General features: G+C 39.0%; 101 protein-coding genes (1 of these 101 running past the window's edge). 26 read left to right on the top strand and 75 right to left on the bottom strand.

The window, feature by feature from the left end; all coding sequences use genetic code 11:
- The 8 genes from I6N96_RS13580 to I6N96_RS13545 form a co-directional block, all read right to left on the bottom strand.
- Positions 1 to 95, bottom strand: the beginning of a protein-coding gene (locus I6N96_RS13580) for a hypothetical protein (RefSeq protein WP_209558096.1). 1,207 nt of this gene lie to the left of the window's left edge; the window shows 95 of its 1,302 coding nt (coding positions 1–95); it begins with the start codon at positions 93 to 95; the stop codon falls past the left edge of the window.
- Positions 96 to 412: 317 nt separating this feature from the next.
- Positions 413 to 1,201, bottom strand: coding sequence for a MurR/RpiR family transcriptional regulator (locus I6N96_RS13575; RefSeq protein ID WP_209558095.1), 789 nt, complete (start codon positions 1,199 to 1,201; stop codon positions 413 to 415).
- Positions 1,202 to 1,374: 173 nt separating this feature from the next.
- Positions 1,375 to 2,709: a PTS sugar transporter subunit IIC gene (locus I6N96_RS13570; protein ID WP_209558094.1), complete on the bottom strand. Its 1,335-nt coding sequence runs from the start codon at positions 2,707 to 2,709 to the stop codon at positions 1,375 to 1,377.
- Positions 2,710 to 2,801: 92 nt separating this feature from the next.
- A complete protein-coding gene (locus tag I6N96_RS13565) occupies positions 2,802 to 3,806 on the bottom strand; it encodes a Gfo/Idh/MocA family protein (RefSeq protein WP_209558093.1) in 1,005 nt (334 codons plus the stop codon).
- Positions 3,806 to 4,831 (bottom strand): Gfo/Idh/MocA family oxidoreductase, encoded by a 1,026-nt coding sequence (locus I6N96_RS13560; protein WP_209558092.1) that lies wholly within the window; start codon positions 4,829 to 4,831, stop codon positions 3,806 to 3,808. The genes I6N96_RS13565 and I6N96_RS13560 overlap by 1 nt, the downstream gene beginning before the upstream one ends.
- Before the next feature lie 550 nt (positions 4,832 to 5,381).
- Positions 5,382 to 6,239 (bottom strand): hypothetical protein, encoded by an 858-nt coding sequence (locus I6N96_RS13555; protein ID WP_209558091.1) that lies wholly within the window; start codon positions 6,237 to 6,239, stop codon positions 5,382 to 5,384.
- A gap of 143 nt (positions 6,240 to 6,382) precedes the next feature.
- Positions 6,383 to 7,099, bottom strand: coding sequence for a DUF5131 family protein (locus I6N96_RS13550; RefSeq protein WP_209558090.1), 717 nt, complete (start codon positions 7,097 to 7,099; stop codon positions 6,383 to 6,385).
- Between the two features lie 229 nt (positions 7,100 to 7,328).
- Complete coding sequence (locus I6N96_RS13545; protein ID WP_209558089.1) at positions 7,329 to 8,261, bottom strand: helix-turn-helix transcriptional regulator; 933 nt, start codon at positions 8,259 to 8,261, stop codon at positions 7,329 to 7,331.
- Between the two features lie 157 nt (positions 8,262 to 8,418).
- Between I6N96_RS13545 and I6N96_RS13540 the strand changes: the two genes are divergently transcribed.
- Entirely contained in the window at positions 8,419 to 8,910 is a 492-nt protein-coding gene (locus I6N96_RS13540) for a cysteine hydrolase family protein (RefSeq protein ID WP_209558088.1), read from the top strand.
- Positions 8,911 to 9,057: 147 nt separating this feature from the next.
- Here the strand turns inward: I6N96_RS13540 and I6N96_RS13535 are convergent, their stop codons facing one another.
- Both I6N96_RS13535 and I6N96_RS13530 read right to left on the bottom strand, forming a co-directional pair.
- Positions 9,058 to 9,618, bottom strand: a complete 561-nt coding sequence (locus I6N96_RS13535) for a sugar O-acetyltransferase (protein WP_209558087.1) — start codon at positions 9,616 to 9,618, stop codon at positions 9,058 to 9,060.
- A 112-nt stretch (positions 9,619 to 9,730) separates the two neighbouring features.
- Positions 9,731 to 10,198, bottom strand: a complete 468-nt coding sequence (locus tag I6N96_RS13530; RefSeq protein ID WP_209558086.1) for a hypothetical protein — start codon at positions 10,196 to 10,198, stop codon at positions 9,731 to 9,733.
- A 383-nt stretch (positions 10,199 to 10,581) separates the two neighbouring features.
- Between I6N96_RS13530 and I6N96_RS13525 the strand changes: the two genes are divergently transcribed.
- From I6N96_RS13525 to I6N96_RS13510, 4 genes are all read left to right on the top strand, one after another.
- A complete protein-coding gene (locus I6N96_RS13525; RefSeq protein WP_209558085.1) occupies positions 10,582 to 12,042 on the top strand; it encodes a helix-turn-helix domain-containing protein in 1,461 nt (486 codons plus the stop codon).
- A 184-nt stretch (positions 12,043 to 12,226) separates the two neighbouring features.
- Positions 12,227 to 13,177, top strand: coding sequence for an immunoglobulin-like domain-containing protein (locus I6N96_RS13520; RefSeq protein WP_209558084.1), 951 nt, complete (start codon positions 12,227 to 12,229; stop codon positions 13,175 to 13,177).
- Between the two features lie 293 nt (positions 13,178 to 13,470).
- The gene (locus tag I6N96_RS13515; protein ID WP_209558083.1) at positions 13,471 to 14,373 is read left to right on the top strand and encodes a helix-turn-helix transcriptional regulator; all 903 of its coding nucleotides are present in this window, start codon (positions 13,471 to 13,473) and stop codon (positions 14,371 to 14,373) included.
- An 80-nt stretch (positions 14,374 to 14,453) separates the two neighbouring features.
- On the top strand, positions 14,454 to 14,753 hold the full coding sequence (locus tag I6N96_RS13510) for a hypothetical protein (RefSeq protein WP_209558082.1): 300 nt from the start codon (positions 14,454 to 14,456) through the stop codon (positions 14,751 to 14,753).
- 174 nt (positions 14,754 to 14,927) lie between these two features.
- On the opposite strand, the gene I6N96_RS13505 is transcribed toward I6N96_RS13510, so the two are convergent.
- The 5 genes from I6N96_RS13505 to I6N96_RS13485 are packed head-to-tail and all read right to left on the bottom strand — an operon-like array spanning position 14,928 to position 22,463.
- Positions 14,928 to 15,887, bottom strand: coding sequence for a restriction endonuclease (locus I6N96_RS13505; RefSeq protein WP_209558081.1), 960 nt, complete (start codon positions 15,885 to 15,887; stop codon positions 14,928 to 14,930).
- 15 nt (positions 15,888 to 15,902) lie between these two features.
- The gene (locus tag I6N96_RS13500) at positions 15,903 to 19,061 is read right to left on the bottom strand and encodes a type I restriction endonuclease subunit R (RefSeq protein ID WP_209558080.1); all 3,159 of its coding nucleotides are present in this window, start codon (positions 19,059 to 19,061) and stop codon (positions 15,903 to 15,905) included.
- Between the two features lie 12 nt (positions 19,062 to 19,073).
- On the bottom strand, positions 19,074 to 20,291 hold the full coding sequence (locus tag I6N96_RS13495; protein ID WP_209558079.1) for a restriction endonuclease subunit S: 1,218 nt from the start codon (positions 20,289 to 20,291) through the stop codon (positions 19,074 to 19,076).
- The gene (locus tag I6N96_RS13490) at positions 20,281 to 21,876 is read right to left on the bottom strand and encodes a type I restriction-modification system subunit M (protein WP_209558078.1); all 1,596 of its coding nucleotides are present in this window, start codon (positions 21,874 to 21,876) and stop codon (positions 20,281 to 20,283) included. Before I6N96_RS13490 ends, I6N96_RS13495 begins: the two co-directional genes overlap by 11 nt.
- 11 nt (positions 21,877 to 21,887) lie before the next feature.
- A complete protein-coding gene (locus I6N96_RS13485; RefSeq protein WP_209558077.1) occupies positions 21,888 to 22,463 on the bottom strand; it encodes a restriction endonuclease subunit S in 576 nt (191 codons plus the stop codon).
- Between the two features lie 194 nt (positions 22,464 to 22,657).
- Between I6N96_RS13485 and I6N96_RS13480 the strand changes: the two genes are divergently transcribed.
- The gene (locus tag I6N96_RS13480) at positions 22,658 to 26,437 is read left to right on the top strand and encodes an AAA domain-containing protein (RefSeq protein WP_209558076.1); all 3,780 of its coding nucleotides are present in this window, start codon (positions 22,658 to 22,660) and stop codon (positions 26,435 to 26,437) included.
- A 333-nt stretch (positions 26,438 to 26,770) separates the two neighbouring features.
- On the opposite strand, the gene I6N96_RS13475 is transcribed toward I6N96_RS13480, so the two are convergent.
- From I6N96_RS13475 to I6N96_RS13455, 6 genes are all read right to left on the bottom strand, one after another.
- On the bottom strand, positions 26,771 to 27,052 hold the full coding sequence (locus tag I6N96_RS13475) for a hypothetical protein (protein WP_209558075.1): 282 nt from the start codon (positions 27,050 to 27,052) through the stop codon (positions 26,771 to 26,773).
- 170 nt (positions 27,053 to 27,222) lie between these two features.
- Positions 27,223 to 27,591 carry a ribonuclease toxin immunity protein CdiI gene (gene cdiI / locus I6N96_RS13470; RefSeq protein WP_209558074.1) on the bottom strand — a complete coding sequence of 123 codons (369 nt, stop codon included), beginning with the start codon at positions 27,589 to 27,591 and terminating at the stop codon, positions 27,223 to 27,225.
- A gap of 21 nt (positions 27,592 to 27,612) precedes the next feature.
- Positions 27,613 to 27,747, bottom strand: a complete 135-nt coding sequence (locus tag I6N96_RS19780) for a CdiA family toxin C-terminal domain-containing protein (RefSeq protein WP_245186974.1) — start codon at positions 27,745 to 27,747, stop codon at positions 27,613 to 27,615.
- Positions 27,748 to 27,923: 176 nt separating this feature from the next.
- Positions 27,924 to 28,796 carry an ROK family protein gene (locus tag I6N96_RS13465; RefSeq protein ID WP_209558073.1) on the bottom strand — a complete coding sequence of 291 codons (873 nt, stop codon included), beginning with the start codon at positions 28,794 to 28,796 and terminating at the stop codon, positions 27,924 to 27,926.
- Between the two features lie 21 nt (positions 28,797 to 28,817).
- Positions 28,818 to 29,801: a LacI family DNA-binding transcriptional regulator gene (locus I6N96_RS13460; protein WP_209558072.1), complete on the bottom strand. Its 984-nt coding sequence runs from the start codon at positions 29,799 to 29,801 to the stop codon at positions 28,818 to 28,820.
- Between the two features lie 13 nt (positions 29,802 to 29,814).
- A complete protein-coding gene (locus I6N96_RS13455; RefSeq protein WP_209558071.1) occupies positions 29,815 to 31,296 on the bottom strand; it encodes a sucrose-6-phosphate hydrolase in 1,482 nt (493 codons plus the stop codon).
- 253 nt (positions 31,297 to 31,549) lie between these two features.
- Here I6N96_RS13455 and I6N96_RS13450 point away from each other — a divergent pair, with 253 nt between their 5' ends.
- On the top strand, positions 31,550 to 33,511 hold the full coding sequence (locus I6N96_RS13450) for a sucrose-specific PTS transporter subunit IIBC (RefSeq protein WP_209558070.1): 1,962 nt from the start codon (positions 31,550 to 31,552) through the stop codon (positions 33,509 to 33,511).
- On the top strand, positions 33,501 to 35,114 hold the full coding sequence (locus I6N96_RS13445; protein ID WP_209558069.1) for a glycoside hydrolase family 13 protein: 1,614 nt from the start codon (positions 33,501 to 33,503) through the stop codon (positions 35,112 to 35,114). Before I6N96_RS13450 ends, I6N96_RS13445 begins: the two co-directional genes overlap by 11 nt.
- A 188-nt stretch (positions 35,115 to 35,302) precedes the next feature.
- Here the strand turns inward: I6N96_RS13445 and I6N96_RS13440 are convergent, their stop codons facing one another.
- Entirely contained in the window at positions 35,303 to 37,477 is a 2,175-nt protein-coding gene (locus tag I6N96_RS13440; RefSeq protein WP_209558068.1) for an alpha-galactosidase, read from the bottom strand.
- Positions 37,478 to 37,565: 88 nt separating this feature from the next.
- On the opposite strand from I6N96_RS13440, the gene I6N96_RS13435 reads away from it, so the two are divergent.
- Positions 37,566 to 38,357 (top strand): helix-turn-helix domain-containing protein, encoded by a 792-nt coding sequence (locus I6N96_RS13435; RefSeq protein WP_209558067.1) that lies wholly within the window; start codon positions 37,566 to 37,568, stop codon positions 38,355 to 38,357.
- 355 nt (positions 38,358 to 38,712) lie between these two features.
- Here the strand turns inward: I6N96_RS13435 and I6N96_RS13430 are convergent, their stop codons facing one another.
- On the bottom strand, positions 38,713 to 38,979 hold the full coding sequence (locus tag I6N96_RS13430) for a helix-turn-helix domain-containing protein (protein WP_209558066.1): 267 nt from the start codon (positions 38,977 to 38,979) through the stop codon (positions 38,713 to 38,715).
- Positions 38,980 to 39,088: 109 nt separating this feature from the next.
- A complete protein-coding gene (locus tag I6N96_RS13425) occupies positions 39,089 to 39,376 on the bottom strand; it encodes a hypothetical protein (RefSeq protein ID WP_209558065.1) in 288 nt (95 codons plus the stop codon).
- A 276-nt stretch (positions 39,377 to 39,652) separates the two neighbouring features.
- Between I6N96_RS13425 and I6N96_RS13420 the strand changes: the two genes are divergently transcribed.
- Genes I6N96_RS13420 through I6N96_RS13410 form a run of 3 tightly spaced genes read left to right on the top strand, consistent with a single transcriptional unit; the run spans position 39,653 to position 45,602 of the window.
- The gene (locus I6N96_RS13420; RefSeq protein ID WP_209558064.1) at positions 39,653 to 42,691 is read left to right on the top strand and encodes a type I restriction endonuclease; all 3,039 of its coding nucleotides are present in this window, start codon (positions 39,653 to 39,655) and stop codon (positions 42,689 to 42,691) included.
- 3 nt (positions 42,692 to 42,694) lie between these two features.
- Positions 42,695 to 44,314, top strand: a complete 1,620-nt coding sequence (locus I6N96_RS13415) for an HsdM family class I SAM-dependent methyltransferase (protein ID WP_209558063.1) — start codon at positions 42,695 to 42,697, stop codon at positions 44,312 to 44,314.
- The gene (locus I6N96_RS13410; RefSeq protein WP_209558062.1) at positions 44,307 to 45,602 is read left to right on the top strand and encodes a restriction endonuclease subunit S; all 1,296 of its coding nucleotides are present in this window, start codon (positions 44,307 to 44,309) and stop codon (positions 45,600 to 45,602) included. Before I6N96_RS13415 ends, I6N96_RS13410 begins: the two co-directional genes overlap by 8 nt.
- A gap of 169 nt (positions 45,603 to 45,771) precedes the next feature.
- Here the strand turns inward: I6N96_RS13410 and rlmH are convergent, their stop codons facing one another.
- Entirely contained in the window at positions 45,772 to 46,251 is a 480-nt protein-coding gene (rlmH, locus tag I6N96_RS13405) for a 23S rRNA (pseudouridine(1915)-N(3))-methyltransferase RlmH (RefSeq protein ID WP_209558061.1), read from the bottom strand.
- 610 nt (positions 46,252 to 46,861) lie between these two features.
- Between rlmH and I6N96_RS13400 the strand changes: the two genes are divergently transcribed.
- On the top strand, positions 46,862 to 48,160 hold the full coding sequence (locus I6N96_RS13400; RefSeq protein WP_209558060.1) for a S1C family serine protease: 1,299 nt from the start codon (positions 46,862 to 46,864) through the stop codon (positions 48,158 to 48,160).
- A 112-nt stretch (positions 48,161 to 48,272) separates the two neighbouring features.
- On the opposite strand, the gene I6N96_RS13395 is transcribed toward I6N96_RS13400, so the two are convergent.
- The 3 genes from I6N96_RS13395 to I6N96_RS13385 form a co-directional block, all read right to left on the bottom strand.
- Positions 48,273 to 49,586 (bottom strand): glucosaminidase domain-containing protein, encoded by a 1,314-nt coding sequence (locus I6N96_RS13395; protein WP_209558059.1) that lies wholly within the window; start codon positions 49,584 to 49,586, stop codon positions 48,273 to 48,275.
- Positions 49,587 to 49,621: 35 nt separating this feature from the next.
- Positions 49,622 to 52,555, bottom strand: a complete 2,934-nt coding sequence (locus tag I6N96_RS13390) for an MSCRAMM family protein (protein WP_209558058.1) — start codon at positions 52,553 to 52,555, stop codon at positions 49,622 to 49,624.
- 710 nt (positions 52,556 to 53,265) lie between these two features.
- Complete coding sequence (locus tag I6N96_RS13385; RefSeq protein WP_209558057.1) at positions 53,266 to 53,673, bottom strand: hypothetical protein; 408 nt, start codon at positions 53,671 to 53,673, stop codon at positions 53,266 to 53,268.
- A 645-nt stretch (positions 53,674 to 54,318) separates the two neighbouring features.
- Between I6N96_RS13385 and I6N96_RS13380 the strand changes: the two genes are divergently transcribed.
- The gene (locus I6N96_RS13380; RefSeq protein WP_209558056.1) at positions 54,319 to 55,200 is read left to right on the top strand and encodes a helix-turn-helix domain-containing protein; all 882 of its coding nucleotides are present in this window, start codon (positions 54,319 to 54,321) and stop codon (positions 55,198 to 55,200) included.
- A 117-nt stretch (positions 55,201 to 55,317) separates the two neighbouring features.
- Here the strand turns inward: I6N96_RS13380 and I6N96_RS13375 are convergent, their stop codons facing one another.
- The 4 genes from I6N96_RS13375 to pepA form a co-directional block, all read right to left on the bottom strand.
- A complete protein-coding gene (locus I6N96_RS13375; protein ID WP_209558055.1) occupies positions 55,318 to 55,563 on the bottom strand; it encodes a helix-turn-helix transcriptional regulator in 246 nt (81 codons plus the stop codon).
- Between the two features lie 352 nt (positions 55,564 to 55,915).
- Positions 55,916 to 56,527 carry a YtpR family tRNA-binding protein gene (gene ytpR / locus I6N96_RS13370; protein ID WP_209558054.1) on the bottom strand — a complete coding sequence of 204 codons (612 nt, stop codon included), beginning with the start codon at positions 56,525 to 56,527 and terminating at the stop codon, positions 55,916 to 55,918.
- 175 nt (positions 56,528 to 56,702) lie between these two features.
- Entirely contained in the window at positions 56,703 to 57,020 is a 318-nt protein-coding gene (locus tag I6N96_RS13365; protein WP_209558053.1) for a thioredoxin family protein, read from the bottom strand.
- Positions 57,021 to 57,029: 9 nt separating this feature from the next.
- Positions 57,030 to 58,106, bottom strand: coding sequence for a glutamyl aminopeptidase (gene pepA, locus I6N96_RS13360; protein WP_209558052.1), 1,077 nt, complete (start codon positions 58,104 to 58,106; stop codon positions 57,030 to 57,032).
- A gap of 218 nt (positions 58,107 to 58,324) precedes the next feature.
- Here pepA and I6N96_RS13355 point away from each other — a divergent pair, with 218 nt between their 5' ends.
- Positions 58,325 to 58,660, top strand: a complete 336-nt coding sequence (locus tag I6N96_RS13355) for a peptidase (RefSeq protein ID WP_209558051.1) — start codon at positions 58,325 to 58,327, stop codon at positions 58,658 to 58,660.
- Between the two features lie 91 nt (positions 58,661 to 58,751).
- Positions 58,752 to 59,255, top strand: a complete 504-nt coding sequence (locus I6N96_RS13350; RefSeq protein ID WP_209558050.1) for an LURP-one-related/scramblase family protein — start codon at positions 58,752 to 58,754, stop codon at positions 59,253 to 59,255.
- 112 nt (positions 59,256 to 59,367) lie between these two features.
- On the opposite strand, the gene trmB is transcribed toward I6N96_RS13350, so the two are convergent.
- The 6 genes from trmB to pdxR all read right to left on the bottom strand — a co-directional run bounded on the left by trmB (position 59,368) and on the right by pdxR (position 65,105).
- A complete protein-coding gene (trmB, locus tag I6N96_RS13345) occupies positions 59,368 to 60,018 on the bottom strand; it encodes a tRNA (guanosine(46)-N7)-methyltransferase TrmB (RefSeq protein WP_209558049.1) in 651 nt (216 codons plus the stop codon).
- Between the two features lie 180 nt (positions 60,019 to 60,198).
- On the bottom strand, positions 60,199 to 61,050 hold the full coding sequence (dat, locus tag I6N96_RS13340) for a D-amino-acid transaminase (RefSeq protein WP_209558048.1): 852 nt from the start codon (positions 61,048 to 61,050) through the stop codon (positions 60,199 to 60,201).
- Positions 61,051 to 61,053: 3 nt separating this feature from the next.
- The gene (locus I6N96_RS13335) at positions 61,054 to 62,271 is read right to left on the bottom strand and encodes an ABC transporter permease (protein ID WP_209558047.1); all 1,218 of its coding nucleotides are present in this window, start codon (positions 62,269 to 62,271) and stop codon (positions 61,054 to 61,056) included.
- A 1-nt stretch (position 62,272) separates the two neighbouring features.
- The gene (locus I6N96_RS13330) at positions 62,273 to 63,010 is read right to left on the bottom strand and encodes an ABC transporter ATP-binding protein (protein WP_209558046.1); all 738 of its coding nucleotides are present in this window, start codon (positions 63,008 to 63,010) and stop codon (positions 62,273 to 62,275) included.
- Positions 63,011 to 63,177: 167 nt separating this feature from the next.
- Positions 63,178 to 63,597, bottom strand: coding sequence for a GNAT family N-acetyltransferase (locus I6N96_RS13325; protein ID WP_209558045.1), 420 nt, complete (start codon positions 63,595 to 63,597; stop codon positions 63,178 to 63,180).
- A 131-nt stretch (positions 63,598 to 63,728) separates the two neighbouring features.
- The gene (gene pdxR / locus I6N96_RS13320) at positions 63,729 to 65,105 is read right to left on the bottom strand and encodes a MocR-like pyridoxine biosynthesis transcription factor PdxR (protein WP_209558044.1); all 1,377 of its coding nucleotides are present in this window, start codon (positions 65,103 to 65,105) and stop codon (positions 63,729 to 63,731) included.
- 348 nt (positions 65,106 to 65,453) lie between these two features.
- Here pdxR and I6N96_RS13315 point away from each other — a divergent pair, with 348 nt between their 5' ends.
- From I6N96_RS13315 to I6N96_RS13305, 3 genes are all read left to right on the top strand, one after another.
- On the top strand, positions 65,454 to 65,882 hold the full coding sequence (locus I6N96_RS13315) for an HIT family protein (protein ID WP_209558043.1): 429 nt from the start codon (positions 65,454 to 65,456) through the stop codon (positions 65,880 to 65,882).
- Entirely contained in the window at positions 65,879 to 66,238 is a 360-nt protein-coding gene (locus I6N96_RS13310) for a YtxH domain-containing protein (RefSeq protein ID WP_209558209.1), read from the top strand. Before I6N96_RS13315 ends, I6N96_RS13310 begins: the two co-directional genes overlap by 4 nt.
- A 240-nt stretch (positions 66,239 to 66,478) precedes the next feature.
- Complete coding sequence (locus tag I6N96_RS13305) at positions 66,479 to 67,507, top strand: peptidylprolyl isomerase (protein ID WP_209558042.1); 1,029 nt, start codon at positions 66,479 to 66,481, stop codon at positions 67,505 to 67,507.
- A 267-nt stretch (positions 67,508 to 67,774) separates the two neighbouring features.
- On the opposite strand, the gene I6N96_RS13300 is transcribed toward I6N96_RS13305, so the two are convergent.
- The 24 genes from I6N96_RS13300 to I6N96_RS13185 form a co-directional block, all read right to left on the bottom strand.
- Positions 67,775 to 68,863, bottom strand: a complete 1,089-nt coding sequence (locus I6N96_RS13300; protein ID WP_209558041.1) for a WxLIP family cell surface protein — start codon at positions 68,861 to 68,863, stop codon at positions 67,775 to 67,777.
- 60 nt (positions 68,864 to 68,923) lie between these two features.
- Entirely contained in the window at positions 68,924 to 69,487 is a 564-nt protein-coding gene (locus tag I6N96_RS13295; RefSeq protein ID WP_209558040.1) for a hypothetical protein, read from the bottom strand.
- 135 nt (positions 69,488 to 69,622) lie between these two features.
- A complete protein-coding gene (locus tag I6N96_RS13290) occupies positions 69,623 to 69,979 on the bottom strand; it encodes a hypothetical protein (RefSeq protein WP_209558039.1) in 357 nt (118 codons plus the stop codon).
- A gap of 14 nt (positions 69,980 to 69,993) precedes the next feature.
- Positions 69,994 to 71,670: a hypothetical protein gene (locus I6N96_RS13285; protein ID WP_209558038.1), complete on the bottom strand. Its 1,677-nt coding sequence runs from the start codon at positions 71,668 to 71,670 to the stop codon at positions 69,994 to 69,996.
- Between the two features lie 636 nt (positions 71,671 to 72,306).
- Positions 72,307 to 73,329, bottom strand: coding sequence for a WxLIP family cell surface protein (locus tag I6N96_RS13280; protein WP_209558037.1), 1,023 nt, complete (start codon positions 73,327 to 73,329; stop codon positions 72,307 to 72,309).
- Between the two features lie 154 nt (positions 73,330 to 73,483).
- The gene (locus I6N96_RS13275; RefSeq protein WP_209558036.1) at positions 73,484 to 74,107 is read right to left on the bottom strand and encodes a WxL domain-containing protein; all 624 of its coding nucleotides are present in this window, start codon (positions 74,105 to 74,107) and stop codon (positions 73,484 to 73,486) included.
- 12 nt (positions 74,108 to 74,119) lie between these two features.
- A complete protein-coding gene (locus I6N96_RS13270) occupies positions 74,120 to 74,470 on the bottom strand; it encodes a hypothetical protein (protein WP_209558035.1) in 351 nt (116 codons plus the stop codon).
- A gap of 11 nt (positions 74,471 to 74,481) precedes the next feature.
- A complete protein-coding gene (locus I6N96_RS19960) occupies positions 74,482 to 75,993 on the bottom strand; it encodes an adhesive domain-containing protein (RefSeq protein ID WP_209558034.1) in 1,512 nt (503 codons plus the stop codon).
- Positions 75,994 to 76,542: 549 nt separating this feature from the next.
- Entirely contained in the window at positions 76,543 to 77,004 is a 462-nt protein-coding gene (locus I6N96_RS13260; protein WP_209558033.1) for an ASCH domain-containing protein, read from the bottom strand.
- A 36-nt stretch (positions 77,005 to 77,040) separates the two neighbouring features.
- Positions 77,041 to 77,985: a 3'-5' exoribonuclease YhaM family protein gene (locus I6N96_RS13255; protein WP_209558032.1), complete on the bottom strand. Its 945-nt coding sequence runs from the start codon at positions 77,983 to 77,985 to the stop codon at positions 77,041 to 77,043.
- Positions 77,969 to 80,704, bottom strand: coding sequence for an ATP-binding protein (locus I6N96_RS13250; protein ID WP_209558031.1), 2,736 nt, complete (start codon positions 80,702 to 80,704; stop codon positions 77,969 to 77,971). Before I6N96_RS13250 ends, I6N96_RS13255 begins: the two co-directional genes overlap by 17 nt.
- On the bottom strand, positions 80,704 to 81,930 hold the full coding sequence (locus tag I6N96_RS13245) for a metallophosphoesterase family protein (protein WP_209558030.1): 1,227 nt from the start codon (positions 81,928 to 81,930) through the stop codon (positions 80,704 to 80,706). Before I6N96_RS13245 ends, I6N96_RS13250 begins: the two co-directional genes overlap by 1 nt.
- A gap of 284 nt (positions 81,931 to 82,214) precedes the next feature.
- A complete protein-coding gene (locus tag I6N96_RS13240) occupies positions 82,215 to 82,706 on the bottom strand; it encodes a thioredoxin family protein (RefSeq protein ID WP_209558029.1) in 492 nt (163 codons plus the stop codon).
- A gap of 38 nt (positions 82,707 to 82,744) precedes the next feature.
- Positions 82,745 to 82,969, bottom strand: coding sequence for a hypothetical protein (locus I6N96_RS13235; RefSeq protein WP_209558028.1), 225 nt, complete (start codon positions 82,967 to 82,969; stop codon positions 82,745 to 82,747).
- A 15-nt stretch (positions 82,970 to 82,984) separates the two neighbouring features.
- Positions 82,985 to 84,166 (bottom strand): ABC transporter permease, encoded by a 1,182-nt coding sequence (locus tag I6N96_RS13230; protein ID WP_209558027.1) that lies wholly within the window; start codon positions 84,164 to 84,166, stop codon positions 82,985 to 82,987.
- 21 nt (positions 84,167 to 84,187) lie between these two features.
- The gene (locus I6N96_RS13225) at positions 84,188 to 84,859 is read right to left on the bottom strand and encodes an ABC transporter ATP-binding protein (RefSeq protein ID WP_209558026.1); all 672 of its coding nucleotides are present in this window, start codon (positions 84,857 to 84,859) and stop codon (positions 84,188 to 84,190) included.
- A complete protein-coding gene (locus I6N96_RS13220; protein WP_209558025.1) occupies positions 84,856 to 85,833 on the bottom strand; it encodes an efflux RND transporter periplasmic adaptor subunit in 978 nt (325 codons plus the stop codon). Before I6N96_RS13220 ends, I6N96_RS13225 begins: the two co-directional genes overlap by 4 nt.
- A 15-nt stretch (positions 85,834 to 85,848) precedes the next feature.
- The gene (locus I6N96_RS13215) at positions 85,849 to 86,373 is read right to left on the bottom strand and encodes a hypothetical protein (RefSeq protein WP_209558024.1); all 525 of its coding nucleotides are present in this window, start codon (positions 86,371 to 86,373) and stop codon (positions 85,849 to 85,851) included.
- A 25-nt stretch (positions 86,374 to 86,398) separates the two neighbouring features.
- A complete protein-coding gene (locus tag I6N96_RS13210) occupies positions 86,399 to 86,803 on the bottom strand; it encodes a thioredoxin family protein (RefSeq protein WP_209558023.1) in 405 nt (134 codons plus the stop codon).
- The gene (locus I6N96_RS13205; RefSeq protein ID WP_209558022.1) at positions 86,796 to 88,832 is read right to left on the bottom strand and encodes an ATP-binding cassette domain-containing protein; all 2,037 of its coding nucleotides are present in this window, start codon (positions 88,830 to 88,832) and stop codon (positions 86,796 to 86,798) included. The genes I6N96_RS13210 and I6N96_RS13205 overlap by 8 nt, the downstream gene beginning before the upstream one ends.
- 466 nt (positions 88,833 to 89,298) lie before the next feature.
- On the bottom strand, positions 89,299 to 90,072 hold the full coding sequence (locus I6N96_RS13200; RefSeq protein WP_209558021.1) for a LytR/AlgR family response regulator transcription factor: 774 nt from the start codon (positions 90,070 to 90,072) through the stop codon (positions 89,299 to 89,301).
- Between the two features lie 27 nt (positions 90,073 to 90,099).
- The gene (locus I6N96_RS13195) at positions 90,100 to 91,512 is read right to left on the bottom strand and encodes a sensor histidine kinase (RefSeq protein ID WP_209558020.1); all 1,413 of its coding nucleotides are present in this window, start codon (positions 91,510 to 91,512) and stop codon (positions 90,100 to 90,102) included.
- Between the two features lie 233 nt (positions 91,513 to 91,745).
- Positions 91,746 to 92,087: a YlbF/YmcA family competence regulator gene (locus I6N96_RS13190; protein ID WP_209558208.1), complete on the bottom strand. Its 342-nt coding sequence runs from the start codon at positions 92,085 to 92,087 to the stop codon at positions 91,746 to 91,748.
- 67 nt (positions 92,088 to 92,154) lie between these two features.
- Positions 92,155 to 94,305 carry a PBP1A family penicillin-binding protein gene (locus I6N96_RS13185; RefSeq protein ID WP_209558019.1) on the bottom strand — a complete coding sequence of 717 codons (2,151 nt, stop codon included), beginning with the start codon at positions 94,303 to 94,305 and terminating at the stop codon, positions 92,155 to 92,157.
- Between the two features lie 473 nt (positions 94,306 to 94,778).
- Between I6N96_RS13185 and I6N96_RS13180 the strand changes: the two genes are divergently transcribed.
- Positions 94,779 to 95,168: a hypothetical protein gene (locus tag I6N96_RS13180; RefSeq protein WP_209558018.1), complete on the top strand. Its 390-nt coding sequence runs from the start codon at positions 94,779 to 94,781 to the stop codon at positions 95,166 to 95,168.
- A gap of 158 nt (positions 95,169 to 95,326) precedes the next feature.
- Here the strand turns inward: I6N96_RS13180 and I6N96_RS13175 are convergent, their stop codons facing one another.
- The 3 genes from I6N96_RS13175 to I6N96_RS13165 all read right to left on the bottom strand — a co-directional run bounded on the left by I6N96_RS13175 (position 95,327) and on the right by I6N96_RS13165 (position 96,664).
- The gene (locus I6N96_RS13175) at positions 95,327 to 95,611 is read right to left on the bottom strand and encodes a hypothetical protein (RefSeq protein WP_209558017.1); all 285 of its coding nucleotides are present in this window, start codon (positions 95,609 to 95,611) and stop codon (positions 95,327 to 95,329) included.
- A 67-nt stretch (positions 95,612 to 95,678) separates the two neighbouring features.
- Positions 95,679 to 95,984, bottom strand: a complete 306-nt coding sequence (locus tag I6N96_RS13170; protein ID WP_209558016.1) for a TIGR04197 family type VII secretion effector — start codon at positions 95,982 to 95,984, stop codon at positions 95,679 to 95,681.
- Positions 95,985 to 96,142: 158 nt separating this feature from the next.
- A complete protein-coding gene (locus I6N96_RS13165) occupies positions 96,143 to 96,664 on the bottom strand; it encodes a GyrI-like domain-containing protein (RefSeq protein WP_209558015.1) in 522 nt (173 codons plus the stop codon).
- A 1,206-nt stretch (positions 96,665 to 97,870) separates the two neighbouring features.
- Here I6N96_RS13165 and I6N96_RS13160 point away from each other — a divergent pair.
- Positions 97,871 to 98,734 (top strand): RluA family pseudouridine synthase, encoded by an 864-nt coding sequence (locus tag I6N96_RS13160; RefSeq protein ID WP_209558014.1) that lies wholly within the window; start codon positions 97,871 to 97,873, stop codon positions 98,732 to 98,734.
- 316 nt (positions 98,735 to 99,050) lie between these two features.
- On the opposite strand, the gene I6N96_RS13155 is transcribed toward I6N96_RS13160, so the two are convergent.
- From I6N96_RS13155 to I6N96_RS13130, 6 genes are all read right to left on the bottom strand, one after another.
- Entirely contained in the window at positions 99,051 to 99,392 is a 342-nt protein-coding gene (locus I6N96_RS13155) for a hypothetical protein (RefSeq protein WP_209558013.1), read from the bottom strand.
- Positions 99,393 to 99,490: 98 nt separating this feature from the next.
- Positions 99,491 to 101,008 (bottom strand): phosphohexomutase domain-containing protein, encoded by a 1,518-nt coding sequence (locus I6N96_RS13150; protein WP_209558012.1) that lies wholly within the window; start codon positions 101,006 to 101,008, stop codon positions 99,491 to 99,493.
- Between the two features lie 50 nt (positions 101,009 to 101,058).
- The gene (gene argR / locus I6N96_RS13145) at positions 101,059 to 101,520 is read right to left on the bottom strand and encodes an arginine repressor (protein ID WP_209558011.1); all 462 of its coding nucleotides are present in this window, start codon (positions 101,518 to 101,520) and stop codon (positions 101,059 to 101,061) included.
- Between the two features lie 391 nt (positions 101,521 to 101,911).
- On the bottom strand, positions 101,912 to 103,936 hold the full coding sequence (locus I6N96_RS13140; protein ID WP_209558010.1) for an alpha/beta hydrolase: 2,025 nt from the start codon (positions 103,934 to 103,936) through the stop codon (positions 101,912 to 101,914).
- 459 nt (positions 103,937 to 104,395) lie between these two features.
- Positions 104,396 to 105,913 carry an ABC transporter permease/substrate-binding protein gene (locus tag I6N96_RS13135; RefSeq protein ID WP_209558009.1) on the bottom strand — a complete coding sequence of 506 codons (1,518 nt, stop codon included), beginning with the start codon at positions 105,911 to 105,913 and terminating at the stop codon, positions 104,396 to 104,398.
- Complete coding sequence (locus I6N96_RS13130) at positions 105,906 to 106,865, bottom strand: ABC transporter ATP-binding protein (protein ID WP_209558008.1); 960 nt, start codon at positions 106,863 to 106,865, stop codon at positions 105,906 to 105,908. Before I6N96_RS13130 ends, I6N96_RS13135 begins: the two co-directional genes overlap by 8 nt.
- A gap of 397 nt (positions 106,866 to 107,262) precedes the next feature.
- On the opposite strand from I6N96_RS13130, the gene I6N96_RS13125 reads away from it, so the two are divergent.
- From I6N96_RS13125 to I6N96_RS13110, 4 genes are all read left to right on the top strand, one after another.
- Positions 107,263 to 107,946 carry a DUF1538 domain-containing protein gene (locus I6N96_RS13125; RefSeq protein WP_209558007.1) on the top strand — a complete coding sequence of 228 codons (684 nt, stop codon included), beginning with the start codon at positions 107,263 to 107,265 and terminating at the stop codon, positions 107,944 to 107,946.
- Positions 107,943 to 108,728: a DUF1538 domain-containing protein gene (locus tag I6N96_RS13120; protein WP_209558006.1), complete on the top strand. Its 786-nt coding sequence runs from the start codon at positions 107,943 to 107,945 to the stop codon at positions 108,726 to 108,728. Before I6N96_RS13125 ends, I6N96_RS13120 begins: the two co-directional genes overlap by 4 nt.
- Positions 108,729 to 108,732: 4 nt before the next feature.
- Positions 108,733 to 109,113, top strand: coding sequence for a P-II family nitrogen regulator (locus I6N96_RS13115; RefSeq protein WP_209558005.1), 381 nt, complete (start codon positions 108,733 to 108,735; stop codon positions 109,111 to 109,113).
- Between the two features lie 249 nt (positions 109,114 to 109,362).
- Positions 109,363 to 110,070 carry a GntR family transcriptional regulator gene (locus I6N96_RS13110; protein WP_209558004.1) on the top strand — a complete coding sequence of 236 codons (708 nt, stop codon included), beginning with the start codon at positions 109,363 to 109,365 and terminating at the stop codon, positions 110,068 to 110,070.
- A gap of 38 nt (positions 110,071 to 110,108) precedes the next feature.
- Here the strand turns inward: I6N96_RS13110 and I6N96_RS13105 are convergent, their stop codons facing one another.
- Positions 110,109 to 111,308 carry an enolase C-terminal domain-like protein gene (locus tag I6N96_RS13105; RefSeq protein WP_209558003.1) on the bottom strand — a complete coding sequence of 400 codons (1,200 nt, stop codon included), beginning with the start codon at positions 111,306 to 111,308 and terminating at the stop codon, positions 110,109 to 110,111.
- Between the two features lie 271 nt (positions 111,309 to 111,579).
- On the opposite strand from I6N96_RS13105, the gene I6N96_RS13100 reads away from it, so the two are divergent.
- Positions 111,580 to 113,403 (top strand): glucose PTS transporter subunit IIA, encoded by a 1,824-nt coding sequence (locus I6N96_RS13100; RefSeq protein WP_209558002.1) that lies wholly within the window; start codon positions 111,580 to 111,582, stop codon positions 113,401 to 113,403.
- A gap of 98 nt (positions 113,404 to 113,501) precedes the next feature.
- Here the strand turns inward: I6N96_RS13100 and I6N96_RS13095 are convergent, their stop codons facing one another.
- The 3 genes from I6N96_RS13095 to I6N96_RS13085 all read right to left on the bottom strand — a co-directional run bounded on the left by I6N96_RS13095 (position 113,502) and on the right by I6N96_RS13085 (position 115,100).
- Positions 113,502 to 114,008, bottom strand: a complete 507-nt coding sequence (locus I6N96_RS13095; RefSeq protein ID WP_209558001.1) for a QueT transporter family protein — start codon at positions 114,006 to 114,008, stop codon at positions 113,502 to 113,504.
- 118 nt (positions 114,009 to 114,126) lie between these two features.
- Positions 114,127 to 114,897, bottom strand: a complete 771-nt coding sequence (locus tag I6N96_RS13090; protein ID WP_430650156.1) for a 3-oxoacyl-ACP reductase — start codon at positions 114,895 to 114,897, stop codon at positions 114,127 to 114,129.
- Positions 114,879 to 115,100 carry a DUF2829 domain-containing protein gene (locus tag I6N96_RS13085; RefSeq protein ID WP_209557999.1) on the bottom strand — a complete coding sequence of 74 codons (222 nt, stop codon included), beginning with the start codon at positions 115,098 to 115,100 and terminating at the stop codon, positions 114,879 to 114,881. The genes I6N96_RS13090 and I6N96_RS13085 overlap by 19 nt, the downstream gene beginning before the upstream one ends.
- Between the last annotated feature and the right edge of the window lie 243 nt (positions 115,101 to 115,343).

The following is a 115,343-nucleotide window of genomic DNA, read 5'->3' as shown; positions in this document are numbered from 1 at the left end:
TCGCTTGCCTGCTTCTGAAACACAACTACTCCTATGATCACCACAATCAGCGCGACTACACCAATAGAAACCCCTACTATTTTCTTCTTCGTCACCTTCAACACTCCCATCCTTTTACAGTACCTTTTATCTATAGATAGTTTAGCACATTTGTGGTGGTTGGTATCTCATAAAATGAATAGACAGCAGATAAGTTCCTATCTTTCGTAATTTTTCGTCTTCTTGATGATATTCTGTATCGTTATTACAAGAGTCTATCGCTTACTGATTTGTGCAATTTTTCTATGTCCACCAATTTCACGACAGTCAAAAAGCGACTGATAGATGTTCCTGTCAGTCGCCGAAATCCATTTTAAATGTTTAAATCTTTCACACCAGCCTTATCCATTTGCTGCCCTAGCTCACAAAATTATTAATTGTATTCAACAGGTTCCTTACGCTTTCGCGCAACCAGGCACGTGTAAATCACATCAAGAAGATAATCAACTGAGACACCATATTGCAGCGAAGTCAGCTCGTAATGACCAGAATAGATATAGAGGCTATCGTTACATAACAAATCCAGCTTTCTATCGACATTGCTAGTCAGAGCAACTGTATAAATATTTTTGCGGCGCAGCTCCAAAGCAGCATTGACCATGACCGGATTACAGCCGGTATGGCTAACGATGATCGCTATGCTGTCGTTATCCATTAGTGTGTCGATATAAAAATCATTATAGGTATTGAAAACCTGCGTGTTTATCCCCAAGCTGCTTAGTTTCAAACAGGTTCCCTGCACTCGTGTGAAATTCGCATCATTTGCGTAAAAGTCAATTCTCTTCGAGTGGACTAAACGATTGATGATCCGGTTCAAGGAGTTTTTTTCTATCATTTGCTGCGTATGACGCACCGTTTCTCGATACAATCCCTCAACGGTCGCGGATAGTTCCATATTAGACGCCGTGACATCCAGCTTCGTGCGATCATTTTTCTTATTTTGAGCATGCTCACTGACATAGCGTAATTGAAACTCGTGATAGCTTTTAAATCCCAACTTCTTACAAAGACGATTGATTGTTGCCGGGCTAGTTAACGTTAGACTTGCCAGCTCTTTTGCTGTTTTATCTAAAGCTGCCTCTTGATTTTCCAAAATAAACTGAACGATTGCTTTTTCCTGATGGGTAAAGTTCGTGCCCTCTTGCAGTTGTTGAATAATCATTTCATCACTCCTCAGTTTAGGATGCACCATAACACAGATACACCAAAATACAGTGGGAAAACCCAAAAAGTCATTTTCTTTGTAAGCGAAACCACTTTTATTCATTATAGCATCCTGATCCGAGAAATAATTACTGATTCATAGAATATATATATGGCTTATATCTGTTATTACTATGCTTCATTCGCTTGGACCATTTCTGGTGATGATGTATCTTCTTTCAGCTTTTCTGCTGTATCAATACTTTGGTTATAGACTTTCCAGAATGGCAGATAAATGACAAATCCTATCGCAAAAGAAATGATCGGAATAAGTACAGTCTTCATATCCCCGGTTCCTAATGGTCCTAACAAAAACGGAGGAGTTGCCCAAGGCACTACCGCATAAAATTTTCCAAAGAAGCTCGTGGACATCAAAAGATAGCCTACCCCTGAAGAAATCGTTCCGCTTAAAATAAAAGGAATCATCAAGTAGGGATTAAGCGCAATCGGCAATCCATAAATCACCGGCTCAACAATTGTAAAAATGCCTGGTGCTAACGAAGTCAACCCAATCGTTCGAAACTGTTTTTTCTTTGAGGTAACCATTAAAAAGAGCAATGGCCAAACTGCGGCAGTCCAAATCGTTAATCGTAAAAGCCCAGTGTTTCCTAAACCAGCCAAAATATTCGGCAGGTCATAATTTGAAGTCCCGCTAGCTAAAGCGCTTGCATTTTGATCGATCCACATTAAGCCAAATGGAGTGAATAACGCTAAAAACATATTGTCTCCGTGAAGTCCGACGCTCCATAGCAGCAGACAAATAAAGGTGACCAGCATCGCCATCCAAACACTATCAGAGGACGTAATGATCGGCTCTAATAACGTGTTCAGCCATGCAACCATGTCAAAGTCCAGAATTGTCCGAATCACCCATGCGAAAGCAAAGATCGTTGCAAAAGGAAGCAGTGCCCCAAACGCATTCCCGATATTCGGCGGCACGGAATCAGGCATCTTTATCGTGATATTTTTATCCAGGAAAAATTTCAAAATTTGAACCCCAATGATACTCGTGATAATACAAACGAACAAACCGCTCGCACTGAAGGAGGTGACAGATATCCCACCAGCCTCATCATACCCATTGATGGTAAAGATTAGAAATGTGGCCAACCCTAATAAACTGCAGGTCAATGTATTCATCTTTTTCTTTTGTGCATAATGATAAGGAATTGCAACCGCACAATATAAGGACATCATGTTCATAGTCAAGCTATTCATCCAGGCAAACTTTCCTGCCCATGGTGCCAAGAACCCAATCAATGGCTGACCGCTGGTTCCAACATCCGGCGATCCTAATACATACAGGATCAAGAAGATAGAGCCAATCATAATAATCGGAGTCACTGAGACCAAACCAGATACAACGGAGGAGATGATATCTGTACTGGCGAATCTACCTAGCGGTTCAGATATTTTATTCGTAAAATCTGTTAGTCTATCCATTAAGCTTTTCTTTTGTTTATCCATTCGGAGAACCTCCTATTTTTTAATAGCTTATTTCAGGGATCACGAACATCTTCATTTCGCAACCCCTTCATTCGCTATATTTTTTGTAGAATTTACTTATTTTCAGTCTTGATATCCGACGGAAAAATCACATCCGCCGTTCTTCTTGCCTGTGTCTGTATTTTCATCGTTGCCAGTGACATATCCATCAATGCGTTGGCTTCTGTAACTTTCCCGTTATCGATGATATCGCAAAACACTGCAAACTCATGATACATTCGATGCTTGCCTTCATTCAGCTCATAAACCTTTTCGGCCGATGAATCATTCATCAATAATTTGAATTTGGCTACAACATTTGCCGAATCTTCAATGATGATACAGCCTTTATCTCCTTGGATGGATGTAACGATGGGCGCCTTACAATCCTTAGCAGCAATACAAACTGCCTTAAATTCATCGTAATCCATAGTCAAAATACCAGAAGTATCAATTCCTTTTTGAATATTCGCCTGATAGTTTACCTTCTCAGTTGGACCAAACAACGTGACCATCAGATTTATATTATAAATATTTAAATCCATCAATGCACCACCGGATTTTTCAGGATCAAAAGCCGGCTGAATGATCCCCTGCTTGAACGCATCATATCTGGAAGAATACTGTGAATAATTGACTGAGATTATTTTGATTTCTCCCAATGTCGGCAGCAGCTCTTTGATTTTCAGCACATTCGGTAAAAAACGAGTCGAAACAGCTTCTAAAATGAATAACTCTCGTTCTCTCGCTAACTCAGCCAAATCAACGGCTTCCCAATCGTTTGATGTAAAGGGCTTTTCACAAATGACATGCTTATCCGCCAGCAGCGCTTTTTTCGTAAACGTATAGTGCAGATGGTTTGGAACGCCTATATAGATTGTCTTTATCGTAGGATTCTTCAGCATCTCATCGAAGTCGGTATAACATTTTTTGATTCCATGCTCTTTTGCCAATGTCTGAATAGTTGTTTCCTCAGCAGGTGTTGCACAAATCGCTTCTAATTCCATATTACTGACTTCGCCAGCAAAGCTCAGCAGATCATGCACGATCATTCCTGCTCCTAATATGCCTACTTTCATTATTTCGCCTCCTTCGCAACATTCATCGCTGCTTCAATAATCTGTAAAACAGCGACAACTTCCTCATCCTTGACTATTTTTTCTGCATTACCGGCTAAAACATCAAAGATATTATCATAGATGATCCCGTAGTCTCCCTTTTCTACAGGGACTTTCATGTTCACTTCTTTCCCTTCTTGATCCATATAGGCTAAGGTACCCCATAACGCTTCTGGGTACTCTTCTGCTGGTAATGGGTAAGGTCCATTTGGTTTTTCTTTCGAAGAATTATGCCCAAGTGACGGCATCAAGAAGCTGCCCTTTTTACCATGAACTGTAAAGCTTGGATAATCCAGCTTCACATAATAGCTGGTTTTAACAATTGCCTTCAATCCGTTTGGATAAAAGAAATCAATGTCATAATAATCATCCGAAATACCGGGATTATCAATACTGCGCACATCATAAACCAGTTTCTCAGGAACACCAAACTCTCCAATGATTTGATCCACCGGATGAACAGCTAATCCGTAAAGTACTCCCATTCGCTTGTTAGCAGCAATTGCCGGGCGATAGTAATCATAATGAGATTCTACTTCAATCAATTCACCTAAAACACCCGATTCAATCACTTTGCGAACTGTCCGCATATCCGCATCAAAACGCCGATTCTGATTCGCCATTGCCAGTAGTCCCTTTTCTTTTGCGAGAGCAAATATTTCTTTTGCTTCAGCGCTTGTCATGGCAAAGGGCTTTTCTGTCAGAACGTTCTTGCCATTTTCTAAAGCCATTCTACTATACATCACATGAAACTGGTCCGGCGTGTTTACCACAATCAGATTGACCTCTGAATCCTGCATCACCTCTTCAATCGAAGAAGTAAATCTGATTGTCGGATACCAACTTTCCCGTTCTAAATCCCCTACTCGATCTTCTTCTCTACGATAAATATATTTAACCTTCATTTTTTCTTTCCGCTCTTCAACATATGGCAGATGGTACTGACAAACACTGTTGCCAAAACCAATATAAGCAATAACTAACATAAATCTCTCCTCCTAATTCAACAGTTATTCATACATTAAAGGTTGGGGATCATTTTATGTCCCAACCCCAACAAAGACCATCAGCTGATTGGTACAATTCCACCTTATCATCTGGTATCGAATGCTTCGATAGCTTATCCGCGAAAAGGTTAACGCTTTCAAAAATAGCGGTAATTTGTGAAAATGATTTTCAGCCGTGGATATAGGAATGAATCAAATTTCAACGGAGAGAACATGCAAAATAGCCCCATCAACGATTACGATGACAGGGCTTCACGCTTATGATCTATTCTTACTTTCAAGTTGGACAGCTATTTTTTCTCTACTTGCCTTTTCTCACATTTCTGCAGCTTCAAAGGGAATCATCCACTATTTTAAATACCTGCTAAGAGACCAGCACTTCTTTCTCTTTCGTTCCACTAGAGGTTGTCCGCATCTTTTTCACCTGAAAAATAAAAGCAAAAAATTCTTTTTTACTTTTATCAAATCTCATCGCAATGCTTAACTGAAGCTGATGTGAAAAGAGCAACATATGACTATCACTCAATTCCTATCTATCATTAATAATAGTGCTTATTTTTTTGTCTTTAACATGAAAAATATAAGAGCCGCTGCCAAAGCTGCTGCTGCTATCCTTTGTTATCGTATCAAAAGACAATGTATAAATACCGTCATAAAAATCGGATACGTCCAACTCCGATATCTTTTTGTACAGACTTGCCTTTAGCTCATCAATATCTTCACGAATGATTTCCTTAGAATAGTTTTCATAGGTTATACTTGCCAATATGAGCCCACGTTCCATATATTTTTTGATGTCGATATCGTAATAACCACGAAACGGCTTGTTCTCCTTTTGATTTTTCGCAACATCTTCTTTGTATAAAGCAAGATTATCCGCAAAAGAACCCATCTCTTCACTCGCGTCTATTAATGGAACGGTCATCAAATGCGGCTCTACTTCCTTTAACTTAAAATTCTCTATTTCAATTTTTTCAGTAACTTCCTTCTCGATTACCTTTTTTAGAGCAATAGACTCCTCTTGAAATGCGAAACTTTGAATCACACCGGAATATATATCAAACTCAAACAAATCCTCTACTCCAATAGCCGCAGTATCCCCTTCAAACATATCTGTATTATGTTCAAAAAACATCGTATCACTGACAGTCACAGCCCTATCTCCCACAATCTCAGTATAATCGAATACAACTCTTGTATAAAGTGTTGTGTAGAGATAACCTTCCCCTTTCACATATTCGACAGCAATTTTTCCATCTAGCCCACTTTGAGAATAAATATTTGCGATCGTCTGTTCATATTGATTCTTACTAACCCTACTACATCCGCCTAATACCAATAATAACAGCAGCACAAATAACAGTCTTCGCTTCTTAAAAACCAACATTTAGCATACCCCTTTTTTAAATAAATCGTTATTCCCACAGAGGATTCATCAACAACAAGATAATAACCCAATTAGCTAATATACTGTAACTATGTAAATCACTCACTCAATTCTGCCAAGTATTACCATGCGATTCACGTCTCTTATGATTTCGGAGACCAATTAATATTCGCTTTTTTCGCTTGAGAAAACAGTTGACGATAGTTCAATTGATAGGTAACACCATCTTTTATAAAGTGAGTACTGCATTGGCGAAACTCAAATGGGACCTTCTGCGCCATGCATTGCTCACGAATATCCAAAATCCATTGATAATCCATCAGACGTCCTTGTTTATGATACTCACCACCAGCCATCACTAGTTCAACATCAGTCAAATAATCGGACAGATCGATCGGTTCCAACAAGGGCTGGCAAATAACATTCTTATGGCAGATAGGTAACGACTGCAGAATAGACAGACGCTTATCCGCTATTCGCTGATTTTCAACAGAGACACCTATCGTTACATTTTCATAACCAGAGCCCCAGTCATCCGGCAAGCACTCTTCCAGCCGTTCAATTCTTTTCGTTAGAAAAATGAACTGACAATCGGAACGCTCACGAATCATGGACCAGCAGTCATCCCGCCATCCATCCGCTTCTTCTATCAGAAAATCACTTTTGAAACAGGTATAAATCGTTGACCCTGAATTGATCACATAGTTTCCATTACGCTTTTTTATTGGCGCATCAAAACCAGAAGCCTTTACCACTTCATCGACGTTGCGCTGTCTTTTTTTAGCACCTTCATGAATAAAACAATAGTGGCAGCCGTCACTCACTCGTTTACAGCCATTCCATGGATTCCAAAATGCCATCAAGCTCTTCCTTTCCTTCAAAAATTGTCGTATCTCTATCAATAATACCATGTTTTTATGAGCTTCATCTTCGTAAAAAAATCCTGATTTCTTGATTGCCTACCATGCTCAGCCTGACTTTGCCACGTACAGGTGTCATACTGCTGCACGCGACCAAGCAGCAACGAAAACTGTCGGTTGGGGCTAACTAGAACATATGGACAATCTGCCTGCCCTCTTCATCATTACTTTAATTTTCATATACAGCAGCGATATCATGTATCCTACGCTTCACTTCCTCACGGATGGGCATCGGCTCTAAACACTCACATCTATTCCCAAAGCTGAGAAGAATACTATAGTAGTAATCATTCTCTACGAAGGGGAAACGAACAAGATAATGCTCGTCATCATCCGGCGAAAAATCGTCATAGGCACAATAGTCAAGCACTCTGTCCACGATAGATTTATGAATACGAATAGTGATTTTAATTTGCATCTCTGCCAACCTATCCGTAAAATTCAACTCCGGTTTTTGGTACTCTTGCGGTGTAAACGTGTCTTTTTGAAGTTGCAGGTTTGACATACGAGATACCCTGAATAGACGAAAATCTTTTCTTTTAAGGCAATACCCTTGCCAGTACCAATGACTGTTCTTCAATACAAGCTGATACGGCTCAGCGGTTCGTGCCGTTTTATTTCCATAACGGTCTGCATAGTCAAACGAGACCAGTCTATTTTCCTGCAACGCTGTTTTGATCATTTCCAAATACGCTTGTGTGTTCTTGTTACCCATCCACGGACTTAAATCAATAGATAGCTGATTGGCTTTTATTTCAATATCCTTCGCTCTCTCTTCGGGAACAAAGCTTTTGACTTTCGCAAGAGCATGGACCAGTTCGTCGCCATGAACTAAGTTGGATAAGCTGGAGAGACCCATCAAGAGTGCAGAAAGATCATCAGTAGAAAACACCTTTTTATCAACCTTGTATTGCTCCATGATTTCAAAGCCGCCGCCTACTCCCGGTGTCGAACGAATAGGGATACCAGCCATATTAATGGAGTCTATGTCACGATAAATCGTACGGAGTGAAACCTCGAATCTCTCCGCTAACTCCTGCGCACTTATCCGCTTCTTATCAAGGAGAATCATAATAATACTAACAAGCCTTTCAAGCTTCATCGAACCCTGTCCCCCAACATCTATTTTTTTCAAGTATAGATTGTTGCCATACTGGTGTCAACAATTGCCAAGTATACTAAGAGTATAAATAAATCAAACGATATGGATCGGATGAAATCATTCATCTTAGTGCATTCATATATCAGGAGGAAATATCATGCAGAAAAAAGCCTTAGTCATCATCGATATTCAAAACGACATAACAAAAAACTACAAGGAAATCATCGACAATATCAATAAAGCGATAGATTGGGCTGCCAGTAATGAGCTGCATATTGTGTATATCCGACATGAAAATTTATCCGCCGGCACAAGAACGTTCAAACCCGATACTAAAGGAGCAGAACTAGCACCAGATTTGAAAATCGTATCCGAAAATATCTTCACGAAATCAAAAGGAAACGCCTTGACTAGTGACGCATTTGCAGACTTTATTGAAAAAAATGAGATCAATGATTTCTACCTAGCTGGGGCTGATGCAGTTGCTTGTGTCAAATCTACCTGTTACAACATGCGCAAAGCAGAGTATGGTGTTACTGTCCTATCTGATTGCATTACTAGCTATGATAAACGGAAAATGGATGAAATGCTGCGCTATTACGAAAGTAAAGGTAGCCAGATTGCAGTTTTGGAGGATTTGTTGGACTAGGCAATCTCCATCTACAAAAAGAACACAGCAGGTAAACAGACACCTGCTGTGTTCTTTTTGTATTGCCGTTTATTCGGGCTTAAGACAGGAAAAAGCGCGGGAACAGATTATTGTCTCACACTCTTCCTGTTTTTTATGACACGACTGCTACTCCAAATTTTTCCTTACCCTACATGGCGAACCATAGGCTACCACATTTTTAGGAATATCTTTTGTAACAACACTTCCTGCGCCAATCACAGAATTTTCACCGATCCTCACTCCCGGTAAAATGACCACACTTGCACCAATCCAGACATTTTTTTCAATAATGACCGGAAGGTTGTACTGAGCCCTTTTGATCCTCAGCTCAGCGGACAGAGGGTGTGCAGCCGTAGAAATCGTAACGTTGGGACCGATCATCACATAATCATGTATTTCAACTTTCGTATCATCCACCAGAGTCAACGACGAATTCACATATACATCTTTACCAATAAAGGTATTCTTGCCCCAATTGGCATGGAGCGGCGGTTCAATATACGCATTCTCTCCAAAGCTTCCCAGCAGTTGATGTAAAATTTCGTTTTTCTCTTCCGTCTTACTTGGAAGCGTATGATTAAACTGGAAGAGCAAGTCACGATAGACTGCCTGTTCTTTTTGAAGCTCCTCAATTTCAAAATAGACTTCCCCGGAATGCATTTGTTCCTTTAGCTTTTCAATATCCATATCGTTTCTCCTTTCGTCTATCCGATTAGAACTTATAAGTATAAAACCAATAGCAGCTTACTATCGCTTTTTCATTTTTGCAGGATCAACCACGCTAAGTAATAATCAATACCTATTCGTTACTGTTTTCAGATGAGACAACGGTTTCATTTAGAAGCTCCTGTAAGGAAGAAACCCTTTCCCAATCTTCCACTTCATAAATGATTTGATTTTCTTCAGTATTCCCTAGAGTTACAAAATTACCATATACATTACAGATTTTAAGAAGTAGCTCATCCTTGAAAAAACTTACAGAATAGTTCGTTCCTCCAACTAAATCGATTCGCTCCACACGTTTAACACTGGAATGATTTAAATCATTTACACCCTCAATAATTTGATTTATTGCCTGCTTATCTGTAATGGCAGCTTCCCTGTCCTCAAAATTCAATACACTCCCATTTGAAATACTGATCACTACCTTATTCGCTTCATCAACACCCAATTCAATCTTTTCATTTTTTCTATAGAAAAGAAAAATGACTACTACACTCAGCACAACACCTGCTAAAAGCAAGGCTGCTTTTTTAAAACGCACCATTGATCACCACTTTCAGGTTGTTTGTTTGAATGAGACACGTTGGTTTTTAGAGATTACTTGAACCTTGAGGGAATGATATTTATTGTATTCAACAATTCTAAATTCTTATAGTTCAAAAAAATCATTCACAGCATTTCTTTCGAGACTGTCCCTTATTCAGAAAACAACTAATGTGTATATTATACCAGTCGTGAACATCTATTCTCAAATCTCATTTTCAAAGTAGTCATTGTTTATACGGAATTGCTTATCCCCCTTAGTTACTTATGTATCATTTAATAGAACTGTATTCCTATTGACAGTAATAAAAATCCGACTTTTCCGTGCTTTTTATGAGTGGGCAGACTATAATGAACATAGTTATGAGGAATGGGGGGAGTACGGTGATTGAATCATTTATTGAAAAGGATGTGCTTCGACAAGTCAAGCTGATCGAATACCTTTATGAGTTGGAAAAACTGACCTTACGAGAGGTTGCCAAGCGGTTACAAGTGACTACAAATACGGTAAAACGAGACTTCGGTAAAGTCGTTTTCCTTCTAGATGAACAAATTGAGTTCTCAGAGATTACCAGTACGACGATTTCCATTATTTTCAATAGCTCCTTTACCCGATATGACCTAGCCAAAATACTCTACCAAGATTCGTACTTCTTAAAAACATGCGCTTATTATTTACTTGGTGAATCCGACTATTTGACTATCGTAGAAGCAGAATTTATTTCAGTCGCCAAAGCTTTCACTATAAAAAAACAGGTGGAAAACTATTTTAAAGCAGCAGGGATCATGGACGAAAACAGTGAATTTCTCTCAAATGAAATTCGTTATCGCTTAGTACTCATTTCTGTCTGGATGCGTTGCAACATATTAGATAAGCTGATTGTTCCAAATCAGTATAAAACTGCTACCGTTTTTGTCGACCAAGTCTTGTTCAAATTTGCTAATGGGTATGAAAAGAATAATCGAGAATATCAATTTTTACTGCTGAATACCTATTTGTCGATTAGCCGATTTAAAGAATTTTCTCTGATCTATGAAAAAGATGAGATTACTTATTTAAAAAATACACCGACCTTTCATCAGCTGATGGATGTCAACGAACTGATTTTGGCGAAAGAGAAATTGCCGGAAACAGAGATTCAGTATCTAGCTTCGATCTATAAAACGATCCCTTTGAACACGAGCAATTATTTAATCGTAGAAATGAACTACCAGAGGGAAAAAGAATTGATGATTGAAAAAAATTCTATGGTACGTCAATTGATCAAAAATTTTGAAAATGAATTTGGTGTCGATTTATTCGATCATATTTTATTTGAAAAGCCATTCATGAATTTTATCTATTCTTTGTGGCAGGAAACCCAAGCTTTTTCTGCTGAAAAGCATTTTTACCTAAGCGACCAGCAACTACAATTAGCCGAAAAAATCAAGCAGGTCTTAGAAACTTGGCAAAAGCAGTTTCACTTAGAAACAGAATTCACATTCAATCAGACCACACTTGAAAAATTTTGTTCCCAAGTAACGGCAAGCTTAATACAAAAAAGAACTCAAAAACTTGTTTTCTTCTTTGTTGCAGAAGATGAGCTATCCCATACTATTTATCGGGAAAACCTAAAGCGTTGGTTGAATCTGGACTATAATATTATTGACAGTACGATGTATTATTCTTTAGACGAATTACCGATTTATGTCAAAGAATGGCCGAGTATCATTATCTGTGAGCGATCCCTGAAACATGATCATACAATTCCCGATGTACTCACCTTTTTCTCAATCTCACGAAACTCGATTTTAGAGGATACTAGAGATATCTTATCCTATGTTTATAATTGGAAAACTGAATAATAAGTTAAACGAAGACAGCTGTACCCGATAGAAGCCTTTCCGGCACTTGGGTTACAGCTGTTTTCTTTATTTTTTCATGTTTTCTGAAATTCCATGAAATAACAAAGAAAATTTTATGGAAAAAGAATCGTATACTACTCTCGAAAAATAAGCAACATACATTTTATTAAAGGGAGTGTTTACGATGAATACATTAAAAAGAACAACGCTTTTTTCTATTGGTTTGTTGGCATCACTGACTTTTTTAGGATTTGCAACACAAAATGATCATTCCCGCGCGGAATCAAAAGACACGATTGCCCCTAAAATTCAACACATTGCAGATTGTACATTGACACTGAAAGAGGCAAAAGATTTTGACCCGCTGGAAAATGTTCAGGCTTTTGATAACATAGATGGAAATCTGACAGAAAAAATCACACTAGATAGCGATCTAAAGAAGGATAAAGTCGGAAAATATGAATTGATTTACTCTGTAACAGACAGCAGCGGCAATAAAACATCTAAAACAAGAGCAGTCACCATTGTTCCAGACGAAGAAAGCTCTTCAAGTGCAGAGCAGGCTGCTCCTGTTGAGTCAGCACCTGTTGAAACAGAAGCGCCAATTGCTGAAGACATTCAAGAAACAGCTGAAGTGGTAGAGCCTGCTTTGAATAGTACACCTGTGGAAAGCGAAGCGGTACCGGTTGAGGAAAACACAGCGCCCGTCGCTGAACCAGCACCAGAGCCTGAACCAGTCATTTCCCAACAAAATACTACAATCAGCTTCTTAGGAGTTACCATTCCTTTTATCAATTATAACGGTGCCAGTGCCGCACCTGCTAGTGGAGCTGGGACTTGGACAGGTACTGGAGCGGTCAATGATGGCGCACCTACTCACTTCATCGGACATAATCCCGGTGACTTCGCATCAGTAATGAACATCACAGTGGGTACCCCAATTACCGTAGTGGACAGCCAAGGGAATGCGCGCACCTACACCGTTTATGAAGTGCTTGATGCCTACGATGACGGACTCAACGCACATGATCCTAACGACAATACTTGGGCTAGAGTGATCGATGCCGGCGGGGAACGAATTTCACTTCAAACCTGTATCACTGATTCAATCAATCGAATCGTCTTAGCCAGCTAAATAGAATTTTTTAAGCGTAACAAGAGAACCGCTGGATGTTATCCACATCCAGCGGTTCTCTTGTTTATTATGCAGCTACTTTTGTTTTTAGGATGTGAACAAAGACCAATCTGCCAAGATTGAACAAACTCCGTTAAAACAATAAATCAGTTCGATGATGAGCGTATCTACCCTTATTTCTCACGGCAAAACGCTTCTGTCTATGTGGTTACTCCCCTCACATGGAGAAACTTCGTCATAACCTCTTATGATATAGTATATTTAACGAATAAAAATGATTGCAGGTGATACGCATGCAGATAAACAGGCTATTTGAAATAGTTTATATCCTCCTGGATAGGAAAAGCGTCACAGCCAGAGAATTGACTGAACACTTCAGCGTTTCAAGGCGAACCATTTGCCGAGATATAGATGCATTGAGCACAGCAGGAATCCCTGTCTATACGAAAAGAGGTAAAGGCGGCGGCATCAGTCTTTTACCTAACTTTGTGTTGAACAAATCTCTACTGAATGAGGGGGAACAAACAGAGATTCTATCTGCGTTATATGGCTTATCAAGCATTAAAACAGAGGATACCGATCAAGTGCTGCAAAAATTATCCATCCTATTCAACAAAACGGTAACCAACTGGATGGACGTGGATTTTTCAGGCTGGAGTCATGAAAATGATTTTTTCAACGACTTCAAAACTGCGATAGTAAAACAACGTATTGTTGAATTTGATTACTACAACCGAGAAGGAGAGAAATCCTTTCGCCGTGTGGAACCCATACAGGTTTGGTTCAAATCCAAATCTTGGTATCTAAAAGCCTTTTCTCTAGCGAAGCAAGACATACGACTATTCAAAATAGGGCGAATCAAAAATCTGGTTGTTACTGACAAAAGCTTTGCGTCACGTGATCCATTATCTCTATCGGATACCCCCGACACATCCACTCCTGAAGAGCAAAATCTGGTTAAAATTAGACTTCGTATAGAACCGGAAAGAGCCTTTCGAGTATTTGATGATTTTCATGAGAGCATGATAGAAAAGCAGCCGGATGGCGGATTCATTGTCACAGTCTTCTGGCCGGAGGATAACTGGCTGTATGGTTTCATCTTATCCTTTGGGAGATATGCTGAAGTGCTGGAACCAGCTCACATTCGAGCCATCATAAAAAATGAAGCACAGATTATTTCAAAAAAATATTTATAATGCGACACACTGCTGTCACATTACTCTTGATATACTCAAATAGCAAAGGAAAATAAAATTTAGAAAAGAGGAATTTTACCATGTCTAAGGCTATTTGGTTTATCACGTATACACTTAAGGAAAACGTATCAATAGAGGAATTTCTACTTGCTTCAAAAAAATGCAACGACGAGGTCCTATCGAAGCAAAAAGGATATATTTCATGGAAAGTACTTCGCGATGGCGATACTTGGGTTGATTTAGTCGAATGGGAAACTGCAGAGGATGCAAAAAACGGCGAGACCGCAGGCGGAAGTAACCCCGCTGCCCGTGAGTTTTATTCGTTCATAAATATGAAAAGCTGTAAGCTTCAGCCGTATTCCATTGAAGAGAGTTATTGATGGATTTTAGGAGTCTTATTAGCTCAACCAGCTGATCTTTGTACTCTGTAAACAGAAAAAGAACTAGTCATTCCGCTTTTTTAAGCAGGGATGGCGAGCTCTTTTTTATAGATGAATGTGTTATTACTGGTTTTAGTTTTAGTAATTGAGAGAGACAGCCGCAACTAACTACTTTCAAAGCTCATTTTCAAAATAGTCATTATCTATACGGAATTGCTTATAGACTTTCGCTATTTCAATCCCTACCCCATATTGCATCATCAGCTCGGTTAGCTTGATGCCGTCAATCAAGACAATTCCTTGATTCTTCGCAAATTCCTGCGCTCCACTGGAAAATCCAGAGGTCGTGATGAATACACCACGATCTGCATTCACACCAGCTAAGGCACCATAAAAAGATTGGATAGCCGGACGCCCAACTGTGTTGGCCTCCATATAACGTTTCGCCTGGATATAAACGGTACTAGTTCCCAGAGGGTCTTGGTTGATGATACCATCAATCCCACCGTCATTACTACGATTCGTTACTTTCGCATCCCCATTTTTCCCACTATACCCCATTGCTACAAGTAAATCGACAACTAATTTTTCGAAGAAAGAAGGATCAACTTGACGGACTTTGTCTAGAAGTTCGATGGCTACCTCATTGTTCTGGTTCGTGACAAGACTCTCTACTTCTATCTTCACTTCTTCCTGTTCTGTTTCAGGAATAGGGGCTTTGTTACCAGTACGAGCATTGCGAATCGCCAACTCCTTTTTATAGTTTATAAACGCCGGCAATTCTTCCAGCATTCTTTTTGTCAGCGTATCGCCATGCTTGTTTAGCATGGAAATACCATCATCTGTAATTTTATAGACACCACGTTTAGGACGTTCCACTAAGCTTGCTATATATAAGCTGCTAAGAGCCCAACCAACTCTATTTATGAAGATACCATCACTGTCAGGGTAATTAGGATATTTAATATTCACAATAGAATCTGGAATTTGAAGATAGTCAATCACACGCTTCTGGATTACACGATTGGTCACTTCTTCTCCATCCTTGATCACTTCAAGAATATAAGGAATTAGAGATTCATTCATGGGAATACCGTTTGCTGATTGTTTTAACTTTTTCCAATCTTTATTCATTTATGCACCTCCTACTTATCGTAATTCATCATCTAACGACAGAATCACGTTATCTAGTAATTCTCTCCAAGCTCGTTTCATGGCTTGCGGGTATTGGAATGGCTTCACTTCTGGATGAAGCGCTTTATAGCTTTCATAATCCTTACTGTCAATAATATCTCCAATCCCCGGTATTTGATCCATACCAATCAGATACTGGACCGCAGAAGAATGAAGCGTATTTTCTGAAACAAGCCATTCTTGAGAAAAATGCTTGATTTCACTATCCTTTGCTTGTGTGAAAAATTGTCGCTTGATTACAAAAATGTCCTCATTCTCTTGAATTTCTTTATTATCGATCGCATTCAAAATCTCACGATAAACGTCTCTGACATAGTCAGATTTATTTAATTTTTTCAACGCTGCTTCAATTTCTTCCCGAACATCTTGGCTGTTTGCAGAATAGGTTCCCAGCAATTGATCGATATATTTGGAGTCTATATCATAATACTTAATATTGTTATCACCATAAAATTCAATATCTGAAAAATCGGGATCGCCGTCCGGATCTATTTCACCCGGATCTGTTAAGGAGCCTTTGACTGTCTGGTATATGCCAAATTGCTCTTCAATAATCCCTACTTTTTCTTGCAGTGTATCTGACTTTTCCATTTCGTCATTATATTCATCATACGTCACGATTGCCTTATACGAATTATTTAACGTTTGAAAAGCCTTTACATATTCTATCCTTGTTTCCAACGGTGTATGTTCATCTATGCCCGGTACAATAGTAAATTCTTTGATTTTCAAATAGGCTTCTTCAAAACGTTTCTTAGATTCCTCATATGTTGGATAAATCAGCCCTGATTCTTCTTTCACTTCTGAATATAGCCGTGTCGCATCTGCTACATTCTGTTTCATTATATTTGGTTTACGGAAAGTAACGATCAAGCCTTTTTCTTTTCCAGGGTAGGTTCTATTTGTGCGAGAAAATGCTTGAATCAATCCCGCATATTCCAAATTACGATCAACAAATAGCGTTTGAATTGTCGGTGCATCAAAGCCTGTCAATAATCTATCAACGACAATAACTAAGTCCACCTGACGTCCAAATTGTTTGAATTCAGCTTTTTTACGCGCTAAACGATTGTTGATATCGCCATTGTAGCGTTCAAGCGTTCCCAACGACCAAGCTGTTCCATAATACGCATTGTATTCCTTGATGATTTTTTTCATCTCATCTTGCTTCTCTTTGCTATCCTCTTTATTTTCATCCAATGAATACGTGATAGCTATTCTAGGAAAATCAGGGTCCGTAATTGCACGACCTTCCCTTATTGGATGATTGGCAAACTCTTTTTGCAGCCAGCCTTCTTCTTTTGTCATATCTTTGATAGCTTGATAATATTTTTTTGCCATCGCAATAGAGCTTGTTGTGAGAATCGCGGATTTTTGCGGACGACCATTGGCAAAATCAAATTTCGTATAAGCATTATCAGGACGAAAAATCTTGTGGATAACTTTTTGGATATGTCCATCTCGTTCATAGACACTGCTATCAATATATTCTTCTTTTTTTATCTCATCCATTTGATCAATTTTTTTATTGATTTGTTCAGGTGAGTACGCTGCGTATTTTTCTACTTTACGTAATTCATGATGAATCAGATTATCTAAAGAAGTCGGCTCAATGGTGTCTTCATGCTCTACCTGAAAACCAAGAACCGATGCATCTTCCAAAGCATTTTTAATCGTATATGCATGTAGCTCTTCCCCATACTGATCAGGCGTTGTCCGTGCCAATTTTCCTTTCGCCTGTTTCTTATTTTCATCAAAAATCGGCGTTCCTGTAAAACCAAACCATGTAGAGTTTGGAAAAAATTCTTTGATTTCTTTCATTCCCTCGGCGCTTAATGCTCGATGACATTCATCCACAATAAATACCAGATGTTGACCTAATAATTTTTCAAAACGTTTGGTTCCTTTTCGTTTTTCCTGTCTTCTTGCTTGTTCTAGTGCTTTCCCTAACTTTTGACGTGTTGTGATAATCACAACATTCGAATTTGCATCTGCCAAAAGCGTTTCTCGAAGATCATCTACATTATCCGTTCCAATAATCAAACTATTGGCTTTTGCCTTACCAGATGAAAGCCCTGTATTGAACTCCGACGCAAATTTGGTAAACTCGCCAGTCGTCTGGCTATCTAAATCCTTCCGGTCGACCAACATAATGGTACGATCAATACCCGATTTTCTTGCCAATAGTTTAGTTGCTACGAAACTGGTTAAAGTCTTCCCTGAACCTGTCGCATGCCAAACATAGCCAGACTGATGCTTATTCGCAGCAGTAAACAATGCTTGTATCGCATGAATCTGATAGGGATGTAAAACCATCAATGTTTTGTTATCTTGATCTTCACTAACAATCGTGTAATTGGCAATCAAGCGATGAGCATCAGGGATATTCAAGACCTGTTTAGAAAATTCATAAAGATTGTCTACCTTATGATTCTTTTTTGTTCGCCAGCTAAACAAGAACTTTTGATGCATATCCTTTGGTAGTGCATTAGCAAAATACCTTGTTGTCTGTTCATTGGAAACGACAAATAATTGCAGTGTTGAAAAAATATTGTTTCGAAATGCTCCTTCTTCTGAGTACTTCTTGATTTGATTAAAGGCTTGATACACACCATCTTTGGCAGTAATTTGCTTTAGCTCTATTTGGATAATCGGCAATCCTCTAATCAATAGCGTCACATCAAATCGACGATCTCGTCCATCAGCACTACTTTTCTTCTTAGCAATCTGATGAACGATTTCGTAAGAATTATCTCCGCCATTTATATCTTGATTGGAATACAAAACCACTGATAACGAGCCCAAAGAAATATCTTCTCTCTCAATTGTAATACGAGCAATGCCATTCTCGCCTTTGAGCCATTTAGCGGCATCGAAAGGCGTTTGTGTTCGAAGCAGCAACTCCGTTTTGATCTTTTCAAACTCCTGATTAGTAAGAGAGTATTCCCCAATTTCAGAAACATTATATTGCTCGATTTTTTGACGTAGGTTCTGCCAAAGGTCTTCCTCAGATTTCAGTTCCGGTCGATAAGTCCACTGATTATGCCCTTCCCCAAGAACATCAATCAATTGCGCTTCAGTCATTGCTTCATCTCGATAGGTAATTTTATTCATTCCATTCACCTCCTATACAAACATTTTTTGTAAGAACGCCTTCTTCGTCGCCTGTAAAAGCTCCAACTCACGCTGATGAAGAGCGATAGTATTGTCAAGTTGTTTGAAGAAAGCACCAATCTTCTTTTGCTCATTGAAATTTGGCACTAAAATTGGCATCTTGGCCATTTGCTTACCAGAAACTTCTACAAAAGTTGAGCCAGCACCAGACATCTCACCGTATCTTTTCAACTCATGTGTTCTCGAAAAAACGAAATAGGAATCAAGTAGAGTCTCTTTGGGGATGATAGATTGAAATCCCTGATTAGTTGCTCCTTCTTTAGCTAATATTGCAGTATTTCCAATTCCCGCTCTTGAAGTAAAAAGAACGGTTCCCACTGGATGAATTTTTGCCGAACTTTTTCTCAAACCCTTTTCAGTTATTTTCTTTTTGCTTCCTGAAACGTAAATCTGTTCACCAATTTCGGCAGGTGAATACCAATCAATATCACCATTCCAATATTCAATATTAGAAGTACTTGGTGTTCCACCACCAATGATTTCAGCCAATTCTCCCAACTTACGCTGTTCCCAATCGTCAGTAAATCCTGGAAACCGAATTTCCGGAACTTTTTTTCCCTCTTTTGGAAACATTTTTTGTAAAAAGCCTTGTTTGGTTTGCTTCAAAGTAGAAAGTTCTTGCTGATGAAGAGCGATAGCGTCATCGATTTTTTTGAAGAAAGTACCAATTTCCTCCTGTTCTTTGCAACTTGGTATATAAGTTTTTATCAATGATAATATTGGAAACTGGACTCTTTGTTTTTCAATTAACGAACCAGTAGCATATAACTTGTATTGTTTAATTGCATTTGGCGATGTTAACCAAATGCTAAAATAACTATTGCTAAATTCATCATTCATATTCATTGTAATATAGTATCCTGATACAGCTACACTATGATTAGATTTATTAAATCCAACCGCTCCTATAGTAAGATTCATAGGGTTATAAACTATATCACCAACATGAACTACTTTAAATTTATCATTCTTCTTGACTAATGCTTCTCTATTATATCTCTCAGTTTTAGGGGTTAAACCATTTTCTACAGTCACACTCCATAACGCAAGATTGGCTTCATTAGGATTTACATATTCTACTGTTTGATTAAAAACTTCCCCTAACTTCTTTTGCTTCCATGCATCATCAAACCCAGAAAACCGTATTTCCGGCTCTTTCCTATTCGTCATGTTCAAACACCTCTAATGCGCCTTTTATCCATTCCTTATTTTCAGCACCGAATTGCAGTGATGAAATCGTCTCGAATAAACTGGCTTCCAATACTTTTTTCTCTTTGCGAAGCTCTTTGATTTCTGCTCCAACTACTGCCAGATCAATTGGCTCTTCCTCTTCAAACGTATCAACATAACGCGGGATGTTCAAGTTGTAGTCATTCTCTTTGATTTCATCAAAGCTTGCTACGTGAGCATATTTTTCTACATCTTTTCTTTCCTTATAAGTAGCGATAATTTTCTCTATATTTTCTTCTGATAATTTATTTTGATTTTTCCCTTTAATGAAATCATTGCTGGCATCAATAAACAAGACATCCCGAGCCGTACGATTCTTTTTCAGGATAATAACCGTTGTCGGAATGGATGTGCCAAAGAACAAGTTTGCCGGCATGCCAATAACTGCGTAAATGCTGCCATCTTCCAGTAATTTTTTCCGAATGACTCCTTCTGCGGCTCCACGGAATAATACGCCATGTGGTAAGACAATAGCCATTGTTCCTGTTTCTTTCAAATGATAATAACCATGCAGCAGAAAAGCAAAATCGGCTTTCGATTTCGGAGCTAGTTTTCCATAACGATTAAAGCGGGAATCATCCATAAAGGTATCATCCGCAGACCATTTCGCTGAATACGGTGGATTCATGACGACAGAATCAAATGTATAAGGTTCATCCATAGGCCAATCTCTATTCAGGGTATCCCCATTCCGCAAATTCATGTCTTCGCCATCCACACCATGCAGAATCAAATTCATTTTTGCCAAATTATAGGTAGTTGTATTCAATTCCTGTCCATGGTATTTCACATTATTAGGATAGGTTAAATAATTCCGCACATTCAGCATCAATGAACCTGAACCCATCGTTGGATCAAAGACACTAAAAAGCTTTTTCTCTTCCTGTCCTAATGCTACAATTTGCGCCATCATATCCGATACCATATGCGGTGTATAAAATTCTCCGGCTTTTTTTCCGGCTTCAGAAGCAAATTGACTAATAAGAAATTCATAGGCATCACCGATCACATCCCCATCATGTCCAAGAACATCCACATCATTTAGTTTCTTTATGACTTCTGTAATCGTCACATTTCGCTGCTGATCATCTGAACCTAATTTCTTTGACTGCAAATCGACATCATCAAATAGTCCATTGAATTGAACATATTCTGTAGAAAGCTGAATAAACGCTTTATTCAACTCATTTAGCTGAAAAACATTTTTCTTTGCTTGCTCTGTCAATACACCGAAAAGATATTCTGGTTCGATATCATAGCCTAACGTATCCACCAATGTAGCAATCAGGTCTTTCTTACTTTCTTCATCAGATAATAACTCTCTATACAGCTCTGTTTGTTTCTCTTGTGTGTCATACTCTTCCAACGACATATCTGCTAGTTCTACTACTTTTTGCAGCAGCTTATCCGAAAGATATTTGTAGAAAATCAATCCCAATAAATAGTTTTTATATTCTGATGCATCCATCTTGCTGCGAAGATTATCCGCTGCACTGAATAATTTCTGATTTAATTCCGCTCCCATGATTTGATTCCTCACTTTTCTATTGTTGTTGTATTCATTTTATCAAGAAAATTCATAAAAACAGACTCTTCTAGCTCTAACTGTTTTTTCGCCAAAGCTTGTCTTTTTAGCCAGTCCAAGTAAAGGGTTCCTATCACTCTCTGCTTATCCAGGTCAGGAAGATCCACGTCAAAATTTCTAATACTTGCCGGAGAAAGTTTCCTAAGCGTAGATCCTTGCATTAATAGTGCCTTTTGTTTCTCAATTTCCACATTATCATTCAATAGATAGCAAAGATAGCTACTGTCAAGTTTTGTTGAATCGACCACTATTCTCGCAAAATTTTGATTGATAATTTTTCCTGAATTGTGTGAACTCACCAACCCGGCGATTGAATTAATAAAGCTATAGATAATATCCCCTTTATCCACACAATGAGTCATTTGTTTATCCATAATCACAGGATGTCTAGAATAAACTGGTGAATGCGAGAGACCATTTAAATCAGCTAACAAATCATCATTAGAGTATATTTTTAACTCAGCTTTCTCTTTATGACGAGAAAGATTCATTCCCAGCTTGATTTCAATAACTTCTGACAGCTTCATCCAAACACCTCCTCATAGTTCTTTAATTAAATTACTAACGAAAGAATAGCATTCTACATTTATTTTGTCAACGACAAAAAGTTCTTTAATCAAATTACTATTTTCGTTGACAATCCAACTCAATTATAATATATTTTAAACTATTAAGCGTATACACATTTTAAAATGTAAAATAACAAATAAGGAGTAATAAAATGGGAAAAGCAAGTAATATTATTAATTATTTTTATGAATATGATTTTTATAATAGTTTATTAACTACTTCTATCGATAAACTAACCTGTAAAAGTTTGAAACTAGAGGACAGTAGTTTTCTAACTTTTTCAAATTATATGACACAGCAAAAAACAAAAAAACTCTCAGAGTGGCTGACCGAGAAAAAAAGTATTCCTAAAAATCGAGTAGATGAAATCAAGTTGAAAAATTATCTGCTTGGCAGCAGTACATTAGAACAATTACTCGAAGAAGATATATTGCGTAATACAAAAATTTATCCAGATGATAAAACACTTATCGAAGAAATAAAAGCAAATAATGAATTTTACTTGTTCTATCCTATACTAATTAACAATGAGAAGAATGAACGCCCCGTCCTGTCTTTTACATGTAAAATAGCAGAGAAAAATTATGAAATCACAGATTTTGTTGTAAATAAAGAAGCGCTGATCATTCTTCTTGCCGCTCAGCTGCAGCAAGAAACACTTGATGTAAGAAATCTTTACGCTGAGCAGATAGATGATTTAATTGTTGCAACAAATGCAATTGAAGACGTAACCGATATTGAAGAATTTAATAGATTATTCCTAGATGAATTTAAAAACGCACTGGGTTTCCAGCTAAATCTGGTTAATACAAATGTCAGCGATTGGCATCTGGCTGCTCAGCTAAAAATTTCCTGTGAATCTTTGGCGAGTATATCCGGCAGTTGTTTTGAAGATGAGCTTAAAACGCTGCATAGTCATATAGATAAAGAAGAAGAGCAACTCCCGCCTTTACTCCGTAGCTATTTATTTCATAATCAAGAGCAAGTAAATTTGAACACCATTTCACTTAGTGAGAGTTTCCACTACGGCAGTTATCAGAGTGAGTATCCTGTTACCTCTAAGCAATGGGAACTGGTGAATCTCTTACCTAAAACAGATTTTTTAGCTATTGAAGGGCCTCCCGGTACTGGTAAAACGACTTTATTAAAAGAAATTATTGCAGACACGCTTGTTCGTAAAGCTAACAGGTTGTTAGATGTATGGGATGCGGAGTGGCAACTTGATAAGAAAAATATTTATCGCTCTCCATTAGGTGGAAAAAACCTTGATTCTATCATCCTTACTAGCACGAATAACAAGGCTATTAATAACATCGGACTGGAATTGATTAAAGAGGTACCATTTTTTTCTGAGTTTGCAGCTTCACTCAATGACGAAACTATTAACGGTACTCTTTGTGCACGTTTAGGAAAATATGAAAATGTTAAAAATTTTCACCAAAACTTTTTTGTTCCCTTTCTAAAATATTTAGCTGATGCTGAACTTGCTGAAGGAACAGAAGAAAAAACAATTGCTTCATTTAAAATTACCCAGCAGAAACTTGAAGAATATAATACTTTCCTCAATCAATTTTTACTTTTCAAAGAGCAGACAGCAATCTCTAATGACAAAGAACTCAATGAAAATAAAGTACGTGTTCAAAATGAGGTCAAAAATGCTGTGAAACTAGCTGAAGAAAACGAGCACCAACTTAAAAACTCACAGGCACAGTTAGATGATCTGGAAAAAGATATCACTATCATATCTTCAAGTATCAAGCAAAATAGACAAGAGACTGATAAAAATAATGAAGAAAAAAGGAAACTATTCGCTGCAAAAGAGGCTTTTGAAAAAATAAGTCCTACAACAAGATTTCTTTGTAAGCTTCCGGTCATACTTAGCTCTACCAAAGAACTTCTTTCTATGTACCCTTCGTTGGACTATATATCCGACCTAATAAAAAATATTAATGCTGCCCTTGAAAAAACAAGCGCTCAGCAAACTATTCTCGAACAACGCTTACTTGAAAAAAATGCTCAACTTTACACCCTCAAAGAGACTATCACTTCAAAGAGTGATCTGAAAACTCAACTTTTAAAGGAAGTACGAGTGAAAGAAAGTGTAGTCAAAGAATTTACTACAATTTCAGAACAAATTGATAACTATTCGAAAAATTGTGATAGTGGGTCATTGTGGGAATCTCAAGCACATGTATTAAAGAATTCAATGTATATTTTAAAGCTTCGAGAAGAGATGTTTCACCATTCGCTCAAATTGCTGGAAGTCTATATCATAAAAAATAAACAGTTTGTTTTAAAGAACCTTGAAAAAGTCCTTTCAAAAGATTGTATGTGGTTCAAATGTCTTTACAATGGGAACAAACCTTACGATGATTCTAGAGCAGATTTACTGCGGACTCTTTATGAAACGTTTTTCTTATGTTTTCCGGTCGTCTCTACTACGCTTCACTCATTTAGAAAACAGACCTTTCCAATGATTGAAAATCTGTTTGATTTACTTCTATTTGATGAAAGTGGGCAGATTGTTTCTTATTATGCAGCAGCACCTTTATATCGAGCTAGAAAAGCTGTATTTGTGGGTGACACGAATCAGATAGAACCAATTATTTCCGTTCCTGAAAGAATCTTACAAGAAAAATATACAGAATTATTGAGTGAAGAATCCTACTCTTCACTCTGCCTTAACACTACCAGTGCACAATCTTATGCTATTAAGGCCAGTAATTTTTATGAAGAGAGAAATCAGGTGAAAAATGCAATTGTTCTTAATGAACATATGAGATGTGAAAAATCAATTATGAAATTTTCAAATCAGTATGTTTATGACAATGTGCTAACGTTCATGAAGCAAGACACTACCGAAGGAAAATTGCTTGATAAAAATTTATTGGCGTTTGATATCCGCGGAACTAAATCCACACAGCATTTCAATCAGGCAGAGATTGATGCCTGTAAAAGAATTGTTGAAGCTCTTGTAGAAGAACATGGTGAGGAAGTTAAGAAAAACATAGGTATCATTACGCCATTTTCATTACAAGCAAAAAAAATAGATAGTATTTTTAATAAAGAAATCGCTGTAGGTACCGTTCATACATTCCAAGGGGATGAAAAGAAAATTATTATTTTTTCAAGTGTGGTTGATAATTTAAACAAAAATTCAAATGGCTTGACGAAGTTTATCGGAAATAAAGCAAACTTGTTAAATGTGGCTTTCTCAAGAGCGAAGGAACAATTTATCTATGTTGGTAACTTTGATGCTGCTCGAGAAGCACAAAACTATCTAAATAACGCATTACAAACAATCGTTGAGTATGGGAAAACCTACAGTCTTTTTGATTCAATGACGATTACAGAAGATAATCATGATTTAAAAAAGATTATAAATATTCTATCCGGTCCTTCTCTGACCATTCAGCAATCTCCGATTACCGATTACTTACATGAAACGATACCAGAGAATATCGTTTATGGTGGTAAAGAACACAATGAGCTATTGATGAATCTCATTAGGCTGGCAGAGAAAAGTATCACTGTTGTTTCTCCTTGGATCAGTGACTATGTAGTAAACGAAGACTTCTTACAGATTATAGCCAAGCAACTTGAACAAGAATCTACGGTCAAAATATTTTTTGGTCATAAAGGTAAGAAACGATCGCCGGAAACAGAAGTTGATGAAATCGTAAATAGGGATATGCCGTGGAATAAAGACGGAGCGGCAAAGGCTATAACCGCTCTAAGCAAACTATTGAAAGACGACCTTATCCATAATCCACCATCACATGTGAAATTACTGATGATAGACAATACTTATTTATTTATCGGTTCATTAAATTGGCTGATGAATAGTGGTAAAACCGAACAAAAAGAACTTAGTTGTCTAGTAACAGATAAATCAAGCATAGACTATGTCAGTCAATATTATACTGAATGAGTAATTGTTGCTAACAATCCAAGATAACTTTTAAAGATTCTCTATTCAACTATTGGTCATCTGAGCTCAAAAGAATATTATTAACTAGAGGGCCATCACAGCTTATTCCAAATACAAACTGAGGCTGAGACAGAAGTGTTTAGCTACAAGCAATAAGCCAGAATTCACGAAAATTGTTTCACAAATTTTTGTTGAATTCCGGCTTATTGTCGTAGGAGCTACTTCTGACTCGCCGTTTATTCGGATTTAGGGTATGGAAAAGAGTGGCAACAGATTATTGTCCCACTCTCAGTTTTTCTAAAATATAATAAGATTTCGGTATTTACTATTTTTCTATAGAGATTCTCTCCGAAGAATCGTTAAATTGCTGGCTTTAGCAATTTTTTTCTTGTGTCGCTTTTGTTGAATTTTTCGACTTTGATCGATTGCAGCTTGTTCTACCTGAAGCTGCTTCAAAAGAGCAGACGAAGCTTTTGTACTTTCTGTCAACGCAGCAATCTGTTGCCAAATGCCTCCCATGGTCTTGGCGGCACGCAGCACCTCCAATTCTTGATTTGGGTTTTCCTCGAATAATTGCTTGGTAAGTTCGGAGCCAATATCGTTCCAATCTTGCATAGGATCTAATCCTTTCCTTAATCGATCATGCAAGTCATCTTATCTGACAAAAGCTGGTCAACCACTCTTTTTTATCTCTAAAAAACAAAGTATCTAATTGGTGCAAAAGCGAGTGTTGCTGACTCTGTTATATCACTGTTTCTAATTTTGATAAATTCTTTTTTTCACTTTTAGGCGATTAATGATTTTTTTAGCTCTAGTAGAGATTCACGAAGTTTTAAATCATTTTCATAGTTTTTGTGAACAACACGTTCAATGTTGTTGTACAATTCATCAAAAGTTAGATAAAATTTTTCGTCTATTGGAGCAGCCGGATATTCTGCTAAAAGTACAACTTGATTTTCTTCTATCTCCTGTAACTCTTCTTTATCTTCAAATTCATCTAAATCATTTTTGAATAGAATAGTCATGAACTCTATCCCAAATCCTTCTTTTCTAATAAAGTTCTCTATTGCCTTATTCATGTGGCCTCTTATCAAAATAAAATAGCCTTTCATTAATTCCTCTTTTTCTTGATTATCTGTTACCAATGTATACATGCTCGTACTCCTATTCGTTTATTATTTCATAGTTGGGAAGAAATTTGTTAGTGTTCCTGTTTCATCAAGGAAACCTGTATATCTTAGGCCGTTTGGTGCAATTCCCTGAACATATCGACCCTTAACAGCACCATATTCCAAAGCATTAAGTCCCATCTTATAAATTTCATTATCAGAGAAATATTTTGAATCATATACTGTTTTAGGTCTACTCATTTTTTTGTATTGATACACTAATACTCAAAAAGACCAGGCATCAAATCGTCTGGTCTTCGAAAGATAATCTATACTATTTTTCTACTTTGCCCTCGCTTATTATTCATATTCTCTAGTTAAGCTTGCAGATATAAATCCTTTGCTAAAGCCAGGCATCCAATCACACCCGCGTTGTCCTCTAATTGAGGGGTAACGATGTAGGTCGATAAGTCTGGATATTTCACATAATCATTGATGAGCTTAGCAAATTGCTCTTGGACTTTTTTTCTTAATTGTTCTTGCTTCATAACACCGCCGCCAAAAATAATTATTTGCGGGGAAAAAAGTAAGGTCGTATTGTACGCACATTGTGCAATGTAATAAGCTGCAATATCCCATGATGCATCATCTGGAGGTAAATTCTGTCCTTTTACCCCTGTTCTGTTCTCGATGGCAGGTCCTGCAGCTAACCCTTCCAAACAGTCATTGTGATACGGACAATTACCGACAAAGGTATCCTCAGGATGACGTCGAACCAACGCATGACCCATTTCAGGATGGCTAAATCCTTCAACGAATTGTCCATCTAATAAAGCACCACCACCAATGCCTGTTCCGATAGTATAGTACACTACACTTGATAACCCTTTACCGCATCCCGCAATATATTCCCCATAACAAGCAGCATTTACATCCGTTGTCCAAGCAACAGAAATATTGGCTAACTGTTCTTTTAAATACCCAACAAAATCAAAATTCTTCCACGCAAGCTTGGGTGTAGATGTAACATAACCATAAGTTTCAGACTCTCGCTTAACATCGATTGGGCCAAATGATCCAACTCCGATTGTCGTGATTGTATCAAATTTTTTGAAAAAATCAACAACAGAACGCATCGTTTTTTCAGGTGTTTCTGTAGGAAAGAATACACGCTCAATTATTTCCAAATTTTCGTTTCCCACTGCACAAACAAATTTCGTGCCTCCTGCCTCGATCGCACCGTATAACATATTGTCCACTCCTTTTAAGGCTTATGTTGTTTGCCCTTGGATTAGTTTTACCGGCAATAAATAATTTTTTTCAAGTTTTTTTTCTGGATTTTGGATTCTTTGTAGTAACAAGTCCACCAAAATTTCTGCATAGTCAGCCATTGGTTGAGCAATCGTCGAAAGCTGTGGGAAATAATTCTGAATGAATTTTGTCCCATCATACCCAATAATCTTGATTTGTTCAGGTACCTTTATCTTCAACTGCTGGCATTGATTATATGCCAGTAGAGCCGTTAGATCATCCGTACAGAATAAGCTGTCAATGTCTTCTGTTTCTAAAATATGTTTGATTTCTAAATTTTTCAAAGCGGTTGATCTAGCTGTTGTTTGAATCTGAAAAATTTTAGGCTCTAAGTCGTGTTTCTCCAAAAAACTTAAATACCCGTTTAAGCGAAAATTTGTAGGCGAATTTGATTCTTGTGATCCTGTAAGAATCGCAATTTTTCGTGCTCCTTTGACAAATAATGTTTCAGTAGCCAAATAGCCTCCCTGAAAATTATCACTGCCAATGATTGGAATATTATCAGCTAAATAACGATCAAAAGAAACAATTGGCAGCTCGATATCTTCATACTCTGCGATTCCTAGATTATGAGCACCAGCTACAATTCCATCTACTTTATTAGCCGCAAGCATATTAATGTAATGCCGCTCTTTCTCTTTATTATTCGCACTATCACACAATATAACACGGTAGCCTAAATCAAATAGTTTTCCTTCTATTCCTTCAACAAGCTCTCCAAAAAAAGGATTCGCAACAGTTGGAAAAATCAGTCCAATCAATTGTGTATTTTTCCCTTGCAAGGAACGAGCTAAAGAATTGGGTTGATAATTCAGCTCTTTCATCGCCAAATTTACTTTATCAATGGTTTTTTGGCTTAAGGAGCCATAATTATTAATAACACGAGAAACGGTCGTGGGAGAAACCCCCGCTTTCTTTGCCACATCTGTTAGTTTGACAACCATGCCACTTCATCCTTTATTGGTTAGTTTTCCGCAATTGCCATAATTTCCCTTGATAGTCTCCATCACAAGCCAGATGGATCCCTGTCTGATGTGCTTCTGGAAAAACGCGCATTGTTGCAACCTTTTCACCCTCATTGATAAAGATTTCAACAATCGAAGAATCTACAAATATCTGTAAATCTAATGGTTTTTGTTCGACTGTAAACGATCGAACAAAGCCATATTCTTCTGCAAAAACAGCACCAGCCTGACTACGGTCTATCGTTATTTTACCATGTTGGGAATCAAAATTAATCGTTAATCCTTTATTTTGTTCTTTATCCGTGCATAAAGTAATTCTTCCACTGGAAAGCGGGTCAAATAATAGCATTAATTCATACTGGTTTGTATCGGTTTCAAAGAAAGAATTAGAATCTTTGTTAAAATCAGCTGCCTCACCTACACGTAATTGTTTCATCTCTGCGACTGGGCGCTGATACAACTTTTTGTCTTTTACAAACAGCTCTTTGACGCTACTTAGGCAGTGCGCCCACTCTTCTTGATCGGTTGGATAATCGATTTCCGGTAAGCCCACCCAGCTAATGGATAATAGACGGTTGTCAGGTGCTTGAAATGCTTGTGTAGCATAGACATCAAACCCTTCATCCAGATTTTTTAACGTGGTAGGATGAGCCAACCGATTCGATTCATAGTCGTAAGAGTCTCCGATAACATACGTGTTAGGGTAGATATTTTCATAAAAACAACTATCCTTTTCCAGTCCTTGAGGACAAAAGATAAGTAGAGCAGCCTCTTCTGTCACTAATAAATTGGGGCATTCAATCATAAAACCCATTTTTTTATCGGTAAAGTCTAATTCTCCCTTATACTGCCACGTCAGTAAATCAGAACTCTGATAAGTAAGAATCTTGCCTTCTTCTACTTCATTTTGAGCACCTATAGCCATCAAATAACTATCCCTGTAACGAAATACTTGGGGATCTCTGAATTCAGATGTGTAGCCCACCGGTGATGCAGCAAGCAGCGGTTTTTCGATTTTTTGAACCGCTCCAGATTCATCCATCCAAGCACCTAACTGATAGGAATGGCGAACCCAATCTGCATCACGAACATTCCCGGTATAAGCAAGGAACAATTGGTCCGAAACAGGCAAAGCAGTTCCTGAATATACACCATGACTATCATACACCCCATCTGGAAATACCTTCGTTCCTTCTTCTTTCCAATCTACCAAATTATCAGATGTCAGATGATACCAGGATTTTACCCCATGAACAGCCCCCATTGGATATGATTGATAAAAGACATGCCACTGATTATTAAAAAATGAAAAACCATTTGGATCATTTAGTAAACCTGTATTTGGTTGGATATGATACCCTAAGCGCCAGTTAGAATTGGCGACTTTCTCTTGCAGTAGGGCAAGATGTGTTTTATCCCACTCTTGATAGGGACGATAACGTTCTTCTTTCGTCCAAATTTTTTTACTAGACATATGTACTCTCCTCGCAAGCGCATTCTTGCATATAGTTTAACTTTAAAGGCAAACATTGTCAAACGTTAATCAATCATACAACAACACAGCCAACAACTTCTTTGTTGATACAAATAAATTAATTGTCATACGTTTGACATTTATAAAAAATCTGATATACTTTGGATGTGAAAAAGCGATTTCATTTCCAGATTAAGCAGACAAATAATGGGGGTTGTTAAAATCGCTTAAATGACATTTAGGAGGAACGAGGATGGATTACAAAAAAGTGGCAGAGGAAATCAATCAAACGCTTGGCAAAGACAACATTCAAGCAGCAGCGCATTGCGCGACACGACTGAGGTTGGTTCTAAAAGATTCAAGCAAGGTGGATCAAAAAGCTTTAGACAATAATGACGCTGTTAAAGGAACATTTGAAGCCAATGATCAGTTTCAAATCATTATTGGTGCGGGTGATGTAAATAACGTTTATGATGAACTGATAAAAATAACACATGTTAAAGAAGCATCGACAGCTGATTTAAAAGCAGTAGCGGCAAATGGTAAGAGGAACAATCCAATTATGGCATTTATTAAAGTATTATCTGATATTTTTGTTCCGATTGTTCCGGCTTTAGTTGCTGGTGGTTTATTGATGGCATTGAACAATGTGTTAACTGCACAACATTTATTTGGACCTCAATCCATTGTAGAAATGTTTCCAGCTGTAACTGACATCGCTAGTATCATTAATTTATTAGCTTCTGCACCGTTTGCTTTCTTACCTATCTTGGTCGGTTTCTCTGCAACTAAACGTTTTGGCGGTAATCCTTATCTAGGTGCAGCCATGGGAATGGTGATGGTGATGCCCGATTTAGTCAATGGGTATGGTGTGGCCAATGCAATTGCAGAAGGAAGCATGAATTATTGGCATATCTTTGGGATGAATGTTGCCCAAGCAGGTTACCAAGGCTCTGTATTACCGGTGTTAGTGGTTGCTTGGATTTTAGCAACTTTAGAAAAATTCTTTCATAAACGCATTCCAAACGCATTTGATTTTACCTTTACCCCAATGCTAGCCATCATTATTACTGGATTTTTAACCTTTATCGTTGTGGGACCGGTTATGAGAATTGTTTCAGATGGTTTAACCGATGGACTTGTTTGGTTATATAATACAACAGGGGCAATCGGTTTAGGTGTATTCGGACTGTTTTATTCACCTATTGTTATTACAGGTCTACATCAAAGTTTCCCGGCAATAGAGACAACATTGCTAGCTGATGTCGCGCGTACTGGCGGTTCCTTCATTTTCCCAGTCGCTTCAATGGCAAATGTTGGCCAAGGAGCAGCAACTCTTGCCGTCATGTTACTAACTAAAAATAAAAAGCAAAAAAGTTTAGCAAGCTCCGCAAGCATTTCAGCTATGCTGGGAATTACAGAGCCGGCAATTTTTGGGGTCAACTTAAAACTTAAATTTCCATTTATCTGCGGCATGATTGCTTCAGCAGTTGCTTGTGTATTTATTGGTATATTCCATGTTTTATCAGTAGCAATGGGTCCTGCAAGTGTTATTGGTTTTATCTCCATCGCGCCAAAATCAATTCCTTATTTCATGATTGGTATTGTCATCAGTATTTTAGTCGGCTTTGTTACAACATATGCTTACGGCAAACGTCATATGGCTGTATTCGCAGATGATGATACTCGTGCAGGTGAAGTTGCGGTTGAAATCAATGAAGATCCTGAAGCTGAAAGCAGCTCTGTTGAGGATGAAGTATTAGCTAGTCCGGTCAAGGGAACGCCGATTCCTCTAAAAGAAGTCAACGATCCTGTCTTTGCACAAGAAATGATGGGAAAAGGAATTGCAGTAATTCCAGAAAAAGGGATGATTTGTGCGCCGGCTGACGGGAAGCTGACAATCGTGCACGATTCAAAACACGCTTACGGGTTAAAAACAAGCCATGGTGCAGAAGTACTGATTCATATTGGAATCGATACGGTAAAATTGAACGGAGAAGCCTTTGAAACCAATAAAAAATATGGAGACTTAGTGAAGCAAGGAGACATTTTAGGAACAGTTGATTTAGATGCTGTCAAAAAAGCTGGCTTTGATCCAACGGTGATGATGATCGTTACCAACACAAACGACTATGAATCCATTGAAGTAATTGACACATTAACTGCAGATAGAAACCAAGGTCTACTAGTATTGAGTGCACACTATGAAAACTAATTGGTGGAAAAAAACAACGATCTACCAAATTTATCCACGCAGCTTTCAGGATACGAATGCAGATGGTATTGGTGATCTTCCAGGAATTATTCAACGTTTAGATTATCTTGCTTTTCTAGGAATAGACGCCGTGTGGTTGAGTCCTGTGTATCAATCACCTAATGAAGATAATGGCTATGACATCAGTGATTATCAAGCGATTGGTTCAGAATATGGAACAATGAAGGATATGGATAAACTAATTGAAGAAGCGAAAAAGAGAAATATCAGGATCATCATGGACTTAGTCGTCAATCACACTTCCTCTGAACATCCTTGGTTTCAATCAGCACTTCACAATACAGATAGTCCATTTCATGATTTTTATATTTGGAGAAAGAGCGTTGATGGAAATCCACCGAACGCCCTTCAATCAAATTTCGGCGGCTCAGCTTGGACATTGGTTCCGGAACTTGGAGAATATTATCTTCACTTACACGCAAAGGAGCAGCCTGACCTAAATTGGGAAAATAAAAAAATGCGTCAAGAGATTTATCGTATGATGAATTACTGGATCAAAAAAGGGGTAGGCGGATTTCGTCTAGATGTGATTGATTTAATTGGAAAGGAACCTGACCAATCAATTACTAAAAATGGCCCAAAACTTCATAAGCTATTACAGGAAATGAATCAGAACACCTTTGGGGAATACGATTTGGTCACTGTTGGTGAAACGTGGGGTGCAACACCCGAAATTGCTCAGCTTTATTCAGACAAGGACAGAGAGGAATTATCGATGGTTTTCCAATTTGAGCATATCAACTTGGATAAACAATCAGGCAAACGAAAATGGGATCTAAAAAAACTTGATCCGAAAGAACTGCACCAAGTTTTTTCTAAATGGCAAACTGAATTGGCTGGCAAAGGTTGGAACTCCCTGTTTTGGAATAATCACGATTTACCACGAATCATTTCTCGTTGGGGCGATGATCAAAAATACAGAATCCTCAGCGGGAAAATGTTAGCAATTTATCTTTATTTTCTTCAAGGAACCCCTTATATATACCAAGGGGAAGAGATTGGAATGATAAATTATCCAGTGAAGACCATTGATGAAGTCGATGATATTGAAAGTCGAAGAATGTACGATGAACGCATTGATTCAGGGTATACAGAAGATGAAATCATTGCCTCCATCAATGCCAAAGGGCGGGATAATGCCCGCCATCCAATGCAGTGGGATGCTTCTAAACAAGCTGGCTTTACAGATGGCATTCCTTGGCTGCCTGTAGGAGATGCAACTGAAATCAATGCAGCAGCCGCTTTAGATGACCCAAACTCATTATTCTATACGTACAAAAAGCTGATACAGCTCCGAAAAGAATTACCAATAATTACTGAAGGAACATTTGAAAGTATTACAACAGACGATGCTGAAGTTTTGGCTTACATCCGTAAAAATGAAGGAGAAAAATTATTAGTTGTTGTCAATTTTTCCGGTAACCCAACTCACTTCTTATTAGATGAAACACAACAAATCAAAGAGATATTAATTCATAATTATGAAAAAGAAATCAGTCAAACACTTCTTCCTTATGAAGCTTATGCCGTTTTACTAAATTAACAAAGAGGCTGAGACAGAAGTGTTTAGCTACAAGCAATAAGCCGGAATTCACGAAAATTGTTTCACAAATTTTTGTTGAATTCCGGCTTATTGTCGTAGGAGCTACTTCTGACTCGCCGTTTATTCGGATTTAGGGTATGGAAAAGAGTGGCAACAGATTATTGTCCCACTCTCTTTTAGTATCTATTTTATTCTATGACGATCCAATGAATGTAGAAACAATTGAAATCCCCTTTGATCCTAGGAACAAGAATACCGGCATGATTTAATTCGCTGCCACTGTATATTTTTCCTGTACTCGTATCCTTATAAAGAGCCGCATCCTCAAGATATTTCGTTTTTAGATACTGAATCGTTTGTGCTGGTTGAGCAAGTCCATTGGAATAGACAAGAAGTGCCTCTGTTTCGTTTTTAAATAACCACGCAGTGGAGTATGCTTTATCAAGTTCTTTTAAGCGATAAAATTGCCCAAACTGCAACAGTCTACGATGTTTTTTATAGAATATGATTTGCTCTTTTATCATTTCAAGTTCTTGTAATGATTGCTTTTCTATAGCTAATTCATAGCCAAAATTGCCACTCATTGCAATTAAAAAACGACTTGTTAAAGGCGTATTTCGGCCTACTTGATGATTCGGACTATCTGAAACATGAGCCCCCATCATAATCGGCGGGTACAGATAGCTATACCCGTATTGGATTTTTGATCGACACAACGCATCTGTATTATCGCTTGCCCAAGTTTGAGGCATATAGGCAACCATCCCAGGATCAAATCGGCCGCCGCCACTCGAGCAATTTTCAAAAAGAACTTTTGGAAATTTCTTTGTTACTTCAGATAGAATACGGTAAAGCCCTAAAATATAACGATGGCTGACTTCTTTTTGCTGATCATTCGGTAAAACAAAGCTGCCCACTTCCGTTAAATGTCGATTCATGTCCCACTTTACATAATCGATTTTATTTGAAGAAAGATACGTTGTCAGCAGCTGAATAAGATGTTCTTGAACTTCAGGCAAACTCAAATTTAAGACGAGCTGTTGTCTACCTTGCGTTTGAGGGTAATCCGGAACCTGTAGACTCCACTCTGGATGACGCTCAAACAAACGACTGTTTACAGAAATCATTTCCGGCTCAAACCATAAACCAAATTTCATCTTTTGTTTGTGAATAACATCCGCAAGGTGCTCGACCCCATTTGGAAGTTTTGTTTTGTTGACAGACCAATCGCCTAAAGAGGTTGTATCATCCTCACGTTGGCCAAACCACCCGTCATCTAAAACAAATAATTCAATCCCCAATGTATTCGCTAGTTTAGCCTGACGAATCAAGTCCTCTTCAGTAAAATCAAAATAATTCCCTTCCCAAGAATTAAGTAAAATGGGGCGTTCCACCTGCTGCCATTGCTTAGGAATCAAATAGGTTTGATATAGCTTATGGAACGTCTGGGAAAGCTGATTAAATCCTTTGGCACTAAAGTTCAACACAACCTCTGGTGTCTGAAAAGTTGCGTTCGGCGATAATTTCCATTCAAAGGTTTCCGGATTGATTCCGATTTGAATCCGCGTACTTCCATATTGCTCTACTTCCGCTTGAGCCACAAAATTCCCACTATAAATAAAATGAAACCCATAAACGTGTCCTTGATCTTCATTCGTACACCGATCAGCAAGCCCTAAGAATGGATGATGTTGCGGACTGCTAGTTCCTCTAGTCGATGCGATTTTTTGTACACCAGGGTGGAGTGGTTGACGATGAATGGTTGCCTCATTTGTATGTGCCCCATTAAGTGTCAGTATGTCAAAATCACAACGTGGAAAATCCAGAAGCATCGAACCAGCATTTTCTATATAGATTGCCTTTGCACCATTATTCTTATACGCCACACTCCGTGTAATTACTGGAAGATCCTCGTATATTGTATAGTACAGCACCATTTCAAGCGACTGGGGATGGTCTACAAGATAAATCGCTAAGGTTTGCTCCTGCTCTCCTCTTAGTGATGGCAGCCCCTCTAAAGAATGTTTGCCTTCTAAAATTTCAAAGTGATCATACACAAAATCAGTAATACGATACCCGTCTATATTTCGAAACTGATAATTACTCACTCGATAATCTAAGCTGCCTTGTGTGCTAGTTTCAAGCGGCAGTGTATTTAACGAAAAAGTACGTTCCTCACTGATTGGATTCGTAGCAAAACCGCGATCAATCATTTGCAGCTGATTGACCTGATGATACCCTGTCAAACGGGGACCAAAATATCTATGGGTAAGATATTTTTCTTTTTCGATACCAATGATATAACTAATTTCATTATTGCTCAGGTGGAAAAAGTTTTGCGATGCATCAAAATGGATCGACATATTTATCATTCTCCTTCTTTTATTATGTATATGGTATCGAGTATAATCAGAAGTAACAAGAAGAAATTATTTTAAGGAGGGTAATAAATTGCAGAATTTCGTACGTCAATTCCATTACATCAATGAACAACACTTCCCTCTAATCCAAGGGATTGGTGTAGGACTAGGAAGTACTCATTATGATTGGGATGCACGTCAGCGAAAAGAACAACTGATCGTTTTACAAGTAACATTAAGTGGTCAGGGCTATATACAAATCGGGGGCAAAACTGTTCCCTTAACGCAAAACAAAGCCTTTTTTGCTAAAATCCCCGGGAATTATCGTTACTTCGGTGAGGATTGGCATTTTCTGTTTATAGAATTTTCAGGAAGTATGATGCAATGGTTGGATACCCCAGTTGCAGTGGTTGAACTATCGGAGGCGTTCATTGAACGGTTGCGAAGATTTATTCTTGATTTGAAAATGCAAGAAGTAACTGTTACACAAAATGCTAAAGCTGCCTTTACTCTTTTTTTAGATATCAAAGAAGAGGTGCAAAAAGAGAGCCAACAAAAAACAGCGGCCATCGAAGCGGTAAAAAAATACATTGATGAACATTATTTCGAAGATATCGGCTTAGAGTTTTTATCTGAAAAATATGAATTATCAAAATATAAGTTGATTCGACAATTCGAAGCAGCTTACAACTCGCCACCAATACACTATTTAAAAGAAGTACGTATCCTTCATTCATTATCGCTATTGTGGGAGGAAGAAACAGTGGAAACCGTCGCAAGAAAAGTCGGATTTTCTACAGGAAACTATTTTAGTAAAGTATTTAAAAAAGAGATGAGTATCTCTCCTAGTGAGTATAAAAATAGAAAAACACACTACTATTAATGACTAATTCATTTTTAATGATACCTACCTCACACTCTTTACAAAAAGGAATCGTACCCGATAAGATCAGATACGATTCCTTTTATTCTGCTTTTATATCCCTATTTATGATACGGTTCCGCGTATCGTAAGTGAATGATATTTTCAGTTCCTTTTACCAAATCTAGAAAAACCTATTTACATCAACGTTTCCACCACTTCCAAAAACCGAATTATTTATGATACGGTGCTGTGTATCGTGAGGGGATGATATTTTGAGACTCCCATTATTTAATTAATTATTCAAAAAAAGGGGTAGAAAATTCTACCCCATTTCCCAATTATGATTTTTTTGAATATAGTAGGTTTAATTAATTTAAATCAGCTTGAATATCACTTCCTTTTTGAGTGCCTCAGCAAGCGAAATGATCGTTTTGAAATTGGGTACAGATACTCCCGTTTCAATTCGAGAAATCGTTTTTTGAGGAATTCCACTCATTTTTGACAAATCAGATTGGCTTATTCCTAAATCACTTCGTGCTTTATGAATCTCTCCAGCAATTCTAATCTGAGTCCTCATGCTAAAATTTGGGATCTTTAAAGTAGCATCTTTAAAACTTACTAATTTTTTTTCACTAGTCATAAAATACACCTCCTAAATCAAATATCATAATTGTTTTGAACGACCATAAAATATAGAGGTTGGAATGAAGTATGAATTTCAATCTTGGCCGACTAGTCGGCTAGCAGTTTTACAATGATTTAGCATAGTCCAGTAGAGTATGATAATTACCATTTGTTATCTTAGTGCCAAATACCCATAGCACCCCAGACTTGTTTTTGAACACTAGTTTAATAGTTTTTCCATTTGTTGCTTTAAAGGTTAAAAAACCAACGTCAGTAGTAACAAAACAAAGTAAATCTTTTTCAGCATATCCTTTGTACATATGGATAGCAAATTCTTTATCTTCTTGTGTTTCTACATTGAAAAACCATTTCCAACTGCTAGTCGCTTTGTCGGTATACATTGCTATCTTCATAACTGCATACCTCACTTAATAAATTATAGTTTTCGCAACAATTATAACATAAATGTACTAGGGTGTCATCACAAAAACACCAGTTTAAAACTATTCTATTAATTTCTTCTCCTTATTATGCTTAGTCATGCCTATCTACATTCCAAAACTATCTTTTTGTCTAATTTTATTCTAAAATGGACTTATCTAGAGACTTTGAAATAGAACTAACTAAATCATATTCAACAAAATAATGTTACCTATTTCAGAAAATAACGGTTGATTGGAGTTTTACATATGGCAGTGAATAATCAGTTTAATGAGCTTACACGCGTTCAGATCCCTGCAATGGTACATTTGACACGTTTAAATTACGAATATCTTTCTTTGAAAAAATTAACTATTGATGAAGACACCGGTATTATAACAGATGTTTTCAGAGAACAATTTACTAAATTTAATCCTGAAGCGGAGTTCGAAAATGAATTCAAAAATATAAAATCAGAACTTGATCAAGATGATTTAGGTCGTTCCTTCCATGAGCGTCTTACAAATGGTGAACACACATTAATTGATTTTATTCATCCAAATAAGAATGTATGGCACATTGCTGCAGAAGTAGAGCATGAACGAGATGATGAAAAATTTCGTCCAGACATCACAATTTTTATCAATGGGTTACCTTTGGTATTTGTAGAAGTTAAACAACCAAATGTTATACGTGATGGATTTACGGGAATTAAGTCAGAGTCTAAGAGAACAATAGACCGACTCAAAAAGAAAGCATTTCGCCGTTTCAACAATATTACTCAACTAATGATTTTTAGTGACAATATGCCTTATGATTCCACATTAGGACAATTACAAGGTGCATACTATACCACACCTAACTTAAATAACTTGATGTTTAATTCCTTTAAAGAGCAAGAAGTTTCTGTATTTAACGTTCCTCCAATTGATGATGCAAAAATTGATTGTATTTTAAAAGATTTGAATAAACAAATTCTTAAAAATAGTCGAGAGTTTCAAACTAATTTAGAAAGTACAACACCCACTAATAAAATTTTATCGTCACTTTTGACGAGAGAGAGAATTTTATTCTTTATTAAATATGGTTTAGCTTACGTTAACGAGATTGACAAATCTGATGGTTCATTAGATATTCAAAAACATGTGATGCGCTATCCACAATTTTTTGCAACCAAGGCCATTAAAAATAAATTAGGAGAAGGAGTTAAGAAGGGCGTTATTTGGCATACTCAAGGATCTGGTAAAACGGCACTAGCTTATCACAATATTAAGTACCTTAAAGATGTCTACCAAAAGAAAAAAATTATTCCTCACTTTTATTTTGTTGTGGATCGATTAGATTTAGCCGATCAAGCAGCTGAAGAATTTATAAAGCGTGGATTAACTGTGAAAAAAATATCATCGTCTGCTGAATTAAACCAGCCATTCACACACGACGTTGCAGTAGTAAATATCCAAAAATTTAAGAACGAGACAAGTTTCATCAATAAATCTGGCTATGAACTAAGTGAACAAAATATTTACTTCATTGATGAAGCCCACCGTTCATATAATCCTAAAGGATCTTATTTGGCTAATCTCTATAATGCTGATACAAATTCAATCAAGATTGCATTAACTGGAACGCCATTAATCGCTCCTCAAAAATTTGATTCTACCGGGGAAGAAATTCTTGAAAATGCAGATTTAAAGACGACTCGTAATATTTTTGGAGAGTATATTCATAAGTATTATTACAATGATTCCATTGCAGATGGATTTACTTTGCGCTTGATTCGTGAAGATATTGAAACTCAATATAAAGCAGAATTACAAGCAAAACTTAATGAAATAAAGGTTCAACAAGGTTCTTTGAATAAGAAAATGGTTTATGCTCATCCTAAGTTTGTTGAACCGATGCTCAAATATATCTTAACCGACCTCAGACAGTTTCGTGTTGCCCAAGGAGATGACTCTATAGGAGCTATGATCGTGGCAAGTTCTTCTGAACAAGCTAAAGAATTATTCAAGCAGTTTAACGAAAGATACTCTAAAACTTATGGACACACAGCTGAGTTAGTATTGCACGATCAAGAAGAGAATAAAAGAAAGGTTAAAGCATTTAAATCAGGAAGCGTTGATTTTTTATTCGTATATTCGATGTTACTCACAGGATTTAATGCACCGCGCCTAAAAAAACTATATTTGGGTCGAAAAATTAAAGCTCATAATTTACTGCAAACCTTAACACGTGTCAATCGACCATATCGCGATTATAAGCAAGGGTATGTTGTTGATTTTGCTGATATATCACATGAATTCGATAAAACAAATCAAGCTTATCTTGAAGAACTGACACGTGAATATGATATAGGTCTTACTGGAGAAGAAGCCAAAAATATTTTCGGAAGTTTATTCGTATCAACAGATGAAATTAACCAAAAATTAGATGAAGCCGACAGTGTACTGATTGATTACCCTACAGATAATCTAGAGGTATTTAGTCAAACTATATCTGATATTACTGATCGTAAAACGCTAAATGAATTAAGATTGGCATTGATAACCATTAAAGATAATTTCCAACTAGCTCGCTTGTTAGGGCATACTGAAATTTTACAGCGAATTGATTTAGCATTAATATCTAAAATGCTGACTATGCTAGTTCAACGAATTTCTACTTTAAATCAACTAGAAAATGCAGACGATACTGCTGGTGAAGAGTTATTAAATTTGGTAATGGATGATGCTGATTTTATCTTTGTAAAAACGGGTGAAGCCGAACTTCAGCTAGCAGCTAACGACTTACAAGAAACGAAAAAGAAGGTAGCCAGCGGTCTTAAAGAGAACTGGGATAAAAAAGACCCAGAGTATATCTCACTTTTGGAGGAATTCAAGCGAATCATGGTAAAACAAAACATCTCCGAAAACAATGATTGGCAATTTATTAAAACAATGAATGAAGATTATAAAAAGATACTTCGCCAAATTGGAGAGTTAAATCGTAAAAATAGACAACTTGCTGCTAACTTCTCTGGTGATCGCAAATATGCTCGTGTTGCAAAACGTCTTAACTTAAGGAAACCTAGCGACAATATCGGACTATACAATGTTTTGAAAGGGGTAAAGGAAGGTATTGATAATGTTATCGTTAATAACGAAAACATTCTTGATAATGACAATTTCTTTGAAGGAAAAACTAAAGAAATTGTCGGGGAAACTTGGCGTAATCTGAACGGAAAAACAAATGTTTCACCACAGATACTAGTAAAAATATCTAGTTTAGCAACGAAAGAATATATTAATGAATTTGAAGGAGCACTGTAAGTAATGATTGAATCATATACAACAATTGTTAAACAGTTAGTTGATGACTTAAAAGCAATATCCGCTAATGCAGGGCTAGGTGGCGAAGCAGGGGAATATAATCTTGTCACACAGTCATTTTTATATAAATTTTTAAACGATAAATTTATATTTGAAATAAAAAAATTACACCCAGATTATGACTATGAAAAATTATCTAGTCTAAGTGAAGACGATTATACGATGTTACTTGATTTTGAGCTAGGAACTAATGCTGCACATTTGCATCCTCATCATTTAATTGAACATTTGTATAATCGCCAGAACGAAGATGATTTTGCTAAAACTTTTGATGATACATTGAATGATATAGCAGTGGAAAATAATTCGATTTTCTCAGTTCATACAGCTGGGAATTCTGACATTCGTTTGTTTGAAGAACGTCTTATCAATGATATTGTTCGTGACAGTAGTATGCGAAATGGTGTAGCAAAGCAGATCATCTCTAAACTCGCAATGGTTAAATTTGATGATGTTATCTTTGAACAAGGGTTCGATTTTTTCTCCACAATTTTTGAGTATATGATTAGAGATTATAACAAAGATGGTGGTGGGAAATATGCAGAATACTATACACCACATTCAGTTGCTAAGATCATGTCGGAAATTTTGATCGGTGATGACAAACCAAAATCGGTTAAAGCATATGACCCAAGTGCTGGTTCAGGAACGCTATTAATGAATGTAGCGAGTAAAATAGGAACAGATAGGGTATCTATTTATTCACAAGATATCTCACAGAAGTCATCAAACTTACTCAGATTAAATTTAATTTTGAATAATCTAAGTCATTCTATTAACAATATCGTCCAAGGAAATACCATTACTGAAAATAGGCATGCTGATAAGAAAATGGATTACATCGTGTCTAACCCACCCTTTAAGCTAGATTTTTCAGAATGGAGAGAACAAATAACAACATTACCTGAATATAGCGAACGCTTTTTTGCTGGTGTTCCTAATATCCCAAAATCTGCCAAAGACAAAATGTCTATTTATCTCCTATTCATACAACATATTATTTATAGTCTTAACGATACAGGTAAAGCAGCAGTGGTAGTTCCAACAGGTTTCATCACAGCTCAAGCAGGAATTGAAAAGAAAATCAGGCAACATCTGATTGATAATAGATGGTTAAAAGGTGTTGTTAGTATGCCATCAAATATCTTTGCAACAACAGGTACCAACGTAAGTGTAGTTTTTATTGACAAGACTAATAATGTCGAAAATGCTAAGGTTGTACTAGTTGATGCTAGTAAGCTTGGGAAAAAAGTTAAAGATGGGAAAAATCAAAAAACTTTATTAAGTAGCGAAGATGAAAACCAAATTATTGATGCATTTGCAACTCAAATTCCAATAGATGATTTTTCGGTTGTACTTGAATATAACAAAATAGCAGACAAAAATTATTCATTTTCTGCTGGACAGTATTTCGACATTAAGATTGAATATATAAATTTAACACAAGATGAGTTCGCTTCTAAGATGAATGAATTCACTTCAAAATTAGACTCACTGTTTGCGGAAGAGGATCAATTACGCATAGAAATTATGGAGCAATTGACAAAGGTGAAATATGAGTAAACAAATTTCATTCTCAAAAGTTAAAATCAAAAATATTGGAAAAGTTGTTACCGGAAAAACTCCATCAACAAAGCAGCCTGAATATTATGGTGGGAATTTTCTGTTTATTAGCCCTACTGAACTACACGGAAATTATTTGATACAAGATAGTGTGAAAAAAATATCTCAACTTGGAATGAATGCAATCAAATCAAATACTATATCTGGTCTCAGCATCTTAGTTGGCTGTATCGGATGGGATATGGGAAATGTATCTATTTGTACAGAAACCTGTGCAACAAATCAACAAATCAATTCCATTACTTTGATAGACGAAAGAAAATACAATCCATATTATATTTATTATTGGCTAAAAGGAAAAAAAGATTACTTATTTTCTCTTGCTTCCGTTACACGAACACCAATATTAAGTAAAAGTACTTTTCAGGAAATTGAAATTCCAGTTCCTTCAAAAAGTATTCAAGATAACATTTCCAATATGCTGCTTTCTTTGGATAAAAAAATTATGCTTAATGATCAAATTGTTTATGAACTAGAAAATCTTACTCGTACAATTTATGACTATTGGTTTATTGGATTTAATTTCCCTGATGAAAATAAAAAACCTTATCAATCAAGTGGAGGCAAGATGATTTATTCTAAAGACCTTAATCATAAGATTCCTGAAAATTGGGAAGTAAAAAAATTAGAAGATTTAGAATTAGCTGTTATTCGTGGAGTAACCTATAACAAAAATGATATTTCTATTGCTAATTCTTCATCTATCGGTATTTTGCGAGGAACAAATATTTCTAATAACAATATTAATATTAATGACTTAGTCTATATTAACTCTGATTTAGTTTCAAAAAAGCAAAAACTAAATCCTTTTGATTTAATAATTACAATGTCTAGCGGTAGTAAAGACCATGTGGGAAAGAATGGATTTTACTACTGTGATAATAAAAATATGAGTTATGGTGCATTTTTATCAAAAATTGATATTCCTAAAATATTAAAATTCTATATAGGAATGTACTTTCAATCAAGTCATTTTCGTGATTATTTAAATAAACAAATTTTAGGCACTAGTATAAATAACGTCACGAATGCAATGCTAACTGATATAAAATTAGCAATCCCAGATAAACAACTACTTCAGAACTTTAACACTATGGTTCAGCCAATTTTTTACCAGATACAACAAACCATCCAAGAAAAATATGAACTTGAAAAGCTTAGAGATTGGTTATTACCCATACTAATGAACGGTCAAGTCACAGTTGATAGTAACAATAATACCTTATAAATCGTTACGCACCTCCGTAACGATTGCCCTAGCTATTTGCAATATGAGAAAAATCGTGACGAACCATATTATATAAAATGCTATTAATCCATTTCTCCTTATCTCACAACAAAAAGGAATCGTACCCGATAAGATCAGATACGATTCCTTTTATTCTGCTTTTATATCCCTACTTATGATACGGTTCCCCTTTCTGGATCCGAAAGGCTCGATAGATCTGCTCCACCAAAATCAGCCGCATCAGCTGGTGTGGATAAGTCATTTTCCCGAAGGAGATTTTCTGATTGCTTCTATTTAATACCTTGTCGCTGAGTCCCAGTGAGCCGCCGATCACGAAGGCGAGCTGGGATTTGCCTGAGATGCCGAGCTTTTCAATGTCGCGGGCAAACTCTTCGCTGCTGGGCTGTTTGCCGTCGATGGCTAAGGCAAACAGGTAGTCGTTGTCGGAGAGCTTGGACAGGATGCGTTCGCCTTCTTTGTCTTTGACTTGGATCATTTCTGCATCGCTAAGTTTTTCCGGTGCTTTTTCGTCCGGTACTTCGATGACTTCGACTTTGCTGTAGCTTTGTAGTCGTTTTAGGTATTCATTGATGCCCTGCACCAGATATTTTTCTTTCAATTTGCCGACTGTAATTATTTTGATTCGCATTTTTTCACATCTTCCCGAGTTTTCTCATAATCTTTATCAACAATTTTATCATGAAGAGTTTTCGTATTCCACAATATTTCCACAAAGTTATACACATATACACAGACTTATCCACAGGTTCCGTCCTCATTCAGGGTTATTTTTACAACTTTTTCAATACAAACACATATTCCCATACAAGTTTATACACATTATCCACAAACCTGTGGATAACTTTCAGCCATTTTTTCCACACATTTCTTCTTTATTTTTTCATAAATCCGAGAATTTTTTTCTCATCTATATGAAATTTTACTCATGTTGTTCATAAAAAGTTCAAAGCTCTCTTGTAGACTAATAGTGTCAAGAAAAGCTATACTATATGTAAGTCCTACCAAAGAAATGAAGGATGAAATGATTTCCTTTGTCTGGGATTAAAAAGTTGTTTTTGCATGGACACAAAGAACGTTGATGAATGTTTCAATAAACATTCTCCTCTGCTTTTTGTACATGAAGCATTCTGCTAAGGAAGAAATTAGGCTAGTGGAGCTGGCAGCTATTCATGAGCAGCATTTTTTACAGGATTTACATAGGTAGTTAATGAATAATAAAATATCGGAGGATGTTAAATATGGACAGAAAAGACGTAACACCTAATTCAAATAAAAATAAAAATGGTTTAATGAAAAAACTTGGAATCGGTATTGCCGGAGGATTGATCGGCGGTTCTCTAGCATTCGGCGGACTTTATGCCATAACCGATATGGGTAACAACAATAGCTCCAACACCTCAGAGCTGACACCGACTGATAACAGCAGCGATACCAAAGTCAGCAATGTGAACGTCAATGTGAACAGTGATATCACGAAGGCTGTGGATAAGGTTCAAAATGCGGTTGTATCAGTTATCAACATGCAAAGCGTCAGAAAAAACTCTTCCAGCTTGTATGGTGGGTTATTCGATGAGCGAGGACAAAACGGGACCTCCGATTCATCAGACACTGCTGACGATGCAGATTTAGAAGCTGCAAGTGAAGGTAGTGGTGTGGTTTATAAGAAGGACGGCGATACAGCTTACATCGTAACCAATAATCACGTGGTAAGCGGTGCTCAAGGTTTGGAAATCGTTCTTCATGATGGTACGAAGGTAGAAGGCGAGCTTGTGGGAACTGATTCTTATACCGACTTAGCAGTCATCAAGGTAAAATCTGATAAAATCGATGCGGTAGCTGAATTTGGTAACTCTGACAGCCTGAAGATCGGTGAGCCTGCAATTGCGATCGGTTCTCCTTTAGGTTCAGACTATGCAAACTCTGTAACACAGGGAATCATCTCTTCTGTTAACAGAAATATCACGAACCAAAATGACGATGGCGATACAATCAACATCAATGCGATCCAGACAGATGCGGCAATCAACCCAGGGAACTCAGGTGGTCCATTAGTAAATATTGAAGGACAGGTTATCGGGATCAACTCAGTGAAAATCGTTCAGTCCAGTGACTCTGTCAGCGTTGAAGGAATGGGCTTTGCGATTCCTAGTAACGACGTAGTCAACATTATCAATCAGCTGGAAAAAGACGGCAAGGTGACTCGTCCGGCTTTAGGTGTAACTATGGTTGACATGACGAATATCTCTACACAGCAAAGAGAACAAATCCTGAAAACACCGGAAGACGTAACAACAGGTGTCGTGATTCGTTCCGTCCAAACAGCAACACCAGCTGAAGAAGCAGGTCTTGAAAAATATGATGTGATTACTGAAATCGACGGAGAAGCCATTGAAACAACGACTGACTTACAAAGTGCTCTTTACAATAAAAAAGTAGGAGATACAATGGAAGTTACTTACTACCGTCAAGATAAAAAGCAAACAACAACAGTTAAGCTGACAATCGATCAAGAAGCATTACAACAAACTGACGAATAATCAGCACTATGTATAAGATAAGCGGTGAGACAGAAGCAACTTCTGTCTCACCGCTTATTCGGATCTTAACACAAAAAGAGTTTGGGAATTTTGTCCCAAACTCTTCTTTGTATTACTTCGGTGTGATGTATGTCAGTGTTGACGCACCTTCAGCAGGAATCGTTCGAAAGGACACGATGCCGATCCCAAGTACATTCATTTCTGAAATCAAGATCGAACCATCTTCCTCCACATGTTCTACAAAAGCCACATGTCCATAGACTGGGTGGGCCGCAAGAACACTGCTTTGGAAGCAGGCTGCTGTTCCAGCTTTTGGCGTAGTGCTGACAGCATACCCTCTTGCCCTACCGCTCGCATCCCACTGATTGCCATTGCCCATATCCAGATCAATGAAACCGCCTAGTTGCGTGATGCGATTATACACATATTGAGTACAATTCCCCGCAGCATAACGATTCCCACTATCATAGTTCACTTGATCATAGGCAGGAAAAGTAAGGGTTGAGGCGGTCGTTGACATGCCCGCTACTTCAACACCTTCCATTTCTTCCCTGTCATACTGATCCAAGTCATAGGCTTCGATCAGCTGAATCAGCTTGCGATCATAGGCTCGATCGGTTGCATAGGTTCCTGTCAGCGCTGCCGCTGCCTTTTGATAGGTTTCAGCCTTGCTCTTCCAGGCCTTTTCGTAGATCGATCGATTGCCTTCTATCCCCTGCTTCAGCAGCTTTGCGTAATCCTCAAAGGATTCTTTATAGCTTGGATATGAGCGAAATGCCGCTGCTACTTGGTAATACCCCTCTTCACTATCTTCATATGTCAAAAAAACAACCTTTTCTCCTTCATACTCGCCTTTGATACCAAATAGATTATAATGGGGCGCTTGGCTAAGCTGACTGCCGCCGCTTCCGCTTTCAAGAATCGCCTGAGCCAGCATGATCGATGCAAATAAGTCATGCTCTTTTGCAACTTTTCTGGCCTGTTTCCCGATTGCTGCAATAAATTCCTCTGTATCTGCATTCTTTTCTATTTTTATATCTGTTACATCAGAAAACAAATCCTGCTTAGCCAATACTGGAATCGTCGGTACCGACTCAGCGATACTATGAGCTGTGCTGACTTCCGGTGCCGGCGTTGAAGCTGGGGAGGCGTCCGGCTGAGCTTCACTGGTTGCACTTGTTTCTGTTGTATCTATTGTTGACTCACTAGTTTCAGAAGAGCTCACTGTCTCTTCTGTCGTAGTCGTTTCTTCTGTCTCTGTTGCAGTTGTTTCTTCTTCAGACGTAGTATCTGTTGACTCCTGACTACTGTCCTCTACTATTGGAGCTTCGACAACTTCAGACAAGCTCTCTGAAAATGCCTGCACCGGCAAACAGCTGAACGCAATCAGACCGATCGAGCAAAGAGAAATTAGTTTTCTATTCATCGCCGTACTCCTTCATCTGCTTGATACATACACGATTAAGCTTCATCATTTTTTCTTTTCCAAATCACAATCACGCCTGCGGCAAATAAGACAAGGATTGCTGCAAAGCTAAAGGACAGCTCTGCTTTTTCACTGGTATTCGGCAATGAGTACGATGCTGCTGACGAAGAGCCACTTGACGGAAGAGATACGTTTGCCGTTGTCTTCTCTTTTTCTTTATAAAAGACCGTTTGACCGTAGTCTCCTTTGCCATCATGCTTGCAGTAAATATCTGTTTTTTCTTCATCGTTATACGCAGCTTCGTCGAAATAGACATTTTCATTTTGAATCGTATTCGCCGGGATCACTGTTTTTACTAGCACCTTGCCTGTACCATCGATAATCAGTTCACCTTCGAATTCATCATAGACTGTGCCTGTTTTTTCACCAACCAGCTTCGTTACCAGCGTTTTGCCTTCTGCAAAATTCTCACTGATCGAGATTTCGTCATAAAACACATTATCTACTGTCGGGTCGAACTCTTTACTATTATCATTCACATAGGCCTGTGTCCCCATCTTCGGTTCTTCTGTTTTATAGAATAAGGTCTGACCATAATCTCCTTTTCCATCATGCTCACAATACAGATCTGTTTTTTCTTCGTCATTGTACGCCGCTTCATAGAAATAAACATTTTCATTTTGGATCGTATTTGCCGGGATCACTGTTTCCACCAATACTTTGCCTGTGCCGTCAATGATCAGCTCACCTTCAAATTCGTCATAGACAGTACCAGTTTCTTCTCCGATCAATGTCGTTACCAACGTTTTGCCCTCTGCAAAATTCTCACTAATCGAGATTTCATCATAAAATACATTATCTACGGTTGGATCGAAGGCTTTTCCGCCATTATTCACATAAGCTTGTGTGCTCATTTTTACTGGTATCAGCGTATTGCTCCAGTCCGTTGTTGTCGTTTGTCCATCTTGAATCGTAATGAAACGTGTTTCTGTTTCACCTTCTGTTTGAATGTAGCCGTCAGGGAATTTTACTTCAGTGACTTTGTAGGTTCCCTCTGGAAGAGTGAAAACTGTTGCGACCGTTTCAGTTGTAAATTGGAAATGAACATTCTGATTGTGTTTAGAAACACCCTCGATATAAAATTCTGCTCCCGCAAGGTTCACAAAAGTGAATTTATCCCGTTTATTAAACGCCCATTCTCCTTTTTTCAGCTTGTTCTCGATCGTTCCTATATCATAGGTGATCAATTTTTCTGTGTTGCTGCCATATGGGATAGCGAAGGATGTCTGCACCTCATCCGGTGAACGATAATTTTCAGGAACGTTATGTTCAAATAGCTGGTACTCATTTTGTGTACCGCCATAGAAAGTAACATTGGAAGCAAAATTCCCGTCTTGGTCTGTTGTCATCTTATCAATACTGTCGCCAAATTTCCCAACGATTGTTGTCATATCTGGTAAAGTGATTGTCTCACTCGCTACCTTCTGCTCAAAAACAATTCCCTCAACAGCTTGTTCTACGTAGACAGGCTGCCCTTGTTTCATTGTTTCCCACTCGTCCAAATATTCCTTTATTTTCTTTCCTTTTAATCTAAACTCTTGGATTTCATTGGTAATGACGATTTCCACCGTTTGTCCTGCTTCAATCGTAAAATCAAAGGTTCCTGTTGCAGCAGCATATCCGCTAGGAGCTTTGACCTCCGTTACCTTTCCTGTTACTCCGTGGATCAGCTCGCCTTCATATTTTGCGATACCGCTGCTGTCTGTTGTAAAGTTGACTGTTTCTCCTGTTGACAGTTCAACCTTGAATTCCACTCCGGGGATCGGCAGTCCTGTCACATCAGACTTCTTATAGATTTGGAAGTCTCCGGTTCTAGCGAAGAATTCTGCGCTGATTCTTGTTGAAAACGATTCTTCAATTTCGTCGCCGCCAGGAAGAGCAATTAGATCCTGTAGACTTGAATCATGATCAGGGGTGTAGATTGCTGCTGCATAGCGCTTAAGTGTTGTTGTCACATCTGCCTCAATTACACCAGTATAATTAGCAGGTGCTTTCAGTTTAAAGCTGACATCATGCTTCAACGTATGTGTCCCAGCACTCAATGATTGACCTGTACTCGTTTCCCCAGTAATACCAGCTGGGATCGTAAAAGTATAGTAAATATCTCCACCTGAAGCAATTGGTGTATACCAGCCAGTTTCCTGTTCTTTTGTTGCTGTATTAAAGTCTGCCACCTGATGCTTATTCTGAATATCAAAAGATTGCTGCGGTGCATCCTGTACATTTGCTTTATCCAGTAAAAAAGCAACTGTCGGCTCAGTAGTGAACCAGCTAGCGCTAAAATCAATTTGAGGATGCGTGTTTCCTAAATAACTGTTCAATGCTACATAGACGTCGACATACTCGTAGCCATCCGTCCAACCATTTTGCATCGCGTAGTATAGAATATTGTAAACACCATTCGCCTTATCACCTGTGTACACATGCCTTGTATAAGAAGCTCCCATTGGAAAGCCCTTTGTCGGATTGATACACCAAGCCGGCAGTCCATCTATATATTTCACTGGATCATAAACCCAATGACCTCCTGCATATTCTCTTTGTATCTGTCCCACACTATTCCCGATTTCTCTTGAAAGGCTTGGTCCATTAGAATAACTGATGATACTTCCATCATTCGTATAGCCCCAATAATTTTGACCAGCAGCACTGGTTGTCGGTGTCTCCACCTCTGCCTGGATCAACGGTAATGGATCAAATAGGTCTGTCGGCAGTTGGATTGATTCCGATGTACTAGTACTTTCTTGTATTTGTGTACTACTCGACTCTTCTGTTTGTATCATATCTGCTGACGATTGCGTCGCTTCCAAAGCGCCTTCCTCTGCCAATACCTGAACCGGTGCGATCATAAACTGCGTCGTCATCAACAAAGTCGAGAACAGTGAAATGGCTTTTTTTCGTATCTTCATTTTATTTCCTCCTGATTTTTTATTTAAGTTACGGTGCTTCATCAAACAGGCGGTTCCCTGCTCCTCTTCATCTCTATCCTCCTCCTGACATTTAGCCAAAACAAAAAAGGTAATCGGAGATTTAAATAGTTTCCCAATTCCCTTTTCTTTATTGAACAAGCAGAAGCGGCTGAAACAAATGTACTGTTTCAGCCGCTTCTGCTTATTTATTTTTATTGATTTTTTTACCTATTACTCCGCTAGGATCACGGGGCTTCCATCAAACATCTCTTTCTAATATTTCTTTGCTTGCTTATCTATTATTGATCGATCCTTCAGTAAACACATTCTTCTTCAAGATATACATCTTGAAGGCAGGTCCTACAATAGCCGACAACCATCGAAATTACTTCCTGCTCAGGATGAATTCTTTCACTATAAGAGTTAAAACGCTCGTTTTAAAGCAACCGGAAACGAAAACTCTAGCAAAGTCGGATATTTTGCTCCCTCATTGGAGATCCTTGCAAAATCTTTGCATGATTGTGCAGTTTTCTGCACTGTGACACACCAGACTTACGAATGCTGGTTACTTCAAACCCTTTAGTAGTCACGCTGATTAGTTTGAAGAGGCCTCTTATTAGCCTATGATACTATTTAGTTTTTTCTGATCGATCATTGATTTTTCATCATTAAATTGTTATTTAATTATTATTTTGCTAACTACAGCAGCTTTACAAATGCTCATGGCAATACAGCTTCATTTCCTGCAGCCAGTCCTTGTATTCTTGCCCTTCAATCGATGCCAAGCTGCGTTCATGTTCACTGAGTTCATACTTTTTCGGTCTCGGTGCCTGCTTCAAGCGATTCCCGTTGGTACTTAACAAAAGACTGCTTCTATCCATACGTTTCCCAATGATGTTCCCCTTATTATCCATCAGCAGCTTTATTTCAGAATAGATTTGTTTCGTTGCTGTCAGCTGACCGATTTCCTGCTTATGCCGCTCGCCATCTTCCACTAAGTAAATAAAACGTCTGGCCTGCTGATGATAAAGCTGCCAGAAACTTTTGTTGAAAAGCTGAACGGTGGCATTTTCCAGTCTTTCTATGTCTTTTTGCTGAATAGGAAAGTTCTTAGCCATCTCCCATCCCCTTTCTTCGACTTAACAAAGCTGCAGAGTAAGAGCTGATCGATAAGAAGCCTCTTTCCGTCCACTGCTTTGCCACTTCAAACGGGCGTATCTACCTCTCATCACAGTACTCTTTAACAAGCAACATATAAAGAGACAAAAATCTAAAAAATACCTTTTTGCTCCTGTTCTTTTTATTGTTTACTTGTTATAATATTAACGTTGCAAAAAGTGCAGCAAAAAAGTCTGTATAGTTTGTGGTTTTGCATGAGTTGATGCCCCATATTTCTTAATCCACTGCGCCAACAATGAGTTAAGGGGGAGTACAGTATTATCACTTATTCATTTGCCGACTCTTTCGGTGCCACTACATGACTCGAAAGAAATTATTCGCTTACTAAAAATAGCACTCGAAAATTGATTCGAATATATTTTAGTGACTTTTTCATTGATTTACTAGTAATTGAAAATGTCGCTTTTTTACTCAATCATTCGGAAAATTTATTTTTCTTTATTTGTAACGTTTTTCTTTTATCTGATTATCATTATAATACAAAACTTAGATAATTAAAACATTTTTTTATAATTTATTTTTATATTGAAATTTTACGAGTATTTACTACGATTTACATACTTTATTCATGAAAGGGGTTTATCATGCAAATTGGAGAAATCATTCGATTTTTACGTACTTACCAAAAAATGAGTCAATCAGAGGTTGCTGAAAAATTAAATGTTCGTGTGATGAATATTTCAAACTGGGAACGTGGTATCAGTCAACCACCAGCAGAAAAGATCATGGAATTTTCTCAGTTGTTTCAGGTTTCTATCGATACGCTGTTTGGCCGGACAACACTGGATAGTTTCACGAATCAGAATATTTATGATATTCGTGATCTTGCACTGGAGCTTCAAACAGTCATGAATGATTTGAATAAGGAGGACATCGACAAAATTTTTCGTTATGTGTATGAATTGAAAATCATGAACTTAAGAAAACAATTCAATTATGACTCCTTTGAAATCGAAAGCTGTGTTGATAAGCTTCTTAGTCATGATAACTGTGAGATATATGAGCTGGCAAAATACTTAAGGAGGCTGCTCGATGAGTTTGGGGCCATCCATGGAAAACGCCAAAAACAGTTATTGTTCGACAGTTTTCTTTTGGTGGAGCTTAAACAGGAAGACACGCCGGAATTCTTGAATGTTCAACGTGGAATATATGAAGAGCTTCTACCACTTGATTTATTTATCATTGCTTGGCGAAAGGGAGATACCACTTTAAGAGAAGTGGCTGAACGATTCAATATCAGTCATGACTTTGTGCAAAACACTGTAGAGCATTATATAGTTTCTATTGGACATACCCATTCGGTCAACGATTATTTGGTTGATTTCAGTGAGACATTGATGACTGACACGCTTTCTATTCAAAAAAAAATGGACACTGAATTAACAGAGATCCAAAACTCGCCGCTTCAAGTAAATAAGCTGACTGAAGCAGCCCTTCTAAACAGAGCGATTGATCCGCTAGCCTGAACCTTTATTACGAATAAACAGCGAGCCAAAAGCTTCTCTTTCTGCTTATCTTTCAAAGCAAGAGGCTTCTGGCTCGTTTTTTGTTACCTATGGATTATCCCTGAAATACTTCTTTTGTCAGCGAATCTCAAAAAACAATTCTTTCACATCCAAATGAAAATAATCCGAAAGCAACAGACCCAACTCCAACGACGGACTATATTTTCCACATTCGATCGCCTGCATCATCTGCCATGAAATGATTATCTGCTCATGATACTTGTTCCTATACAGATTTTCTATTTCCTCGGCCAGTTCATGGTAAGTCAATGCCCTGCGTTCTCTTAACTCTTTCAAGCGATTCTTACTCTTTTCCTTCTTCACGTCATTTCCCTTCCTAAAAAATAATGTCTATATAAAACGCTTCGGCAAAAGCATTACACAAAAATAATCTGCTATATGAATCCCATAAACATTAGCTATTGTTTATGATGACAACAATAGACACCATGCTTATCCAATCATATTCATATAACGAAAAGCTGTGCTTCCACAGATGTTCCGATCCAAATTTCCAGAATTGAAACACCTCTGTCCCTCCTACAGTCAGCCTTCCAACAGATTCTTCGACATACCCAGACAAAAAAACCGAGATATCCGTTATCATGTGCATACACACACTATAAACAACATCTCAGTTCCTCTATTTCAAGTTTCAAAAAACAATTTTTGATAATTACTCCGCTGAAAACGGCGCTCCAACTATTGCATCAAACGGCAGCTCTAAAATACCTTTTTTCTCTGGTGCATTAGGTACATTCAACTCTTTGGCAGAGCAGATCATTCCCAAGCTCTCTACACCGCGCAGCTTGCCTGGCCAGATCATCATACCGTCGGGCATCATTGCTCCCGGCTTGGCAACAACAACCTTCTGCCCCGCCTTGATGTTTGGCGCACCACAAACGATCTGTAAAACTGTACCATTATCAACCTCTGTTTGTGTAATGGACAAGTGATCGGAGTCTGGATGCTTCTTGCATGATTTGACAAAGCCGATCACGATTTTAGGCTCATGATCAAGTACCAATGTTTCAGAAAAACCATCTTTAGCAATCGCTTCATTCAAGCGGTCAAGCTGCTCTTGAGACAGTTCAACCTGTCCTTGTCCGGCAATATCACCTAGGATTTCAGACACATCAAAAATATTCCAGGCAACGATTGTACCGTCTTCTACAGTGACCTTCGCTGTACTGCCTTTACGTTCAACATGATTTTCCTGTCCTTGATCATCTGCAACGATGACCATCAGCACGTCACCGACATGCGCTTTATTATATGAAAAAATCATTTATTCTCCTCCTCATTTTTCATTCTGTTCCATCTTAACAAAAAAGCGAGTATCTGCCTATTGCTTTTGCCGTAAAATTCCTTTTCCTCGGCGCAAAGCTCTCAAAAAGTGACTGGACCTTTGTCAGTCAACTGACAGTCCAGCCACAGGAAGCATGTATAGATGAAGCACCGTCTCAGACGGATACTCCTTTTATAAATTCTGTGATTTCCGCCTTTGTTTTACGATCTTTATTGACCAGACGTCCCAGCTCTTTCCCGTTATCTAAAACAACAAAGCTTGGAATACCAAAGATGTTCCATTTTGCTGCAACATCGATGAATTCGTCACGGTCGACCTCGACAAACTGATACTCTGGAAAGGCTTCTTCGATTTCAGGCAGAGCCGGCTTGATGAAGCGGCAATCTCCGCACCAGTCAGCGGTAAAGAAGAAAACAGTTTTTCCATTTTCCACATAACCAGCCAGTTCCTCCAGCGATTTTGGTATGATCATTTGCGCTTCCTACTTTCCGTAAATAATTGTATTAACAGTCGTACGATCCAGACCTTTCAGAACTTGGATCAGCATTTCTCTCGCTGCTTCAAAATCTCTGATGCTGAACATTGTTTGGTGGGTATGGATATAGCGTCCGCAAACGCCAATCACAGAGCTTGGTACACCATCATTCGTTGTATGAGCGGCCCCTGCATCTGTTCCGCCTTTAGAAACAAAATATTGGTAAGGGATGTTGTGCGTTTCCGCTGTATCAAGCAGGTATTCACGTACACGAGGCAACGTGATCATGCCCGGATCGAAAATACGCAGCAGTGTTCCTTCACCTAAATGCCCGAAGGTACCTTCTTTTGTCTGAATATCGTCAGCAGCTGAGCAATCTACAGCGAAAAATAAATCAGGTTTGAACTTATGAACAGATGGCTTAGAGCCTCTCAAACCAACTTCTTCTTGAACATTTGCACCAGCAATCAATGTATGTCCCAAAGCTTCATTTTGCAGCGCCTCAAGAGCTTCCAATACCAATGTACAGCCGTAACGGTTGTCCCATGATTTTGCAATGATATTTTTACCATTGGCTGTCTTGATTGTTTCAGTCTGTGGAACGATTGTATCGCCTGGACGGACACCAAAGCTTTCTGCTTCTTCTTTCGATTCAAAACCAGCATCGAACAACACATCTGTTACCTCCAGTTGTTTCTGACCGCTTGTCCCTCTTAATAAATGAGGTGGGATAGAAGAAGAGATACATGGATAATCGCCCTTCGCTGTTTTCAATGTAAAGCGCTGCGCGGAAACTACATACGGATTCCAGCCGCCTAATGGGACAATGCGAAATAGTCCGTTATCTTGAATGTGCGTCAGCATAAAGCCGACTTCATCTAAATGTGCTGCAATCATGACTCTTGGTGCTTCACTATCCTTTGCACGTTTGATCCCAAAGATCCCGCCTAAGCCGTCATATTGCACGTCATCTACTAAAGGCGTCATATGCTTTTTCATATATGCTCGAACGTCTTCCTCAGCTCCGCTAGTCCCTTGAAGCTCTGTCAATTCCTTGATTCGTAAAAATGTTTTGTCATCCATTTTCTTTGACCTCCGCCTTGTTTTTACCTCGAAACAAACAAAATCTTTTTGATAAAAACTATCAATGTCGTTTATTTCTCTCATTTTCGAGATTTCTCATTTATTATAACGCAAAATTATTTTATTGAACATTTTTTTTATTTCCATTAGACTATGTTAGAATAGGAATAGGATAACAGACAGCTATCAATACTTGAAATAGACGGAGGGTGTTCCTGATGGGTGAAGAAAATGAATTGAGTTATTTTAAAAACGGACTGGCTTTAGGTGCCGGACTGGGCGTTGTCGGCGGTGTTCTGTCCACCCTGTGGTTCCAAAGAAACCGTACGCTGGACGCAGATCTCGTACTGGAAAATATAAAAGATGCCTTTTTGAAGGAAGGACCGATCGAAGGATCATGGATCGAATTCGAGAAAAAACCACTTAGAAAGTTCGCCATCCATTCAAAAACTTATAATGGCGGTATTTCCCGTATAGAAGACGGCTCTTTGGTTCAATATGCATTTGTTGCAGATGCACAAACCGGAACAGTGATCGATGTGACTCGTTTATAGGATAAAGAGAAGAGAGTGTACTCGTTTTTGCGGGAGCATTTTTTTCTCTTTTTAGTTACTCCGTTTTAGTATTAGAAATCAGGAGGCCAGTATGAAAAAATTATTCATTAAACAACAGGTATTCAGCTTGGGCGGTCATTTTACAGTGAAGGATGAAAACGAGCAGGACAGGTATATCGTTGAAGGCAGCTTTCTTTCCATACCAAAAACCTTCACGATTTCAGACGTACATGGGCAAACAATCGGGACAATCACAAAGAAGGTGTTCAGCTTTCTGCCTAAATTCTTTATTGAAATCGATGGAGAAGAGACACTGACGATCGAGAAAGAGCTGACACTCTTCAAATCTCGTTATCACATAGATGCTAAGGAGTTGGACGTTCAAGGGGATTGGTGGAACAAAAATTTCGAGATCGTTCGTAACGGACAGACAGTTGCGACAATCTCAGAAAAATGGTTTACCTGGGGCGATTCCTTTGAGGTCGATATCTACGACGAGGCATTGGAGCACACGATTATTTCCCTTGTGATCGCCATCGATTTTGTCAAGCAAGAGGAAAACAACGCCGCTGCCAGCTCCGGCAGTACGTCATGACTTTGACATTCACTCTTTGCAGAACTAACGAAAGAACCGCCAGCCAAAAAGATTGAATCTTTGGCTGGCGGTTCTTTTTTCATTGATTATTGGTGTCAGCTTTTCACTATTCCTATACGTCTACTGACTGAAAGCGTGCTTCCACACGATAAATCGGCTGTCCCTTTGCAGAGAATTTTTCTTCATATTCGGTCATGATATTTCCTTCATAAGAGCTGTCATGTAAATCCAGCCAAACCTGTTCAAGAATCATGCCGTACTTTGAGAAACTGCTTAGGGAGTATTCAAACAGTCCGCGGTTATCCGTTTTAAAATGGATTTCTCCATTTGGCTTCATGATTTTTTCATCCACTGCCAAAAAGCTCTTGGAGGTCAAACGACGTTTTTCATGACGTTTCTTCGGCCAAGGATCAGAAAAGTTCAAATAAATTTGATCCACTTCATTTTCTGCAAAATACTGGGTCAACTCTTCGCCGTTCACATGAAGCAGCTGCAGGTTCGGCAATTCTTCCTCTAGTGCTCGCTCTAATGCAATCGAAAGAACACTGACTTGCATTTCAATCCCGATATAATTGATATGGGGATTCGCTTTTGCCATTCCAGCAACAAACTGTCCTTTTCCTGTACCAATCTCGATATGGATCGGATGGGTATTACCGAAACGTTCCTGCCATTTTCCCTGCCACTGCTCGGGTCCTTCTACTACATACTCGGGATGTGCTGCCAGCAATTCTTCTGCACCTGGTCTTTTTCTTACACGCATGTTCTTTCCTCACTTACTTGATGTTATTTACTGATAAGATTCCTCTTGCTTGTTCTACTGAATAAAAGATGGGACAAAAGCAGCTCTTTCGGAGCTTCACGCTTTTGTCCCGACCATTTTTTCATCTTACAAATTTATACTTGTTTTTACACTAAATGTCAACTTCTAATCAACAGAAGGTTATAAACACTGCCGTTCCACTTCCGCCATATATTCCCCATGAAGCTGTTGGGTGATCTCTCCCGGCTGTCCTGTACCGACTATGTGCTCTTCTATCCTGACCACTGGGATGACTTCGATCAGTGAACCGGTAATAAAGCATTCATCCGCAGTAAACAGCTCGGCTTCATCGAACGCCTCTTCTTTTACAGGAATTTGCAGTTTTTTAGCCAGCTCTAAAAGCTTCAGCTTTGTGATGCCGGGTAAAATCAGCTGACCATCAGGATGAGTATAAATGGTTCTATCCTTGACCATCCAAAAGTTAGCGGCTGATGCTTCAGTTACTTTGCCGTCACGGATTTGAACAGCGTCTTCAAACCCTCTACTTCTTGCATGGTCTAACGCCATCACATTTCCTAAAAGACTAAGTGATTTGATGTCGCAATGCAGCCAGCGTGTATCTGGAACAATTCCGACAGCAATACCCTTCTTCTGCTTTTCTACTGGTCGCTCATAAGGAATGATATTAGCAGTCAGCACTCCTGTTACTTTTTTCGGATCAGGGAGAGCATGATTACGAGGTGAATCGATGCCTCGAGTAACTTGCAAGTAAAGCTTTCCTTCAGCAACTTTTTCTACAGCAGTCAATTCCTTCAATCTCTCAAGCAGCTCTGCTTTTGTAAAAGGCAGGTGCAGCTTGATTTTCTCTGCCCCCGTCCAAAGACGTGTCATGTGTTCATCCGCCATATAAAGCTGTCCGTTGTAAACACGAATCACTTCATACAGCCCATCGCCATATTGGTAGCCGCGATCTTCCATATCAATTCGAACTTCTTCTCTTTCAACGATTCGATCATTCCATAAAACTTTCATGTCTTATTCCTCCATTTTTTTCAAACGTTGCGGAACATAGAACCTTGTAAATAGTATGATTTCAACAACCATCGCCCCAATCAGCAGTAACGCTTCTTGTTTTTCCGGTAGGATGAACAAGGCGATCAGGCCGAAAATAGCTGCCGCTATTGCCAATAGTACATTCAATAAAAAGCTGACTGCCTGCTTCTTCTGTTTTGCAGGTGTCGGATAAAGATGCGTCATGACCATATAATCAAACTGAGCATAAATCGGAATCAACTGGAACCCCAGCAAATAGATAAATACCACTGCTACCCCCATCGAAAGAATGAGGTCCTTTGAGAAAAACAAAATTAAGCCAGCGACTCCTAAAAGCCTTACGAACAACCCACTGTATTCAGAGCCTCTCAAAAAGCTGCGGGCATATAAATATAGATACGTATTCTTATTCTCCTTTTTGATCTTATTCAAAACAGGATCAAATAGTTTTCTTCGCTTGATACTTCCAGTGATTTCCGGAACATCCGTGAACAGATTGATGAATCGATAAATGCGATGCATCCGATTGTTTTCCTTTTTGATCATCTTCTCCCAATCCAGAGATACCTGCTGCTTTTTCCTTGTCAGGAAAACCAGAAAAACACCTAAAATAATCACAGAGATTCCCAAACCAACGAAAGGATTTACATATAGCCCAGCAGCTAAGGTTCCTCCGCTAGCGACGAACCAAATCGCTTGCCATGATCGGCTCTCGCTGATTGAAATCTGGTATAAATCATATTCCTGCCATTTTAAATGAGCCGCCTTCAACAAAAGAAGGGTCAGCAGATAGATGAAAAAGGACGAGAATTCTTCACTGCCAGATACCACAAGCAGCGGCATCGTCATACCGCTCAACAGTGTGATTGCTACTGTCGGCAAAATAAATGAATGACGAAACGCCCGATTAAAGTAGTCCGGCATCTCCGCTTCCTTCGGCAGGATAAATACCTTGTCTGCCTCTTGTGTCAATGTAGCCAATTGACCAATCAATAATATTACCAGCCAGATAACCAAAATAAGCGGTCGTCCCCAGACAAAATCTTCCGGCAGATTTTTCAGAAGCTCAGAGTAATAAAAGCCCAGACCGCCCAGTAGGAAAACACAGACGATCACAAAATGATCATTGAACACATACTGCATATACTTCATCATTTTTTTCAAATGACGAGAAGAACGCAATCCATAAAGCTCCGACATACTATCCCACCTTTTCTTCCTTAGTTAGTGCAAGATAAATGTCATCTAAAGAAGAGTCCGGCAGATTGAATTCCGCACGTAAATCATCCATCGAACCGATTGCACGTACGACACCCTCATGCAGGACAACAAAACGATCACAGTATTTCTCCGCAGTTGCCAAAATATGTGTCGACATTAAAATCGCAGCTCCCTGATTACGCATGTCATCCATCAGTTCAAGAAGTGCATGGATTGCCAGAGGGTCCAATCCCAGAAACGGTTCATCAATAATGTATAAACTCGGCTCAATCAGAAAGGCACAGAGAACCATTACCTTCTGCTTCATTCCTTTAGAAAAATGAGCTGGAAACCAGTCCAATTTATTTTCCAGACGGAAGGTTTTCAGTAGGACATCTGCTCTTCTAAATGCCTCTTCTACAGGGATGTCATAGGCCATCGCAGTGATTTCGATATGCTCTCTCAAGGTCAGCTCTTCATATAAAGATGGTGTTTCCGGTATATAACCGATTTTTTTACGGTAGCTTTCCGGATTTTGATGCAGGGTCTGATCATCAATCGAAATCTTGCCCTTTTGCGGTGTCAACAAGCCGATGATGTTTTTGATCGTCGTACTTTTCCCAGCACCGTTCAAGCCGATCAAGCCGACCATTTCTCCCGCCTTCACTTCAAAGTTTATATCTTTTAAAACAGGTACATGGCCGTAGCCGCCTGTTAAATGCTCAATTTTCAAGCTCATGTTATTGCCTCCAAATTTTTTAATGCTTCTATTATAACATGATGGCAAGGTAAAGTGTCTTTACTAAGAAAATTTCCGAATCATCTTTCTTTCGATTTTCCATAGGCTTTTGATTGGTCTTTCGTCACTGCATCATTCTGATTTTACAAGGGGTTCTATCGTTCGTTTTACACCTGCCAGTCATCTTTATGCATGTTTACCGGAAGCTTTACATACCCGCGCGGATCTTTGACAAAGCCCAGTCGACTATAGTACTCTTCTGCCAGCTTTGAGGCCAGTAAAACAATATGCGTATCTTCCCCCACATAGTTGATGATCTGATTCATCAATCCTCTACCGATCCCTTTCTTCCAATGCTTTGTATCAACGCCCAAATCAGCGACATAAACGACAGAGCTGTAATCCGAAAGCCCTCGGGCAAAGCCGACAATTTGATTGTCTTCCCAAGCCGTAATCAAGAAATCTGCATGTGTCATCATTTTTTCCAACCGTTCTTTGTCATCCAACCTTCGGGTCAAGCCGGTTTTTCGGATGATTGTTTCAAATTGTCCTACAGATACTGGTTCATTGATTTTATACTCGATCATTTTTTCCACTCCATTTCATTTGTAATGGACAAAGCATATCAAGTATTTGTCTCTGAAAAAATAGACAATTTCCATCATTTACAAAGGACAGTTCATCATAGTTTATATACAGCTATCCGCCAAAACAGCCGTTATTGGTGTATTTTTTCCAAGATCAACAACAGTTTAGTCAGTCCCTCCCGCAGCTCATCAATAGATAAACCGCCATAGCCCAGTAAAAAACAACAACCATTTGCTCCTGAAAAGAAATATTTATCTAAGGAATACAGACGAATACGATTTGCTGACAATTCTTCACGGAATATATTCGCTTTTTCTTCATTCTTCAACTTCAAAATAATATGGAGTCCACCGTCAGGAGCGATCCATTCGATATGCCGATCTTTTTTCAGCGAGCTAAGCTCACTGATCAACAGCTTATATTTTGCCTTGTTAGCAGCTACAGCCTTACTTATGTGCCGATAATAACCACCAGATTGAATGAACTCCGCCATTCCTTCCTGTATCATATAGGAAACCCGTTCATGGTCATATTGAAACAACTGACGATACGACTCAAGAAGACGTTCCGGCAGAATCAGGTAGCCTAACCGAATCGTTGGACTGACTGTCTTGGAGAAACTCCCCATATAGATCACTCGATCTTGTCTATCCAACGACTGTAAAGAAGGCAGCGGTTGTGTTGTATAGCGAAACTCACTATCATAATCATCTTCAAGGATGTAGCCTTCCCGCTCATCGATCACCTGCAGCAGCTGCTGCCGTTTGACAACCGGCATTCGATAGCCTAAGGGGAATTGATGGGAGGGTGTGACATATACCAGATCAGCGGTTGATTTTTGCAACTCTTTTATAGAAAGACCTTCCTCTGTCACTGACAACAACTCCGGTGATAAGCCATAACGTCGAAACACTTCATACGCCCCATGATAGCCTGGATTTTCAATCGCCGATTGGAAATTTCCTTGTGTGGTCAATATATCCAGAACGACTGCCAACGAATCCAAGCTTCCACTAGTTATCACGATCTGCTCCTTCTTGCAGCTGACCCCTCTTGTCGTCCTCAGCATTTTCACCAGTTCATCCCGCAAATGCTCGTTGCCCTGCACATCATGATACCGCATGCGCTCCTCCTGAAATTCTCGATGCATCGCCAGACGGATGCATCGTTTCCAATTGTTCCATGAGGAGGTATAAAAGAAGGTCGTCCCGTAACGAAAATCAAAATCCAGCGGCAGCTTCTCTGAATCTACAATATCCTGTCCTACCGCTTCAGGTCTGACCGGTAGAAAGTAAAAACCGGATTGAGGAACGCTCAACAGACTCCCCTCTGCTACTAATTGATTATAGGCCTGCTCCACAGTTGTCTTGGAGATGTTCAACTCTTCTGCCAATAAACGAATAGAAGGCATTTTGACTTCCTCTGAAGTTTCCAAGTATTCTATTTTTATCTGCTCATACAACTGTTGATACAGCGGTTTTTTTGATGATCGATCCAAATGATACATATTGTCCCTCCCCTACTTAATTCCGCAAACTTTTTTCTCAGTGTAACACAGAATCGTTGGTCTACGAATGTATCCCTCACTCCCTCAGTTCGTCTCTTCCCCTTTCCAACCAGATTCTGCAGCTGTACCTGAATCAAGCCAAACAGCTGCTGCCTATGGCTTTCGATAAGTATCTTTTTTTAGTTTTCCCACTGTCAGTATGCTATTTCTATCGATCTTATCTTGCTCAATCAACAGGTATGTAATTTATACTTAATGAATTATTTTTCTTTCCTATTTAGTTCTTATACTTTCTTGCTTAGATATGGTAAAGTAGAGGAAAAGAATTTCAGAGAAAGAAGGGCTCCTATGGAAGACTGTATTTTTTGTAAAATCATCAATCAAGAGATTCCCAGCTATAAAGTATATGAAGACGAGGTCGTCTATGCATTTTTAGATATCAGTCAAGTAACGAAAGGACATACACTTGTTGTCCCTAAAACACATGTGACAGATATCTTTGAGTATGACTCTTCTTTAGCAGCAGAAGTATTTGCTCGCATCCCTAAAATTGCACGAGCATTGGAAAGTGCTTTCCCAGAGCTTGAAGGTCTGAATATCGTGAACAACAATAAAGAGTTAGCGTATCAATCTGTTTTCCATTCTCATATCCATCTGATTCCTCGCTATAGCAAGGATGATGGTTTTGCGATGCGCTTCCCAAATAATCAGGAAAAATATTCAAGCGAAGAGCTGAAGCAAATAGCAGAAACAATCGCAAAGCAGGTGAATAACTGATGAAAGGATTTTTTAAAGGAATTCTATTTGGTTCTGTTGTCGGAGGCTTAGGCGGCTTATTGCTTGCCCCTCGAAGCGGGAAGGAAACACAGGAAAAAATACTGGACGAGGTAGACGACTGGAAATACCTGACCACTGATTTCAATGAAAAGCTGGCGACCTTTAAATCTTCTTTGACTGATTTTCAGGAAACAGCAGAAACTGTGCTGCCGCCATTCACCGAAGGGCTAAACAAGGATATTGAAAATTTCAAATTCCAAGCAGAGCCGCGACTGGAACAGCTGCAGGAACAGCTCGAAAAAATTCAAAGTGAATTGCCGGAGATGCCGGAAATCACCGAAGAAAAAGAAGCATGATCATCCACCCATTCTCAAAAGAGTATTCTTTTGAAGAATGGGTGGATTTCCTTTCCAAAGGAAAGATATACCTATCTAAAATAGCTTTTCTACAGGAAATGTGTCTAAAATTCGAAATTTATTTGAAAGTTCACTTCTGTGTTTCTTTTCTGATTAAAATTGTGGTATAGTAATAAACGTGAGAAATTCTTTTCTACATAAACTATCATACAAAACTATTATTTTAGGAGAGCTGACCGAATGAAGAAAAAACTGATTTTAGCTGCAGCTGGTGCTTTAAGTATCTTTACTTTAGCAGCATGTTCAAGCAGTTCAGGTGAAATTGCTACAATGAAGGGTGCCAAAATTACTGTTGAGGATTTCTACAATGAAATCAAAAATGAATCTGACAGCCAATCAAGAGTTGCAAACATGATTATCTATAAAGTATTTGAAGACAAATATGGTGATAAAGTATCATCAGATGATGTTGATGCAAAATACAACGAGATCAAAGAAAATGCTGAAGCACAAGGAACAAATCTTGACGATTACTTGGAGCAATACGGCTATACACAAAAATCTTATAAAGCATTGATCAAACAAAGTCTTGCTTTTGAAGCAGGAATCAAATCTCATGTTGAGATCACTGATGAAGATCTGAAAACTGCTTGGGATTCTTTCCATCCAGAAGTAGAAGCACAAATCATCACTGTTGCTACAGAAGATGAAGCAAAAGAAATCAAAACTGAGCTGGATAAAGACGGCGACTTCACAAAAATCGCAAAAGAAAAATCTACAGATACTACAACAAAAGAAGATGGCGGTAAAGTGAAATTTGACTCTACCTCTACAGAAATTCCTGCTGCAGTACAAGAAGCTGCATTCAAACTGAAAAATGGCGAAGTGAGCGAACCAATCGCTGTGACTGACAGCACTGGTTACCAAACAAGCTACTACCTAGTGAAGATGACAAAAACATCTGCTAAAGGAAACGACATGGACCCTTACAAAGACCAGTTGACAGAAATCGCTACTACAACAAAAACAAGCGATTCAACATTCCAGTCTAAAGTGGTCAGTGATGAGTTGAAAGAAGCAAACGTTAAGATCAAAGACGATGCTTTCAAAGATGTATTATCACAATACATCCAAACAGAAGAATCAAGCACTGAAGCAACTGAAGCTTCATCAGGCACGAAAGAATCAACGAAAGAAGAATCTTCAACAGACTCTTCTGCAAAAACGTCTGACTCTTCAAGCGCTACAGAAGAATCTTCTTCTAACTAATTACTAAACAAAACAGGATTCAGCAAAACGCTGAGTCCTGTTTTTTAGTATAAAAATTTTCGAGTACATCTACTTATCTCTGCCAATTTTTTCTTCATCAAAGGAAGAAAAGAGCACAGGCTTTTCATACCTGCACTCTTTCAAGTTCACCTGCGCATCTCAGTGTAAGCAAGATGCCGGAGAAACACACACACGAAGATAGGATTATCTCTATTCCTCTAAATAGTATTTCATCTTCAATCTGTTCCCTTCCAAACACTACAGCAACTACTGACTTGGAGGCTCCTGTTCCTGTACATGACCTGAAGAATTCAGAGTATTGGCAGTCTTAATAAGGACACGCTGTCGCTGCTTTTTCTTTTCTGAATGAAGATAACACAGAAAAACCGCACCCGCGCTCAGTACCCCCAGTATCATGAACGGCCAGGATGGCGCATTTGATGAAGAAGCAATGGGCAACAACGACTGGTTGATTTTTTCAGCTTCCCTTTCACTGATTTCAAAGGGTTCCTCAAAATCCCAGCGATTGCCTTTCCCATCAGAAACCGTCAGGTGGAGCATATATTCTCCTGCTTCTAAAGGCTCCTCCTCCCAATCAATGGCAAAGTCATAAACAGAATTTGGCGCCATTGACATCTCCTCATCATACGTTTTCTCTCGAACTATTTCTTTCTCACTGTTTTTGATTGCCGCTTCATACTTCAGATGGCCGATCCCTTCCATTGTCGGGTTTCGAATCTCAGCTACGATCCCTGTCGATCCAAAGGTTTTTTCTGCCCGCACCTCGTTCAATTCCAGCTTTCGTTGAACAGGGGTGTCTGTTTCAGTCAATCGCAACCCAATAATATAGCCATAACGATTCACGATTTTTCCTTCCACTTCCTTGGTCTTTTTCAATACTTGGATTCCCCCAAGAATTTCCCCGTCAAAGGATTCTTCAGGCATATTCAGCTGAATAGGAAAGTCGATGCTTGTTTTCGGGGAAACGGTCACTTCAGAGTCATAGATTACAATGTCCGTTAGTTGGTATCTTTGAGAGTTATCCGGCTTCACATCGCTGCGTTCATAATCGATGAAGCCGTTCTTATTGGTGTATGCCTGATTCAGATTGATTTCATAGGTCTGCTCCTGTTGGGAGGTATTCGAGATAGTAAGTGTTATTTCCTGCTTTTGTCCAGCCTGCATCCTTAGGTCATAATAGGATATTTCTTTATCCAATTGATTATCCGGTAAGCTGGCCTGTACGTTGAAGCCGATTTCTTCTCCTTCCGCCAGCTGTGCAGCTGAACAAAAAAGTAGCAAGAGAGCCATTCCGACGAGTAATGATTTGATCGCTTGATACGCTGCTTTTTTCACACTGAAATCCCCTTCCTCAAAAGAGTCCTTATTCTGATGCCTTCTTCCCTAAATGCCCAATCAGCTTATCGTGATCGTATCTGTCAATGTATATGTGATCGAGCCAGTTAATACATCCTCGATGCCAAACTTATAGCTGCCGGTTGCAGTCGTTTCCAACGCCACGTTAGCAACCTCCAACTTGTATTCTCCTTGATTATTGAAATTCACTGGTGTTTTTTCCATGACCAGATTGCCGCTGCCTGTACCGTCCCCAAGAATGATTGGGTCTCCTACTGTCGGAGTGATCGTCAGGCTAGTCACTTCTGCGCTGTCCACTGAGTCAACGGATAAAGCAGAAACCGTAGCCGTCAGCTTCCAGCCTTTATTCTTCCCAGTATAATCCTCTACATAGTATTCCTTTTCGCCGGCACTTACCGTTCCAGTGAGCGTATATGCGCTTTCTCCTGGAATAAACGTGCCCGAAAAAGTGTACGAGCTCGGTACTTCCTGAATCCCATTATTCGTACCTTCCAATACAGTGACGCTTGTATCTGTGTTCCCATTTACTGCCAGTGCAGGAACCGCGGCAAACAGTGTGCCTGTCATACATACACCGATAAGTATCCATTTGATTGCTTTCATTTTAATTCCCTCCATTATTCTTAATTTTTTTCCGGCAAAGCTCCTATACGTATCACGGATTGAGAGGCCTAGCTTCAATTTCCATTGGAAACCAAAGCTCTACCTATGCTGCTAAAATGACCCATACTCATTTACTTACTTCTTATTCACCCCGCGTTGCTTCCTGATGAAATACAGGCTGAAAATAAGGAGCAGTGCTCCGATGAAAGAGCCCATATAGCTCACTGCCTCATTTGCTTTTAAAAAGCGCCCGTTTTTTTTCGGAGAGGCTACTGTACTACTTGAAGAAGGAGTGGTTGATTCCTTCTTTTCCTCAGAGCTTTCTTGTGTAGAGCTTTCCTCTGTCGAGCTGTCACTTGATCCTTCAGTCAGCTCTACTTGTATCTTTCCTTCATGAACATCATTCGTCGTTCCCCACACAACAGACACAGGACAGACTGCCAGTATTATGAATACTGCTGCCGTCAGCCATTTTCCTTTTGATCGTCTCATGGTCCTCACCCTTTCTATGTCCCGTGATTGACATCTACTAGTGTCCAATTCACTGTGATTGGTTCTTCATAGACCCTGCCTATTTCCGGTGCGCCGTTTAACTTCAGCAAAATACCTTCATCCGTTTGCCAGTTTTTTTGAAAAACAAAGGGCTGCTGCGGATCTGGGGTTGTCAAATCTGAACCGGATGTATACACAATACTTCCAGTATCATTTAAGTCACTTGGTGCTTCCCCTGTATTTTGCCAAACCAATGAAAATGGATAGGCTTCTAAACCATTCTGTACAGCTGAAACAGACAGTTTCCAAGGTGAACTGGCTCGATCACTATCTGAACGACTATCCTTGACCTTGACATTAAGTGCCTCTTCCCGTGCAAGGGGAGTAGTAGTTTCCTGACCAGCTGTCAGTGTCCAGTTGATTTTATCGGTTACTTCCACCCAGGAAATCGATCCGATAACTGTGAGCTCTAACGTGATGGTATTTGACACCACCTTTGTTCCCCCTGAACCATCTTCTTTGTATGCCTTGACCGTCAGATAATTTGTTCCGTAAGGTTTTTTCGTTTTGAGGTAATCATCCAACGGGATCGTAACCGTTCCGGAATTGATGTCGTTACTATCACGCGTCACTTTATGCTGATAACCGCTGCCATCCTCCAATATGAAGCCATCAGGCAGATAGACAGCCATTGTATCGGGGTCTTTCCAATAAAAGGTTGTCATCAGAGCTTCACTAATTTCATGGGATGCAATTGTTTTGTATTCTTCTAATGAGGCACTGTTCCATGACAGCTCTGTCGGCTGATCGTCTTTCAGATTGATCCAATAGTAAGAAAAATCGGTGTATTGCTGTCTCCCCAGAGTCTCTAGGTCCACTGATAGATTTGTTTGAAAGCTCATTAAGTCAAAACCTGTAAGGTTGCTTTTCAAATCCAGTTCAACAGTGAAAACAATATCACTTTTCACTGGATTATCACTGGTGGTCTGAAACGCTTTGATTTCCGCCCCTTCACCTGCCGGGTCCCAAGAATTATAGGATGTTTGATCTGAGCCCGAAATATCCGGATAGCTTCTTTTCAAGGTTACTAGATAACCATCAGATTTCTGATAGTTTGCCCGCTTACCAAAGGACATTGTCATAGTATAGCTCTTTACATTCACATCTGAGGGACGAGTAAAGACCACACTGAATCTCAATGTATCCCCAGCCTTTGCATACACCAATGACGGATTGAAATTGGGCTCTTCCAGCGTAATATCTTGTGTAACGCCCCCACTAATTACAGCAACACTGTTACTAAGACCTGCAGCCTGATTCAACTGCAGCGGCGCCTCTGTTTCTACTTGTTCCGGCGGCAGAACTTCCTCTGGTTCAGTCCCTATAGCCGGCTCCTTAATTTCCTCTGTTTGTTCCGTTGTTTCATAAGTGCCCTCCACACCGTGTTCTTCCGAGATTATTTCGCTGCTTTCTTCCGCATTCGAGGATTCAATTGTCGAGCTTTCAGTAGTCCCTGTGCTTTCCGGTTCTGTTACCTGTTCCGTCTGATCATCCTCGCTCCTTTCCTGTATCAAACCTTCTGCAAAAACAAGGGAGCAAGAAAAACCAACAGATAACAGTAACAGCAGCACAACGAATCCATTGAGAAATTTCCGGATACGTCCTCCTTTTTTCTTCCAATTTTTTTGCACTATATTTCCCCTCCTAACTCACTTGAACAATGCAACAGACAAATTTCATCTAAAGTATAGCAACAATTTTTTGAGGGAATCAGTCTAAAAGAAATAGAAATCCTTTGTCTTTTGACTAAAAACACCGTCATTTTTCTCATTTTTTAAATAAAAAAAAGCTGACTAAAGAAAAAACAGCCACGACGTCATTTTTTATTCTCTTTTCACTCGTTCTTTGTCACAAGCAACAGCAGTGAAAAGTATATAATTTTTTAATAATACTTTTATTATTTTTTTCTTCATTAAAAAAGAATATTTCTTTCTTTATTGCACTGATCACGCCAGAAACACTAATTAAATAACGTTTGTTATAAAGCTTGTTTTCTATCTGAAAATATATCCCACTTCACTCCGTCACACACAATGTACAACACAAAAAAGAGGCTGAGACAGAAGTGTTTAGCTACAAGCAATAAGCCGGAATTCACGAAAATTGTTTCACAAATTTTTGTTGAATTCCGGCTTATTGTCGTAGGAGCTACTTCTGACTCGCCGTTTATTCGGATTTAGGGTATGGAAAAGAGTGGCAACAGATTATTGTCCCACTCTCCTTCCTTCTATAAAATAGCGGTTCAGCTGTACCTGTATTTCAACAGCTTAATTGTTTTTAGCTGCTGGTGCAGGACGTTTCTTTCTTTTCTTTCGCTTTTTCGCCAGTTGTTTTTTCAGCTTCTTGTTTCTGTTGATCATCAAGATCACTATCCCAGCCAATACTAATAATACTGCCACTAAAGCAATCGTTGACCAGGGCAAATCAAATCCGGCTTTCTGGACGGTCACATCATTTTTGTTGAAGTCATTCGCCTCTCCTTTAGAAATCGTAAAGGCAGGGCTTCCAGACCAAGTTCCCTGATCGTTGCTTACTGTGACATTCACTGTATATTCCCCATCACCAAATTCCTCACCGGAAAATGGGATTCGAAATGGCATCCGTGTATTTGGAGCAATGCTCAGCTTCTCTTTCTTGCCATTCAAAACTTCTTTGCCGTTTAACAGCACACTATAATCAATGGTCACATTCTTTATATAAACTGCCGCTGTGTTTTCGATACCGACCTCGATCACATTTCGGTAGTTGACCTGATCTGCTTTCGCTGTATCAAACACGACATTCGGTTTTGCCTCCGTACCGTCTGATCGGATAAGAAGGGCGATTTCTCTTGAAAAAACGTTTTTCACATTCCCCTCTACTTTTTCATCAGACACTTCCTCAAAGTATACGCCGCCTGCCAAAACACCGGAAAATTTATCTTTCGGCATCGTTACTGTCAGCGTGATATCCTTTGTCTGTTTCGGCTCTAATTGAATTTCCTGATCGCTGAGTGTGACTAACTTTTCAATATCATACGGCGCTGATGTCGAGGTATCTTCATTGATCCCAGAGTATTCGATCACACCGGCACTATTCGTCACTGCTCGATTAAAGGATGCTTTTAGTGTAAGCGCCTGTTCACTCTTATTCACTAATGTTACTGTCAGGTTTTCTTTTTGCTCCGGTGCCAACTGAACATCGAAATAGGAAAGCTTCTTATCCGCTTGGCTTTCCGGAAAATGAACGACAGCATCAAAGCTATCTAACGACTCAGCTTGAGCCGGTGAAGAAAAGACAATCGCACTCATAAATAGTATAAGTCCTGCAAATCCTTTAAAAATATTTTTTTCTATATGTACGCTTCATCTATATCTCCCCCTAAGCTTAGCTGTTTGGTGCGCTTTAAAAACCGAGGCATGATTCGAGCGTATGCATCATGCCTCGATTCGGTTTACTTTTTGGTTAAGGTGTAGCAGAGAAAGTCCAGTTCAGTGTGGTCTGATAATCTGCTTGTTTTTTGTTTGTATTTTTCGGTACAAACAGTTCAAACTTGCTCAATGCCAAAGCAGTTTCGCCTGCTCCTTCATTGGCTCCAGCAGTCAGTACATCAGCAGTTGTTCCTAATTCTAGTTCCAACGTACTGTTAGCAATGCTGGCACCAGTTGGCGCATTCCCTACATTGTTTGTAACAGCACCGCCATAGATAGATAGAGCTGCACCAGTCAATTCGTTTGTACCTGAAGCAAATTGATCGGCTTGCAGAACTTTAACTGTCCAGCCGCCGCCATCTTCCCCGCGGTTATCGCTGATTGCTACACTACCGGTTGTTAGTGCCGACGCTTGTGCACCGTCTACTGTTGCAGTCCAGGTTTCATCTAGTTTGGATTGAATCTCATGTGAGCCAAAATTCAGGTTTGTTGGCAATGATGCAGCAGCATCTCCTGTGTTTGGATCAAAGATAATTTCACCTGGTGTGTAGTCTACCGTTGCATCTGTTGTTTTATCTTCCGCTAGACCAGTTATACCAAATCCAAGGCTGGAACCAAATAAAATCGCAGATAATAAGATTGTTGTGTGTTTCTTCATGTTTTTCTCCCCCTATACTTTTTTTAAATTATAAACAGCGATTAAAACAAAGACTGCCCCTACAACTACAAAGAGGTAGTTGACAGTATCGTTTGTTTTCAGAAAACTTCCCCCAGTACCGTCTTTGACTATCGGCTCATTTGGCGTTGGCGTCTGTTGCTGAATGACTACTTCAGATTCTTCAACAGAGCTGCTTTGTGAGTCTTCAGATTGGCTGGAGCTGGAGTCTTCGGTACTACTCCCCTCGTAGTAATGGATATTTCCATTCGTAACAGTTGCCTGAGCCGATGGCGAGGAGAGCAAAGTCAGCGTAATGCCGCTGAAAAACAATAAGAAACAGATGGTTTTCTTCAGCAATGTCATCACTCCTCCCCTTACGGACTCTCTGTCACAGTCCATACAAGCTTCGTTTGATATTGTCCCAATTGTTTTCTGGTATTTTTTGGTACGAACATCTCGAATTTAGATAATCCAAGACTCACGCTGCCGCTTGCCGTAGTACCTGAAACTGCCAACACTTCCTGTTGTGACCCATCATATAGATCGATGGAAGCGTTGCTGATACTTCTGACATTTGCTGCTGCGTAGTTCGTCGTGAGTATGCCACCATAAATCTTTAATGCCGGTGTACTCATAACAGCTTCGTCATTTGTCCACTGTCCAACTTGCGAAACCTTTACCTGCCAATTCTTAGATGTCGATCGACTATCCAAAATCGAGACTGTGCCAGTCGTATTTTGAGCTCCGGACACACCACCTTGAGTTGCTGTAAACAGCTCATCCAGCTTTGTCTGGATCGGATGGGTACCAAAGTTCAAGGAACTTGGCAGTTGCGTTTGATCGAACACCATGGTCTGACCTGCAAAATAAATATAAGAAGCAGCGTTTGCTGTACTTAATAGATCAATATCAATAATCGCTGATTTGATCACGGTTCCTACAAATTTTGCATCTAAGTTGCTTGCAAGACTACCTGGTCCTGAAACCAGAGTTGGCATTTGAATCGTCGTGCTGCCCAACACGGAGGCATCTGCCAGTTGTTGTACACCCGATCCGCCAATTGCTAGCAGAGGCTTCACCGCGGTAATTGCATTTACCAGCGTCGGCTTAAGCAATGCAAGTGCTGCATTGATTGTTACAGCAGATACTGAACCAATCAATCCAGTTCCTGTTACTTGCAAAGCACTGACTGCATTTGATAGGTTTGTCAGAATCGTTGACAGATTCTGTGCCAGTATCGGCCCAATGCCATCATCTAAAGAGAAATAGATGGCTCGACCATCGGCAGACAAGGTCATTGATTGCTGGAAGTCTGCTGCACCAAAATTTTCAAATGCATCCAGCAGATCCAACTGTTTATTTACCTCGCCAAGATTCAGAGTAACGCCTGTCAGATCCGCAACTACGCCTCTTTCGATTCTATCGATCAAATCTACTAAACTGTTTACAGCCGATAGTGTCGCTGTCAAAACGCCTACTTTACTTAAATCCACAGTGAGATTCGTGTGTACTTGCGCATTCCCATTCCTACTGACCTTATTAGCCAATTCTGGTGGAATGACTAGTACACCATATTTTTTCCCAACTAGATTAGCCGATACATTAGCCAAAGCCGCACCGGAAATCGTAAAGTTCACTGGCTGGTTAACAACTGTCGGCTGCCACCTTTGACTGGTTGTGGTATTGCTGTTGTTTACTGTCTGTAGATTGGACAATATTTCTACGTCCAAGACAGCAGCAGATGCTTCTTCACTATGAAAAAAAAGCGGTATGACTCCTGTAAATGCTCCTGCAACGATCAAATTGAACACAAAGTAACAGACAAAAAAATCCTTTCTAAGAAAGCGCTTCAACTTCTTTGGATTTCTCCCTCCCTTAACACCCACGTCCATCTCTTCCTTTCATCGTCATTTTTTAGCGCCAACTTATCTGAGTAGATTATATGTGGCTTAAAAACATAATCATAATTTAATGCTTACAAAAAAAAACTTTTTTATTATTAATACTAAGGAATGTTATGTTTATTTGAGTCAAAAAATTATTTTATGAATACTTGAATCGTTGTTTCTTGAAAATACCATAAGTCAGATAACTTATTATTAAGTAAGGTTTTATACTCAAATAAATCAAAAGATACTAGTTATTAAATCAATTGTTTTTTTATGATTTATTACAATTGATCAAAGTTATTTTTCAAATCGTACACAGCCGCCATTTTAAGACCTTCATTGGAAATAAATAACAAGAATGAAAATTTTTTTAATGAATAATTTATCGGATATTTTTTTAAACTATACATATAGATAATTTAAATTTACACCCAAGGCGTCACCCATTTTTTTGAATAAGTAACTATTTGCAGACAAAAAAACAGCTGAAAACAGTTTGATTCAAAACCTGTTTTCAGCTGCATTATCAACACTATGCATGTTTATTTATTTTTTCCGATAAACGACTTCAAAATATTCATACACGACAAGATGGTCTTCTGTAAATTCTTCTCCTGCTTCATTCAGCTCTTCTTCGAAAAACGGATGGTGAACACTTCTCCAGTAAGTCAGATTTCGTTCCCCTTCACCTTCTAAATAGCCATGAAGATCAGTGATATTCTTATAGGGCAGGATATCAATCAGCTTCGCTTCAATAATCGCAGCTGCTTCTCCTTTTCCATCTAAAAGAACACTATAATCGCCGGCCTTTGGAAGCTCTTCGTGCTCCAGTTCATAGGCACGCTTCAGGCCTGATGTCCCTCTTTTTTCTCCATGCAGCACTTCTTGTAGTAATTCATCCGCCATTTCAGGTGTTCTGCCGAACCCCCAAGCGGTATAATGACCTCCTACAATATCATGAGACTTTATAAATTCATTCCATAGCTTTTCTACTGATGGATTATTCATTGTTATCCTCCCCCTTGGCAGCTGACACGCTCTAAATCAATTGTTTTTCGGTACATAGAAGCTGCGGTTGTCCATCCCAAATATTCGATCGGTATACGTTCCCGGCTCTGTTTGCCGGATAGAAGTCAGCATCATTTGGATCGAGGCATCCATGTTATCGATCTGGTGCAGGATTTCTGCTTCCATGATTCTCGGACGAACAGGAGAGCCGTATTCCAACAAGCCATGATGCGACAGCACCATGTGGCGTAAAATCGTCACATCTTCATCTGTCTCATCGATTTTCAACGCCTGACAGGCGCTGGTGATTTCTTCATCCACCAGCACTAAGTGACCAATCAGATTCCCAGCCAATGTATATTCGGTACTCATCGCACCAGATAGTTCTTTAACTTTCCCTAAGTCATGTAGGATGATCCCAGCATAAAGAAGCGGTGCATTCAGCTCTTCATATTCATTGCAAATGGCTTTTCCAAGTCTCAGCATCGTCAATGTATGATAGGCCAGGCCATGGGCAAATGCATGATGATTTCTTTTAGCAGCTGGAAAATCAAAGAATTCCTTTTGATATTTCGTCAATAAATGGCGAACGATCCGCTGCCAGTGGGCATTAGTGATTTCAAAAACGGTCTGGTTGATTTCCTCCACCATGTCTTCTCGTTTCAATGGTGCCCGCTCCATGTATAATGCCGGCTGATTTGGTTCTTCCGGACGTGCCAGACGCATGTGGATGATCTTCACTTGCGGATTGCCTTGATAGACTTCACGTTTACCATTAAGCATGACGACTTTTCCTGATTCAAAGCGCTGGATTTCTTCATCTGAAGCATCCCAGTATTTGCCATCGATTGTTCCGGACGTATCTTGAAAAGTAAAGGCAATAAATTTCTTGCCGTTTTTGGCTGTTCGAACATCGGCATTTTTAATCAGTAAAAACAGCTCAAATACTTCATCTATAGCCAGCTCACGAATTTTCTTCATCTTTCTTTCCCTCCAATTGAACAACTAATTGTTTATTCTCTTGATAATAGCTTACCATTTCTTGATCAGAAGAAAAACAAATGATTTGCTGTGTTTCACCAAAAAGTTGAAATAATCGTGCTAATTGACGCTTTCTTTCATTGTCGTAGTGCAGCCAACCATCATCGATCATGATTGGAAATACACTCTTTTCCCCCTGAAGTGAGAGAAATGCAAAGCGAATAGCCATGATCAGCTGATCCTTGGTTCCTGTTGACAAGTCATAAACGGCAAAACGCTGACCAGACAGCTTCTCCAACTGCAGCTTTCCATCAACTAATTGAATAGCCGTATATGCCTGATCCGTCAATAATCGAAAATAGTTTACAGCATGCTTTAATAGTGACGGCAGCTGCTGGTCTGATAATTCCGTCAACAGATCCATAACTAGCTGTTCTGCTAAACGATAGCCACTCCAATCAACAGCCAACTCTTCTATTTCTGCTCTGATTTTTTCCTGTTCCTGATACAAACTGTCCAATGTACCGTCTTCAATCATTCTCTGACGATTATACGCCAAGCGCTGTTCTTCTTTCTGTAAACGATAAACTTCATCCTCAGCAGCAGCCAACGCGGCACTCAGCTCATATTTTCGAGTCAACAGCTGCTGCTCAGAAACGTCCTCCGTATAAATCCCCTTCAAGAGATGCTGAAGCTCCTCCAAACGATCGCCGACAGATTCATTCTGTGTATATGCCTGCATTTTTCCAAGCACATCTTCCAATGCCAGAATCTGATATTTATAGAGCAGAGGATGTGCATCCTCCAGTACTCGTTGCTGTTTCTCACGAATTTCCTTAAGGGACTGCTTTGTATAGATATCGATCTGATTCCCTTGAGAAAAACGAATCTGTTCCATCTCATCGGCAAAATCACTCACGATCGATACTCTTTCTGCCAGCCCTTTTCCAACGATCGGCAGCCAGCTGACAAATCGTTCCGTTTGGCGCAGCCATTGATCTGCTGTCCCCTTATCTTCTTCCAATTGACGCTTCAGCTCCTGATTAGTGTTGATCAGAAGCAGGTAACGCTTGATTTCTTCTTTGTGATTCATCCAGTATTCCAGACGATCCATTTTACCTAAATGGTTTTCCTTCGTCTGTTTTACTATATAGCTTTGAAGATTCTGGTCTTCCTCTTGAAGCTGTGCAATTTTTCCTTTCGTCTGGAAAAGCTGTTCATTCAGGTGATCCAGATTCGACAGTTTCTGCTGCCACTGTTTCTTGACCTGATCCTCTGTGGTTTTCTTCGGCATAAATACCAGTCCGACAGCGGCGACAGCACTTAATACCCCCAACCCTATCAACAGCCAGCGCAACGGTGACGATACAAGTACTCCCCCTATCAGAAAGAGCACGGCTACTGCGGCAAGCAGCACAATCGGCACGCTTCTACTCTGTGATGAGCGTTTTCCTTTACGATCTCTTTGGAAAACACTCTGATGTACTGCTTCAAAATCCTCAAGGTTCTTTTCTTGTGCGCGAATACTTTCTTTAAATGAAAGAAGGTTTTCTTCTTCCATCTGCAGCTGAACCTTTCGACTGACGATTCCTTCTCGTAACTCAACCAACTGTCCCTCTTCGAAAAACAGTCTTGGCGGGTCCTGCTCCGACCAACCCCATTTCTGTTCAAGCGCAAGCATCTCTTGTTGATTTTGCTGTACAGATTGCGCCTTCCATTCAATCTCTGACAAGAGCTTACTGATTGTGTATCGTTTATCAAGGAAGGCCTTGATATATTCTTCTTCATTCAAATAGAACAGGTATTCAGGGGAACGCTCATGGCTGACAACACGCTCTTGAATGCTTCGATTCAGACGCTCCTGCTCCTCTTTCAAGAACTTATATTCCTGATAAAGAGAGAGCAGCTGCTCTTTCTCCTCCTGATCCACAACGATTTCGATATCTGCATGGCCATCATTGAGCCTGCGCCATTCTTCAAACAATGGATAGTTGGATAACTGCTTCTCAATAGTTTCCAGCTGGTTCTTTGTTTGAATGACTCCTGCTCGCTGCTCAACAATCGCTTGTTCTGTCTCAACCACTGCCGCTGTGATCCCGTTAAACTCTTTTTCTTCTTCCTCTTTACGGCGAATTTTTTCTATCAGCTCTTGATAGCTTTCAAGCTGAACATTCAAGAGAGGGCGTATGCCTTTGGTCTTATAAATATCCTGTGCGTTCTTACTGTACGCTTCACGTACTTTCAACATCTGATCACTACCGGAAATCCCTAGAGCAAGAAGTGATCGCTGCAGTTCCTCTTCATCCAGTTTTTCCAGCTCAGTCAGCTGTTCCTGTTGAAAGGTAAAAACTGTTTGAAACAGCTCCTTTGTAAGAGGATGAAGAATTTTCGTCAGCAGTGCTTCATCACCGACCTGTTCGCCCATGTATACCTTAGCCTGGCCTTTATTCAATTCTTTAAAGCGCTCTACCTGAACCTTTCCATATACAGGATGCTCCAGCCATAATCGACCGCCATAGCTGCCGCCGCCTTTAGGGATATAGTTTTTTCTCTTTTTCCCCTTTGTCGGAAATCCAAATAAGATTGCTTGAATAAATTGATAGACCGTTGATTTACCAGCTTCATTTCGACCGTAAATCAGCTGATTACTATCAGAAAATGTAATCGTTTTTTGCTGCCATTTGCCGAAGCCGACAATTTCTATAGAAAGGATTTTCATCACTGATCCTCCTCAATCGTAAAGTATTCTTTGATTCGTTGGTCTGCCTGTTCAATGCATTTTTCTCTCCAAGCAGCATCAACGGACTGTATTCTAGAAAATTGCGGATGCTGCAAAAGCTCCTTCGTCTCTTCCGCGAAGATATCCGGCTGCAGATAATTTCTCTCCAGCTGCTCCAAGAGCTGAAACGACGCATGGATCGGTATTTTTTGACCTGCTACTTGTTCTTTGACAGACAAATGGAAAACAAACAAATGGCGACTTTTCTCCAACAGCTTCTTCTGCAGATAAGTCAAGATTTCCCCGTTTTTACAAGAAATAATAAAGTCTGTACCTAAATGTTCAATGTCATTCAAGGACACTTCTTTCAATGTCAGCTTCTGCTTGTCTGCAACGTCCTTCAACAGTTCAGCTTCTAAAAAGGTCAATGCATCCTTTTTCGTCCCGCAGTCCTTTAAGGAATATGCGGCCTTTCCCCAGTAAACCTCTGCTGCTTCTGAAAAATGAATCGTTGCAGGTCCAGCTCCCACATTGACTAAGCCGACTCCCTGAACCCCAGTTTCTTTTTTCGTATGACCCTGAGGCGTTCCCGGATAAACGATCAGTGGATCAGCACTAAGTATCTCCGGCTTATGAATATGCCCCAAAGCCCAGTAATCATAGCCAAGTGCCTTCATTCCGCTGACAGAAAACGGTGCATACCGAGAGCCGCTATCTGTCGACAGCTCCCCATGATAGACACCAATATGAATATCTGCGTCAACGGCTCTTTGCGGAAAATCCGGAAGCTTACTTTCTTCGATCCAAGGATGTCTGTAGCTAAAGCCGGAAACTGCTACTCGTTCGTTCCCTCGAGTCACGAAATAATGCGTCTCCACTTCCTCCTGTTCGAATAGGTAAACATTTTCCGGAAAGTCAAACCAATACCGCTCCTTACTGTAGTAATCATGATTTCCAAAGCTGATCATCACATGGATCTCTTCCTCTGTCAGCCTTTTCAATCCCTCAAAAAAATAAGCCTGCGTCTGAATAGATGTTCGGCTGTGATGAAAGGTATCACCGGCAAAAATAACGGCATCCACCTGATTTTTCAACGCTATATCGATAAGGTTATGTAATACCCGTTTATTGGCATCCTGAAGCTGCTGCGCAACTTGATCAGGAAAAGCTTTCAGTCCTTCAAATGAACGATCTAAATGTAAATCAGCAATATGCAATAATTTCATGTCGGCTGTTTCCTCATCTTTCGAAAGTTTCCTCTATCATATCATTTTCTATAAAATCGGTCAGTAAAAACATACGAAAATTCGTTCGCTTTTCATTAACATTGTTTAGATTTTTTAACTTTTTATAGGTTTGTTTGAAAATAAAATTCATTATAGTTGCCAAGGGCCTGCATACATTAGAATAGAATGTTTTCTATAGTTTTCAACAAATAATAAAATAAAAGAATTAGTAGATCTAAATCAGAATCATGCTGATTTACATTCACTAATCCTTTTATTTTGCGTTACACACAAGACTTTAAAAAATCAGAAAATTGAGCTAAGTCGGTCCCTCCTTCAGGAGTCCAATTCACTTTTTTTACAATTTTTCCTTTGCTGAATTTCACCAACGTAGGTGTATATTTCACATCATAATCCTCAATAAACTCGTTCCATTTTTCTTCACTCTCTCGTAACTGCGCTACATTTAAATAAAGAATTTTATCCTGAACATCTTCTTCCTCAATCATCGCAATCAACTTGGGTTCAAATTCGGTACAATCTCCGCAAGTGGGCCTACCAATGTAAAAAATCAATTCTTCGCCAGCTCCAACTCTTTTTTCAAAATTTGTTATGGTAATCGAATCTATGATGTTATAAATATTCGGATAGTTTGTTCGTTCATCAATCAATTGACTTTGTAACTTTTTTTCATTTTGAGTGACTTGCCAAGAGTAAATAAACAATATCAGCAAAAGTACTACTCCAAATACTTCAATGACCCTCTTTTTATTCATTCTTTTATCACCTCAACCTTTTGTTTATCGAAAATCTCTTATTTCTTGATTATTTGATTCTCTCCATCTAGATTTTCCTCTTCCATTTCTTCCATTTCATCGTTATTGAAGAATTCAATTTTATTAGGAAGTCTGTTGATGCCTGTTGACTTCATGATATAGAAAATCCCACCACCCAGAAGGAGCAGCACCACCGTAAATGTAATCAAAACAATTTTTATGATTCTTCTAGCTGTACTATTTTTCTTCTTTTCTTTATTCATAAACTCAGCCTCTCTTTATCTTACTAAATCAACTACATCTCTTTTTGAAGCATTTCGTGATGGGATATAGCTGAAAATGATACCCACTAAAATCGAAATACCCATAGCCAAACCAGCAACAAATAAATCAATAGAAAATTCAAACTGCATCATCCAACTAATAATATAGGCAAAAAATATGCCAAACAAATAACCAATAATCCCACCAAAAACAGTTAGAATCAATCCTTCTAAAAGGAATTGGAGCTGGATGGCTCTTGCTGTTGCTCCCAGGGCTCTTCGAATACCAATTTCTTTTGTGCGCTCAGAAATCGATGTATAGACCATATTCATCACACCGACACCTGAAATAAACAAAGAGATACCTCCAATAAATGAAATGATGATTGTCAGCATTTGCAGAGTGTTGCTCAAAACATCTGTTAACGCAGTTGAACTGGAGTAGTTGTATTTCCCCAGAGCCTTCATACTTCCCCGGCTGGTTAACAATTTGACTGCTTTATCGGCAACATCACTTAAACTATACTGGTTGGGAACTGTAATTTGTACATTTCTTTTTTCTGATGTGTGATAATAATTCAAGTATGTTCCCTTGTTCATTTCAATGTGTGTGCTTTCTGTAACATCAGCTTCATAAATCCCCTTAATAACAAAAACTTCACCAGCTATTTCTATTGTTTGTCCAACCATTTCAGCAACTGAATAATTATCATTTGCCAACTCATTTGCTAGTTTACTGGAAATCACGACTATCTTATTTCCCAAATCAGCTGTAACTAATTTTTCCCCATGTATCACTTTTCGACCATCTCTATTGATCAATAATATTTTTTTGTTCTCTGAAGTGTTATTGATGACTACCTCTTTATTTTTATATGTTTCATCCGGATTTTCTGTTTCGTATTCTATCTTTGATACACCCTCTATAGTGCTTATCAAAGCTAAGTCCTGTTCACTATAATAGTCCAAATTACTATCGTTAAAGCTAGTATCTAAAGGGTAAAAACTAATAACCGTTGTATTATTTTTTGAATCATCACTATCCAAAATTTGCTTGACAGAGTATCGCTCATATCCTCTACCAACCGTCACAATTGTTATTACCGCAGCTATCCCTACAACGATTCCAATAATCGTTAGAAAGCTTCTCCGACCATTTTTGATGATTGCTTTGACTGCCGTTTCTATACTTATCATTATCCGCATCTTCTCATTCACCTATCCTATGACACTGCCATCTCTTACCTCAATAATTCGATTACAAAACTGAGCAGCTTCATTATCGTGGGTAACCATTAAAATTGTTACTTGATGAACTGCATTCAGCTGTTGGAAAAGCGTCATTATTTCTTCAGAAGTAACGCTATCCAATGCGCCTGTCGGTTCATCGGCGACTATAAAACTTGGTTCATTTGCTAATGCCCTGGCTATGGCAACCCGTTGCTTTTGTCCTCCGGATAATTGTGTAGGAAATTGATTTTTTTTCTCTACCAAGCCAACTTTTTCTAATTGTTCCATAACGACTGGGCGAGCTGTTCGATGTGAGAGCCCCTTATATAACAAAGGTAGTTCAACATTCTCATAGACAGTATTATTATCAATCAGGTTAAACGATTGAAAGACAAAACCTACACGTTGATTCCTTAATTGTGAAAGTTCTTTATCTGTAAAACTCTTAATATCCTTCCCTGCAAAGACATACTCTCCTGTATAGCTTTTATCCAAAAAACTAATAATATTGATCAATGAAGATTTACCAGACCCACTTGGACCCATAATAGCCGTAAATTCTTTCTCGGCCACATTCAAATTTATATCTTTCAAAACAAATAGCGGTTCTTCATTTTCATTCAATGTATATGATTTATGGATACCTGACATTCTAATCATTCGGTCTGACCCTCTTCATTTGAATAATTATCAACATCTTCAATAATCTCCTCTTTTTCATTCAAACCCGATTGAACGATGTAATAGTTCTGATAAGCTTCTACAACTATTTCCGTCTTTACGAAGTCATTCTCAACTAATTTATACACGTAATGTTTTTGACCTTCCCTTTTTACAGCGCTCAAAGGAATTTTGATTTCTTCAATTGGAACTATCGTTTGTACATGATAACCATTTCTGATTTCTTCTGACGGATCAATTTGTACCGAATAACTCGACACCTTGCTTGTTTCATTTTCTGCAAGTTTGGCAACGCTCGTGACTTTACCACTAAGATCCTGTGATTTATTCACATATTTCAAGGTGACAGTCATATCTTCTTTAAGTTTCTCAATATCATACTCACTTACTTCTATTTCGACATAACTTATTTTACTGCTAACCTTTCCTATTGGCTCTCCAACACCATAATTGGACGATAAATCTACTGTAAAAATACCAGCGTGCTCTGCATAAATTTTAGTTACAGCATAACTTTTTAAGGTACCTATATCCTGCTTTATTTGCTCAACTTCTTTAGATAATTCTGCTATTTTTTCTGAGTTACCTGTTTCATCTTTTTTCAGTGTGCTGATTTCATTTTGAACATCTCTTTGTTTTTTTTGTCGCTCTATTAGACTATTATTTACTTCTTGACTGTAATAAGAAGCAACTAATTCTCCTTCTGCTACATTTTCTCGGTTTTCTTTTTCTACCCAAATTGTTTCACCAAACTGTTGATTAAAATTGATATACTGAACTTTTTTAGCCTTGACCATACCGGTAAAATTGAGTGCTTCACTTTTTTCTACGAGAAATGTATCCGCTTTTTCCTCTGCTACTTGTTTTTTCCCACTATTTAAATAAACAGTAACACCAATCAATAAAAACAATATGACAACTGTCAATGCGACAAGCCAAGTTCTCTTCTTCATAGGCATTCCCTCACTTTATAATCCATAGATTGTGAATACTCTTTTCAGAATATCCGCATTCAAGGTGTCCCCTCCACCAATTTCAATTTTTTGCATTTTTCCATCGACAACGACTAAGATATCGTACGCATCAGCAAATTTATACCTATTTTTTATTTCCACGCCTACCTGATCTGTCAGATCAGTTTGATATAGGTCAACAGACATCTCATCACATGATGTAATCAAGTTTTCTAAAGTATCTTTATATTCAGTAGCTGTTGGATCCCCTACCAAAACCACAGCCTTGTCCAACTGCTTGATTGTATCCATAAACTTATCAGAAGAAATTTCCTCAACATCGTCTTTATTCTGCTCATCTGTCAATAAATCTCTACTTTCTTCAGTACTATCAGCTAGGCTTTCTTCAACAACCGTACTACCGAGATCAGCTGCTGTTTCTTGTGGTTCTTTTTCATTGATGCTTGCAGCATTTTCCTGACATCCTGAAATAACAAGAGCTGTTAAATATACTATGATAAATAAAGAAATTTTTTTCATCACTTAAATCATCCTCTTCGGTTTTTTATTCAATTATATTCACTGTTTCCTGAAGCTCTTTGGCTCCCTCATAACGATTGATAATTTTTCCATCTTTAATTTCTAAAATAACTGGTACATTGTAAATGTTGTTAGTTTCAAAAAAATCTGTATTTTCATTTTTTAAGTAATCAACTTGATACATAGATGCTCTCGTTTTATCAATTGCTTTTACTACTATTGGAAAATAAAAATCACAGGCAGAACATTCTTCACTGTAGATATAAACAAACTCTTTTCCAGAATTACCTAATTCAGAGATTTGCTCTGTAAAAATTTCTGGTATTTTCTGTTTTCCTGTACTTTCGTCAGAATAAAATAAGTAGCCAGCTCCAAGTAAAGCCACTATACCTATGATAATAACTATTGTTTTTCCAGATTTTTTATTCATAGATACCACCAGCTTTTATATCATAAATGACATCACAGCAATCAAGTAAGCGTGTTTGATGCGTAACAATAATGATGATTTTATCAGAAAGAGACTGGACGATCTGCATAAACTCCTTAGTTGCTTCACTATCGAGATTACCAGTAGGTTCATCAAATATATAAATTTCTTTTTTTCTCATCAAGGTCCTCATCAAAAGAATTTTTTGCCTTTGACCAACTGATATATTATTTCCTCCACCGGTTACAATATACTCATCCACAAGGTTCAATGATAAACGATCCCTTTCTTCTGTTTCTTTATATGCCTCATCAAATACTGAAAAATTGATGTTATTCTCAACAGTATTCTGGAATATATTCATTTCTGTAGAATAATAGGAAATATGATCGATTATGCTGGAATTGAACAAGGTATCTATCCTCTTACCATTGATTTTCGTGACAGCTATTTCTGGTTTGATCAATCCCAAAATAATATTAATAAGTGTAGATTTTCCACTGCCGTTGTCACCACGAATTCCGTATATTTTTCCTTTTTCAAAATGAATATTTGCTTTGCTGAAAATCTTTGTTTCGTCATAAGAGAACGTCAATCCTTCAATCGTCAGCTTTTCTATTTCCTTTAAACCTATAATTTCATTTCTAGCTGAAGGTTGGATAAATGTCTGCTGCTCACTTTCAATAACGAAGATAGCATTTTTACTTTTTTGGTAAGTAATCCAATTTGAATAAATCGGTTTAAAATTAGTTGCTACCAAATAGAGCAATAACAATCCACTTCCTAACTTTTCCAACTGGTCAATACTCCCAGTTTTAAAGAAATAGAAAAATACTAAAAAATAATTTAATAACACGATAATATTGAATACTTCCAATAATGTGTTCATCCTCGTTTCCTTCTCCACAAGTAATACATTGCTTTGAAAGAACGTACTTATTTTTTTTTGAAAAAAATCATATGCTTCTTCTTGCTTATTAAAAGTTGTAATATCACAGGATGCATTGACATTCTCTTCAAAAACTGACGCCAATCCATTGGAATTTGTTAAAGTGGAACTATATAGATTTTTAATATCTACCGCATTTCTTTTCGCAATCCACAAAAACAATGCTCCCCAAAACATGACAATCAATACACAATATGGACTAATTATGGCCAAACCAATTAATAAAATGGCACCATATAATAAATCCACTTTCAAATAAAAAAGTTGGAGCAAGCCAGATATCGCTGTTAAAATATTCCAAAAGTAACCTGTTATTTGAGAAACATTTTTATTAAAGGAGACATCTTCTAATTCAGATAAATAGTATTTTGTCATTATCTCCTTTTGCAATTTATTTGTAAGGCGCACACGCATTTCAGCTGTTTTTGTATTTGCATAACTGAATAACATGATGATCGGAACATAAGCAAGCAATAGACTCAACATTCTATTTGACGTTAGTTGCCCTACTTTATTGGAAAGTACATATTCCAGTCCTATTACAGCAAGTAACGGAATAGCCAACTTACCTAATGTTAAAAAAGCAATCCACAGCTTATTTTTGACTGCAATATTACCTATAACAGTTTGATATAGACTTTCAGAATAGCTTGTTGATTTATCAACAACATCTATTTTTTCAATACATACTACTCTATTTGAAAAATTCTTTTTAAATTCATCTATTGTTATCCGTTGCACTTCATGTTCACTAGGATTGGATAAAGTAATGCAGTCCTCTGTGATGTCATGGAGCACCACATAATGAGGCAGTCCCTCCTGTTCGATCATTGCTATGATTGGAAATTGTTGTGACTTAAGCTCTTCAAACTCATCAACAATGTATCCATCTGTGTTCACACCATATTCAAGAAAAATATCAATTATGTGTTTTACTGAAAGACCCTGCATCGTTTCTTTTTTTGATTTATTATATGTCCTATGAAAATCTTCTCGGTTTATCTTTAGTTGATCCAGCACTGTTAAAACAGCTGCTATGCCACAATCATTTATCGAGTTTTGCATATTATGTGTATACATCAGCTAATTAATCTCATGAACAACGAAAAGCTAAGTATTTGTTTCCTACTTAGCTTTTCTACAGTGAATGTTAATTAATAGTAGGTAACACAGAACCACCATCCGCCACCAAGATATTGACAGACACGTACCCAACCCGCAGCAAAAATATTTGCTTCACTTTTAGTCATTTTTCTCATGAGATTATCCTCCTTTCTTTTTGATTCATCCTTATTCTACAACTGATTTCTTTGATTTTTTGAAAGCTTACTTAAACTACTTATTTACGAACTTAATCACACAATAAAAAACGTTCAAGTAATACTTGAACGTTTTTTTAAATATACATCGAGCAATAAATCAAATAATCATCAATTGTTACCTTCAAGTTTGAAGATTCGATATTACTTTCGCGTGTGCATAAAGGCTGATCGTACAACAAGCTTCACTTGATTACTGCGTGCTAACATACGGCTTATTCTCTGTTTTAAGAATTTATCATTTTTATTAGCTCTAAAAACTTTTTCTGTTGCCGCTTAGCACATTGAACGACAAAACCATTTGTCATGACGACTTCTTCTGCTGTTCTAGATTTACTCTCTACCTCTTTTAAATTAATGATATAGCTGCGATGGCATCGGAAGAAATATTCCGGAAGCTGTTTCTCAAAATTCCCAAGACTGCTGTTACATTCAAAAATTTGATGCTTAGTCACAACTTGTAGTTTATGATTTCCTATCACTTCCATGGCAATTATTTCTTCCAAGCCTACATATTTCTCTTCATAATCTGAAACAAACCTAATTTTTCTGGATGTTTGCTGCCATTCTTTACTACTGGAAACTTTTGTATTCCATCTTTTCTCAATAGCTTTTATAGTGGCAAAAATTTTGCTTCTCAATATATCACTATCTGCAGTTTTTACAATATAGTCAAATGCACCCAGTTTGTACTCAAAAGTTAAAAAACCAAATTCAACATGAGAAGTAACAAATACGATAAAACCCAACGGATCCCTTTCTCTAATCGCAACTGCCAATTGCAACCCATCGTATTGTCTATCCGCTAAATCAATGTCTAAGAAGTATACATTTGTTTCATCATCCTTATATTGCCCCATAGCTTCCAACAAGCTTTTTGGTGATGTTGTTGCTTGCTTGATATTCATTGGTGTATCTAAAAATAACGTACCCGCTTTGATTATTTCTTTTATGTTTTCCAGATGCTGTATACTGTCGTCACAAATAAATATATTGATCATATATTCCCCTCCTTTTTATTATAGGAACTATTTACCAATAAATAATTTTTGAATAAATTCGTAGTTTTCACAATTAGTTTCCAGCGATACATTGTTGTAATTGTCCACAATATCCCGTAAATTACTCAAGCCAATCCCTCTATTATCTCCCTTGGTGGAAACACCAAACTCACTGTACTTGTCAATATTCAGCGAAGATTCTCTACATGTGTTTGTCACTATAATTAATGTTTTCTTTTCATCATCAATAAAAGCTATTCTGATTGCCCCTATTGCCTGATTCTCGCATTCTTCTATAGCATTATCGATGATTATTCCCAATATCCTTGATAAATCTAAAGAGTCAATTCTTTTGATATTGATCTCGTCTTGACACTCTATCGAAACCTGTATTCCTTTTTGTATTGCTTGAATCATTTTGGTTGATATCAATCCTTTGATTTCAATGATGTTTATTCTTTTGAGTTGATTTAGGGTTCCAGTCTGCATTTGCGCAGTAGTATGTATCAACTCGTTTTTTTGGAGAAACTCTTTTAATCCGGAAATATCATTGTTCTCATCTAAAAAACCATTAATTCCAATTAATATATTTTTATAATCATGCTGTATTTTTTGAATATCCAGTTGAAGCTTCTCTAATGTATCAATATAGCTTTCCATCATTTTTCTGTCGTTCAGCATTTTTTTATTTCTTTTATTCTTTTTGATTTCCTTAGCGACATAAATAACACTTATAACAACAACTGACAGAAAAACTAGAAACAGTCTATTGATTTGGAACACTTCATTTTGATCTACTTGAGTAAGTTCGTTATCTGATGCCACAGTCTCTGTTATTATTTGATTGTCATCATTTTGATTCGGTGTCATTATAATGAGCTGAAATACCGCAGTCAACAACAAGAAAAAAGTTATTGCTGCTTTCTTTTTTTTATCAATAAAAAGCGAAGCAATCAAGTACCGATATTTACTTTCAAGAAACATGGCAAAAACCAGCTGAATCAACAAATTTATGAACGGAGAGAGCGTTACAATTTGAACACTGCTAACTGAAATTAGTACTATTTTCAAAAGATATAGCATCACTATATTTTCTAATAAAAAAAACAGTAACATTTGTTCAAATCCATTAGCTTTTTTTCCTAAAATCATATAATATCCCCACAACACAATGCCTGCTATGATCAAATGATGGTACTCAAAGATCAAAATTGTCGTACTTTGATTAATTGCAAAGACAAAAAATATACCATATATTAATATGCTTATAAGAAATATAAGTATTCGATCTTTCTTGGAGAATAGCTTCTTAAAAAAAATATACATCCCCGATTCTAAAGCAATCATATTTATAAAATAAGTTAGAATATATACCATAGCCCCAACACCCTCATCTTCTACTCCCGGCTGTTTCTCATATTTTATAAACCAAACAGCCATTGATTAAATTATTAACCCCTTTTATGTAGTAAAGTTACAATTGTTTTTAGTAATTATAACACAAACAAAAGATGCGTAGAATATTACAATATGAATTAAAAACAAAAAAGGAAACCTATTCCTAAACAAATGTTCCAGCCAATAATCGTAAAAGACAATAAAAATAGAGGTGAGTGAAACAGATTCCGTCTCACTTACCTCCATTTTTTATTCACTTGGCTCTCTTTATTCTTTTAGTTACTGTACAAATCACGAATCGGTGTCATGATGATTCGGTTCAAGTCGTTAACAATCATGCTGAAGGCCTGTTCTTTTTCCATCATTTTATTGATCAGCTCAGTGCCTTGCACCTCTGTCGCCAGCTGCTGTGCTTTCTCTGCATCTGCCTCTGAAAATTCTTCGCCGCGCATTTGCTTATCCTGCAGCTCTTGCTGGAAAGCTTGAAACTCTTTGAATAAAGTATGTGCTTCTTCATTTCCCTGCACTTCTTTGTAAGCCTCTTCCAATGCTTTGAATTCGTTCATATCTCTTAGTTCGCGTTCCAGCTGATTTGCTGTATCATAAATATTTGCCACGTTTTTAGCCCCATTTCTTCCAATAGTTTCTTCCATTGTAACATTTCCATGGAACATTTCAAAAAACTTATTCGCCTACCAGACCACCAAAGAAATCAGACACCCCTTCTTTGACATTGTTCCAGCCTTCTTTGATTTGCTCTCCGATATTTTTCGCGCCTTCCTGAACCTGACCACCGATATCCTTGACGCTATCCTGCCAGTCGCTGTTTGTCGCATTTTCCTCTCCGGAAGCAACAACTGCTCCTCCTGTCGCGTAGGCATCTGCTACGGTAAACGGCGTGTTCGGCGTATTCGGAAGGATGCCGCTCGCCTGACTGTTAAAGACATTTGACGCATAGGTGGCACTCGTTCCCTCTAAATAATGAGTCTCGTCTGTTATCTCAAAGCCCAGCCATGTTGCCAATACTACATCAGAGGTATAACCGATCACCCATTGATCATTCGTCTTCGTGCTGTCAAAGCTGGTTTCAGTCGTACCTGTCTTCCCAGCCATTGTATAGCCGTAAGGGTTCGCATTGATCCCGCTTCCTGAGCTGAATACCCCTAGAAGCATACTGGTGATTTCATCCGCTGTTTCTTGCGAGATGATTTGTTTTGTTTTGGTATTGGTTTTATCTACCACCACTGCACCAGTAGAATCAACGATTTTTGTGATCAAATGTGCTTCTGCCAGCTGACCGCCATTCGCAAATGCGCTGTAAGCAGCTGCCATATCCATTGGTGAAACCCCTGTTTCGATACTTCCCAGAGCTAACGGATAACGTTTATCATCTTCGTTCAAAGGAATCCCAAAGGTTTTTGTCTTCTCATAACCTTTATCTAAACCAATCTGGTTCAACAGCCAGATTGCCGGCGCATTCAGGCTTTCTCCTAATGCCTGATACATTGGCACCTCTCCTTGGAAGGTTCGGCTGAAGTTCTGTGCCGGATAGTAATCCTGCAGCTGATCCACTAGGATACTAGCCGGTGTGTACCCAGCCTCCAACGCCGGTGTATACACCGAGATTGGTTTTAAGGAAGAACCCGGAGATCGCTTCGTTTGTGTCGCAAAGTTGAACCCGCGATACACGTGTTCACCACGTCCGCCAACAACAGCCTGAATTCCGCCAGTCTTAGGATCTAAAGCAACAGAGCCGCTCTCCACCATGACACCATCCTCCGCATTCGGTGGAAACAGTGCATCATTCAAGTAGGTTTGCTCCATCGCCACTTGATAATTCTGATCCAAGGCTGTGTATATCTTATACCCTTTCGTCAACAGATCTTCTTCCTTGATGCCATAACGATCAACAGCTTCATCGACTACTGCATCAAAGTAATACGGGTAACGATAGTCAGAATCTGCATCTGTATATCCATCACTAAGCAGACTGCCCAAATCAACACTGGATTCCGCTTCAGCAGTCGCCTGATCCAGCTTGCTGTTATCCACCATCAACTGAAGAACTGTGTCTCGACGATTGACTGCATTTTCTAAATTATCGATTGGATTGTATATCCCCGGTCCCTTCAGCATACCCACCAAAGTCGCTGCTTCTCCTAATGAAACCTCAGAGGCGCTAACGCCAAAGTATCGTTTCGCTGCATCTTCCACTCCCCAAACCCCATTACCGAAGTAAGAGTTGTTCAGATACATCGCTAAAATATCTTCTTTTGAATATTTCTTCTCGATCTCAATTGCCAGAAACAGCTCTTTCGCCTTACGATCCAAGGTTTGATCCAAGGTTAGATAGGCATTTTTCGCCAGCTGCTGAGTGATCGTACTCCCTCCGCCGACGATTTTTCCCATCGTCACTCGACCAAGCAACGCTCTAAATATCCCTTTGATATCATAACCACCATGATTATAGAAATTTCGATCCTCAGTAGAAATCACTGCATCTTGAATATAAGGTGATATCTGATCCAGTTCTACAAAGGTCCCTTTCTGCCCAAACAGCTTACCAGCCTCATCGTTGTTCTTATCGTAAATAACTGTAGACTGCTGCAGCCCTTCCTTCAGCGCTTTAACATTCGCCGCTTTGGCTATTGTAAATAAATAAATGCTTGTTACCAGCACTGCCACCATCGCCAGCAGCAAAATTATTTTATTGATTTGATACTTCTTCCAAATTCGTTTTCTCCATTGATGGAAGCGAACCAGATAGGGCTTAAGCCAAGTCCAGAATCGCTTGATGACCGAACCGGTCTTTCTCATAAATTCTTTAAAATCCATAAGTGCTCCTTTTTGTACTATATTAATCTTGCAAAAGAACGATGTGCAGACACATTATCCCATTCCATAACCTAAAAACAAAGGTCGCTTTTCACATAATGGAAACTTTAACAAGATTTACATAGATATTTTCATTATTCTAACACAAATCATTCAATGTTTAATAAGACCTCCGTATGATTTTGCTTCTGCGCAAAACGAGGTTTTACTCATTCTACCATGATTTCCTTTCGAAATTATGTAGAAAATCTTAAATTTGCGCTAAGACGTTAGATAGGACTATACAATTTCGTATAGAAATTATTTCTACATAGTTTAAAAACAGCACCGATTCTTTCAAGAGACTGACCACCATTGACGAAAAAAATTTTCTCTTATATGATAAAAAAGGCAACTATGTAAAATGAATGGATAGTATCCTTGTACCATAATAATTTTTATTCTATGCATGGAAAGGTTGGAGGAAAATGATTTTGACTGGTGGGTTTATTGCGATAGTCGCTTATATTGCCTTCTGTCTTTTGATTGGCAGTATTAGCTTCGATAGAGAAACGAAAAAATATTTTTTGATTGTTTTATCTGCTGCATTCAACTTTTTTTGGGGACTTGTGAGCTTAACGTTGTTTCAGATGATGTATTATTTTTTCATCAATCAACCGAACGGTCCAGGTTATTATGTTCCTGATAGTGAACAGAGCTTTAATGTCATACTTGGATTTTTCATGCTTATAGTATACTTACTACTGGTACTACCTATAAATATTTATCTTAAGAAAAAAAGCGGGTGGCGTACAAAAAGCTATTTGATGATTTCTCTTTCAGCAGTCGCAGTGGGAATGCTGTTTTCTATTCTGTTTTTTTGATCCCTAGATTGTTTTCACGAGACATTTTTCTCTATAGCTTATCCATCTATTAAGAAATGCTATATTCTCGTCACTGATTTTTTCCAATTTATCAAAAGATTGTACATAGAAAATTCACAATCAAGGGTTATTATGTATACATACCAATAAAACAAACCCTAACACAACACTTTTTCATTTTTAACTCCTTTTTCCCGCCCTCCCCCAAAGGGCGGGTCTCTTTTTGTCTTTTTTCCGGAGGAGGATAGGTAAAATCGATGCTTCAGTATTGAGATTCTGAAAATGTATGGGTATATGAACAAAGAAAAGAGAATAACACAAAAGAGGCAGGAGAAACGGAAGTACCCTCCTTTTCCCTTACCTCTATGGTCTGAAGAAAAGCCTCCTGCTGTATCGGCAAGCTCCGACACCCCTGTTCCAATTCCTCTAAACGCCATTGCCATTTACAGTTTAGCTCCTGATCTATTTCAACCTGCTGACTGATCTGTTCCTTTTTTGTTGTCACTCCCATTAAAAATTATCTGGTCCTGGCAGAATTTTTAATCCATCGAAACTCTTACCTAATTTTTGATCGATTGCTGCAAATTCCTCAGCAACCGAATGTATATTATTCCCATCTCTGGTTAATGCTCCTGATATCTGTTGACCAACAACACCGATCCGCTGAATTGTGCTTTGTGCATTGCTTTGGCCGGAAACATGGGTCTTTCCTGCACCGGCTGTCGGCGCAGAAGCGTTGTTCAACGCGCTGGCTGCCTGACTTAACTCTTGTGAAGCAGCTCCCGCCACTGTTAAGTTTGAATCTACAGTACTCATTTGTCACTCACTCCTTTTTTATAGTTTAATTTAACTAACTATATGTATCAAGAGTTTTTTCATCACAAAAAGTATCAGCCGTTTGACTGATACCTCTTGATCACTATCATTTTTGCGCTGTGTCAGATTAATACTCTAAATCTGCGCTTAGCAGTTCCTCAACTATCAATTTTCTTTATCGGTACCCAGAACTCATAGCGGCTGCCGTCCTTCGTATTGAAATTTTCTCTTTCTATCAACATCAGCTGGCTTTCTGCTCCGTCATATCGAATATAGCCACTTGGTATCTCTACATTCTTTTCATATTTCCCGCATTGTCCAAGCCCATCTTCTCCGAGTGCGTCTTCCTCTGTGGGCAGCCATTCAGTTGTAATCACAAGAAACTCACATGCTGGAAAGCGGCGTACTGTATATCCGTCTGGAATCTCACTCATCTCTCCGACAATGGAACCAATAAAATAAACGAGATTATCGCCGCCATTCTTGTGATAAATAACCATTGGCGGGTGATTTTCCAGTTGAAATGGCCGAATTTCATCAAATCCCCCGACTTCAAAAAACGTACTCCAAATAGAAACAAAATCAGCCTCTTCAATCGCGCCGATAATTTCATTTTCGATTCCAAGGAAAAGAAATGATTCTCGTTGCAGCTGAAATACTACAATCTCCGGTTTGCTCATCTATTATTCTCCTGTTCTTTTTATTCTTTTCTATACTATTGAAAGAAAAAGCTTCTTTTTGAGACATACCTATAGTGTCGACTATTTTTCTTTTTAAGCCCCTGAATATAGTCCCATTCAGTTCTTATTGCTCTAATTCATTCTATAGTAACTTTCGATAAAAAACACCAGTCTTTCAATTTCGCTCCACTCTACCTTGCAATTTTAGCTGCTCATTATTCAACAGATATTATAGTTAGAGTAGCGAAGAGTTGATTTGTTCAATATTGATCAAGTCAACTAGAAGGTCTTCGAGTTGGAGAGTCTTATGCTTTCATTAATAAATCTTTTACACTTTTCAAAAGTTTCCGACACAAAAAATTCACAACTTCGATGTATTATTAACTCATACCAATAAACAAACCCTAACAAACACTTTTTCATTTTTAACTCCTTTCCCGCCCTCCCCCAAAGGGCGGGTATTTTTTTGTTTTCTTTGATATTCTTTACTCCATTTCTTTTTCCAAAAAATCGATGACTCTGTTGATTATGTATTCAACTATTTAAATAGAAAATTTATTTACCTGAAGAAAATCAAAAAAAGAAGAAATCAACAGCTTATCATTTCGTTAATAAATCTTTTACATTTTCAAAATGTTTCCGACACAAAAAATTCACAACTTCGATGTATTATTAACTCATACCAATAAACAAACCCTAACAAACACTTTTTCATTTTTAACTCCTTTCCCGCTCTCCCCCAAAGAGCGGGTATTTTTTTGTGTTCATTCTATAGATGAAAAATAGATCAATGATAAATCATTGCGAGAAGCTGTATTGATTTTGTCCTCTCTCTATAAATGCAGCTATGCTAAGTGATTGGATAAAAACCAGTGGACTTCTTAAGGTTTCATTAGTAAATAGTTTACACTTTTCAAAAAAATCCTACATAAAAAATTCACATTTGGTTTGTATTATATAGACATACCAACAAATTAGTTTAAATGCTTGAACGCATTTAAGCAGACAACCCTAACACAACACTTTTTCATTTTTAACTCCTTTTCCCGTCCTCCCCCAAAGGACGGGTATTTTTTTACCCTAAATATGACTTTCCCATAGAATAAAAGACATTTCCTTATTCTTCTTTTATTTGTTACACTAAAACGTGATTCACATGAAAAAGTGTTCTATTTAACATTCAAAAAAGATAGAGGAGAAACATAGATGGATATCACGATCCAATTGCCTGATGATTTTCAGGAGACTACGATACAGGAGCTCTTAGAAAAGGAATGGCTGGTTCCCAGAAAAGTCAGACATTTTCTACGTACACGAAAAAACGTTACTGTGAATGGGCAGCCGGCTCAATTTCATTTTTCCGTAAAAGCGGGGGATAACGTCTCTTTGCATTTTGATTCGGAGGATTATTCTGTGCCTACCGCTTATATCGGTGATCCCTCATCCCTAACCATTTTATTCGAAGACGAGCAATTGATCGTTTTGGACAAGCCTGCTGGAATCAAAACACATCCTAACACGCCGGAGGAGCACGACACACTTCTCAATCAGCTTGCCGGATACCTCGTCCCTAAAGGTCAGTTTCCCTATGTCGTTCATCGACTGGATAGAGAAACAAGCGGCTGCATCGTTTTCGCAAAAAATCCATTCATCTTACCAATACTAGGTCGCATGTTGGAGCAGAAAAAGATTTATCGTCGCTACCAAGCATTCGTTTCCGGAAAAATAAAACAACAGTCACTGACAATCAATAAAAGAATCGGCAGACATCGCCATGATCGGCGGAAACGAGTGGTTGATCCTAAGAAGGGCGACCTTGCTGTTACTCATGTGGAAAAAGCCTTTTATGATCCGTCGAAAAACCAGACTGCGATTTTCTGTATACTTGATACTGGACGAACCCATCAAATCCGTGTGCATTTAAGCAGCGAAGGACACTCAATCGTCGGTGATTCTTTGTATGAGGGGATGGCGGCCAAACGGTTGATGCTCCATGCCTACGAACTACATCTCCTACACCCCTTTACCAATGAAAAAATCACTGTTCAAGCAGCTCCTGGTCTATGGTAAGGTCATAAGACTGTACTTGGGTGAGAGCCACTGCATTCCTAATGAGAAGTGCTCTTTTGGTTCCTTTCATTAAGTAGTAAATCAGAGACAGCCTAGCCTACTAAGTATTACTTTGAGCAGCAAAAAAAGAGGATGCATTGACTAGATGCATCCTCTTTTCTATAAGCACTGTATAAATTATATATTGAACATTGACTGTTATTCATATATTTATTGATTCATATGGACTGACATAGAACTTTTTTTGGGTTGCTGTTCGTCAGGGGCTTTACAATAGAGACTGTCTATCACTAAAGCAACGAACACAATCCTTTTTTTAAAACAGTTTTCTAACAGCGTTCATGGTACCAGTGTACGTAATGTATCCAGGTCCAGAGCTTAGCGGCATTTGTTTCTGACGCTCCAAGGTTCCCATGTACAGGTACCCGTTTTTAAGATCACCAAAGCCCAATTTTGTTGGTGCCCAGCTGACATTAAAGAAATAAATCCTTGTTGTTTTTTCGTAGCTTGGTGCATCCGGGTAGTCCTCAAAGATTCTTCCTGTTGCTTCAGCTACGGTATTTGTATCCACAGCTGTCGCTTCTGCCTGGTCGGCTTGAAATAACGTGAACATCCCACATAATGCTAATCCAGCAAGTACGTATTTGATTTTCTTCATAAAATCCCTCCTCTAACAAACATTATAAAACAATATCTTCGTTAAAGAAAGAGTTATTTTACAAAAAGAGGAATATTTTTTCGTAATATTGAAATATCCTACTCGAAAACTTTATCGAGGTTCGATTGATCCAATTGATCATACACAGTAAAAAATTCTTTCAGCTGCTCAAAGACAAGCAGATTCTTTCCTTCAAGGTCGTTTTCTACTTGCAGTACAAGCAGCGGCTCATGAAGACTCATCCGCAGCAAGAACCACCCGCTGCCGTATTCTGCCGAAACGTTCACACGAAGTCCTTCATGATTTTCAGGATCAATCGTCAGTCCTTGTGTTTTAGCAGCAAAATCAGCCAAGTCACGAATCACACCTTCTCCGTAATCACGAACATTTTCTGCAAGAATCTTGAAACGAATTTCTTGGGTTTCAGCCGGCTGTTTCAAATCAGCAATCAAATCGCTGAGCGTTCGTCCTTCTTCCCTCAATCTCGGCAAAAGCATCAGCAGCTTCGCAATCACATAAGCGCCGTCATCTAAATCATAATTCTCCTTAAACGCTGCATGCCCGCTGGTTTCTATAGCTAAGGGAGTTTCAATCCCTTCGTTGTTCAGCTCGATCATCTTGTTGATGACATTCCTGTATCCAGAGATATAGCGTACCTGTTTACCGCCTTTTTCCTCAATGAAATCCTTCAGGTGACTGGATGTAGGAGAATTGGTAACAATACTGCTGCCTGGATATTCCTCCAAAACGATTGTTGCCAATACCGCAATCAGATTATTTCGGTTGATCACCTCGCCAGTTGGGTCTACAACGGCTGAACGGTCAACATCTGTGTCAAAAATCACGCCTAAATCTGCTTGATTTTTCAATACAGCCTGACGGATGCTCTCCATCGCTTCTTTGTTATCCGGATTAGGGATATGATTCGGGAATGTTCCATCCGGTTCTAAAAATTGTGAACCTGAAGTATCTGCCCCTAATGCCGCCAATACTTTTTCAGCAAAGAAGCCGCCGGCACCATTTCCTGCATCAACGATGATATGAAAGCCCTCCAGCGGATTCTCTTTGGTTGTTTTCATTCCTTTACGGATTTTCCCCACCATATCTGCTGCATAATCAGTCAATATCTCTGAAACAGTTACACTTCCTGTTCCAGTCGCCAAGTCTTCCGTGCTGTGACTCGCAATATAAGCGATATCTTCCTTTTCTGCACCGCCGTCTTTAGTAAACAGCTTCAATCCGTTGAAGTAATATGGCAGATGGCTGGCAGTGATCATGATTGCTGCATCGCAATCATACTGCGGAAACTGCGTTGCCATAAACATGGCAGGAGTCGTTGCCAACTCGAAGTCCAGTACATGGATCTGATGGTCAGTAAAACAATCAATCAGCGCCTGCTTTAAGCTGCCCGCCGTGATCCTGCTGTCATGCCCGATCCCGATTTTCAGCTTCCCAGCTTCATGCTTTTCTCTCAGCTGCTTTTGATCTCTCAGCCAGTGAATCATTCCAGTTCCTATTTTCTTGACCTGATCTGGGGTCAGGTTGGCTTTGTATTCCTCAGTCTCTACAGCAATTCCACGAAAATCCGATCCATTTTGTAACGCTTTCAAATCCATGTACTTAAAACTCCCTTCATTTGTTTGTATCGTTTATGTTTTGTTATGAATTATTCATTTCTCATCATGGCTTCAAAACGCTCAACAAGAATCACTGCTTCCGCTTCAGATCTGGCGATAATAATGATTGTGTCCACTCCTGCAACGGTTCCCGCAACCTCACTGTAATTGACCATATCTAAAAAGTTGGTGACCACGTCTGCTCTGCCCATGTCTGTGTGGACAATAACTGTAAATTGCACACGTTCAATTCGTATCACTGAGTCTTTGATTGATTCCTTCAGCTTTTCCTCTTGACTGTCTGTTTTCGTCTGAGAAAAAATCGCATATTTCACCTGTCCGTTAGAGCCATGTGTTTTAACAATACTCATTTCTCGTACATCTCTGGATACTGTGGCCTGCGTAGCCTTCACTCCCGCATCCTCTAAACGTGAAATCAGTTCTTCCTGCGTTTCTATTTCATTTTCAGTAATGATTTGACGAATCAATCGCTGACGATCTGCTTTCTTCATCTACACCGCTCCTGTTTAGTATTTTCTTACATTATAGCGAAAGTCATAAAAAAAATCAGGTATTTTTGGTAAATTTTACTCTTTTTAGCAAATTCACATAAATCTCTGTTGATCATTCTGAATGATATCCCTTATGAATACAAATGAAATGCTGAGTTACAACAATTGTTCCGACTGTAGCTGAACCTATTTTTCCATGCAATCGAATTGCTATTTCCCCATAAACAAAACGAGGTCGGGACAAAAACATCTAGCTCCTGCGTCTGTGGTTCTCGCTATGTTTCGGACCTCGAAGCACACAGAAGTTGTCACGCTGTTTATTCGGATTTAAGGAAGCAAAAAGTGTGGGGCAATAATCTGCTCCCACGCTCGCTTATTACAGCTTTATTATTCAGTTGAAGACGATCACTTTAGATTCACTCTTATTGCCTTTGTAATCTTTGTTGATTAGATGCACCAATTTCTCCTGCCCTTTGGCAATAGTTATTTGGAAGGCACCTTGCTCATTCGTTTTAGTACTTGTCAGAAGAACACCATCCACCGTTTCAATCACGATTTCAGTATTCTTTTCTCCTGTTCCCTGCACAATACAACCATCCGCTGTATCATTGATGGATGTGATCGCTGCAGCTGACGGCGGTGTGCGATCTGTATTGACTACCTTAGGCTCAGAAAGGATTGTAAGAGCATAGTCCTTCGAAAAGAAAATCTTATACCCCAGCTTCGCTCCAAGCGATGCTCTGATTTCTCCATCTGCCTGTGCCTGATAGGTCAGGTTTCTGTTTTGCTTTTTCGTTCCTTTTAATGCTTCATCTCTCGTCGCATTCCCCAAGCCGTACACAACATTCGGGTAGGTAACCAGAGAATACGTATCGTTCAATGCAGAAAATGACAGCTCATAGGTCTCTCCGGCCTTCACAGGGATCATCTGTCCAACTACGCCAAAATTATTATAGTTTTTACTATAGATGCGTAGTGATTCGCCCATTTGGAAAGCAGTCACAGCATCAATGTTCTGCTCCTTTTTAAGGATAAACTCGCCTGCGGCATTTTTGCTTAGCGGACCTGTATTGAATTGCTGATTATCTACACTAATTGCCCAATCTGCAATTTGTGTTTCAGCAGCATTAAATGTCGGGTTTTTCAGTAAATTAACATCTGGAGCTATTTCAGGATGTTTTGTTTCTAGTTCTCCAATTGTTGTTAGAAATGATTGGACTGCCGCAACATACTGCTCAGGCGCTACAGCTAATGACACACCATGTCCGGCGTCAGCTACAGTCAACTTTTCTTTATAGCCAATTGCCTTGTCGTATAATAAATCTTGTGCCGCCGGAGGAATAAAGGTATCCGCTGCTCCGTGAATAAATAGTTTAGGAATACCAGTATCATCGACTGCTTCAAGTGGTGATGTATTGTAAATATCCATACCTAAAACAGGCTTCGTTTTTTCCTCATTCAGCTTGTGGATCAGTGTCGCTTCTCGGCCTTTCCAATCGTATTTTTCGAACATCGCATTCGATCCAAGGAAATGCTCAAGGAGTCCCAGTGTATCCTTAAACTGCTGTTCTACCGATGAATAACTGCAATCTGCTATATAAGCAATTACATTCGGATGAGCGTTCTCCTGTGAAAGTATCGTCGTAGCCGCGCCCATTGAAACACCTGCCAGAATAACTTCCTGTCCTGGCTTCATCTGAACCTCTTGGTCGATCCAGCCATTCAGGTCATCCTTTTCATAATGTCCAAATGTAATATATGATCCTTCACTACTATTGTGTGCACGTATATCAGGAATCAGTACATTGTAGCCCATATCTGAAAACATTTTTGCATGCGCCAGCATACTGTTCTGTCCTGAACGGTAACCATTATGAACAACTACCGTCTTCGTCGCACCATTATCAATATAACGAGAGTATAGATTAATGTTCTGTGCTGTTGGTACTTCATAAACTGTTTGTATTCTTTCTGATGTGTTCGTCAGACTATTGAACCATGCCACATATGGGGCAAGATTCTCTTCAAGCTCAGCTGAGTCCGAGCCGACAATCATAGAGTACAATGCATCATCTCGTCTGAATCCAAAATCAAATGCCATCTCTATTACTACGCGATCTAGAATACTGTCCATGATGCTTCGACCTAAAAGATTTCTCCCAGCATACTCTTCTACGTATTGCCCAAGATAGCCTGAAATTTCCTGTTTCTCCGCCTCTGTCAAATTCTCCGCAAGCTCAAGTGCTGAATTTGAGCTGCTATTCTGATCGACAGCGCTGGCAGAATCTTCACCTACAAGATAAATCCCCCCATTGATTTCTTGATACGCGTTTCCCTCTGCTTTTGCCGAGGTGGTGCCCATGACACTCCCCATAACCAAAAGTGAGCTGGCTGTGATAAATAACTTCTTTTTCATTCTATCCCTCCACTTTCTTTTCTCTATATAAAACCTGTTAAATTAATTCCTGCATAGTAAAGCGAAACAAATCAGTCTTCATACTTTCTCCCGAGAATCATCGTAGACCTAAAACCATAGACACATGTTATTTACACAAATGCTTTGTCCAAAAATACAATAAGACAACATTCATAGATACAACAATAAAACAATGAACCTCTTTTCCCCGCAATGCAGACACAGGAATCGTTACAATGAAGCACTCATTTAACAAGAATTATATAACTAGAATGATAACAAATTATTTTACACAAAGATATATAAATTTAACTTAAAGGAGATTAAAACCTCATTAATGAAAACATGACAGTAAAAAAAGAAGAACTGCCTTAAAGTTGTAGATAAAAACTTTAAAGCAGTTCTTCTTTTATTGATTTCTAGTGTTGCTCAGCTTTTTTCAGATTATTTGGACACTGCTCACTCTTTGATCAGCTTATTTTTTACCAGATAATCGTGTGCAACGGTTTGAGGCTCTTTTCCTTCTACATTTACCTGATAGTTCATGTCGCTCATTTCTTCTTCAGTGATTTTACCAACCAAGGGAGACAGCCATTCTTCCAACTCAGGGTATTCCTCCAAGGTTTCTTTCCTCAGCAGCGGCGCTCCCTGATAAGGAGGAAACAGCTGTTTGTTATCTTCCAAGGTCACTAGGTCATACTGCTTCAGCTCGCTGTCCGTTGAATAAGCATCGACAATATTTACATCCCCATTATTGATTGCCTGATAACGTAATGAAGGCTCCATCGATTGGACGTTCATAGTCAAGCCATACAGCTCCTGCAGACCTTTATATCCATCATCTCGATCGATAAATTCCAGTGTGAATCCAGCCTTCAATTGACTGGCAATACTTTTCAAATCTTCGATAGTTTTCAGGTTATGCTCTTCTGCAAAGCTTCGCTTCACCGCAACAGCATACGTATTTTGGAATTTCATCGGCTCAAGGTAAACCAGATTATCCTGCTGGGCAATTTCCTTTTTCGCATACTCGTACACCTCTTTCGGATCGTTCGATGTATTCGTATTTTCAGAAAGAAAGGTTTCCAATACGGTTCCCGTATACTCTGGATAGATATCGACTTCGCCGGATTTTAGTGCGTTGTACAGGAAGCTGGTTTTTCCAAAGTTCGGCTTCAGCTCCACCTGAATATCGCTGTTCTCTTCGATCAGCTCTTTATACATGTTGATGATGATATCTGGTTCTGCCCCTAATTTACCAGCAATTGTTATTGTTTTCTGTTGTCCGTCATAGCTTGAATACGCAAACGAGCCAACCAGCAGAGCCAACAGCAAAACAAAGGAGGTAATAATTTTCTTCACACTGGCCTTTTCCAATAGATGGATTCCGTAGTTGAATAACACAGCCAGTACAGCAGAAGAGATCGCCCCAATCAGGATCAGGGAAATATTATTCCGATCAATCCCTAAAAGGATAAAGGTCCCCAAACCGCCTGCACCGATCAACGCTGCAAGAGTGGCAGTCCCAATGATCATAACTGCAGCTGTTCGAATGCCGGAAACAATATATGGTAATGCCAGCTGAATCTCAAATTTTACCAGCTTCTCTTTCTTAGTCATCCCAAAAGCTTCCGCCGCTTCTTCCAAGGAAGGATCTATTTCTGTCAGACCAGTATAAGTGTTCTGCAAAATAGGAAACAGGGCATAGATCACTAGTGCAATAATTGCCGGAGGCGTCCCAATCCCAATCAGCGGAATCAACAGCCCCAGTAAGGCCAATGAAGGAATCGTTTGGAAAATCCCAGTGATTTGCAGGATAGCTTCTGCGATTCTTTTATATTTTGTCAGCAGGATTGCTACAGGTACAGCAATTAAAATCGCAATCAACAGCGACAGTAGTGAAAGCTGGATATGCTCCACCAGTGCTTGAATGTAATCATCTTGTCTGGCAGCAAAGGTCTCAATCAAATTAGTCATTCCGTGTTTCACCTGCTTCCAGTTGTTTTTCCAAAAAGAGGATGATCGTTTGAGAAGTGATCAGATACACTTCCTCTTCTATGGCAACAGTGACGCTCTGTTCTTTTGCCAGCAGACGAACTACCTCAGATAAAGGAGTCGTCAGAGCTACCTCAGTCCCGAGAGGACGATCAGTCTTATCCAACAAGGACCACTGGCCTAAGTCCTCAACTCGATAATCCTCCAATCCCGGAGAATCATCTTTGAAGAATTGTGCCACAAACTCGTTCTTCGGACATTTTCTGATTTGCTCCGGTGTATCCACCTGAACGATCGCACCGTCCTTCATGATGCAAATCCGATCCCCCAAAAGCATGGCTTCATTCATATCATGGGTCACAAAAATAATCGTGCTGGCCAGCTCTTTGTGCAGTTCCTTGATGAGCATCTGAAGCTGGCTTTTAGAAATTGGGTCCAGCGCACTGAAGGGCTCATCCATCAAAATAATATCCGGTTTCGCGGCAATCGCCCGCAGAATTCCTATCCGCTGCTGTTCACCACCAGACAGCTCAGCCGGCTTTCGATACATGTATTCCTCCGGCGGCAGACCAACCTTTTCAAGAAGCTCCTTCGTCCGTTCTCTACGCACTTCCTTCTTCCATGCCTTCAGCTCAGGGATCAGTTCGATGTTCTCTGCGACGGTCATATTTGGAAACAGCGCAATCTGCTGTAAAACGTAGCCGATACGCAAGCGAAGCTCTTTCAAGTCATAATCAATAATTCGTTTCTGGTCAAAATAGATATCTCCATCTGTGGGCTCAATCAAGCGATTGATCATTTTTAATGTGGTCGTTTTCCCGCTTCCGCTCGGACCGACCAAGACGAAGAATTCACCATCCTGGATCGAAAGATCATATTCTGCCAACACTTTTTGGCCGCCATATTCCTTCGATACTTGTTGAAATTCAATCATGTTTACACCTCTGTTTCTTTTCAATTTTTAACTCACTTGTTATTTAGTATACGGTATCCTTTTTTTTCTTACGAATATCTTGTTTTTCTGATACTTTAATAAGATAGCCTTTAATATTGAAAAGAGGGATACATGCTTTATGCTTCACTTTTCAGTATGACGAAAAAGGAAGAATAAAAAAAGTACGCACTTTATTATCAGATAGTTACTCTTAGGTGACCTACTGCTTTTTCCAACCTAATTGATTGCACCATTGAGCTGCACCTTTTAAAGAACGTACGTTCTTTTTCGTGTTTCTATTTTAACATTAGGTAACAATCGAAAGTCAAGCCCCAATTTACATTTATTTTAGGTTATACTAAAAAAGTACAATAAAAATATAGGAGGAGGAGGATGCATGCGAAAATCTTTTCAAGATGTTCTGATGGCTATTACACCAATGACTCTACTTATTGTCATTTTGTCTTTTGCCTTTGCACCGCTGCCAACTGAGGACTTAGTCGTCTTTTTGATTGGTGCAGGAATCATGATTATAGGAATGGCGTTGTTCTTATTTGGCGCTGACCACTCAATGATGGCGGTAGGCGAACTCGTCGGAAAGTTCATGGTCAAGAAAAAGAATTTAGGAATTATTCTTGGTTTAGGGTTTCTGATTGGTATTGTGATCACCATTGCTGAACCATCCGTACAAGTTCTTGGGCAACAGGTCAACGAAATCTCTGAAGGTGCGATTTCACGCACGCTTATTTTAGGAGTCGTCAGTGTGGGGACAGGAATTTTCCTGGCTTTAGCGCTGTTGAGAGTCGTATTTAAATTTTCTTATTACAAAATGATGCTGATCGGCTATCTTCTCGTTTTGATCGCTTCATTTTTCACCAGTCCCGAATTTATGCCTATCGCCTTTGATTCAGGCGGAGTTACCACGGGACCCATCACCGTTCCATTTATTCTTTCACTGGCAATCGGAGTTACTTCGATGATCAAGCAAAACAAACACGAAAATGACAGCTTTGGTATGGTAGGCGTTGCCTCACTGGGACCTATTCTAGCTGTGATGGCATTGGGGGTTATCTTCCGATGAACCTTAATACTCTTCAAATGAGGCTTTTTACAGGCTTAGGGACTGTTACAAGGGAAGTGCTGATGGCTGTTTCGCCAATCATCATTATCTTTGTTCTATTGAATTTCACAAGCTTTAAGCTGAGAAAAAGGCGATTTGCTAAAATCATGATTGGTTTCGGCATCACAGTTGTCGGACTCATTCTATTTCTTCATGGTGTAAATATCGCTTATGTGCCAGTTGGACGACACTTAGGTGCGTCTCTTGCTGCACTGGAAAACAATTATATTTTGATTCCTTTAGGCTTTCTCATGGGCTTTCTAGTTGGCTTTGCTGAGCCCGCGATCCACGTCATGGTAAAAGAGATCGAGAATATCAGCGAAGGACGGATTCGCGGTAAAATCATGCTGGTTTTTGTTTCCGTTGGTGTAGGTGCTGCCGTTGGATTATCTATGTGGCGTTTACTGGCTGGATTTTCTCTGTACTACTTTTTGATTCCGGGATACATTTTGGTCTTCCTTTTAGGACGAAAAGTCGATAAAATGTTCTTAGCAATGGCATTCGACAATGGCGGTGTGGCAACAGGACCGATGTGTTCCACATTTATTTTGTCCATGTGTGTCGCAATTGCCGGACAAATCGATGGACGTGATCCGATGATAGACGGCTTTGGTGTTGTCGCAATGATCGCACTGGCGCCTATCTTATCTACGCTTGTACTAGGTTATATCTACAAGCTGAAAGATGATCGGGATGAGAAGCAACGACTAGAGAGACAAAAATTATCGGAGGAAGAAGGATAAATTGATGAAAAAACTAGTAGCATTAAATCTGGAGCTGATCGTTACGATCGTTGACGGCGGCAGTGGTCCAGATGTTATTGATATTACTAAAGGTGCCGGCGCATCCGGCGGAACGATTCTTCACGGCAGAGGCGCTGGCGTCCATGATGCCGGTCGTTTTCTGGGAATTGAGATCGAACCGGAAAAAGATATCGTATTGACATTGGTTCCTGAGTCTTTAACAAACAAAGTTCTGGACGCATTAAGTGTCGAGATGAAGCTATGTCAACCAGGCAACGGTATCGCTTTTGTTATCGATCTGGACAAGGTTATCGGGATTTCAAAAATTGCCGAATACAGCAAAGTCGTAGAATTAGATAATTTGCTGGATGAAGACAAACGTTAAGTCATAACTATAAAAGCTGAGAGTGGGACAATAATCTGTTGCCACTCTTTTCCATACCCTAAATCCGAATAAACGGCGAGTCAGAAGTAGCTCCTACGACAATAAGCCGGAATTCAACAAAAATTTGTGAAACAATTTTCGTGAATTCCGGCTTATTGCTTGTAGCTAAACACTTCTGTCTCAGCCTCGGCTTTTATTGACAGTGTTCAAATAACCCTTATACTAAAGAGGACAAAAGGAGGGAGACAGTTGAAGAAAAGAGATTTTATTGTTCAGGATCTTTTAAGCAAGATTTATCAAGACCATTTTGAAGACGGAAAACTCCCTGATCAACGAGCACTTGCTGGTATGTATCAGGTCTCTCGTTTCACGATTCAAGAAGCCATCAAGAACCTGCAGGAAATCGGTGTGATTCGTACGGTACAGGGCTCCGGCATGTACATTCAAGAACGCTTGAAAAAAAATCCGTTGATTTTTAATTCATTGACTCGCACTCCTTATAACCGTATCAGCTCCAAGCTGATTTCTCTTGAAAAGAGAGTATCCACACCTGAGGAAGCACAAATTTTTCAATTCCAACTACCGGAAGAAATCTGGGTATTTGAACGCGCACGAATCGTTGATTATTCCTTTGAACAAATAGAACAGTCAAAGATGCCGGTCAAGTTGTTTCCAGATCTTTCAAAAAAGCACATTGAGCATTCGATTCAGGAATATGTTGAAAAACAAGGATATCAAATCTCTCATTACATCACCAGCTACACACCGACATCTATCACAAAAAATCAAGCGGAGCTACTGCTATGTAAAAAGGGAACACCTGCCATGCTGATTCAAAATCGCTGCTTGCTAAAAGACGGCAGTGTATTTGAATACAGTGAGATCACTGCCATTGATTACACCTGTACCTATATCCGCCCCTTCGATCGAGAAATCCATGAAGCAAGAAACAGCTGATCCGCTTTTTTGGACCAGCTGTTTTTTTATTCTTTCACTTAAGGTGTAACGATCGTTCCATCAGGGGTTCGGCTCTGTGTCCATTCATGAGGCCTGTAAACAACAGGAAACTCCTGTGCTGCCGCTTCATCAAAGGTCACACCGATCCCAGCCTCTTCTATCGGATAAAAATACCCGTTTTTCGGCTTTGGTACATTTCCAAAAATCCGTTCAGCATTTTCCTGAACTGGAATATTTTCTTGAATGGCGGCATTATGCAGATGAATATTCAAATGTGTATTAACCGCCAGACCAACTGGTGTAATATCTGAAGGTGTATGCCAAGCCATTCGAATCCCCATCGCATCACAAAAATGAGCCAGTTTGATTGCCGGAGTGATTCCTCCGATTTGGGAAACATGCGCTCGCATGTAATCAATTTGACGATGGAGAACCAGTTCTTTCCATTCCATCGGATTATTGAATAGCTCACCTGTAGCAATCGGCGTAGTTGATTGGCTGCGCAGCTGTTTCAGCCATTCATTTTGATCCGGCGGCAAGATATCTTCCAAAAAGAACAACTGATACTGCTCAGCTGACTTAGCAAACTGCAATGCCTGATTCGGGTGCAGTCGTTCGTGAACATCATGTAGAATCTGAAAGTCATTGCCATACTTCTCACGAATGGCTCCAAACATTTTTAAAGTCGTTTCCATATACTCTTGTTGATCAAAGTACGAGCCCTCAAGGGGAGCTTCCGGCGTTTGCAGATTCGTAGGACTGCCGCCGTAAAACCCTAGCTGACAGCGGATATACTGGTATCCTTCTTCACGAATTTGATCGATTTCTTTGTATAAAGAAGGTAAATCTTCTGCTACTGCATGTGTATATGCGGGTATTGCTGTACGTGCTTTTCCTCCTAAAAGCTGATACAAGGGCATATCTGACAGCTTTCCTTTGATATCCCATAATGCCATATCCACACCTGAAATTGCATTATTGGTAACAGGTCCGTTACGCCAATAAGAATTCACATTCATGACCTGCCATAAATCTTCGATTGCATTCGCATCACGCCCTATCAAAAGCGGCTTCAAGTACTCATCAACCACCGTCTTCACTGCCAACGGTCTAAATTGAAACGTTGCACAGCCTAAACCATGTACACCTTTGTTTGTCTCAATTTTTACAACAACTAAATTGTGACGGTCCGGTTTGATTGCAAAGCTTTTCACATCAGTAATTATTGTCGGTGTCATTTATCATCATCCTCAGCATCATGTTTGTTTTACACAAGCTATTGAAACATGCCGATACAGCCCTTGTCAATTTGGACTGAACTTCAGCCGTCAATCCGGATAAAACCAGTCCAATTTATTTTAAAAACATACTAAAACACTTATTATTAAAGGATTTATCATAATATTCTTCATTTTTAGGACTGGTTTTCAAATCGAAAAATCCATGCTATTATCAAACATGTAAACGGAATCAATCGGCCGAATGAAATAAAGAAAAAAGGATGATTAGATGAAACACGAGCAAGCCGTCAAACAAATGATTCAGGCAATCGGCGGAAAAGACAATGTCAATAATGCCTGGCACTGCATGACCCGCCTACGCTTCAATTTAAAGGATAAAGAACAGATAGACTATCAAGCACTAGAAAAAATCTCGGGTGTTGTAGGAACAAAGTATCAAAGCGATCAATTGCAAATCGTCATCGGGACGACTGTCGCAGATTATTATAGTACGTTAGCAAAGCTTCTTGATTTGGAGCAGCAGGAAGTGATTGAGACACAGAAAAAAGGACTGGTTTCCCTATTTATGGATACTGTTTCGGGGGTATTCGGTCCACTCGTTCCAGCAATTGCAGGAGCTGGTATGATCAAAGGCTTGACCGCCGGATTGGTTGCATTAAATCTGATTTCCGCAGAATCACCGACCTATATCGTGATCAACATGCTGGCAAGCGGCGTCTTCACGTTTCTGCCGTTTTTCGTTGCAGCATCTGCAGCTAAGATATTCAAAACCAATCAATATCTGGCAATCGCCATTGCAGCGACCTTACAATTTCCAACAATGACTGAGGCTTTAGCTTCCGGTGATGTTTCCCAGTTTCTGGTATTTGGCTTCTTACCAGTGCCGGTCTTCAATTACGCTGGCACAGTCATTCCGATCATTTTTGCAGTCCTATGCTTAAGCTATATTTATCGTTGGGTGGATAAAGTACTTCCAGAAGTATTACGAACTGTTTTCACACCAACACTTTCATTGTTTTTATCCGGACTGCTGACTTTGGTGGTCATTGGACCTATCGGTATCCATTTAGGCAATTTACTGGCAGGTGCTGTCAGTTGGTTATTCTCAATCTCTCCGGTACTTGCCGGGGTAATCGTCGGAGCGATCCGACCGATTGCGATCCTGACTGGATTACACCATGCCATGACGCCTATTGCATTACAGAACTTTGCCAACCAAGGCTATGACATGCTGATGCCGATGATGTTCATGGCGAACATGGCAATCACCGGTGCGACAGCTGCAATGTATACAAAAGTAAAATCGAAAGAAGAAAAATCAGTCATTATTTCTTCCGCAGTTTCAGGTCTACTGGGTATCACTGAGCCTGCTCTATTCGGTGTTTTGACCCGTTATAAAAAAGCATTTCTTGCCGCAACTATTGGCAGCTCGATTGCATCAGCCTTCATCAGCTTTTTCGGTGTACGAATCTACGGCTATATTCTATCCAGTATTTTCAGTCTGCCAGCTTACATCGGCGAGTATTTCATCTTCGCTGTATTGGGAATCATTATCGCTTTAGGCTCTTCCTTTGCAATTGCCTACTTCCTTGTTCCTAAAGAACAGGAAGATGGCGAAACCTTTACAAATGAGCTTGAGCTGACCGCTATCACAGATGGCGTATATATCCCATTAGAAGATGTCAATGACTCTGTTTTCTCAAGTAAAATGGTCGGCGACGGCTTCGCAATGAGCTCGCTGTCAGGAGAAGTTTTTTCACCGGTTTCAGGTAAGGTCTCAACGATTTTTCCAACCAAGCATGCGATTGGCATAACAGCGGATAATGGGCTCGAAATCCTGATCCATATGGGTATTGATACAGTCAGTTTAAATGGCGACGGTTTCGAATTGTTTGTTCGGGAAGGACAGGCTGTAACTCCTCAGACAAAATTAGCACATGTTGATTTACAGCTATTGGCGGAAGCTCAGAAAGATTCTTCAATCATCGTTGTGGTGACCAATATGGATAAGGTTGCTCGCTTCAGCGGAGAGTATGATCTAGAAGGCAGCCATCGACCAGGAGCACCAATGGAAAAAGTGGTGCTTATTTAAAACACACTAAAGGTCTCAACGAATGGAAAACTATTCGTTGAGACCTTTTATATTATGGGAAGAAACGCTCAGATACAGCATTTCGTCATTACTCATTCTTACTCTGTTAAATCTATTTTTTTCCCGACAAAGTAAATGATGACCCCACCTACTGTCATAGAAGCCAATTCTCCTAAGCCGATCGTCAGCCAATTGAAGAAAAACGGCGCATCGTACAGAAACGTCAGCTGTCCGGCAATAGTAAACATTGATAAAGCAAAGAGTATAGCTGTGATTGCCATTTTTACCTTCTGATTTTTGACAGGCTTTGTTACTACCCGACAAATCACTAAGACAAGAAATGTACAGATACTGCCAAAAACCACATCGATCCAGCCAAGTGGGGATGCCATATTAGCAATGGCAACGCCTAAAGTTACTGCAACGATATAGCGTTTATTGTACAATGCCAGGTAATTGAACATTTCCGACAGACGGATTTGCAGCCAGCCGTAACCAAACGGGGCTAATACAATAGTAAGGGCAACATAAAGACTAGTCACAAGCGCCATCTTCGTGAGCTCGGACACACTCCATGCCGTAGTACGGGTTTTTTCATTATTCATTTGTCATTCTCCTTTAGGCTATTTGCCTTGATGAACTGCGGCCAAAGGAAAGGCTTAACGCCACTGAAGTGCCGCAGTGCGATAAATCGCTAGTAACTATCTTACCTAAAACAAACCGTTATTTCAACAACCAACCGCCGTCGATTGGTACAATCGCTCCTTGTAAATAAGCGGAAGCCTCACTAGCTAGAAAAAGTGTCAAATCTGCCACCTCTTCCGGCTGTGCCCAACGCTTCAACGGTGTCTCGTTCGCAACCCATTTCGCCATCTGAGCGTCACCTGCAAAATCAGCTGCATTCATGGGCGTTTGAATGGCTCCTGGTGCAATCGCATTAACATGAATACCATCCTCGGCATAATCCAATGCCAGCTGCTTCGTATAGCCTGCAAGGGCGTGTTTAGCCGCCGTATAGGCTGCACCACCACCGCCGGCAACCAAGCTGGCGATTGAAGCTGTATTAATGATCGTTCCTCGCTTATTTTTCAGCATTTGCGGCAGCACCAGATTTGTCAGATGAAAAACAGCGGTAACATTTGTGTCCATGATGCGCTGCCATAGCGTATCCGATGTTTCCAATGTCGGCAGGTAGTCATCCAATATCCCTGCTGTGTTGACTAAATAATCGATGCAGATCCCCTGCTCCAGAATTTCTGAAACAATCACTTTCATCTTTTCATGATCCGTCACATCCAGCTGATAAAATGAAAATGTTGAATATTCCTCAGCCAGCTTCGCTATCGTTTCGACCTGTTTGTCCAATCCAATAACAATAGCCCCTTGTTCTAAAAAACGGCTTGTCTGTGCATGACCGATTCCTGAAGCTGCACCAGTGATCAATACTACTCGTTCTTTAAATTCTGTATACTGGATCATTCCACGATTTTCCAATCATTAGCAAGAATATCACAGACTGTTGGTGCAAAGCTTGAAAAGCCTTCATCGGCTGTTTTGATCAGAAAATATGGCGTAACCGGCGCGTTGTCATACACTTCGCCCTCTACCAATGTGACATAAAGCTCAAAGCCTCCCCAACCCTCACGAATGATTTTTTCTCCTGCCTTCAATTTTGGTAAAATCTCTTCAAATGTCATCTTGTCTACATCCCCTCTTTAAAAATTACTCTGATGCGACTATAGCATAACTATGGAGGAAATGAAAACTGCCTTTTAGTATTCACTGATTGAACAACAGCAATTGCCCCGATGCACAATAATCAAAACCTCCAGTGTGAACTGGAGGTTTGCTCTGCGGCTGTAAGCCTCTATTACCGGCCAGAGCCTGAAAGGCTCACTGAAGAAAAGGTCTCCCACGTGCACCACATTTCCTCACGGCTC

Origin of the sequence: Enterococcus larvae, assembly GCF_017830045.1 — a bacterium.
Lineage (GTDB): Bacteria > Bacillota > Bacilli > Lactobacillales > Enterococcaceae > Enterococcus_L > Enterococcus_L larvae.
This window is presented reverse-complemented; position numbering and strand designations above follow the sequence as displayed.

What these genes read in the sequence shown, in the direction of transcription:
- I6N96_RS13575 (WP_209558095.1), bottom strand. Translation starts at nt 1,201, where the DNA reads ATGATTATTCAACAACTGCAAGAGGGCACGAACTTTACCCATCAGGAA.
- I6N96_RS13570 (WP_209558094.1), bottom strand. Translation starts at nt 2,709, where the DNA reads ATGGATAAACAAAAGAAAAGCTTAATGGATAGACTAACAGATTTTACG.
- I6N96_RS13565 (WP_209558093.1), bottom strand. Translation starts at nt 3,806, where the DNA reads ATGAAAGTAGGCATATTAGGAGCAGGAATGATCGTGCATGATCTGCTG.
- I6N96_RS13560 (WP_209558092.1), bottom strand. Translation starts at nt 4,831, where the DNA reads ATGTTAGTTATTGCTTATATTGGTTTTGGCAACAGTGTTTGTCAGTAC.
- I6N96_RS13555 (WP_209558091.1), bottom strand. Translation starts at nt 6,239, where the DNA reads ATGTTGGTTTTTAAGAAGCGAAGACTGTTATTTGTGCTGCTGTTATTA.
- I6N96_RS13550 (WP_209558090.1), bottom strand. Translation starts at nt 7,099, where the DNA reads ATGGCATTTTGGAATCCATGGAATGGCTGTAAACGAGTGAGTGACGGC.
- I6N96_RS13545 (WP_209558089.1), bottom strand. Translation starts at nt 8,261, where the DNA reads ATGAAGCTTGAAAGGCTTGTTAGTATTATTATGATTCTCCTTGATAAG.
- I6N96_RS13540 (WP_209558088.1), top strand. Translation starts at nt 8,419, where the DNA reads ATGCAGAAAAAAGCCTTAGTCATCATCGATATTCAAAACGACATAACA.
- I6N96_RS13535 (WP_209558087.1), bottom strand. Translation starts at nt 9,618, where the DNA reads ATGGATATTGAAAAGCTAAAGGAACAAATGCATTCCGGGGAAGTCTAT.
- I6N96_RS13530 (WP_209558086.1), bottom strand. Translation starts at nt 10,198, where the DNA reads ATGGTGCGTTTTAAAAAAGCAGCCTTGCTTTTAGCAGGTGTTGTGCTG.
- I6N96_RS13520 (WP_209558084.1), top strand. Translation starts at nt 12,227, where the DNA reads ATGAATACATTAAAAAGAACAACGCTTTTTTCTATTGGTTTGTTGGCA.
- I6N96_RS13515 (WP_209558083.1), top strand. Translation starts at nt 13,471, where the DNA reads ATGCAGATAAACAGGCTATTTGAAATAGTTTATATCCTCCTGGATAGG.
- I6N96_RS13510 (WP_209558082.1), top strand. Translation starts at nt 14,454, where the DNA reads ATGTCTAAGGCTATTTGGTTTATCACGTATACACTTAAGGAAAACGTA.
- I6N96_RS13505 (WP_209558081.1), bottom strand. Translation starts at nt 15,887, where the DNA reads ATGAATAAAGATTGGAAAAAGTTAAAACAATCAGCAAACGGTATTCCC.
- I6N96_RS13500 (WP_209558080.1), bottom strand. Translation starts at nt 19,061, where the DNA reads ATGAATAAAATTACCTATCGAGATGAAGCAATGACTGAAGCGCAATTG.
- I6N96_RS13495 (WP_209558079.1), bottom strand. Translation starts at nt 20,291, where the DNA reads ATGACGAATAGGAAAGAGCCGGAAATACGGTTTTCTGGGTTTGATGAT.
- I6N96_RS13490 (WP_209558078.1), bottom strand. Translation starts at nt 21,876, where the DNA reads ATGGGAGCGGAATTAAATCAGAAATTATTCAGTGCAGCGGATAATCTT.
- I6N96_RS13485 (WP_209558077.1), bottom strand. Translation starts at nt 22,463, where the DNA reads ATGAAGCTGTCAGAAGTTATTGAAATCAAGCTGGGAATGAATCTTTCT.
- I6N96_RS13480 (WP_209558076.1), top strand. Translation starts at nt 22,658, where the DNA reads ATGGGAAAAGCAAGTAATATTATTAATTATTTTTATGAATATGATTTT.
- I6N96_RS13475 (WP_209558075.1), bottom strand. Translation starts at nt 27,052, where the DNA reads ATGCAAGATTGGAACGATATTGGCTCCGAACTTACCAAGCAATTATTC.
- cdiI (WP_209558074.1), bottom strand. Translation starts at nt 27,591, where the DNA reads ATGTATACATTGGTAACAGATAATCAAGAAAAAGAGGAATTAATGAAA.
- I6N96_RS19780 (WP_245186974.1), bottom strand. Translation starts at nt 27,747, where the DNA reads ATGGGACTTAATGCTTTGGAATATGGTGCTGTTAAGGGTCGATATGTT.
- I6N96_RS13465 (WP_209558073.1), bottom strand. Translation starts at nt 28,796, where the DNA reads ATGTTATACGGTGCGATCGAGGCAGGAGGCACGAAATTTGTTTGTGCA.
- I6N96_RS13460 (WP_209558072.1), bottom strand. Translation starts at nt 29,801, where the DNA reads ATGGTTGTCAAACTAACAGATGTGGCAAAGAAAGCGGGGGTTTCTCCC.
- I6N96_RS13455 (WP_209558071.1), bottom strand. Translation starts at nt 31,296, where the DNA reads ATGTCTAGTAAAAAAATTTGGACGAAAGAAGAACGTTATCGTCCCTAT.
- I6N96_RS13450 (WP_209558070.1), top strand. Translation starts at nt 31,550, where the DNA reads ATGGATTACAAAAAAGTGGCAGAGGAAATCAATCAAACGCTTGGCAAA.
- I6N96_RS13445 (WP_209558069.1), top strand. Translation starts at nt 33,501, where the DNA reads ATGAAAACTAATTGGTGGAAAAAAACAACGATCTACCAAATTTATCCA.
- I6N96_RS13440 (WP_209558068.1), bottom strand. Translation starts at nt 37,477, where the DNA reads ATGTCGATCCATTTTGATGCATCGCAAAACTTTTTCCACCTGAGCAAT.
- I6N96_RS13430 (WP_209558066.1), bottom strand. Translation starts at nt 38,979, where the DNA reads ATGACTAGTGAAAAAAAATTAGTAAGTTTTAAAGATGCTACTTTAAAG.
- I6N96_RS13425 (WP_209558065.1), bottom strand. Translation starts at nt 39,376, where the DNA reads ATGAAGATAGCAATGTATACCGACAAAGCGACTAGCAGTTGGAAATGG.
- I6N96_RS13420 (WP_209558064.1), top strand. Translation starts at nt 39,653, where the DNA reads ATGGCAGTGAATAATCAGTTTAATGAGCTTACACGCGTTCAGATCCCT.
- I6N96_RS13415 (WP_209558063.1), top strand. Translation starts at nt 42,695, where the DNA reads ATGATTGAATCATATACAACAATTGTTAAACAGTTAGTTGATGACTTA.
- I6N96_RS13410 (WP_209558062.1), top strand. Translation starts at nt 44,307, where the DNA reads ATGAGTAAACAAATTTCATTCTCAAAAGTTAAAATCAAAAATATTGGA.
- rlmH (WP_209558061.1), bottom strand. Translation starts at nt 46,251, where the DNA reads ATGCGAATCAAAATAATTACAGTCGGCAAATTGAAAGAAAAATATCTG.
- I6N96_RS13400 (WP_209558060.1), top strand. Translation starts at nt 46,862, where the DNA reads ATGGACAGAAAAGACGTAACACCTAATTCAAATAAAAATAAAAATGGT.
- I6N96_RS13395 (WP_209558059.1), bottom strand. Translation starts at nt 49,586, where the DNA reads ATGAATAGAAAACTAATTTCTCTTTGCTCGATCGGTCTGATTGCGTTC.
- I6N96_RS13390 (WP_209558058.1), bottom strand. Translation starts at nt 52,555, where the DNA reads ATGAAGATACGAAAAAAAGCCATTTCACTGTTCTCGACTTTGTTGATG.
- I6N96_RS13385 (WP_209558057.1), bottom strand. Translation starts at nt 53,673, where the DNA reads ATGGCTAAGAACTTTCCTATTCAGCAAAAAGACATAGAAAGACTGGAA.
- I6N96_RS13380 (WP_209558056.1), top strand. Translation starts at nt 54,319, where the DNA reads ATGCAAATTGGAGAAATCATTCGATTTTTACGTACTTACCAAAAAATG.
- ytpR (WP_209558054.1), bottom strand. Translation starts at nt 56,527, where the DNA reads ATGATTTTTTCATATAATAAAGCGCATGTCGGTGACGTGCTGATGGTC.
- I6N96_RS13365 (WP_209558053.1), bottom strand. Translation starts at nt 57,020, where the DNA reads ATGATCATACCAAAATCGCTGGAGGAACTGGCTGGTTATGTGGAAAAT.
- pepA (WP_209558052.1), bottom strand. Translation starts at nt 58,106, where the DNA reads ATGGATGACAAAACATTTTTACGAATCAAGGAATTGACAGAGCTTCAA.
- I6N96_RS13355 (WP_209558051.1), top strand. Translation starts at nt 58,325, where the DNA reads ATGGGTGAAGAAAATGAATTGAGTTATTTTAAAAACGGACTGGCTTTA.
- I6N96_RS13350 (WP_209558050.1), top strand. Translation starts at nt 58,752, where the DNA reads ATGAAAAAATTATTCATTAAACAACAGGTATTCAGCTTGGGCGGTCAT.
- trmB (WP_209558049.1), bottom strand. Translation starts at nt 60,018, where the DNA reads ATGCGTGTAAGAAAAAGACCAGGTGCAGAAGAATTGCTGGCAGCACAT.
- dat (WP_209558048.1), bottom strand. Translation starts at nt 61,050, where the DNA reads ATGAAAGTTTTATGGAATGATCGAATCGTTGAAAGAGAAGAAGTTCGA.
- I6N96_RS13335 (WP_209558047.1), bottom strand. Translation starts at nt 62,271, where the DNA reads ATGTCGGAGCTTTATGGATTGCGTTCTTCTCGTCATTTGAAAAAAATG.
- I6N96_RS13330 (WP_209558046.1), bottom strand. Translation starts at nt 63,010, where the DNA reads ATGAGCTTGAAAATTGAGCATTTAACAGGCGGCTACGGCCATGTACCT.
- I6N96_RS13325 (WP_209558045.1), bottom strand. Translation starts at nt 63,597, where the DNA reads ATGATCGAGTATAAAATCAATGAACCAGTATCTGTAGGACAATTTGAA.
- pdxR (WP_209558044.1), bottom strand. Translation starts at nt 65,105, where the DNA reads ATGTATCATTTGGATCGATCATCAAAAAAACCGCTGTATCAACAGTTG.
- I6N96_RS13315 (WP_209558043.1), top strand. Translation starts at nt 65,454, where the DNA reads ATGGAAGACTGTATTTTTTGTAAAATCATCAATCAAGAGATTCCCAGC.
- I6N96_RS13305 (WP_209558042.1), top strand. Translation starts at nt 66,479, where the DNA reads ATGAAGAAAAAACTGATTTTAGCTGCAGCTGGTGCTTTAAGTATCTTT.
- I6N96_RS13295 (WP_209558040.1), bottom strand. Translation starts at nt 69,487, where the DNA reads ATGAAAGCAATCAAATGGATACTTATCGGTGTATGTATGACAGGCACA.
- I6N96_RS13290 (WP_209558039.1), bottom strand. Translation starts at nt 69,979, where the DNA reads ATGAGACGATCAAAAGGAAAATGGCTGACGGCAGCAGTATTCATAATA.
- I6N96_RS13280 (WP_209558037.1), bottom strand. Translation starts at nt 73,329, where the DNA reads ATGAGTGCGATTGTCTTTTCTTCACCGGCTCAAGCTGAGTCGTTAGAT.
- I6N96_RS13275 (WP_209558036.1), bottom strand. Translation starts at nt 74,107, where the DNA reads ATGAAGAAACACACAACAATCTTATTATCTGCGATTTTATTTGGTTCC.
- I6N96_RS13270 (WP_209558035.1), bottom strand. Translation starts at nt 74,470, where the DNA reads ATGACATTGCTGAAGAAAACCATCTGTTTCTTATTGTTTTTCAGCGGC.
- I6N96_RS13260 (WP_209558033.1), bottom strand. Translation starts at nt 77,004, where the DNA reads ATGAATAATCCATCAGTAGAAAAGCTATGGAATGAATTTATAAAGTCT.
- I6N96_RS13255 (WP_209558032.1), bottom strand. Translation starts at nt 77,985, where the DNA reads ATGAAGAAAATTCGTGAGCTGGCTATAGATGAAGTATTTGAGCTGTTT.
- I6N96_RS13250 (WP_209558031.1), bottom strand. Translation starts at nt 80,704, where the DNA reads ATGAAAATCCTTTCTATAGAAATTGTCGGCTTCGGCAAATGGCAGCAA.
- I6N96_RS13245 (WP_209558030.1), bottom strand. Translation starts at nt 81,930, where the DNA reads ATGAAATTATTGCATATTGCTGATTTACATTTAGATCGTTCATTTGAA.
- I6N96_RS13240 (WP_209558029.1), bottom strand. Translation starts at nt 82,706, where the DNA reads ATGAATAAAAAGAGGGTCATTGAAGTATTTGGAGTAGTACTTTTGCTG.
- I6N96_RS13235 (WP_209558028.1), bottom strand. Translation starts at nt 82,969, where the DNA reads ATGAATAAAGAAAAGAAGAAAAATAGTACAGCTAGAAGAATCATAAAA.
- I6N96_RS13230 (WP_209558027.1), bottom strand. Translation starts at nt 84,166, where the DNA reads ATGATAAGTATAGAAACGGCAGTCAAAGCAATCATCAAAAATGGTCGG.
- I6N96_RS13225 (WP_209558026.1), bottom strand. Translation starts at nt 84,859, where the DNA reads ATGATTAGAATGTCAGGTATCCATAAATCATATACATTGAATGAAAAT.
- I6N96_RS13220 (WP_209558025.1), bottom strand. Translation starts at nt 85,833, where the DNA reads ATGAAGAAGAGAACTTGGCTTGTCGCATTGACAGTTGTCATATTGTTT.
- I6N96_RS13215 (WP_209558024.1), bottom strand. Translation starts at nt 86,373, where the DNA reads ATGAAAAAAATTTCTTTATTTATCATAGTATATTTAACAGCTCTTGTT.
- I6N96_RS13210 (WP_209558023.1), bottom strand. Translation starts at nt 86,803, where the DNA reads ATGAATAAAAAATCTGGAAAAACAATAGTTATTATCATAGGTATAGTG.
- I6N96_RS13205 (WP_209558022.1), bottom strand. Translation starts at nt 88,832, where the DNA reads ATGTATACACATAATATGCAAAACTCGATAAATGATTGTGGCATAGCA.
- I6N96_RS13200 (WP_209558021.1), bottom strand. Translation starts at nt 90,072, where the DNA reads ATGATCAATATATTTATTTGTGACGACAGTATACAGCATCTGGAAAAC.
- I6N96_RS13195 (WP_209558020.1), bottom strand. Translation starts at nt 91,512, where the DNA reads ATGGCTGTTTGGTTTATAAAATATGAGAAACAGCCGGGAGTAGAAGAT.
- I6N96_RS13185 (WP_209558019.1), bottom strand. Translation starts at nt 94,305, where the DNA reads ATGGATTTTAAAGAATTTATGAGAAAGACCGGTTCGGTCATCAAGCGA.
- I6N96_RS13175 (WP_209558017.1), bottom strand. Translation starts at nt 95,611, where the DNA reads ATGGCAATGGCGTTTAGAGGAATTGGAACAGGGGTGTCGGAGCTTGCC.
- I6N96_RS13170 (WP_209558016.1), bottom strand. Translation starts at nt 95,984, where the DNA reads ATGAGTACTGTAGATTCAAACTTAACAGTGGCGGGAGCTGCTTCACAA.
- I6N96_RS13165 (WP_209558015.1), bottom strand. Translation starts at nt 96,664, where the DNA reads ATGAGCAAACCGGAGATTGTAGTATTTCAGCTGCAACGAGAATCATTT.
- I6N96_RS13160 (WP_209558014.1), top strand. Translation starts at nt 97,871, where the DNA reads ATGGATATCACGATCCAATTGCCTGATGATTTTCAGGAGACTACGATA.
- I6N96_RS13155 (WP_209558013.1), bottom strand. Translation starts at nt 99,392, where the DNA reads ATGAAGAAAATCAAATACGTACTTGCTGGATTAGCATTATGTGGGATG.
- I6N96_RS13150 (WP_209558012.1), bottom strand. Translation starts at nt 101,008, where the DNA reads ATGGATTTGAAAGCGTTACAAAATGGATCGGATTTTCGTGGAATTGCT.
- argR (WP_209558011.1), bottom strand. Translation starts at nt 101,520, where the DNA reads ATGAAGAAAGCAGATCGTCAGCGATTGATTCGTCAAATCATTACTGAA.
- I6N96_RS13140 (WP_209558010.1), bottom strand. Translation starts at nt 103,936, where the DNA reads ATGAAAAAGAAGTTATTTATCACAGCCAGCTCACTTTTGGTTATGGGG.
- I6N96_RS13135 (WP_209558009.1), bottom strand. Translation starts at nt 105,913, where the DNA reads ATGACTAATTTGATTGAGACCTTTGCTGCCAGACAAGATGATTACATT.
- I6N96_RS13130 (WP_209558008.1), bottom strand. Translation starts at nt 106,865, where the DNA reads ATGATTGAATTTCAACAAGTATCGAAGGAATATGGCGGCCAAAAAGTG.
- I6N96_RS13125 (WP_209558007.1), top strand. Translation starts at nt 107,263, where the DNA reads ATGCGAAAATCTTTTCAAGATGTTCTGATGGCTATTACACCAATGACT.
- I6N96_RS13120 (WP_209558006.1), top strand. Translation starts at nt 107,943, where the DNA reads ATGAACCTTAATACTCTTCAAATGAGGCTTTTTACAGGCTTAGGGACT.
- I6N96_RS13115 (WP_209558005.1), top strand. Translation starts at nt 108,733, where the DNA reads ATGAAAAAACTAGTAGCATTAAATCTGGAGCTGATCGTTACGATCGTT.
- I6N96_RS13105 (WP_209558003.1), bottom strand. Translation starts at nt 111,308, where the DNA reads ATGACACCGACAATAATTACTGATGTGAAAAGCTTTGCAATCAAACCG.
- I6N96_RS13100 (WP_209558002.1), top strand. Translation starts at nt 111,580, where the DNA reads ATGAAACACGAGCAAGCCGTCAAACAAATGATTCAGGCAATCGGCGGA.
- I6N96_RS13095 (WP_209558001.1), bottom strand. Translation starts at nt 114,008, where the DNA reads ATGAATAATGAAAAAACCCGTACTACGGCATGGAGTGTGTCCGAGCTC.
- I6N96_RS13085 (WP_209557999.1), bottom strand. Translation starts at nt 115,100, where the DNA reads ATGACATTTGAAGAGATTTTACCAAAATTGAAGGCAGGAGAAAAAATC.